Below are 115343 nucleotides of genomic sequence, written 5' to 3'. Positions count from 1 at the left end.
TTTGCCTGGTTGCTGGTGCGCCGCAACTTCCCCGGCAAGGCTTTACTCGATGGTCTTATCCATCTACCGCTGGTGTTACCACCGGTGGTGGTCGGTTATCTGTTGCTGATTTCGATGGGGCGACGAGGTTTCATCGGCAGTTGGCTGTATGACTGGTTTGGCCTGACCTTTGCCTTTAGCTGGCGCGGTGCGGTGCTCGCAGCGGCGGTAATGTCGTTCCCGCTGATGGTCAGGGCGATTCGTCTGGCGCTGGAAGGCGTAGACATCAAGCTTGAACAGGCCGCTCGCACGCTGGGTGCCGGGCGCTGGCGGGTATTTTGCACTATCACGCTGCCGCTGATGTTGCCCGGTATTATCGTCGGCACGGTGCTGGCGTTTGCTCGTTCGCTGGGCGAATTTGGCGCCACCATTACGTTTGTTTCTAATATTCCCGGCGAAACCCGCACCATTCCCTCGGCGATGTACACGCTCATTCAGACTCCGGGCGGCGAAAGCGCAGCGGCGCGTCTGTGCCTGATCTCCATCGTATTGGCGCTGATTTCACTGATGATTTCTGAATGGCTTGCGCGTATTAGCCGCCAACGGATAGGGGCGTAACCGATGCTGGAGCTGAATTTTAGCCAGATCCTGGGCACGCACTGTCTGCAAATTAACGAATCTCTGCCCGCTTCCGGTATTACCGCCGTCTTTGGCGTATCCGGGGCCGGCAAAACCTCGCTTATCAACGCCATTAGCGGGCTGACGCAGCCGCAGAAGGGACGCATTGTCCTCAACGACCGCGTACTAAACGATGTTGAGCAGGGCGTGTGCTTGGCACCGGAGAAGCGGCGTATCGGTTATGTTTTCCAAGATGCCCGACTGTTTCCGCACTATAAGGTGCGCGGGAATCTGCGTTACGGCATGGCGAAAAGCATGACGGACCAGTTTGATAAGCTGGTGGCGCTGTTGGGAATTGAGCCGCTTTTGGAAAGACTGCCAGGCAGCCTTTCCGGGGGCGAAAAGCAGCGCGTGGCTATCGGTCGGGCGCTACTGACGGCGCCTGAACTGCTGCTGCTGGATGAGCCGCTCGCCTCACTCGATATTCCGCGTAAACGCGAACTGCTGCCGTATTTGCAACGGCTGGCGCGTGAGATAAACATCCCGATGCTCTATGTCAGCCACTCGTTGGACGAGATTTTGCATTTGGCGGATAAGGTGTTAGTGCTGGAAGGCGGGCAGGTCAAAGCTTTCGGTAATCTGGAAGAGGTGTGGGGAAGCAGCGTGATGCACCCTTGGCTGCCGCAGGATCAGCAAAGCAGTATTCTGCGCGTGACGGTGCTGGAACATCATCCACATTACTCAATGACGGCGCTGGCGCTGGGCGACCAGCACATCTGGGTAAATAAACTGGATCAACCGCTGCAAAGTGCGGTACGCATACGTATTCAGGCGACCGATGTATCGTTGGTGTTGCAACCCTCTGCGCACACCAGCATTCGTAACGTACTGCATGCCAAAGTCCTGCAATGCTACGACGATAACGGCCAAGTGGAAGTCCAGCTCGATGTAAGTGGGCGTACACTGTGGGCGCGCATTAGCCCTTGGGCAAGAGATGACCTGGCGGTGAAGCCAGGCCAGTGGCTCTATGCGCAGGTCAAAAGCGTGTCCATCACCGCCTGACTACAGTAGGTGCTTGTTGATGTAATCGGCGATAGCATCCGTGGTGTTCTCGCCGATCACCACGTTAGCGCGTGCTTTCACTGCATCGTCGGCATTGCCCATCGCCACGCCGGTTCCGGCGGCTTCCAGCATACTGATATCGTTAAAGTTGTCGCCAAAGGCAATGACATCCTGCATTGACCAGCCCTGTGCGGTAACGAACTGCGTCAGGCGTTTACCTTTGCTGTTACCCTGGCGTGCGATATCCACCTGATCGTGCCATGACCATTCGCACTCCAGTTGCAGCGTCTGCTCAACGTGTTTGGCGAAGTTCTGTAGCTTCTGGCCATCGGTGTCGGTCAGGGCGAATTTCCACACGTTTTTGACCTCGTGGGCGGCCTGGGCGAGAGAATCGACTTGGGTGAAGGACGGACGCTGGTTTTCTGGCAGCGTCAGTGCCCAGTTGCTGGTGCGGGTAACGTGTCCGGTTGGGTGCTGATACATCATGGTATCGTCGACGTACATCAAACCGTGGATCTGGTGTTCATCAAGCAGATGAATCAATTGTTGTGCTTTTTCCACTGGCATCGGATCGGCATCCAACACTTTTTTCGCTTGATAATCATACAAATAAGTGCCATTACAACAAATTGCAGGTGTATCTAACGCCAGTGCCTGATAAAAAGGATGAATGGCAACGTGGTGACGACCGGTCACAATCATTAATTGATAGCCTGCGGCTCTGGCTCGATTCAGCGCTTCCACAGAAGAGGGCAGCAGAGTTTTTTTTGGCGTCAGGAGCGTTCCGTCCAGATCCAGGGCAATTACACGTGCAGTCATAGTCAGGTCTCGCGTTAATGAGAAAATTCGCTGTGCAGGATGGTACACCGAGATGCCTGTGCGGCAAAATGATGTGAAGCAGGCCACGATACGTTGCCGCTTATTCTACGCTTTCGTAAAAGGAGTATTCATGAAACAGACCGTTTATACCGCCAGTCCGGAAAGCCAGCAAATTCACGTGTGGACGCTGAACCACGATGGCAGCCTGACGCTGGTGCAGGTGGTTGATGTTCCAGGCCAAGTTCAGCCGATGGTCGTGAGCCCCGATAAACGCTTTCTGTATGTCGGCGTCCGTCCAGAGTTCCGCGTACTGGCTTACCGGATTGCCCCGGACGACGGTGCACTGACCTTTGCTGCCGAAGCACCGCTGCCGGGCAGCCCAACGCATATTTCCACTGACCGTAAAGGCAACTTTGTCTTTAGCGCCTCCTACAATCAGGCCAACGTCAGTGTTATCCGTCTGGAAGATGGCCTGCCGCGCGATACCGTAACGGTGGTGGACGGTCTGGATGGCTGCCACTCGGCGAATATCTCCCCGGACAACCGTACGCTGTGGGTGCCCGCGCTGAAGCAGGACCGTATTTGTTTGTTCACTTTGAGTGATGATGGCTTCCTCGCACAGCAGTCCCCGGCAGAAGTGACCACCGTTGAAGGCGCAGGCCCACGTCATCTGGTGTTCCATCCAAACGAACAGTATGCTTACTGCGTGAATGAGCTAAACGGCACCGTTAACGTCTGGGAGCTGAAGGATCCGTACGGCAAAATTGAGTGCGTGCAGACGCTGGATATGATGCCTGCAGACTTCTCTGATACCCGCTGGGCGGCAGATATCCACATTACGCCGGATGGTCGTCACCTGTACGCCTGCGATCGTACTTCTAGCCTGATTACGGTGTTTAGCGTCTCCGAAGACGGCAGCGTGCTGTCATTAGAAGGTTTCCAGCCAACTGAAACCCAGCCGCGTGGCTTTAACATCGATCACAGCGGTAAATACTTGGTGGCAGCCGGACAGAAATCACACCACATTTCTGTATATGAGATTGCCGGTGAGCAAGGTCTGCTACAGGAGAAAGGGCGTTATGCGGTCGGCCAAGGCCCAATGTGGGTGGTGGTTAACGCGTATTAATCATTTTTACGCGTAGGCCGGATAAGGCGTTCACGCCGCCATCCGGCATTGCCCTCATCAGGGCGACAGTTAAAAAAAGGCCCATGATTTCATGGGCCTTTTTCACTTAAGAAGATATTACTGCTTCGGCTCAGCCACCACGTGACTTCCCACGCCGCGGTTATTGTATTCCCACATGCGGTTGAAGTTACGATCGTTCAGATCGCGTTTGGCCTGGCCTTTTTCATCCTGTGCGCCGGTATTGCCGCTGAATGGACGTTTGGAAACGGCAGCGTCTGCCCATGGTTTCGCAACGTTAAAGCCTTCGTTAATCACGCTATCGCGGATAACAACCTGACCATTGGTGTTGCTGTCGACATCCAAAGAGCGGCCCAGTTGTGCCACGCCGTCACCGGCTGCGGTAAAGCGGCTATTGGTTGCCAAGAAGCCGTAGAAGATGTTGGATTGCGTAGCCGGCGCGAACACGTAGCCTTCCTGCTGGGTACGGGAGTTCACCACGCGGAAGTCGGTGTTATCGAACACCACGGCGCCACGGCCGGAAACGATATCTACATCGCCTTCAAGGTAGCTGTTGCTAACCAGCGTACGGGTCTGGCGATTGTTTTGCAGACGGTTATCAACGCCGCTGTTGGTGACGAAGAAAGTATTCTGACGACCCAAAATGTTGACGTTGTTCAGTTGGGTTTTGTCGCCATCGGTGCGCAGTGCTACTGCCTGATGGGTACCCGCATCAACGCTGTCGCCCAGGTTGTTTTCGATGGTCAGGTTCTGCAGCTGCAGACCGCTGTTTTGCGACCAGACAACGGCGGAGCACATCACGCCGACACTGGCGCTACGCTTGCTCTGGCAGTTATCAAACATGTACCACGCCGGTTTGCCTGGCATGTATTTACCGCCTGGATTCACCAGACGACGCCAGTCTGCCGTATTCATTTCAGAATCAATGGCAAGGCCGATTTTCACGTCAACGGCTTTATCGCCGGTACCATAAATGGTCACGCTGCCCGGAGCGGCTGGGATATACACGGTGCCTTGATACTCACCCGGCAGCACCGCAATGTACTGACGCGCGCTGCTATGACGAGTAATGGCGGCATCAACCGCGGCCTGGATAGTGGTATGCGTCACGCCCGCTGTACCAGCAGGGCCAACCACGAAGTCTGCTTTCGCTGGAATAGCGATAGTGGATGGTGACCAAGCGGCAGCGTTAGGCGTCAGTGATGAAAAATAACGCGCGGCGGTGAAGTTCTGCGCTTCGTCTGCTGACAGTACCGGACGGGAAGACGTTCCAGGGGCGGCCTGGTCAGATGGACGCTGATCCGCAGGCGTTGAGCTGCAAGCCGTCAGTGTCACGCCAAAAGCCAATGCCAGCGCCAGACGAGAAACCGATAAAGTGTTCATGTTGCTCCAGGCTAATTAAGTGAATTTATAATCCTATAAAAGCAGCCTTTTTATACTAAGTTGAGCGAAACGGGAAGATGTACTGGCAAATAAATCACCTGTTTTATTGGCGACTTACCTCAGTGGGAACGCTCTGGGAGATTTTTGGCAATAAATAGCAGTAGGGCAACGGGATGATAGGCCCGTTGTGGGGAGTCTGGTTTCTGGTCACGACCGTCTAAAATGCTTTTTTGTGCGTTAGGCTGGTAATTAAGTCGGTGATGCTGAGCACAAGCGTTGAGCGAACCATTTGCTGATAGCGCTGTTCTTGCATGGTAATCAGCGCATCATCAACGACATCTTCCGGCATATGCAGCGTAGGCTGCGGTGGCAGTGCCGTCATGCAGTGCAGCATGTTTATCGGCCCAAGGATTTCATCGTCGGTGAAACTGTAAATCTTGTTCTCTTGCAGCAGTTCGTTGTTCAGCGCCACCAGAAGTTCAACGTCTTCATACTCGTCGCGGGTGATCACGCCCAGCGCGTAGATAAGTTTTAGGCGAACTGACAGATTCGCCAGTGGTCCACTGCCTTCTAAAAGCGGCTCAACCGCATACTTTACGGCGTAGTCATCCTTGCGAAAGGCCTGCAGAATCAGCAGGTCTACCGCTTCGGCCAATAATCCCACGGCGGTCTGAATGAACCCTGTCAGCGTCTGACGCGCATTGAGCCTTTCTAAAATTCGATTCTCAACGGCCTGGCTTTTATAAAGATTAGATTCGTCCATTGTCGTCATCATCGTGGTTTCATATTCCGCGGCTCTCGGCGTTTCGCGGGCGGGAGCCTTTGGACGATGCGCTTTTTCTTCGGGTTGCGCAGCTAAGCGCAGGCGATTGTGTTTCATCTTATCCTTCTTAATCTGGCGCTGCCGGTTTACGACAGCGCCAACCACTCGGGTGGCATCATGCCTTGCGTTGCATGGCGTTATACACATTCGCTATCTGTGCGACAAGGTTTGGCTCGTCGTTAAGTCCGCAAACTTCAATGATGGTGTTAATGATGCCCTTATCTTGTAAAAGCGTTGCCAGTTCTTGTGCCTGCGGATCACTGTGGCTTTGGAAGCTTAATGCTGCCGCAATACCCATCACCAGATTAGCGTGGGGCAGTCCATACTCCAGCGTCCCACGCAACGGTTTGATCAGACGATCGCTTTCGCTCAGTTTGCGCAATGGCTGGCGGCCTACGCGTTCGACATCATCATGCAGATAGGGGTTTTCAAAACGCGTCAAAATCTTGTCGATATAGGCCGCGTGCTGCTTTGGATCGAAGCCATAGCGTTTGATCAATACCGCACCGCTTTCCGTCATCGCGCTTTTGACGACTTGGCGAATTTCCGCATCAAGAATGGCATCACGGATCGTTTGATGTCCTGCCAGTTGGCCAAGATACGCGGTAATGGCGTGACCGGTATTGAGGGTAAACAGTTTCCGCTCAATGTAGGCCATTAAATTGCTGGTAGGTTCCATTCCGGCAATATTCGGCAACTGACCTTTAAACTGGGTGCTATCGACAATCCATTCACTGAAGGTTTCCACCGTCACGTCAAGGGGATCATCGTTGGCGGCGGTACTTGGGGGAACGATACGATCGACGGCAGAGTCGACAAAACCCACGTGTTCTTCAACCCAAGCGTGCAGCTCGGTAGGGATGGCCTGTAAAACATGATTTTTTAGCTGGCTGGTGCCGCGCACCATATTTTCACAGGCGATGATATTCATTGGCTGCTGATTGCCGCTGTCGTGACGGGCAATCAAACCCAGCGCCAGCGTATTGGCGATTTTGCTAAGCACCTGCGGGCCGACCGCGGTGGTTATCATATCGGCCTGCGCAATCTGTTGGATGGCGTCCGGGCTGTTACTGTTAATGGCGCGGATGTGGCTGACCTGCTCAACTCGCGCCTGCTCTCCGACCACGTTGACCTGATAGTGCTGCTGGTGGGCTAACTGGTCGATCAATGGCTGGTTAACATCGGCAAAGGTTAATTCCGCCTGTGCGTCCGCCAGCAGCTTGCCGATAAAACCCCGACCAATATTCCCTGCGCCAAAATGAATTGCTTTCATAACACTGACTCCAAAAAAGTCTATCCGTATCGGGGGCCAATAACCCCCGTACCCTTATGCCGCTTGCTCGCCGGACAGGAGCTGCAAAATTTCCTGCACGCTGGTGGTCTGCGTCAGACGCTCGATAACGTCTTTATCATCCAGCGCGTTGGCTAAACGGGCGATGACCTGCACGTGCTCGTTATTACGGGCTGCAATGCCGATAACCAATCGGGCCACCTCGTCCGGCTCATCGCCGAATCGAACGCCCTGTGGATACTGGCAAATAACAATCCCGGTGCGCAGCACGCGGTCTTTGGCTTCTACGGTGCCGTGCGGTACGGCAATGGACTCTCCCAGATAGGTGGTGGTTAAAGCTTCTCGCGCCAGCATGGCATCAATGTAGTCTGGCTCCACGTAGCCACCGGAGACCAGCATTTCACCGGCAAAACGGATTGCCTGGGCTTTATTGTCGGCGGTTAAGTTCAGGAAAATATTGTCGGCGCTAAGTTTGAACAGGTTCTCATCGCGCTCGGCTGTGTCGAATGCTTCGTCGTTGGCGGCAATAATCGTTTGGTTAATCAGACGATTATCGTTCGCCGCAGGTGGCATTTTGGCGGCCAGCAGACGAGTCGTGAGGTCGGTATACAACCCGCTATCCAAGAAATTGCTCAGCGAAATATGCATGGCTTGTGGCGCATGGCGCATCGCACGCTCGGTAAGATCCTGGTGGGTAATCACCAGATCCACATCCTCCGGCAAGCTGTTGATAGCGCAGTTGGTCACTGAAATGTGGCTAAGACCGGCGTCCTTAACTTTTTTGCGCAACACACCCGCACCGAGGGCGCTGGAGCCCATTCCGGCGTCGCAGGCGACGATAATTTTACGCACATGCTGCAGATCTTTCGACAAATCAAGGGCCGGTGCAGGCTGTGGCTGTTCGCCAGAAAGCTTGCCGCCAGATTTAGACTGCTGCTTTAACGCCTGCATACGGCGGGTCGCTTCGGATAAACCGTTGCTTTCTTCATCACCGACACGAACGCGCTTGAGCAGCATGGAGGCGGTGAGGAAGGAGACCAGCGTAGAGGCGAGGATAGAAAGCGCGACGCCAATCAGCGATGCCTTCGGAGTCATCAGCAGCACGGCGAAGATGGAACCAGGGGAAGCCGGGGAAACCAGACCCGCGTTGAACAGTGTCAGCGTAAACACGCCGGTCATCCCGCCCAGAATTACCGCCAGAATGAGGCGTGGATTCATCAGCACGTACGGGAAGTAGATTTCATGAATGCCGCCAAAGAAGTGAATGATTGCCGCGCCGCCCGCAGATTGCTTCGCGCTACCTTTACCGACGAACATATATGCCAGCAGAACGCCAAGACCTGGGCCTGGGTTTGCTTCAATCAAGAAGAAGATAGATTTACCGGTTTCCGTTGCCTGCTGAATCCCCAGCGGCGAGAAGATACCGTGGTTAATCGCATTATTGAGGAACAGGATTTTCGCCGGTTCTACAAAGATGGAGGTCAGCGGCAGCAGGTTGTGCTGCACCATGACGTTAACGCCTGATGCCAATACCTTTGACAGCACCTCCACCATCGGACCAATCGCCATAAAGGCAATCATCGCCAGCAGCATACCGATAATACCGGCCGAGAAGTTGTTCACCAGCATCTCAAAACCGCTTTTGATTTTGCCGTCAACCCAACGGTCGAAGCGCTTAATCGCCCAGCCGCCGAGCGGCCCCGCAATCATTGCGCCCATAAACATCGGCATATCTGCGCCGACGATAACGCCCATGGTGGTGATGGCACCGACCACGCCACCGCGCTCGCCGCCGATAAGACGACCACCGGTATAGCCGATTAACAATGGCAGTAAATAGGTGATCATTGGGCCAACTAGCTTGGCCAATGTCTCATTGGGCAGCCAGCCCGTAGGAATAAATAAAGCGGTAATCAAACCCCAGGCAATGAATGCGCCAATATTGGGCATCACCATATTGCTGAGAAAGCGGCCAAAATTCTGTACCTTGACCTTGATATCTGGTGATAACATAAAACACCCCTCGTGGTGCGCGTAATGATGTTACGCGTCGTCATAGTTGTGGTGGTTTCGCCAAAAACCATCCAGTCGTTCTGTATGCAAAATCGACTCTATCACGCCGTATTCATCTCGCGTACTCGAGGGGTATTTGTGATGCCGATCACTAAAGCCACCCCTGCAAAAGCACCTTTTAAGTGACATTGATCACATTAAAAGCTGTAAGTCTGCTACAAAGTTAAAATCAAGGCGTAAAAACGCCATTTTTTGTGATTAAGATCACCTTCGTTTTTGACGTCTTTGTTTTTGAATTGTGATCATATTCACAAGATGTTTTTGGCGGCTCCTCGCCGGTCCCCGTTTAGTCCCCCCGCAGCCGTATTTACGTCATAAAATTACAACCGAACGATCACAACTGTAAAAAAGCCCCACAGAGTTTCCCCTGTAGGGCCGTTATGTGCGGCGCGTGATTAGCTGAACAGCGCGGTAATTGAAGCGCTCGCTAGGCTATGGAAGTGCACGTTAAAGCCAACCATTGCACCGCTGGCACCTTCATCAACGTCAATTTTATCGACGCCGAGCGCATGTACGGTGAAAATATAGCGATGGGTTTCGCCCTTCGGCGGGGCTGCGCCGCCGTAGCCTGCTTTACCGAAATCGGTGCGGGTTTGCAGTGCACCTGCGGGTAAATTCACCAAGCCTGAACCACTGCCGGTTGGCAATTCACGGGTGTCTGCGGGAATGTTAGCAACGATCCAGTGCCACCAGCCGGAACCGGTTGGCGCGTCGGGGTCATAGCAGCTTACGACAAAGCTTTTGGTTCCAGCGGGCACGTCGTCCCAGGCCAGATGCGGGGAGATATTTTCGCCATCATAGCCCATCCCGTTGAAGACCTGACGCTGGGGAAGTTTCTCGCCGTCACGTAGATCGTGGCTGACTAATTTCATTGACTGCCTCCTTTGTTAATCCACTGATTAACAAAGGAGTGTAGCGGGTATTGCCTGCGGTTGCTGCTGCTTATTGGATAAAAAATGTTTCCTGACAGACGGCTAAACAGACCGCGCGCGTTAGCCTAGTGAGCTGCTCTTTGGTAATGAGATATGGCGGCATCAGATAAATCAACCGACCAAACGGCCGAACCCATACACCTTGCTCGACGAAGAATCGCTGCAACAACGCCATGTTAACTGGGAAACGGGTCTCGATAACGCCGATTGCCCCCAGCACGCGTACATCGGCGACGTGTTCTGAATCGGCGGCTGGCGCAAGCTCGCGTTTGAGCTGTTGTTCAATGGCGGCGACCTGCGTTTGCCATTCGCCACTCTCAAGGATAGCGAGGCTTTCGGCGGCGACGGCGCAGGCCAACGGGTTGCCCATAAAGGTTGGCCCGTGCATAAAGCAGCCCGCTTCGCCGTTGCTGATGGTTTCTGCCACTTCACGCGTGGTGATGGCGGCTGACAGGGTCATCGTGCCCCCGGTCAATGCCTTGCCCAAACACAAAATATCGGCGCTGATACCTGCGTGCTCGCAGGCGAATAGTTTACCAGTGCGACCAAAGCCGGTGGCAATCTCGTCGGCAATCAGCAAGATACCTTCACGGTCACACATTTTGCGGATGCGCTTCAACCACTCGGGGTGATACATGCGCATGCCGCCTGCGCCCTGCACGACAGGCTCGAGGATCACCGCAGCAATTTCATGACGATGCGCGGCCATCAGGCGCGCAAATGCCACCATATCGTACTCATCAAACTCGCCATCAAATCGGCTGTGCGGCGCTGGCGCAAACAGATTTTCCGGCAGGTAACCTTTCCACAGGCTGTGCATCGAGTTATCCGGGTCGCACACCGACATCGCGCCAAAGGTATCGCCGTGATAACCGTTGCGGAAGGTCAGAAAACGCTGACGTGACTCGCCTTTAGCCTGCCAATACTGCAAGGCCATCTTCATCGCCACCTCCACCGCCACCGAACCGGAATCGGCGAGGAATACGCACTCCAGCGGTTCGGGCGTCATTGCGACCAGCTTTCGGCATAGTGCAACGGCGGAAGGGTGGGTTATCCCGCCAAACATCACGTGCGACATCTGGTCAATCTGCGTCTTCATCGCGGCGTTCAAACGCGGGTGATTGTAGCCATGAATGGTCGCCCACCAGGATGACATGCCGTCAACCAGTCGCTCGCCGCTGGCAAGCTGTAGCTCACAACCCTCGGCGGAGACAATCGGGTAAACCGGCAACGGTGCGGTCATTGAGGTGTAGGGATGCCAGATATGGCGCTTATCGAAGGCGAGATCGTCCGTTGTCATAATCGACTTGTAAACCATTTTGAAAAGTTTTAGGTTTACGAGTATAAACCGAACCGAAAATTAACAAAACCCCCGGAGAAGCCAATGGCTCACCCTTTACGTTGGACAATGTCGCAGGTCACCGCTCTTTTTGATAAACCGCTGCTTGATTTACTGTTTGAAGCGCAGCAGGTTCACCGCCAACATTTCGACCCTCAGCAGGTACAGGTCAGCACGCTGCTGTCGATTAAAACCGGTGCCTGTCCGGAAGACTGCAAATATTGCCCGCAAAGCTCGCGCTATAAAACTGGGCTTGAGAGCGAGCGTCTGATGGAAGTGGAACAGGTGCTCGACTCTGCGCGCAAAGCGAAGCTCGCTGGCTCGACGCGTTTTTGCATGGGGGCGGCGTGGAAAAACCCGCACGAACGCGATATGCCGTACCTTGAGCAGATGGTGCAGGGCGTGAAAGAGATGGGGCTGGAAGCCTGTATGACGTTGGGCACATTGTCCGATAGCCAAGCCGGACGTCTGGCTTCTGCGGGGCTGGACTATTACAACCACAACCTCGACACCTCGCCGGAATTTTACGGCAATATCATCACCACCCGCAGCTATCAGGAACGTCTGGATACGCTGGATAAGGTGCGTGACGCCGGGATCAAAGTGTGCTCCGGTGGTATCGTTGGGCTGGGTGAAACTGTCACCGACCGCGCGGGGCTGTTGCTGCAGCTTGCCAACTTGCCGACGCCGCCGGAAAGCGTACCGATCAACATGTTGGTGAAGGTGAAAGGAACGCCGCTGGCGGATAACGAAGACGTTGATGCATTCGACTTTATTCGCACCATCGCCGTGGCGCGGATCATGATGCCGACCTCGCACGTGCGTCTCTCCGCCGGTCGTGAACAGATGAACGAACAGACCCAAGCAATGTGCTTTATGGCGGGCGCCAACTCGGTGTTCTACGGCTGCAAGCTGTTGACCACGCCGAACCCGGAAGAGGACAAAGATCTGCAGTTATTCCGCAAATTGGGGATCAATCCGCAGCAAACGATGGTTACCGCGGGTGACAACGAGCAGCAGCAGCGTTTGGAACAGGCGCTGATGACGCCGGACACCGAGGATTATTACAACGCGGCGGCGGTATGAGCTGGCAGCAGCGAATTGCTAAGGCCGTCGCAGAACGCCAGGAAACAAACACGCTTCGTCAGCGTCAGCCCTTAGCGCAAGGGGCTGGACGTTGGCTGGTGCGTGACGACCGCCGTTACCTTAACTTTTCCAGCAATGATTATCTGGGGCTTAGCCAGCATCCGCGGGTTATCCAGGCCTGGCAGCAGGGCGCGGAGCACTACGGTGTCGGCTCTGGCGGCTCCGGTCATGTGACCGGTTACCATCAGGCGCATCAGCATCTGGAAGAACAGCTTGCCGACTGGCTGGGCTACGACCGGGCGCTGCTGTTTATTTCTGGTTTCGCCGCCAATCAGGCGGTGATTGCCGCGCTTGCCGGGCGGGAAGATCGCATTGTTGCCGACAGGCTTAGCCATGCCTCGTTGCTCGAAGCGTCGGCGTTAAGCCCGGCACAGCTACGACGTTTCCAGCACAACGACAGCCAGCATCTCTCGCGTCTGCTTGCCGCGCCGCTAGCGGGGCAGCAACTGGTGGTCACGGAAGGCGTATTCAGCATGGACGGCGACAGTGCGCCGCTGGCGGATATTGCTCGCGTCACCCGTGAGGCCAACGGCTGGCTGATGGTTGATGATGCCCACGGCATTGGCGTTGACGGGGTAAACGGTCGCGGTAGTTGTCAGTCACAAGGCGTGAAACCCGAACTGTTGATTGTCACCTTTGGCAAAGCATTCGGCTTAAGCGGCGCGGCGGTGTTGTGCAGTCAAACAGTGGCCGACTACTTCCTGCAATTTGCCCGCCATTTGATTTACAGCACCGCTATGCCGCCTGCGCAGGCCGTGGCGCTACAAGCGGCGCTTGGCGTTATCCAAAGCGACGATGGTCAGCAGCGGCGCGAAAAGCTGGCGCAGCATGTGGCGCAATTCCGCCTCGGGGCCAGTGGGTTGGCGTATCCGTTGACCGGCTCGCAAAGCGCTATCCAGCCGCTTGTCGTCGGCGAAAACTCGCGCACATTGCAACTGGCTGACAGACTGCGTGAGCAGGGCTGTTGGGTGACGGCAATTCGTCCGCCAACGGTGCCTGCGGGCACCGCGCGTTTGCGCTTGACGCTTACCGCCGCGCACGAGCCACAGGATATTGCGCATCTGCTGGAGGTTTTGCATGGCGAGCGTGGATAAACAGGCGGTGGCCGCGGCGTTTGGACGCGCGGCAACCCACTACCATCAGCATGATGAACTCCAGCGTCTGAGCGCCGCGCAGCTGCTAAGCCAACTGCCGGCGCAGCGATTCCCAAGGGTGCTGGATGCCGGATGCGGTCCAGGGAGCTACAGCCGCTACTGGCGCGACAAAGGCAGCCACGTTACCGCGCTGGACCTGTCAGGCGAAATGCTGCAACAGGCACAGAGTCAGCAGGTAGCCGACCGCTACGTGCAGGCTGATATCGAGGATATTCCGCTGCCTGAAGCGGGATTTGATCTGGTATGGAGCAATCTGGCCGTGCAATGGTGCAGCGATCTCCACGTGGCGCTAGCTGGACTTTGCCGTCAAATTGTTCCCGGTGGCGTGGTGGCATTTACCACGCTGACCGCCGGCTCGTTACCGGAACTTAATCAGGCTTGGCGCGCCATCGACAACCATCCGCATGCCAACCGTTTTTTGCCTGAAGAGACGTTGCGTGAGGCGCTGGCTGGCTATCGCCATCAGAGCACTTCAACCTCTATCACATTGCCGTTCCCCGATGCGTTAAGCGCGATGCGCTCGCTGAAGGGGATTGGCGCGACGCACCTCCACGAGGGGCGAAGCAGCCAGCCGCTGACGCGCGGTAGGCTACGGCAGCTTCAACTCGCGTGGCCGTCGCAGGCGGGCGAATGTCCGCTGACCTACCATCTTTTTACAGGAGTGATAACGCGTGATTGAACGCTACTATGTAACCGGGACTGACACCGAAGTGGGTAAAACCGTTGCCAGCACCGCGCTTTTACAGGCCGCTCGGCTGCTGGGCCGCCGCACCGCGGGCTATAAACCGGTCGCCTCCGGCAGCGAAATGACGGCAGATGGGTTGCGCAATAGCGATGCGCTTGCGCTGCAACGCAACAGCGTACTGCCGCTTGATTACCCTGAGGTCAATCCTTACACCTTCGCAGAGCCGACGTCGCCGCATATCGTCAGTGCAGACGAACAGCGGCCGATTGAGGCCAGCGTACTGTCAGCGGGATTACGCGCGCTGGAAGCGAAAGCGGACTGGGTGCTGGTTGAAGGAGCGGGCGGTTGGTTTACGCCGCTGTCGCCGACGTTAACGCTGGCGGACTGGGTGAAGGCTGAACAGTTGCCGGTGATTCTGGTTGTTGGCGTGAAGCTTGGCTGTATTAATCACGCGGTACTGACGGCGCAGGCGATACAGCAGGCAGGATTGCGGTTAGCGGGTTGGATTGCGAACGATGTCACGCCGCCAGGACGACGACATGCGGAATATCTCAGTACGCTGGTGCGGATGTTGCCCGCGCCTTTACTGGGCGAAATACCGTGGCTTGGCGATACGGTAGAATCGCAATCGCTGGGGCATTACCTTTCTCTTGACGCGCTTTAACCTACTTGGCGGGTTATCTTCATTCGTAAGCGCTAACCCGCAGAAAACGTAAAAGAATCGCTCAAAATTCCCTTAAAATAGCTACGCCTTTTCGCTGATAAAAATCAAAAACAGCGGGAAAAAAAATATTTGCCATCGCTTTGCGTCGACGTTGCGCAAATCGCCGGGTGGCGGGGGATAGGGGCTAGAGGCAGTTATCCACTATTCCTGTGGATAACCCTGTGTATTAGGGTTAGAAAACTCGTGGTGAACGAGAGAGCATGCGGCTTTCACCCGAATTGACGCGAAACGCATCTTTTACATGATTCATTTGATTATCAATAAGATAGATAAAAGCAATGGCGTCATAAAAAGTGCTGTCAGTTGCCATAAAACTTTCATGACCTATATTGACAAATGTTAAAAGAGAAAATGTTCTGGGGATAACCTCAATTGGCTGGTGTTTTATCTGGTCTGAGGAGAAATTTCAGCCGCTCTTGCCTGTTATCGTGACGAGTACACGAAATACGATAATGCATCACTGGTTTTATATCCAGTATTTTTTATTGGCAAATCTGTACGTGGCGAGTAGAATTAATCTCCAGCCCGGCCATCAGTTATCAGGTAGCGTTGTCCATGAGTAAACCCTTTAAGTTACATTCCGCGTTTAGTCCCTCAGGCGACCAGCCTGTTGCCATTTCACGCCTGAAAGAAGGGCTGGAAGACGGCCTGGCCCACCAGACGCTGCTGGGCGTGACCGGTTCGGGTAAAACCTTTACCGTGGCTAACGTCATTGCCGATCTCCAGCGGCCAACGATGGTGTTGGCGCCAAACAAAACGCTGGCAGCGCAGTTGTATGGCGAAATGAAGGCCTTCTTCCCAGAGAACGCCGTTGAGTACTTTGTCTCCTACTACGACTACTACCAGCCGGAAGCCTACGTCCCGAGCTCCGATACTTTTATCGAGAAAGACTCCGCCGTTAACGAACATATCGATCAGATGCGCCTGTCAGCGACCAAAGCATTGCTTGAGCGTCGCGACGTGATCGTGGTTGCATCGGTTTCCGCCATCTACGGCTTGGGCGATCCTGACCTGTATCTGAAAATGATGCTGCACCTGACGGTGGGCACCATTATCGACCAGCGGGCCATTTTGCGCCGGCTGACTGATTTGCAGTACACCCGTAACGATCAGGCCTTCCAGCGTGGGACCTTCCGCGTACGCGGCGAAGTTATCGACATTTTCCCTGCGGAGTCCGATGACCTTGCGCTGCGCGTTGAGCTGTTTGACGAAGAAGTTGAACGACTGTCGCTGTTTGATCCGCTAACCGGGCATATTGAATCGACGCTGCAGCGCTATACGGTCTATCCGAAAAGCCACTACGTGACGCCGCGTGAACGTATCTTGCAGGCGATGGAAGAGATCAAAGTCGAGTTGGCTGACCGCCGCAAAGTGCTGCTGGCCAACAACAAGCTGCTGGAAGAACAGCGCCTGAGTCAACGCACTCAGTTTGACCTTGAAATGATGAACGAGCTGGGTTACTGCTCGGGCATCGAAAACTATTCACGCTTCCTCTCCGGGCGCGGGCCGGGAGAACCACCGCCGACGTTGTTTGACTACCTGCCGGCCGATGGCCTGCTGGTTATCGACGAATCGCACGTGACGATCCCGCAGATTGGCGGCATGTACCGTGGTGATAGGGCGCGTAAAGAGACACTGGTTGAGTATGGTTTCCGACTGCCGTCGGCCCTCGACAACCGCCCATTGAAGTTTGAAGAATTTGAAGCACTGGCGCCGCAGACCATCTATGTCTCGGCGACGCCGGGCAACTATGAGCTGGAGAAATCCGGCGGTGACGTCATTGACCAGGTCGTCCGTCCAACCGGCCTGCTGGACCCTATCATTGAAGTCCGCCCGGTAGGGACTCAGGTCGACGATCTGCTGTCGGAAATTCGCAAGCGTTCAGTCATTAACGAGCGTGTGCTGGTGACGACGCTGACCAAGCGTATGGCTGAAGATCTCACCGATTACCTTGAAGAGCACGGCGAGCGGGTGCGTTATCTGCACTCTGATATCGATACCGTAGAACGCATGGAAATCATTCGCGACCTGCGTCTGGGGGAATTCGACGTGCTGGTGGGTATCAACCTGCTACGTGAAGGGCTGGACATGCCTGAAGTTTCGCTGGTGGCAATTCTTGATGCCGACAAAGAAGGCTTCCTGCGTTCCGAACGTTCGCTGATTCAGACCATTGGTCGTGCTGCGCGTAACATCAACGGTAAAGCGATTCTGTACGGTGACCGAATTACCGCGTCGATGGCGAAGGCGATTGGCGAAACCGAACGTCGTCGAGAGAAGCAGCAACTCTATAACGAAGAACACGGCATCGTGCCGCAGGGTCTCGTTAAAGACGTAGTCGATATCTTGGCGATGGGCGAGGGGCTGGCGAAGACCAAGGCGAAGGGGCGTGGTAAGTCGCGTGGCGCTGCATCTATCGTTGAGCCAGATATCCAAGCCCTGACGCCGAAAGCGCTGCAGCAGCAAATTCAGGCGCTGGAAACGCAGATGATGAAGCATGCGCAGAACTTGGAATTCGAAGAGGCCGCGCAGGCGCGCGATCAACTGCACAAGCTGCGCGAGCTATTCATTGCAACGTCTTGATGCGCGTAGATAGTAGGCCTGATAAGCGTAGCGCCATCAGGCAACATGAGGCAGATTGCTTGATGATAGCTTGGTGCTGATTGCCGGATGGCGGCGTTGCCTTATCCGGCCTACATGGCGTGAGAATGTTATTTGAAACTGTGGCTGGCGTCACGAATTGGCCGCCTAGCTTAATGTTCACTTAATAAATTCTGCTGATACTATCTCTAAAATAAATGAGGGTAGTGTCATGTCTAATCTGAATGTCCCGCAGCTGTTTACCGTGCTCGTCTCTGTGGCCATCGTCGCAGGCTTTCTTTGCCATTGGATGCTGACCTACTAAAACGCTCTTAACGCTTGGCGGGTTGAAATTCTACCCATGCCCGCGTGCCGACTCCGGTATCGCGGTTTTGCAAGAAGAACGCCGCTTCATGCAGCTGGGCTATACGGGTCACGATACTTAAGCCCAGACCAATCCCGCCGTAGCGGCTGTCCATGCGCACAAATGCCTGACTCAATTCGCCAACTTTCGACTCATCAATTCCCGGACCTTCATCTTCGACGGCCAGACTTGGGCGCGCCGCTGTTTCCAGCTTCAAGGTGATCGTCGAGTCTTCCGGGCTATAACGATGCGCATTCTCTATCAGATTACGGACCAATAACCGTAGTAGGGTGGCATCGCCAGAGACGGTCACCGAGGACTCTGGAGCGTTGATAGCCAGCGTTTGCGAGCGGGTGCTGAGCATGCTCTCCAGTTCACCTTTGATTGGCTCTATCACGTCGGCCAGCAGGCAAACCTGCTGGTAACTGCCAGCGGAAAATGACTGTCCTACTCGCGCGAGCAGCAATAGCTGGGCCACGCTTTCGGTCATCTGGTCCAAACGTTGCAGCAGTGGGGAAAGATTGAGGTTTTGCGTTTTTTCGAGCAGCTCAAGATGCAGTTTTAGCCCCGCCAGAGGGGTTCGCAGTTCGTGGGCGACGTCGGCGGTAAACAGCCGTTCACGATCGAGCGTTTGCGTCAAATTTTCCACTAATTGGTTGATAGCGCGGGTTACGGCTTCCACCTCGACCGTGGTCTGCTGCAGATAAATGGGCTGCAGATTTCCCGGCGTACGAACATCGAGCTCTTTTTGCAGGTCAGCCAGTGGACGCGTGATGCGCTTCACCGCCTGTAAACACAGAAACAGCGCCAAACCGATAATCACCAGGCTCGGCAACAGTAGGCTGGCAATGGCTTCGCGCACCTCGTGGCGAATATGTTTGGCGTTGTTGTGATTGTTAATCAGCATCGCCACTTCCAGCTCGATCTGCTCTTTGCTCTCATGCCACAGCCAGAATACGCTGATAAGCTGAAAGACCACCAAGATAAGCCCTATGGCCAGCAATAGCTGGTGGCGCATCGGCCACTTGCGGATGGAAAAGGTCGCCATACCTTATTCTGCCTTCTCAGTATTAACTAACTGATAGCCAAAGCCGCGCACGGTACGAATGCGGGTTTTGCCCACTTTATCGCGCAGGTTGTGGATATGAACTTCCAGCGTATTGGTAGCGGGTTCGTTATCCCAGTTGTAGATATCGTTGTAGAGAATTTCACGGTGTACAGGGCTGCCAGCCTTGAGCATCAAACGCGAAAGCAGAGCGTACTCTTTTGGAGTCAGTTCCAGCAGCTCACCGTCAAGCCATACCTGACGGCGGGTAACGTTAAGACGCAGATTCTCAACGGTAACCTCATTATCACCTTGATTGAGATTACGCCGCAGCAGCGCTCGGATGCGGGCATTGAGTTCTTCTAACGCAAACGGCTTCACCAGATAATCATCCGCACCGGTATCGAGGCCGCTGACGCGATCCTCAAGCGTATCGCGGGCAGTGAGGATAAGGACTGGGATACTGATCTTTTCTTGGCGAATGCGGTTCAGAAAATGCAGCCCATCCTCATCCGGCAGGCCTAAATCCAGCACGATCAGACTGTAATGCCCGTTGGCTAGGCTTAGCGCTGCCTGCTGTGCCGTGGCGACGCCATCGCAGGCGTACCCCTCGCTTTGCATTGCCAGAATCAGCCCCTGCAATAGCAGGGTGTCATCTTCAACGACTAATATTTTCATCTTCTGGCCTCTATTTACAGGTGGCTAAAATATCATCCGCTGCGTGATATTCCCGCGTCTCTACGCCGGTTAAACCTAGCATTGTAGAGAACAGATTATCCTGAGAGTAGTTATTTTCTTGGGCCTGTTTTTGCAGGCAACCGTAATTTACGCCATAGCGTTTTTGATAGTCATCCGATAACCATAACAGCATTGGCACATGTTTTTGCGTTTCCGGCGCGATGGAATAAGGCAAACCGTGAAGATAAACGCCGTTTTCGCCCAAAGATTCACCATGGTCGGAAAGATAAACCAAGCTAGTGGTGAATTTATCCTGTTTCGACTGCAGCAGTTTTATCGCTTTATCGACGATATAATCGACATATAAAATGGTGTTGTCATAGCTATTTTTCAGCTGCTCTTGGCTACACGATTGAATTTCGCTGGTATCACAAGTTGGCGTATAGCGGCGAAATGCCGGTGGATAGCGGTTGTAATAAGTCGGACCATGGCTGCCGATGGTATGCAGCACAATCACGCCGTCGCCTTGCATATTATCAATCGCTTTATCGAGATCGTGGAACAGCACCTCATCGTAACACTCGCCGTTAATACATTGTCCCGGCAAATTTAATGAGGTCATATCCTGGTGCGGCACGCGATCGCAGGCACCCTTACAACCGCCGTCGTTATCGTTCCACTGCACTTGAATCCCGGCACGCTGAATAATATCCAGCAGTCCTTCTTGGTGATGCGCCAGCGATTCGTTGTAGCCGACTCGAGGCATATTGGAGAACATGCAAGGTACCGAAACGGCGGTGGCAGTGCCGCAGGAGGCCGTTTTGGGGAAATAAACGATGTTATCTTTCGCCAGCAGCGGGTTGGTTTCGCGGTCGTAGCCGCCCAACGAGAAGTTCTCAGCGCGCGAGGTTTCACCGACGATTAAAATAGTTAAGTTTTTACGCGGACCCTGTTTCATTGCCGCCTTTTGCTGGGCATCCTCGCCTATTTTTACCAGCGGTAAATTATCCATCTGGTGATGGAAAGACCAAGAGTTGAGCGCCACAATACTATTCGACGGGTTTAGTGATTTCACCAACTCTTTATTATTACGAAACAGCGAGGCGTAATCTTTATAAAATACGGCGGCAACCAATACGATAAGTAATGCAGAAACCACTATCGTGCCGACACGCATCAATGTGCCGCGCCACAGATTTGCCGCCGGTTTGATTTTTATCCACCAAGCGAGCGCGATAAAGAGCAGTGCAGTAAACCCAAGCACCGCGATCATTTGGCCGGAGAGCAGGGCATAGCTCTCGGCGGGTGTGGTATCGATAATATTGGTGATCATCGAACGGTCAATGACGACGCCAAAGTTCATCATAAAATACTGGGCGCTGGCGCTCAGGAGAATAAACAGCGTGACGGCCAGCTTTTCGAGGCGAATAAGTGAGGCCAGCGTCAGAAAAATAGCCATCACTGAAAACGCGACTACCGGCAAAGATAAAAAGACCAGCGCATTATGCAGACCGTCAATCGGTAACAGTGTAAACGCTTGACGATAAAAATGGATGTTCAGCACCAGCGCAATATAGAGTGCGAACAAAAGAATGTAGGTCAGCCGACTGACGGTAGGGCGGTAGCGCAACAGGCGAAGCATAACGGTGGACTCGGTAATTATAATGTCCGCTATGCTGCCTGACGTATTTTAAGACAACCTTAAGATGTTAAGGAAACTCAGGCAAAGGCCTGTAGGGCCTCTTCCAATGCTGCACGCAATAGCACTCGATCGTGACGATAAGGAATATCATCGGCTTCCAACGGTTGCTGAATGACCACTTTGCACTGCACGTGACTGGCGTCGACTTTCGGGCCGACTACGACCGCATCAATGACCGCCTTGCCAATATAGTGCTCCAGCAGTGCAATGCGTGCTTCAATGCTAAGGTTGCCCGCTGAGCTATGTTCGCGACCGAGGTTATCGATAAAAACCATGGGTGCTGGCGTTCGACGTAGCGCCTGGGCGACATCCGGTAGCAGTACAATGGGCAGCAAACTGGTGTAGAAACTGCCGGGGCCAATCAGAATCAGATCCGCGTGCGCGATGGCTTCTACCGCTTCTCTGGTTGCCGAAACCAAAGGCGTTAACATGAGCTCTTTTGGCGGCAGCGTCAGTTGGTCAATGTTCACTTCACCGTAAATTTCGTGGCCCTCGTTGTCGATTGCCATTAAATCAACCGGCTGTTCGGACATTGGAATCAATGAAGCTTCCACTTTCAGCAGGTTTTTTATTAAATTTATGGCCTCTAAAGGCCTGACGCTCATGTTGTCTAGCGCCTTTAACATCAAGTTTCCGAGGTTATGTCCGGAAAGTTCGCCATTACCGCCAAAACGATACTCAAACATCGTGGAAGCGACGCTGGGTTCGGTAATTAATTGGTTAAGACAGTTGCGCATATCTCCCCAAGCAATGCCCCCTTCAGAACGGCGAATACGTCCCGTTGAGCCCCCGTTATCGGTGGTTGTGACGATGCCGGTCAGGCGCGAGCCCAGAGATGAAAGGGATGACATCACGCGTCCAAGTCCATGCCCGCCGCCTAGCGCGACGACGCGGTCAAGATCGGCAAAAGTACGATTGCGCATACAACTTCCTTATAGTGAAAAACGTGCTTACAGTAGCCTAACTACCTCTAAAAGACGATGCTCTGTGCCGGTCAAAATGACGTATATCAATGCAAAAACGGTATTTTTACGTATTCTGTAGGGAAAGTGCACGATAGGCTCGCTATATATAACTTTATACAGCGATTGCAAGAATGGCGAAACTGTTATTCTCGCGCTACTATTCGGCATAACCTAGTTCAGTTCTCTATCTACAATAGTCTGAACAACACACTCTAGCCTCTGTGCCTAAGTTGAAAAATACGGTGCTTTGGCCGCGGCAGATAATCTGCCGCCAGGGCGAAGGAAGAAATGATCTCGCCTCCCGTATTTGGAAAGGTGTCTATGGCTTCACAACTCACTGATGCGTTTGCGCGCCGATTTTTTTATCTGCGCCTGTCGATTACCGACGTATGCAACTTTCGCTGCACCTACTGTCTGCCTAACGGATATCAGCCCAATGGCGTCACCAACAAAGGTTTTTTGTCTCTGGACGAAATTCGCCGGGTGACGCGCGCCTTTTCGGCGCTGGGTACTGAAAAAGTCCGTCTGACGGGCGGTGAACCATCGCTACGTCGCGACTTCACCGACGTTATCGCCGCAGTGAAAGAGAACGCCTCCATTCGCCAGATTGCCGTGACTACAAACGGTTACCGTATGGCGCGCGATGTCGCCGCTTGGCGTGATGCCGGATTAACTGCATTGAACGTCAGCTTAGATAGCCTCGACGCTCGCCAGTTTCACGCGATTACCGGCCAAGATAAGTTCCGCCAGGTGATGGACGGCATCGACGCCGCCTTTACCGCGGGCTTTGACAAAGTGAAGGTTAACACCGTGCTGATGCGCGATGTCAACCATCACCAGCTCGACACCTTTCTGGCGTGGATCAAACCGCGCCGCATTCAACTCCGCTTTATTGAATTGATGGAAACCGGCGACGGCAGCGAGCTGTTCCGTAAGCACCATATCTCAGGCATGGTGCTGCGTGACCAACTGCTTCAGCGTGGCTGGATCCATCAAATCCGTCAGCGCAGCGACGGCCCGGCTCAGGTCTTTTGTCATCCCGACTACGAAGGGGAAATCGGCTTAATTATGCCGTATGAAAAAGACTTCTGCGCCAGTTGTAACCGTCTGCGCGTATCGTCCATTGGGAAGCTGCATCTGTGCCTGTTTGGTGACGGCGGCGTTGACCTGCGTGAACTGTTGGCGGAAGACGCCCAGCAGCAGGCGCTGGAAGACCGAATCGCCGAAGCCTTAACCCATAAAAAACAGACCCACTTCCTGCATCAGGGCAATACCGGAATTACCCAGAATTTATCCTATATAGGTGGATGATTCGTCATCAAGGAGCTATTAAATGAGTCAGGTGAGCGCTGAATTTATCCCGACACGGGTTGCTATTCTTACCATTTCTAACCGTCGTGGCGAAGAGGATGACACCTCCGGCCATTTCCTGCGTGATTCCGCTTTGGAAGCCGGACATCATGTCGTCGACAAAGCTATCGTCAAAGAGAACCGCTATCAAATCCGCGCCCAGGTGTCCGCTTGGATTGCCCGCGACGACGTGCAAGTGGTGCTTATCACCGGTGGCACCGGTCTGACCGACGGCGATCAGGCACCTGAAGCCTTGCTGCCGCTGTTTGACCGGGAAATCGAAGGCTTCGGCGAAGTGTTCCGGATGCTCTCTTTTGAAGAAATTGGCACCGCCACGTTGCAATCGCGCGCCGTAGCGGGAATGGCTAACCGTACGCTGATTTTTGCCATGCCGGGCTCCACTAAAGCTTGTCGCACCGCGTGGGATAACATCATCGCCGCACAGCTCGATGCCCGTACGCGTCCGTGTAACTTCCATCCTCATCTGAAGAAATAATCCATGTCGCAACTGACCCATATTAACGCGGCGGGTGAAGCCCATATGGTGGATGTCTCCGCCAAGGTGGAAACCGTTCGCGAAGCGCGCGCAGAAGCGTTCGTAACCATGATGCCGGAAACGCTGTCGATGATTATCGAAGGCAGCCACCATAAGGGCGATGTGTTTGCCACTGCTCGTATTGCCGGTATTCAGGCGGCAAAGCGGACTTGGGATCTGATCCCCCTGTGTCATCCATTGATGCTCAGCAAGGTGGAAGTCAACCTGCAGGCCCAGCCGGAGCATAATCGTGTACGCATTGAATCGCTGTGTCGTTTAACCGGGAAAACCGGCGTGGAGATGGAAGCGCTCACCGCTGCATCGGTCGCCGCGCTGACGATCTATGACATGTGTAAAGCGGTACAAAAAGACATGGTGATTGGCCCGGTTCGCTTACTGGCGAAAAGCGGCGGAAAATCCGGTGATTTTAAGGCGGACGCTAATGATTAATGTGCTGTTTTTTGCTCAGGTTCGCGAGCTGGTCGGCGCCGACTCACTGACGTTGACGCCTGAGTTTTCGACGGTTGAAGCCGTACGCCAGCATTTGGTGGCGCAAGAAGGGCGTTGGGCGCTGGCGCTGGAAGAGGGCAAGCTGCTGGCGGCGGTCAATCAGACGCTGGTGAGCTTTGACCATCCGGTTGTTGACGGCGATGAAGTGGCCTTTTTCCCACCAGTGACGGGAGGTTGAGATGAGCGAAACCCGTATTCGCGTAGGCCACGAGCCGTTTTGCGTTGGCGACGAATATCCTTGGCTTGCTGCGCGTGATGAAGACGGCGCGGTGGTGACCTTCACCGGCAAAGTGCGCAACCACAACCTCGGTGACAGCGTTAAGGCCCTGAGCCTTGAGCATTATCCGGGAATGACCGAAAAAGCGCTGGCGGAGATCGTTGACGCTGCCCGTGAACGCTGGCCGCTGGGGCGCGTCACGGTGATCCATCGCATTGGCGAATTGTGGCCGGGCGAAGAGATTGTGTTTGTCGGTGTGACCAGCGCGCATCGCAGCAGCGCTTTTGACGCGGGCGAATTTATCATGGACTATCTAAAGACCCGCGCGCCGTTTTGGAAGCGCGAGGCGACCCCGGAAGGGGAACGTTGGGTGGAAGCGCGCGACAGCGATAAACAGGCAGCCGAGCGCTGGTAGAGTACACTTATCTTAGGTTCATATTGATTTAGGAGAATGTCATGGAACGATTCCCTCGGTCCGATTCTATTGTCCAGGCGCGCAGTGGTCTGCAAACCTATATGGCGCAGGTTTATGGCTGGATGACCTGTGGGTTGCTGCTGACCGCGTTTATCGCGTGGTACGCGGCGAATACGCCAGCAGTAATGATGTTTGTCTTTTCCAGTAAAATCACCTTCTTTGGGCTGATTATTGCCCAGTTGGCGTTGGTATTTGTGCTTTCTGGGATGGTACAGCGTCTGAGCGCTGGTATGGCAACCACGCTGTTTATGCTCTATTCAGCGCTTACCGGACTCACGCTTTCCAGCATTTTTATCGTCTATACCTACTCGTCTATCGCCAGTACCTTTGTGGTGACCGGCGGGATGTTCGGCATTATGAGCCTGTATGGCTATATCACTAAACGCGATCTCAGCGGCTTTGGTAACATGCTGTTTATGGCGCTGATTGGCATTGTGCTGGCATCTCTAGTGAACTTCTGGCTGAAAAGTGATGCATTGATGTGGGCCATTACCTATATCGGCGTCATTGTGTTTGTTGGGCTTACCGCTTACGACACCCAGAAACTGAAAAACATCGGCGAGCAGATTGACGTGCGTGATTCATCGAACCTACGTAAATATGCCATCCTCGGCGCACTGACCCTGTATCTCGACTTCATCAACTTGTTCTTGATGTTGCTGCGGATATTTGGCAACCGCCGCTAAGTTATCCTCCCCGGCCCGCCTGCGGGTAGGCCGGATAAGACATTTACGCCGTCACCCGGCGTGAGAGTCACGCAGTGCCTGATGGCGCTTTGCTTATTAGGCCTACCCGATGCATCCCTTCATATTTCGCCTTCAACCGGTCAATGTTTAATCGCTATTTCCCCGGGCGGTCATGAAAATGTGACACTGCTGTCACAAAAAGGAGCACTTTTACGGAATTTTCCGTAGACTCGGGTACTCTGAATAAGCAGATAAAATTCTTCAGGAGAGAAGCCATGAAGTGGCAACAACGAATTCGTGTCGCAACCGGGCTAGGTTGCTGGCAGATTATGTTGCATTTACTGGTCGTCGCCGTGTTGGTTATGGGCTGGATGAGCGGCGCGTTAGTGCGCGTTGGATTAGGCCTGTGCGTGCTGTATGCGGTAAGTGTCATACTGATGTTGGCGCTGCAGCGTCACCACGATAAACGCTGGCGAGATGCCGCCGATGTGTTCGAAGAACTGACCACCACCTGGTATTTTGGCGCAGCGATGATTGCGCTGTGGTTACTGTCACGCGTACTGCACAACAATTATCTATTGGCGCTGGCTGGGCTGGCTATCCTTGCGGGGCCAGCCGTATTCTCGCTGTTAGTAAAAGATAAATCCTCAAGCGATCTTGCGGCGAAACATCGCGTACGCCACTGATCCCGTCGTGGCCGCTATAAACAGTAGCGGCCACAAACTCCCCCAGATAATCGACAAACTCGCATCCTTCAAATAGATCTGCTTGGTGATATCCGTGAAGTGGCGGATAGGGTTTATCCACGTCAGATGCTGTAACCATACCGGCATGTTCTCGACCGGTGACACATATCCCGACAGCAAAATCGCCGGCATCATAAAGACAAACACGCCAATAAACGCCTGTTGTTGCGTAGAACACAGCGACGAGATAAGCAGCCCAAATCCTACCAATGACAGACCGTATATCACCATGGTGAAGTAAAACAGCGCTAGCGATCCTGCAAAGGGAATCTGATACGCCCAGATGCCTACGCCCAGCACGATGGAGGCTTGTACGGTGGCGACAATCAGCGCCGGAATCGCTTTGCCGACGAAGATTTGCCAAGTGGCGAGTGGCGACACCAGCAACTGATCGAGCGTGCCCTGCTCGCGTTCACGGGCAACCGACAGCGAGGTCACGATCATCACACCGATGGTGGTTATCATGGCGATTAGCGACGGCACCACGAACCATTTGTAGTCAAGATTCGGGTTGTACCAGTTGCGCACCACCAGCTCGCTGTTGTTCGGTTTCGTTTTGCCTTCCATCAGCTCCTGTTGATAATTTTTGACGATCTGCTGTAGATAGTTAGCGGCAATCTGTGCGCTGTTAGAGTTGCGTCCGTCGAGCAATAGCTGCATTGGCGCGGTCTGGAACGTATCGAGATTACGCGAGAAATCGGCCGGGAAACGTACCAGCAGTAGCGCTTTTTGCGTGTCGATGGTCGGCTGGATCTCCTGCGGGCTCTTCAGTAGCAGCACGTGGGTAAAGGCTTTGGCGCGGGCAAAGCGCTGGGTCAGCTCAACGGCGTGCTTGCCGTTGTCTTCGTTATAAACGGCGATGGTGGCGTTGGTGACTTCCAGCGTGGCGGCAAACGGGAACAGCAGCACCTGAATGAGCACCGGCGCTATCAAAATGGCGCGGGTCTGCGGCTCGCGGAGCAGCGACTGTAGTTCTTTGCGGATAAGCGTCCATAAACGATAAAACATTGTGCCGTCCTCATGTCGGGTGGCGCTGCGCTTACCCGACCTACAGGGCTCGTAGGCCCGGTAAGCACAGCGCCACCGGGCAAAATACGCGCGCCAGAGTTAATCCAACCGACGTTTGGTTTTCATCCACGTCAGGCCAATAAACATCACCGCCGAAGCGATCAAAAATAGCGTATTCACAATCAGCACCACCGGAATATTACCCGCCAGAAACAGGCTTTGAAGAGTGCTGACGAAATAACGCGCCGGAATGATATAGGTCACCACGCGAATCGCAGCGGGCATGCTGTCTATCTGGAAAATAAACCCGGACAGCATAATTGATGGCAGAAACGCGGCGTTCAAGGCAACCTGGGCGGCGTTAAACTGGTTGCGGGTAATGGTGGAAATCAGCAGCCCCATCCCCAGCGTACTGAGTAAAAACAGGCTGGTGATGAAAAACAGAATCACCAGCGAACCGCGATACGGCACGCCGAGAATAAACACCGACACCAGCATGCATAGCAGCATGGCCAGCATGCCGAGGAAGTAATAAGGGATAAGTTTGCACAGCAGTAATTCCACGCGGGTCACTTCGGTGGAGAGCAGCGCCTCCATGGTGCCGCGCTCCCACTCGCGGGCGATGACCAGTGAGGTCAATATCGCCCCGATGACCGTCATGATGATGGTTATCGCGCCGGGAATAATAAAGTGCTGGCTGATGGCCGCCGGGTTAAACCAGTAGCGAGTCTGCACATCGATAAGCGGCTCGAAGTTCTGACCACGGTCCTCGGCGCGCTGTTTTTGCCAGATTTGCCAGATCCCCTCGACGTAGCCCTGCACAAAATTAGCGGTGTTAGGTTCGCTGCCATCGGTGATCACTTGGATTGGCGCATCGTCACCGACTCGCGTCATCTTCTTATCGAAATCTACAGGAACCACGACCAGCCCGCGAATGCGTCCGGCCTGCATCATCTCGACCAACTGGCCCCGATTATCGCTGATGGTGGCATCAATGTAGGGTGAACCGGTGAGCGTATGGGTAAAGTCCAGCGCCTCTTTACTCTGCTGCTCCAAGAGCACGCCGACCCGCAGCTTGCTGGAGTCGAGGTTAATGCCGTAGCCAAAGATAAAAAGCAGCAACAGCGGGATCACCACGGCAATCAACCAACTACTGGGATCGCGGATAATCTGCCGCGTCTCTTTCACGCACAGCGCCCGGACGCGCCGCCAGGACAAGCCTTTAACGCTCATCGGCATGCTCCTTATCCCAATCATTAATGAGGGTGATAAACGCCTGTTCCATGGTTGGGTCGGGCTGCTGCTCATCGGCCGCCTGCGCTTTTAAGTCGTCAGGCGTACCGCTGGCAATCAGCTTGCCGCGATAAACCAGCCCAATGCGATCGCAGTATTCTGCTTCATCCATAAAGTGAGTCGTCACCATCACGGTGACACCTTTCTCAACCATACTGTTGATATGCAGCCAGAACTCACGGCGGGTGATCGGATCAACACCCGAGGTTGGCTCATCAAGAAACAAAATGTCCGGTTCATGCATCAGCGAGCAGGCCAGCGCCAGACGCTGCTTAAAGCCGAGAGGCAGCGCATCGGTGGTATGGCGAGCGATGGCATCAAGGCCAAAGGCTTCACTCATGCGGCTGATCTTCTCGTTCTGAGCGCGACCACGCAGGCCGTACACCCCGGAGAAAAAGCGCAGGTTTTGCTCAACGGTCAGATTGCCGTAGAGGGAGAACTTTTGCGCCATATAGCCTAAGTGCTGACGGGCCTTACCGGAGCCGGTTTTGAGATCCATATTCAGCACCAGCGCATTACCGGAAGTCGGTACCAGCAGGCCGCACATCATTTTAAACGTGGTGGACTTCCCGGCGCCGTTTGGCCCCAGCAGACCGAAAATTTCCCCGCGCTTGACGGCGAAATTAACGTGGTCGGTGGCGGCGAAATCACCAAATTTTTTTGTGAGCTGTTTGGCTTCAATCACCGTTTCGTCAGGCGTACCTTCCACGGTATGCAGAATCGCACCCAGCGGAGATTCCGAGGTGCCGGCACCGCCAAGCAGGTCGATAAACGCATCTTCAAAGCGCGGTGCTGTTTCTTCAATTTCTAGCTCAGGCATGCCCGGCGATCGTCTCAGATCGTCAGCGGTGGCTGATTTTTTGAGGATCGTCCGCACCGAGCGCCCCTGAATCATGCCGTCGCTAACGATGTCTTGTTTCAATGCGCGCTGCAGCAGTTTGCGGTTATTCTCCGTCGGGCTGTGCATCAGAAAACTGCGTCCAGCCATGGTGCGGGTGAGGGCGGTAGGCTCGCCCTGATAAAGCAGCTCGCCTTCATTCATCAGCAGTACGTCTTGGCACTGTTCAGCTTCATCGAGGTAGGAGGTGCTCCAGAGGATCAGCATCCCGTCGCCCGCCAGTTCGTGCACCATCAGCCAGAGCTCGCGTCGTGAAATTGGGTCGACGCCGACGCCGGGCTCATCAAGCAGCAGCACTTTCGGCTCGCCGACTAACGTACAGGCCAAGCCGAGTTTTTGCTTCATGCCGCCGGACAGCTTGCCTGCCAACCGCGAGGTAAACGGGCCTAGCGAGGTAAATTCGAGTAACCGGGCGAACGTTTTCTCTCGAATTTCACCGGTGACGCTGCGTAGATCGGCGTAGAGATTGAGGTTCTCCATCACCGTCAGGTCTTCATACAGACCGAATTTCTGCGGCATATAGCCGAGCACCGCGTGCAGGGCGCTATCGTCATGAATGGGATCTAACCCGAGGACTAATGCGCTGCCCTCGTCGGGTTTGAGTAACCCCGCCAGCATGCGCATCAGCGTGGTTTTTCCCGCGCCGTCAGGCCCCACAAGACCGGTAACGTAGCCCGATTGAATGGTGCAATCCAGCCGAGCTACCGCCGGTTTGTTCATGCCCGCGAACTGTTTGACCAAGCCCTGTAGCTGGATCTGATGTTCACTCATGGCGTGGCTCGTCGTTGAAACTCAGCGTAACCGGCATCCCCTGACGCAGGCTGCCGTCGGCGTCGGTGACGATAATACGCAGACGATAAACGAGGTCGGTGCGCAGGTCCGGCGTTTCTACCGTTTTAGGGGTGAACTCAGCGGTAGGGGAAACAAAGCCGATTTTACCGTGGTACGGCTTATCTGGCCGGCCATCGGTATACAGCAGAATTTCGCGCCCCGGCTGCGCCTGATTGAGGTTCTTCTCATCAACATAGGCGCGAACCCAGACCGGATGCGTCAATGACAGCGTCAGTACCGTGCTGCCTGCGGTGAGCATGCTGCCTGGCTCTACCGCGCGGGTTAATAAGGTGCCATCGGACGGCGCGGTCAACACTGTGTCATGCAGGTCGAGGGTCGATTGTGCCAGCTGCGCCTGCGCCTGTTCTAAATTGGCTTTCGCTTGGGCAATTTCCTGCGGACGGTTCCCGGCGCGGTACTGGCTTAATTTGTCCTGTGCCGATTTCAGCGTAGCAAACGCCTGATCGCGGGATGAGCGCGCGTTGGCCAGATCATTGGCGGAAACGGTGCGGCTATTCCACAGCCCTTGCTGACGTTGCAGGAAACTTTGCGCATAGTCATAAGCGGCCTGCGCCTGCTTCACGGCGGCCGCTGCTTGAGCAATCTCTTCCGACCGGTAACCGGCCATCATCAGGTCGTACTGCGCCTGTGCGGTCGCCACGTTGGCCTTGGCCTGCATCAACGCATTTTCATACGGAGCCTTGTCCAGTTGCCCAAGCGTCTGGCCCTGCTTAATCGCATCCCCTTCATCCACGCTCAGAGATTGCAGACGTCCGCCGACGCGGAAGCTCATATTGACGGTACGAATATCAACGTTGCCGTACAGGGTGAGTCCATTATTTTGCCGGCTTTGATACCACCAGGTTCCACCGCCTATCAAGGCGACGAGGACGGCAACGGCCAGAATAAGGGCGACCGGTTTTTTCATCACTTCTGACTCCTTTGGGTTAATCCTTGCAAAATAAGATCGATATGACAGGTCACGACTTGGAAAATCTGTTCTGCTTTGTCGGCATCAAATGCTGACCAGCCGGTACGCAGCAAAATGGTTTCCCGTCCAAGACGGAATGCCAGCACTTCCCCCAACAGCGCGTGAGTGTGGAGGATCATTTGCGTACTGTTTGCATCACAGCCGGTGTAGGCGGCAATCAGCCGGGTAAGGTGGCTGTGCAGCGGTGCAATGACTCTTTCATGAATGCGTTGATAGGCGGCGGTAGGCGACAGCTGCTCGCGGGAGATGAATTTGCTGAGGCTTAGGGTGTCGTCCTGGGTCAGCAGTAAAATCATGTTATGACAGGCCTGCAGAATAAGCTCACGTATCGCCTCGCGGTCGGGCTGCTGTGTGGCAAACAGCTGTTCAGCGGCTTCGGTATGCGAGCGAAAGTTCTCGCCGATGAAATCGGCAATCCATTGCGCACAGGCCTGGTATAAATCTTCTTTTGAGCCAAAATAGTAGGTGATAGCGGCGATGTTTTGCCCAGCCTGTGCCGCAATATCGCGGGTAGTGGCGTGGAGGCCATACTCGCCGAACTGGGCGAGGGCAGCGGCAATTAGCTGGCTTCTGGCTTGCTCACCTTTGCTGGTGACTGGCGTCACATTCATAGTATCACCGTGAATTAATCAATCGATTGATTAAGATTATGCCGGGATTTTAAACTTGTCCAGTCTAGTGAATAATCTTGTTTTCCACCGTTAAGGGGATAATTTATGCGGTGCATCACAAAAACTGCTACACTCCGCCCCTTCATGACATTGTGGTTTTTGTCATTCCCTCGTTTTTTATCCCCTCGAAAACTACACCGCATGCGGTCGGGGTGGGTGTGGAGTACTTATGTCTTTTGATTCTCTCGGATTGAATCCCGAAATCCTGCGTGCCGTTGCTGAGCAAGGCTACCAGGAACCCACCCCCATTCAGCAGCAGGCGATTCCTGCTGTACTGCAGGGCCGTGATTTAATGGCGAGCGCACAAACCGGCACCGGCAAGACCGCAGGGTTTACTCTGCCATTGCTGCAGACGCTGGTTTCCCGCGAACCGCACGTTAAGGGCCGCCGCCCGGTACGCGCGCTGATCTTGACCCCAACCCGTGAGCTGGCGGCGCAGATTGGTGAAAACGTCCGTGAATACAGCCGCTACCTCAACATTCGTTCGCTGGTGGTTTTCGGTGGGGTCAGCATTAACCCACAGATGATGAAGCTGCGTAGCGGTGTTGATGTGCTGGTGGCAACCCCAGGTCGTCTGCTGGATCTGGAACATCAAAACGCCGTTAAGCTCGATCAGGTTGAGATTCTGGTGCTCGATGAAGCGGACCGAATGCTGGATATGGGCTTCATCCACGATATCCGTCGCGTCCTGACGAAACTGCCAGCGAAGCGTCAAAACCTGCTGTTCTCGGCAACCTTCTCCGACGATATTAAAAGCCTGGCAGAAAAACTGCTGACTAACCCGCTGGAAATTGAAGTGGCACGCCGTAACACCGCGTCTGAGCAGGTGACTCAGCATGTCCACATGGTGGACAAAAAGCGTAAACGTGAACTGCTGTCGCAGATGATCGGTGAAGGCAACTGGCAACAGGTGCTGGTCTTCACCCGTACCAAACACGGGGCTAACCATCTGGCCGAACAGCTGAATAAAGACGGCATCCGCAGCGCTGCGATCCACGGGAATAAATCCCAGGGTGCACGTACTCGCGCGCTGGCTGATTTTAAATCCGGCGACATCCGCGTATTGGTGGCGACCGATATTGCCGCCCGTGGCCTCGATATTGAAGAACTGCCGCACGTAGTGAACTTTGAGCTGCCAAACGTGCCGGAAGATTACGTGCACCGTATCGGTCGTACCGGCCGTGCGGCGGCAACCGGTGAAGCATTGTCACTGGTGTGTGTAGATGAACACAAACTGCTGCACGACATCGAACGTCTCCTGAAAAAAGCAATACCGCGTATTGCGCTGCCGGGCTACGAGCCGGATCCGTCTATTAAGGCTGAGCCAATTCAGAACGGTCGCCAGCAGCGTGGCGGCGGCAACGGCGGCAACGGCGGTGGTCGTGGTCGTCAAGGTCAAGGTCAAGGCAACGGTCGTGGTCAGCAGTCGCCGCGTCGTACCGACGGCGGTGCGCCGAAAGCCAAACCGCGCAGTGCGGAAGGAAAACCGGCAGGCGATAAGCCACGTCCGCCGCGTCGCCCGCGTAAACCTGCAGCGGCACAGTAAATTGCGAGCCCGGCCGAAAGCCGGGCTTTCTTTTTTGCGGCATCGGGCAGAAGATGTCACAATAGTGGCTGTTTATACAGTATCTCAGGTTTTCTCATGGCTTTGACCGCTGCGCTGAAAGCGCAAATCGCCGCCTGGTATAAGGCGCTCCAGGAACAGATCCCCGATTTTATCCCCCGCGCGCCGCAGCGGCAGATGATCGCTGACGTCGCGAAAACGCTGACCGGGGAAGAGGGACGTCATCTGGCGATTGAAGCACCGACCGGCGTCGGCAAAACCTTATCCTACCTGATCCCCGGCATTGCTATCGCCCGGGAAGAACAAAAGACGCTGGTGGTGAGCACCGCCAACGTTGCGCTACAGGACCAAATCTACAGCAAAGATCTCCCGCTGCTGCGCAAGATAATTCCCGATTTACGTTTCACCGCGGCTTTTGGTCGTGGGCGTTATGTGTGTCCGCGTAATTTGTCGGCGCTGGCCAGCACCGACCCCAGCCAGCAAGACCTGCTGGCGTTTTTAGAAGATGAACTGACGCCAAATAACCAAGAAGAGCAAAAGCGCTGCGCGAAGCTAAAAGGGGATTTGGATAGCTATAAATGGGATGGCCTACGCGATCACACCGATGTGGCGATTGATGACGACCTGTGGCGACGCTTGAGTACCGATAAAGCCAGCTGCTTGAACCGCAACTGTCATTACTATCGCGAATGTCCTTTCTTTGTGGCCCGTCGGGAGATTCAGGAAGCCGAGGTGGTGGTGGCCAACCATGCGCTGGTGATGGCGGCAATGGAGAGTGAAGCGGTACTGCCGGAGCCAAAAAACCTGCTGCTGGTCCTCGATGAAGGCCATCATTTACCGGATGTCGCCCGCGATGCGCTGGAAATGAGCGCTGAGATCTCCGCGCCGTGGTACCGTCTGCAACTCGATCTCTTCAGTAAGCTGGTCGCCACCTGCATGGAGCAGTTCCGCCCGAAAACTACGCCGCCGCTAGCGCTGCCGGAACGGCTGACCGCGCACTGTGAAGAGCTGTATGAGCTGATTGCCTCGCTCAACAATATTCTGAACCTTTATCTTCCCGCAACTCAGGAGGCCGAACATCGCTTCCCAATGGGCGAACTGCCGGATGAGGTGATGGAGATTTGCCAGAGGCTGGCAAAACTGACTGAAATGCTGCGCGGGTTAGCGGAGCTATTTTTAAACGATCTGAGTGAAAAAACCGGCAGTCACGATATCGTTCGGCTGCACCGGGTGATTTTGCAAATGAACCGCGCGCTGGGGATGTTTGAATCCCAGAGCAAGCTGTGGCGGCTGGCGTCGCTGGCTCAGGCGTCGGGGGCACCGGTCAGCAAATGGGCCACCCGCGATGTTCGCGACGGTCAGATGCATGTCTGGTTTCATTGCGTCGGCATTCGGGTCAGCGATCAGCTAGAGCGCCTGTTGTGGCGCAGCGTTCCTCACATTGTGGTCACGTCTGCGACCCTGCGTTCGCTGAACAGTTTCTCGCGTTTGCAGGAGATGAGCGGCCTAAAAGAAAAAGCGGGCGACCGCTTCGTGGCGCTGGATTCCCCGTTCAACCACGTTGAGCAGGGTAAAATTATCATCCCGCAGATGCAGTACGAACCGCTAATCGATAGTGAAGAGCAGCACATTGCCGAAATGGCGGCCTATTTCCGCCAGGAAGTCGCGAGCAAAAAACACCGTGGGATGCTGGTGTTGTTTGCCAGTGGGCGTGCGATGCAGCGCTTCCTGGAGCATGTGACCGATTTGCGTCTGATGCTGCTGGTACAGGGCGATCAGCCACGCTATCGGCTGGTGGAGCTCCACCGCAAGCGGGTAGAAAGCGGCGAGTACAGCGTGCTGGTAGGGCTACAATCTTTTGCCGAAGGGCTTGATCTGAAGGGCGAACTGCTAAGTCAGGTCCATATCCATAAAATCGCTTTCCCGCCTATCGACAGCCCGGTGGTGGTAACCGAAGGCGAATGGCTAAAAAGTCTGAACCGCTATCCTTTTGAGGTGCAGAGCTTACCGAGCGCCTCGTTTAACCTGATTCAGCAGGTTGGGCGTCTTATCCGTAGCCACAGCTGCTGGGGTGAAGTGATCATCTACGATAAGCGGTTGTTGACCAAAAACTACGGTCAGCGTTTACTGAATGCGTTACCGGTCTTCCCGATTGAACGACCGGAAATGCCGGCAGTGTCGGAAGTGAAGCATAAGGCCAAAGCGCCGAGGCGTAAAAAACGCTAGCTTGCCTGAGCGTCGTATGAGCATTCAACAGGAGTCGCAAATGGATTACCGCAAAATCATCAAAGAGATTGGACGAGGCAAAAATCACGCGCGATCCCTCGATCAAGACACCGCGCGTAGCTTATATACCCGGATGCTTGAGGGTGATGTTGCGGATCTCGAAATGGGCGCCATTTTGCTCTCTATGCGGATTAAAGGCGAAGGCGAAGCGGAAATGCTCGGCTTTTATGAAGCCATGCAGTTGCAGACAATCCATCTAACGCCGCCGTCCGGCAAACCAATGCCGATTGTGATCCCAAGCTACAACGGTGCGCGCAAACAGGCGAATTTGACGCCGCTTCTGGCGATGCTGCTGCATAAACTGGGCTTTCCGGTGGTGGTCCACGGCGTTAGCGAAGATCCTACGCGAGTGCTGACGGAGACGATTTTTGCGCTGATGGGAATCGAGCCAACACGCCATGCCGGGCAGGCACAGGCAAAGCTTGATAGTCACCAGCCAGTTTATATTCCGGTGTCCGCAATCTGCCCGCCGATTGAAAAGCAACTGGCTCTGCGCTGGCAGTTGGGCGTGCGTAATAGCGCGCACTCGCTGGCGAAGCTCATCACGCCGTTTGCAGAAGACGCGGCGCTGCGTTTGTCGAGCGTATCGCATCCAGAGTACGTGACCAAAGTTGCCAAATTCTTTAGCGATATTGGTGGACGTAGCCTGCTGATGCACGGTACGGAAGGGGAGGTGTACGCCAACCCGCAGCGCTGCCCACAGATTACGCTGATTGATAGACAAGGTGAGCGGGTGGTCTTCGCGCGGCAAAACGAAGATCCAGAAGAAGCCGTAGCTTTGCCGTCAGCTAAAGATCCTGAAATTACCGCCCGCTGGATTGAGCGCTGCGTCGCCGGCGTCGAGCCTGTGCCGCAGTCGTTGAAAATTCAAATGGCCTGCTGTTTGCTGGCTACCGGGGAAGTGAATTCCATCGAAGACGGTTTAGCCCGCGTCGCCCAAGCCTATTAACCCTCCGTAGGCCGGATAAGCATAGCGCCATCCGGCAATGCGCTCGGAACTGCCCGATGGCACTATGCTTATCGGGCCTACGAATGGTCTCCATCGCAAATTTCAGGCAAAAAAAAGCCCGGCGTGGCAGCCGGGCAAAAAAGGGTATCAACAAGTTCAATGAGGGTTGGAGCACCCGCGAGCGGTCGACTCACGGGGTATAACAGGGTTGGCAATTATTTGTAGATAACTGCAGTACCGCTAACTTTGTTGTTGGTGTTAGCAGAAGTGATGGCGTAGCCAGAAGCACCCGCTGCGGCAGCTTTCTGCGCCAGCTGAGCTTCCATACCATCCAGAGTGCTTGCGCCGTCTACGGACACAGTACCCATTTCATTCATTTTCTGAGCCTGAGCTTGAGTCACTGGTTGTACTGCAAAAGCACCAAATGACAGGGCAGACAGGGCGATAGCAGCAACAGCATATTTAATGTTTTTCATAATTAATTTCTCGCAGGTTGTTCTGTTCAGGGGACGATGTTCTGTCGATGTGATAAGTATCACGTTTTTGTTTGGCAGAATAAATCGAAGAGAATTGATGTCGATAATCAAAAAAATTGAATTATTATTAATTTATTGATTATTAATAAAATATTCACGACATGAATGGGTTTGCGGAGTGCTGAACGAAAACTGACCGAACGAAGGCACGATTTGCCACTTTATTTGCTAAAAAGCATGCTCGTAAAGATAATCGATTGCTCTGTATATTGCGGTATAGATTTGTTATCGAAACTGGATTTAGCGCCTATCTGCGGCATTATATGCTTTTATTTGTAACTCTATTAAGCTTTTGTCTTGCTGTTTATTGAGCACGGGGCGGCCTGGCATCGACATACGCCGCGCTTCGTTTATGCCGCCCATCTTCTTCATATATTTTGAGAAATTTTGGCCGTATTTAGATCTCTGACCATTCCCGCAGCAGATTGTGATACAGATTGAGCAATGAGAGCGCTTCTGCCGATTCGCCGTGACGGCTTTTCAGTGACTGAATTGTACCGTCGAGTTCAAACAGCATGGCACGACGCTTATCATCGCGGACCATCGATTGGATCCACATAAATGATGCAACGCGTACACCGCGGGTGACCGGCGTGACACAGTGCAGGCTGCTTGAGGGATAGAGCACGAGATCGCCTGCCGGTAGCTTGACCGAATGCTGGCCGTAGGTGTCGTTGATGGTCAGCTCGCCGCCGTCGTAGCTTGCAGGATCGGATAAAAATAATGTGGCCGAGAGATCGGTGCGCATCCAGCCGTTTTGCGGATGCTGGCGTACCGCGCCGTCAACGTGGAAGCCGTAAGTCTCCTGCTGCTGGTAGCGATTAAACAACGGGCTGGAAAGCGTTTTTGGCAGCGCGGCGGCAAAGAACAACGAATGGCGGTTGACCGCCTCCAATACTTTCGCCTGAAGCTTCGCGTAGCGTTCAGTGTGGGTATCCACCTGCTGATTGTTCTTTACCTGAGCCCCTTGCGCGCCGACAGTCGCTCGACCATCTACCCATTCTGCCTGATTCAGCTCATCAACAAGATAACGCACCTCCTGCTCGGTCAGTACGCTGGGAATACGGTACATCATGGGGTGTCTCCTGAAAAAAGTGGGGCTTGCGCCCCACGGTATGACTTAGAAGTGAACGTTAGCCGTTAACGCGAAGGTTCTCGGTTCGCCTGGGTGGTAGCGATAGCCACTTTTGTTGATGGAGGAAACATAATTGGTATCAAACAGGTTGTAAACATTCAGCTGCAGGTCAAGCGTGCTGTTGACGCGGTAGCCAAGCTTGGCATCGGCAACCCAGTAGCTTTCGGTATAAGACGGTGTTCCCACCGCGCCATCTTTGCCACGGTGCATACTACCAATGTAACGAGCGCCAGCGCCCACGGAAATGGCGTCAGTCGCTTGGTATTGGCTCCACAGAGTAAAGGCGTGTTCCGGAGTGTAAGGCAGGGAAGTCGTGCCGTCCTGAGCAACTTCTGCGCCTTCGTGTACGGAGGCACGTTGTTGGGTAAAGCCCCCAATGACCTGCCATGCTGGCGTGATATTACCGGCAACCGAGAGCTCATAACCTTCTACACGTTTGGTGCCGTACTGGGAGTAGGTGCCATCGTCGTTGGCTTCTACATCGTTCTCAATTTCGGTACGGAACACTGCGGCCGACAGCAGCAGGCGTTTATCCAACACCTCCCACTTAGTGCCGACTTCGCTGGTTTTGGCTTTCTGCGGCTTAAAGTCGGTACGGTTAGCGCTGCTACCAGTGCCGCCGGCTGCCAGGGCGAAGTTGCTGCCGCCTGGAGGCTGCTGAGAGATGCCGTAGTTAACGTAGACATTGCCATTTTGCGTCAGGTGATAGAGCGCACCGGCTTTCCAGTTCACCAGATTACCGGACTTAGTGGCGTCTACGGTGGTGACCGGGGAGTTTTTCGCCACGCCCGCCGGGCAGGCTATGGCTCCACGGCCGCTTCCGCCACACAGAGAGGCGCTGTCATATTCGGTGTGGTAGTTATCAAGACGCACGCCGCCGTTCAGCTCGAAATCTTGCGTGATTTGCAGCGTATCAAAGGCGTAGATGCCGAAGGTATCGGTCTGGCCATTGGCGTTAGCGCCGCTGCGACGTAAGCCGCCCAGTGAAATATTGCTGTTCGGGTTATACAGGTTTACCGGTGGCGGGGTAAACGGATACACGCCGTAGTTAGTTTGTTGTTCGTGGGTAAATTCCACGCCGGTGCTGATGTCGTGACCTACAGATCCGGTATAAAACTTGGTCGTCAGGTTCGTCTGGTTGGTGAGGATCTTGTTGCTCACATCTTTGGTGTTGGTGTTACGCGTCCAGGTCCAGGTATTGACGTTATTTGGGTCCGGCATGCCAATATTGGATGCCCCGCCCATCATCGCGGTCATCATATAGTCCTGCTTGATCTGCGACCAGCGGGTGATGTTGCGAATAGTCGTAGTGTCGTTGAAGTCGTGCTCGAAACGCATCGTTGCCGTATCGGTGGTTGAGTCGTCGTAATCCGAGTTGGTGCCATAGAAGTTATGGGTATCAACTTTGCCAGAAGAATTGAGCGCTGATGTTTTGGCATTTGGCGCAGAGTAGCCCGGCAGCCCTACGGTTGGCACACCGCCGTCTGGGGTATTGTTTTGTTTCACGTGCAGATAGTTAAGGTACAGGCGGTTTTGCGTACCGAGGCCAAAAGCGATAGACGGTGCGATACCGTAGCGCTCATTTTTGACATTATCGCGGCCCGCATCATGCGTTTTCTCACCCATCAGGTTTAAACGCACGGCAGTGGTATCGCCAATCGCTTCGTTCAGATCCAGGGTGCCACGGCGATACCATGCGCTGCCGATACTGGCGGAAGCATCAATACCGGAGTCCAAGCGCGGCTGTTTGCTGATCATATTGATCGAGCCCGTTGGCGCACTGCGGCCGTAGTCAGAACCAGATGGCCCCTTAATTACTTCAACCTGTTCGGTGTTGAACGTATCGCGAGTGACGCTGCCGATATCACGAACGCCATCGACGTAGATGCTATTGGAGGTGTCCGCACCGCGCATATAGATGGCGTCGCCGGTTGTGGAGTTACCGTTTTCGCCGGCGAAGAATGCGCCTACGCCCGGCACGTTTTTCAACGCATCGGTCAGGTTGGTTGCGCCCTGATCTTTAATAACCTGCTCGGAAATCACCGTCACGGTGCGGGTTGTATCCGCAATCGGGCGGCTGAATTTTGGGTCGGCGGATTTTCTCGGCGCGTACAGAGAAGGGGCTTGAGCTTCAACAACCAGGGTGTCATTCGGGCTTTTTTCTTTACTCTCATCGGCTTGGGCCGCAGGCGTTAGGCCAAGGCAAAGCCCGGTGAAAATGGTCAGCGAACTAAAGCTGCTGAACGGAGTGGTGCGATTCTTTTCCATATCAATGAGTTCTTATGATTTTAAAAGCGATGTAAGTGATGACATTCGGGATCTCACGTCCCTTTTGCCACTGCAGGTTTATTATTGTTAAATGCTGTTGATAATGATTCTGATAATCGTTATCAAAAGCGCAGCACTTTTTATCACTCATTGAGCTAAAAATAAATACATTGCTTTACAGTTTCTTCATAATTTATACATAAAGCTTACATATTTCAGGGGATTGAACGCATGCGCGGGGGGCAATGTTCGGGGGGAGGACTAACGAATTGGCAGGTGTAAACGTTGAGAAGGGGACCTATCAGCCGCCGAAACGGCTGACGTGGCAAGCGCTAACGGGCATCTGGGCGAATTAAATCAAAGCGGTGGCTTTCGTCTATGGTGTAGTAGGCCGAGGGACCACCGGCTCGCAGTACCGGCTGCGCACGTGCCGTCTGGTAAATACCGTCTTCTAACAGAGATTCAGCGATATGAATGCCCACCACTTCGCCGAGAACCAGCCAAGTATCTACGGCGCTGCCGTCTGCGTCGGTTAGCTGAATACACTGTGACAGCCGACATTCAAAGTTAACTGGGCTTTCTGCCACGCGTGGCGCTTTTACCAGACGGCTTGGGGCGGCGGTGAGCCCAGCCAACGTAAATTCATTTTCGCCGTGCGGCAGGCTCGCGGAGCTTTCATTCATCGCGACTGCCAGCTCACGGGTTGTCAGGTTCCAGACAAATTCTTTGGTATCGACGATATTCTGCACGCTATCTTTCCAGCCGCTGCTGGCGAAACCGATTATGGGTGGTCGATAGTTAAAGCAGTTAAAGAAGCTATAGGGCGCTAGGTTGGGGCGTCCTTGCGCGTCGACGGAGGCAATCCAGCCGATAGGCCGTGGCCCGACAATAGCGTTAAGCGGATCGTGCGGCAGTCCGTGCCCTTCGGAAGGCTGATAGAAATACATAGATGGTTAATCCTTCAAGTTGTCGCGGCGTTGGTTGCACGTAACGGGCATTTAATCGCAGGAATGCAGACTCCCTTATTTACCGCACCGCCGTCAACGGGTATCTTACGCGGCATTACGACAGGAGAAAGTCATGACTACCCAGAAACCGGGGTTGCATCCGCGCAACCGTCACCATAATCGCTACGATTTGGCCGCATTGTGTGAAGCTTGCCCCGCGCTGAGCGATTTTATTACCCTCAACCCGGTTGGGGAGCAAACCATTAATTTCGCTGACCCGCAGGCGGTAAAGACGCTGAATAAAGCCCTGCTGGCCCATTTTTACGCGGTGAAGGATTGGGATATCCCGGAAGGATTCCTCTGCCCGCCGGTGCCGGGACGCGCTGACTATATCCATCATCTTGGCGACCTGCTAAGCGATGAACGCGGTGAGGTAGTGAAGGGGGCTAGCATTCTGGATGTCGGCGTTGGCGCGAACTGCATTTATCCTCTGATTGGTGCGCACGAATACGGTTGGCGTTTTACCGGCAGCGAAACGCACCCGCAGGCATTTTCCAGCGCTCAGGCAATTCTTAGCGCCAACCCAACGCTCAACCGCATGATCCGCCTGCGTCGCCAGAAAGATCTGACGGCGATGTTCAACGGCATTATCCACAAGAACGAGCAGTTTGATGCCACGCTGTGTAACCCGCCGTTCCACGATTCTGCCGCCGCCGCACGTGCGGGTGGTGAACGTAAACGCCGTAATCTGGGCCAAGAACGCGATGGTGCGCTGAACTTTGGCGGCCAGCAGCAGGAGCTGTGGTGCGAAGGCGGTGAAGTGGCCTTTATCAAGCAGATGATTGCCGAGAGTAAAGACTTTGGTCGTCAGGTGATGTGGTTTACGTCGCTGGTGTCGAAAGGCGAAAACCTGCCGCCGCTGTACCGCGCGTTAACCGATGTCGGTGCCGTGAAGGTGGTGAAAAAAGAGATGGCGCAGGGGCAAAAGCAAAGCCGCTTTATTGCTTGGTCCTTTATGGATGACGATCAGCGTCGTCGTTTCTTGGCGCGTAAACGCTAAGAAAAAAGGCCGTTTATCCCACAGGGTAAACGGCCTTTTTATTAGGAGACGTGCTGCAGGAATTCTTGCAGACGCTGGCTCGGTGGATTCTTCACCAGCTCCTGTGGGTTGCCATCTTCGGCAATACGCCCTTTATCAATGAAAATCAGGCGAGAAGCCACTTTCTCAGCGAAGCCGATTTCGTGGGTCACGATAACCATCGTCATCCCTTCTTCCGCCAGATCCTGCATGACCTTCAGCACTTCATGACGCAGCTCCGGGTCCAGCGCGGAGGTCGGCTCATCAAACAGCATCATTTTAGGCTTAACCGCCAGCGCACGCGCAATTGCTACACGCTGCTGCTGGCCGCCGGACAGTTCAGACGGATAGTGGTGCGCACGCTCAGCTAGGCCCACTTTTGCCAGCAGATCTTTGGCCAGCTTTTCCGCCGCCTCTTTATTCTGACCGCGCACGCGAGTTGGACCAAACATCACGTTTTCCAGAGCCGTCAGATGCGGGAACAGATAGAACTGCTGGAACACCATCCCGGCTTCTTGACGGATCAGACGCTCGTCAACTTTTGGATCGTTAACTTTCAGACCGTCAACGAACAGATCGCCGCTGGTTATCTCTTCAAGTTTGTTGATGCAGCGCAGCAGGGTCGATTTACCGGAGCCTGACGGCCCGATAATCACGACCACTTCACCCTGTTTAACGTTGAGGTCGATGTTATGCAGCACCTGGGTATGGCCAAAGTGCTTGGAGACGTTTTTAAATTCAATCACAGGATTTTCATCCTTCTTTCAAGAATGCGAAGCACGATATTCAGTACCTGAGTGATGATCAGGTAGATAACGCCAACGGCGGTCCAGATTTCCAGCGCGCGGAAGTTTCCGGCAATGATTTCCTGACCGCTGCGGGTCAGTTCTGCTGCACCGATAACAATAAACAGCGAGGTGTCTTTGATACTGATGATCAACTGGTTGCCAAGCGCAGGCAGCATACGGCGAACGGCCAGCGGCATAATCACGTGGCGAATGGTTTCGCGACGTGACAGACCGAGTGCCAGGCCCGCTTCGCTAAAGCCCTTATGAATTGACAGCACCGAGCCACGGGTGATTTCGGCGATGTACGCACCTGAGTTGATCATGATGGTGATCACGGCGGCGGTGAAGGTGTCGATGCGGATGTCCGGGAAGGCCATCGGCAGGGCGAAGTAGATATACATCACCTGAACGACAATCGGCGTACCGCGGATCACTTCGATAAAGATAAGGGCGATGGTGTTGGCAATTTTGCCACCATAGGTACGGGCTAAACCCGCGACTAGGCCGATGATAATACCGCCAGCCAATCCAAGGATCGAAATCCACAGAGTCATTTTGGCGCCGTCCAAAAGAATTGGAATGGCAGGCCAGATGACGCTCCAGTCAAACTGCATGATGATAATCCTGTTACCGTGGTTCAAAAATAGCAGGGGCGAAAGGCCGCCCCTGAGTTTGCATCATATTTTAGAATAATTATTTAGGTTCGATGCCGAACCATTTTTTGTAGATTTCGTTGTACGTGCCGTTCTCTTTGAGCGTTTTCAGCGCGCCGTTCACTTTTTCACGCAGATCGTCGCTGCCTTTCGGGAACGCGATACCGTACTGCTGCGCTTCCAGAGATTCGCCTACCGCTTTGAACTGACCGTTACCGGCAGTTTTGATGAAGTACAGAATATTTGGCGTGTCGTGCAGTACGGCGTCAGCGCGGTTAGTTCCTAACTCCATATAGGCGTTATCGATGTTCGGGAACTGACGCAGATCTTTGGTTTTGATATTGGCTTTCGCGTAATCAACGGAGCCGGTGCCGCTTTTCACTGCGACCACTTTGCCATCGAGATCTTTCACGCTCTTGATGTCGTTATTGTTGTTTTTCACCATCACCAGCAGGCCGCTTTTGTAGTAGCCGTCGGAGAAGTCGATGGCTTTTTTACGCTCGTCGGTGATAGTGATACCGGCCAGCGCCAGATCGATGTTTTTGGTCTGCAGTGCAGGGATGATACCGCTGAAGTCCATTGGCTTCAGGGTGTAATTCAGTTTGAGTTCTTTCGCAATAGCCGCCCACAGGTCAACATCAAAACCGACATATTGATTACCCTGTTTGAATTCAAACGGGACGAATGCAGTATCGGTTGCGACGACCAGTTGTTTCTCCGCGGCCTGAGATGAAACCGCAAAAGCCAGGGTGAGTGCTGCCAGTGAAACTTTAAACATTGACTTCATAGCATTTCCTTTTATATCCACGGGGCGATCCCCTGCGAGAACAATCTTCTTATGAAAAAATCGTGCCAACTTCACAATGCATTGTTTATTAACAGATAATGCTTTTCTCAATGCACGATATTGGGAGGATAAATGTCTTGGTGCACCATATAAGGGCACCAAGTTGGTGCATGAAAAGCGCATCGTTAAGTATGGTGTTTTTTAGCGCAAACGCAGGGGATAAAACAATCTTTTATTAACGATTGTGTGAGGTGACTATTACAACTTGTTTACTTTATCGGGGTTTGAGCGCGGCGGGATGCACTTTTATAGTGCAATGACTCCCGGCGAGGGGGCCGGGAGGTCATCATTTTTAATTATACTTATTCAATATTCGCTTCGATGAACCACAGGAATTTATCTAAATCGCGGGAGGCGGCGGTGAAGATATCGGCGGTATCTTCGTCTTTCGCTTCTGCAATCGCTTTACGCACATCGTTAGCAACAATCGCATAACGTTCAGCCAGCTCTTTCAAGTGATCCTGCACGCTGGTGATGTCCAGCGGATAGCTTTTCAGCGGAGTCTGCGCGTTAATCACCTGAGTGGTACCCAGTGCAATGCCGCCAAGCTGAACGGCACGTTCTGCCATGGTATCCAGATGATCGGTTAGCGCAGCGCGGAAGCCATCCAGCATCTCATGTACGGCAATAAAGTTAGCGCCGCGCATATTCCAGTGCGCCTGTTTGGTAATCAGTGACAGATCGATAAACTGAAGAACCTGACGGTTGAGTAACGCAACGGTAGCCTGTTTTTCGCTTTCCGGAACATCGTTACGCGTATAGAGAAGTTGGGCGTTTTTAGTTTTAACCAGTTTTGCAGTACTCATAATCATATATCCTCTTGATCCGATACACATATATATCCGGTGTATCTGCGTCCTCATGAATTAACGAAAACAAGTATAGCACCGTCACCAGAAACGTATTTTCTGGTTGTGCCTATAGGTTTGATAGTGAGCGCATAAAAATTGAGAAATTTATTAATAAACAGATAGTTATATTTATTTATCTGGCGTTTGTATATTTTTTAAAAGACGGTATTTGATCTTTGATAAATAATCATGCGATTTTTCTTATATATTATGCATAGTGGTACACACTATGCATAATAAATTGAATCAACCAATATCGACCTTTTCGATCTTTGTTTCTTGGCGCATCGTCAGTGTGGAACCCATAGATGCCATAATAATGGCGCCGAGCGCCAGCGTTTGGCTAAAGGTGAGGGTTTCGCCTAAGAACACCATCCCGGAGAGCGCCGCTAGCGCAGGCTCCATGCTCATTAAGGTGCCAAAGGTACGCGTGGGGAGGCGCGTTAGGGCAATCATCTCCAACGTATAGGGCAGCGCAGTCGATAAGATGGCAATAGCCAGCCCTATCGGCAGCAGCGACCAGTGCCAAAGCGCATCCGCGGCTTGGAAAGCACCGATAGGGACAAACACCACGGCGGCAATCAGCGACCCCATCGCAACCGTTGCTGGCCCGTGTTCTTCACCCGCCCGGCGACCCGAGAGAATATAGACAGCCCAGCCAGCACCAGCGCCAAGTGCCAGCAACGCGCCGGTTAAATCAACGTGGGCAACATCCTGACCCAAAGGCAAAAGGAACCACAGGCCGGTAACCGCCAAAATCACCCAGATGAAATCGACCGGTCGGCGTGAGGAGAATAACGCCACGGCAAGCGGCCCGGTAAATTCCAGTGCCACCGCAATACCCAACGGTATGCGCTGCAGCGAGAGATAGAATAGGTAGTTCATCGCCCCAAGAGAGAGGCCGTAAAACAGCAGCGGCAGACGCTGTTCTTTGGCAAAGCGCAGTCGCCATGGCTTAAAGATAACCACCAGAATTAGTGTCCCCAATGCCAAGCGCAGTGCGGTGACACCAGGTGCACCTATCAATGGAAACAGCGACTTAGCGAGAGATGCGCCACTTTGAATCGAGATCATCGAGATTAAGATGACGAGTATAGGTAACCATGACGGTAGTTTGCGAGACGTGCCGGACATCTTATTCCTGTCAATTTTTGTCAAACGAGGTAAAACCGGCAGTGTAATTGAAATAGTGCACGACGGTTGAGGATTTGTTGAAAAAAAAATGACCCGGAGCGAGTAGAATTCACTTAGTCGATGATTATTTCGTCTGTCAAATTAGGAATTGTCTGGAAAACGGCGTGTTGCTTTTGTCGCAAAAACGATAAAATTTAACGTAAAAATGCGTTGTTAATGAAAGGGATATCTCTAGATGGAAAAATATTGTTACATCAAAGATGCCCTTAGACATCATCAGGCCGAAAGAGTTTCTTAACAATTTTTGATATATTTGAAACTTAGGACTTATTAGAAGCACATTTGAGGTGGTTATGAAAAAAATTGCATGTCTTTCAGCACTGGCCGCAGTTCTGGCTGTTTCCGCAGGTACTGCCGTAGCTGCAACTTCCACCGTTACCGGTGGTTACGCTCAGAGTGATATGCAGGGCGTCGCTAACAAAGCTGGCGGCTTCAACCTGAAATATCGCTACGAAGCTGACAACAGCCCACTGGGCGTGATCAGCTCCTTCACCTACACCGAAAAAAGTGACACCCAGAGCGGCGTGTACACTAAAGGCCAATACTATGGCATCACCGCAGGTCCAGCTTACCGTCTGAACGACTGGGCAAGCATCTACGGTGTAATCGGTCTGGGCTACGGTAAAGCACAGGGTAACCAATTCCCTGACAACAACAGCACCAGCGACTACGGCTTCTCCTACGGCGCTGGCCTGCAGTTCAACCCAATCGAAAACGTTGCACTGGACTTCTCTTACGAGCAGTCTCGCATTCGTAGCGTTGACGTTGGTACTTGGATTGTTGGTGCAGGTTACCGCTTCTAATCACTTCGGTGATAGTAAAAGGGGTCATTATGACCCCTTTTTTATTGCCCTTTTTAAACCTATTCCCCACTCGATTCAACAACCCGCGGCAATATAGTCGCCGTTGGCGCTGATTGGGATCACCGTTAAGAAGAGTACGGTGGCGAACAGAATCAGCATGACTCCCCCCGCAATTTTCACCGCCGGCATTATCCAACCACGACTCGTTACGCCGCCAAAAAAGGCCACGGTGCGCTCGCGTGCATAGCGAACGGCCAGCGATAGTCCCAGAATCGACAACGCGGTGCCTAGCGCCATGGTCATCACCGCAGCCACTCCCCAGCTCACCATGCCGAGCGTATTGGCGAACATTAAAATCATGATGGCACCGCTGCAAGGACGCGCGCCAATGGCCAATATCACCCCTAAACGGGTTTTCCAGTCGCCCTGAGCTACTGATGCGCCAACGCCGTGATGTCCGCAGCCGCAGTGTGCGTCGTGTTCGTGAAGCGGTTGTAGCGATGAGATGGCGGGTTTGCGCGGGCGCAGGCTTTTAAGAGCGTGATAAATCACGAATAGGCCGAATAAACCGATCATCACGGCGCTGATTTTTTCTACATACCAACGGCTGGTGCTGAGGTCTCCGGAGGCTAGGTTAAAGCCCACGACCAGGATGAACACGAACAGAATCGCACTCACGCCTTGCATTAGGCTGCCGATAAATGGCACCACGCGGGCAGCAAGCAGGCTCTCTTTATTGGTGCTCAAATAGGTGGTGACGATAAATTTCCCGTGCCCCGGGCCGATAGCGTGCAGCACGCCATAAAAGAATGCGCCGGTCAGCAACCATAAACCGCCGCTGTACTCATGATTGTTAAGCTGCAGGAGATACATCACCAGATAGCGGTGCAGGGTAATTTGCGTTGCGAGACACCATTGGATGAAGGCACCCCAGTGGGAATGGAGCATGAACGCCGCCGCGAACAGCAAAAGCGTGGAAAACCCTGCGGTGGGGATGCGCCAGTCTAGAGAGAGACGTTGTACTGTCATCGTTCGGCCTATGATAAAAAAGGACTTGAGGACAGTATAGTAATGCAAGGTGGGGCGCACGTGCTATCCGTTAACCTGAACCGAGGGTCAACGGATAGCGAGAGAGAAAAGGGCAGAATTAGCTTTTAGGATCAAATAGATCGGTCTTAAGCGTATCGTAGTCCACTTTTTGTAACTGGAAGTTGGTGATGAAGACTTTCCCTGCTTTCTGTTTGGAAATAAAGCGATACTTCGGCGTGATTTCTTTGGTCTGAATGCCCGTCCACTGCGAGAAGAAGCTCAAGAAATCGTTGGCAGAACGGCGCGCCTTAATCACGTTATGCTTTTTATCGTCGCTTGAGAGCACCATAAAAGGTACTTGGAAGTTTTGCTGGTACTTATCATCATGCGCCAAATACTGCACCGATTTACCGCGCTCTTTGAACGCCAGTCCGTGGTCAGAGAAGTAAACCAGCGAAAAGCTGTCGGTATTGCTGCGTAGCTGCGTGTAGAGCTGGCTCAACAGATTGTCGGTTTGCGTCATGGTATAGAGATAACAAGAAGTCTCTTTTGACTGCACAAACTGCGCATATTTACCCTGAGTACGGTCGCAGGCCTGAGGATGTGACCCCATCAGGTGCAAAACAATCAGCTGCGGCTGGCTGCGTTGGGTTGAGAGGACCTGAGCGGTCATTTTCAACAACGCTTCGTCTTGGGTATTTTTGTCCGCTTCAAAATCACCGCTTTTCAAGAAATGAGCTTCATCGGCGCGTTTTGCAATGCTGGCAATTGCCGTGTCGTATTCGCCAATTTGTCCCTGATTTGAGAACCACCAAGTTTGGAAACCCGCGCGGTTAGCCAGCGTGACAAAGTTATCCTGGTACAGCGGTTTGCCGTCGACTACTCGGTTGAGCGTCAGGCCCAGTGATTTCTGCGTCGAGCCGCTCGCAGCCACATAATCCGTGAACAGATTGCCGTTGACTGAGCTGGCGAACGGCGTGTTATCCCAATGTCCGCCAAAAGCGCCCAGCGCATCACGGCGGGCACTTTCGCCGATCACCACCACATAGGTATGATATTTCGGCTTCACCGCAATGACGTTCCAAGTATCTTTCACCCCGGAAAGCTCCGCCATTCGGCGCTGCTCGTCGAGCACTTCATCGTTGTTAACGATAATATCTTTCACAAAGCGAAACGCGGGGTAGCCGCTGTCTTTGAGCTTAAAGACGCCGCCGTAGAGCTTATTTTGAATCGGCTGCACGAAGAAGACAGCGATGACGAACAGCAGGCACAGCGTATTCATCAGGTTCCAGCGCGTTTTTGCGACAGGTTTGCGGCGAACAGCAATAACCCCGAGCACAAAAATAAGCAGCCCTACTAGATAGCTGTACCATGGGAAAATAGTGAATATTTCCGTCGACTCTTCCATGTTGGTGGAATGTAGCGCCAACAGCGTGTTGAAGTTTGGCGCGCCGTAAGCGGTACTGAACGGAAAATAGAGTGCGGCAACGAGTGAATATACCCCGAGGATCACCTTTTGAACTTTTGGCAGCGAGCGCCACAGCAAATGTAGCACGCAGGTAAATGCCACCGCATACAACAGGCTAAACGGATAACCCAGCGCCAGGTTTATCAGAATGGATTGTAAAAAATAAAAACCTGTCCACGGGCTTATGTTGATCCCACGTGCGGCAAGGGTGTCTTTCAGGGTTAGATTCATAGATCGCAACTATAAAAACGCCATGTGCGTCCCCTGGCGTCAAGGGTTCTTTATTGACCAGACAATGCGTGAAGAGGGGGAAGCAAAGTACAGGGCTGCAAGAAGATAAAGCCAGCTTATTATTGGGTCAACTACTGATAACGAATTGTTTTGGGATGGCGATTACAAAACCAGAAAATAAGCGGGGTTTTCGAGCGCAGTCGAACAGTTTGCTGGGTGATTGTGACGGAATGATGAAGCGGCGTCGCGACGCCGCTTAGCGGGACGGAGTGTCCTGTTGCGGTTTGTTGTTGAACAGGTCGCAGATCATACCGATCAACATCAAGCGGACTTTAAATGGAGAGTGGCTAAACACGCTAATACACCTCTTAAATTCGTTCATGGTTCCTCCTGTGATCGGCTCGTCAATCCATGATGAGCGTTCGTATTACATACAGATATAGCACAGGCTATATTTTATAGCTATTGCTAAAACGTTAATTTTTTGTGCTCGGGTCACAATCCATTACAATGGGCGAACTTGATATGACGCGTTCAGGCGTCACACATGATGAGGAAGTTCTATGGGACGTCGCGCAGGTACGCCAACAACAAAAAAAGTGACGCAGCTAGTGAATGTCGAAGAGCACGTTGAAGGATTTCGTCAGGTTCGTGAGGCGCATCGCCGAGAGCTGATTGATGACTACGTTGAGCTGATTTCCGATTTGATCCGCGAAGTGGGAGAGGCGCGTCAGGTTGATATGGCGGCCCGACTTGGGGTCTCTCAACCGACGGTCGCTAAAATGCTTAAACGACTGGCGGGCGTCGGGCTGATTGAACAGATCCCGTGGCGCGGCGTGTTTCTGACGCCAGAAGGTGAAAAGCTAGCGCAGGAGAGCCGCGAGCGTCATCAGGTGGTGGAAAACTTCCTGCTGGTGCTGGGCGTTAGCGCAGATACGGCGCGCCGCGATGCGGAAGGCATTGAACATCATGTTAGCGAAGAGACGCTGGACATGTTCCGTCAGTTTACCCACAAGCATGGGCAACAGGCTGAATGAATTTTCCGTTTATACGATCGCTGATACGCGATCGTTTTCTCCATCTGCTGTTGATTATCGGCGTGGTGCTGAGCTTTTTCGTTCCCTTCCAGCCAGCCGATTGGCCGGCGGCGATTGATTGGCACACCATAATTACCTTAAGCGGCCTGATGTTGCTGACCAAAGGCGTTGAGCAGAGCGGCTATTTTGATGTACTGGGGCGAAAAATGGCGCGCCGGTTTGTCACTGAACGCCAGCTTGCGCTATTTATGGTGCTGGCGGCGGCGCTGCTGTCGACCTTTCTGACCAACGATGTGGCGCTGTTTATCGTGGTGCCGCTAACCCTGACCTTGAAAAAATGGTGCGCACTACCGATAAACCGGCTGATTATTTTCGAGGCGCTGGCGGTCAACGCCGGTTCACTGTTAACGCCGATTGGCAATCCGCAAAATATCCTGCTGTGGGGCCGTTCCGGTCTGACATTCCCAACGTTTACGTTGCAAATGCTGCCGCTGGCGCTGGCGATGATGGCGACGCTGCTGGTGCTGTGCTGGTTTTGCTTCCCGGCGAAAAAGCTCGAATTTCAAAGCAGCGATCGTACCCCGAGCTGGCAGCCGCTATTGGTGTGGAGCTGTCTGGCGTTCTACCTGATTTTCCTCACCGCGCTGGAAATGAAGCTGGAGCTGTGGGGGCTATTAATCGTCGCCGTCGGTTTTTTATTGCTGGCCCGAAGCGTGGTGTTCAGCGTTGACTGGACGCTGCTGCTGGTGTTTATGGCGATGTTTGTGGATGTGCACCTGCTCACCAAACTACCGGCGCTTAATCAACTGCTCGGTGGCGTCAGTGCGCTCTCCGACGGCCAACTATGGCTAACGGCGATTGGTCTATCGCAGGTGATAAGCAACGTGCCGTCGACCATTTTGCTGCTGAACTACGTTCCACCTTCACTACTACTCGCTTGGGCGGTGAACGTTGGTGGATTCGGCTTGCTGCCGGGGTCGCTGGCGAACCTGATTGCCCTGCGTATGGCGGCGGACCGCCGCATCTGGTGGCGTTTCCATCTCTACTCTATCCCCATGCTGCTGTGGGCTGCCGTGGTCGGCTACGGTTTGCTTGTGATCCTCAAGTAGGCCTGATAAGCGCAGCGCCATCAGACATTATCGCCTCACAACGCCGGATGGCGCTGCGCTTATCCGGCCTACACCCGGCGTAATTTCGCTTCTGGCTCACAAAAATCGCCCCTCACTCTTGCGCCTGTTTTCGCCTTTTTGCTATATGACTAGTCATGAAATTTAAATGACTAGTCATATAGGAGTTCGACCATGAAACCATCACTGCCCGCTAACTTCCTGTGGGGGAATTCAGTCTCCAGCATGCAGACCGAAGGCGCTTGGAACGAGGGCGGCAAGGGGATGTCGGTGTACGATATTCGCGAGCCGAAAGAGTTTGCCTCTGACTGGAAGGTGGCGACCGACTCCTACCACCGCTTTGAAGAAGATTTCGATCTCATGAAAGATCTGGGCATGAACTGCTACCGCTTCCAGATTGCCTGGAGCCGCATTTGCCCAACCGGCGATGGCGAATTTAACGAAGAGGGCATCGCCTTCTACGAGCGCTTCATCAGCGGCCTGATTGAGCGCGGCATCGAGCCGATGATCTGCCTTTACCATTTCGACATGCCGCTGGCGTTGGCAGAAAAATACAACGGCTTCACCGACCGTCGCGTGCTGGATGCTTTTATTCGCTACGGCAAAAAGATGATCGACTGCTTTGGCGACCGTGTTACCTGGTGGCTGACCTTCAACGAACAGAACCTGTTCCACATGCCGGAGGCATTTCTGATTTCTGGCTATATGCAGGGTGACAAAACCCTGCGTGAGCTGTATCAAATCCAGCATCATGTGATGATGGCGCATGCGCATTTGACCCACTATCTGCATGAAACCAAACCGGGCAAACTCATGGGCGGGATGCTGGCCCATGCGCAGGTTTATCCGGCAACCTGCAAACCACGCGATGTTTTCTGCGCACAACAGCTTGATGAATTCTTTAACCAGAATTTGCTGCGCGCCTTTGCAGGCAATGGCTACAGCCCAGAAGTGATGCACTTTGTTGATAAAGCAGGTCTGCGTGATATTTATCTGGATGACGATCTCGCCGTGCTGGCGACAATGAAGAATGACTATATGGCGTTTAGTTACTATGCCAGCCGGACGCTCGACAGCGATCCGATCCCGGAAGGCACCCCGGTCAACAACTACATGTTGTTTGGTGACACGCCGAACCCACATCTGAAAGCCACCGAATGGAACTGGCAAATCGATCCGCTCGGATTCCGCAGCATCATTACCCGCTATTACAATGACTGGCGCCTGCCGGTGTTCCCGATTGAAAATGGGATTGGGGTCATTGAATCTTGGGACGGCGAGAACCCGATTGCCGATGATTACCGTATTGCCTATCATCGCGACCACATCAACGCGATGAAAGATGCGATGTTTGAAGACGGCGCGCAGGTGATTGGTTACCTCGGCTGGGGGCTGATTGATATTCTTAGCTCGCAGGGCGATATGCGTAAACGCTATGGTGTGGTGTACGTCAACCGTGACAACCACGACTTAAAAGATTTAAGCCGTGTGCCGAAGAAAAGCTATGCGTGGTTGAAAACAGTCATTCACAGCAACGGCGAAGAGATGTAATGATTCAGAAAAACAGAGGCGGGTGATGGCAGCGAAGTACATTGCGATAGCGCGGGAAATAAAGAAGCGGATCATCAGTCGGCAATATCCCGCTTCTGAACCCCTACCGGACCAGTTTGCGCTGGCGGCGGAGTTTGGCACCAGCCGCATGACCATTCAGCAGGCGATGCGCCAGCTGATTGTTGAAGGGCTGGTCTATACCCGCAAGGGGCAGGGCACTTTTGTGCGCAAGAACTTCCTTCAGCTTTCAAAGTGGGATGTTGCCGGCAGCGATTATGCGGGTGCCACCGAAACCTGGGGGCATTTGGGCAAAGTCGAAAGTGAGGTTGTGCATTTTGAACTGCGTTTCCCGACTGAAAAAGAGCAGGCCTCACTGCTGATAAATGCCGATGCGCCGGTGTATGATTTTGTCCGTTTAAGGCTGCTAAACGGCGAGCCCTTGTCGCTTGATCTCACGGTGATGCCGGTATCACTGGTGCCGGGATTGAGCAAAGGGCATCTGGAAAACTCGGTGTTTCGCTACGTGCAGGACAATCTTGGACTGAAGATGATGGGGTCGTACCGCGTGGTGCGAGCCATTAAGCCGGACGAACGCGACAGGCAGTACCTGCACTGCGAAGTGGGCGATCCGATTTTGGAAGTGGAGCAGGTTATCTATCTCGACGACGGGACGCCGTTGGAGTATGCACACTGCCACTATCGTTACGATCATGGCGGCATCGTGATTGTGAATAACGGCTAAAAAAAAATGGCGGGTGATAACCCGCCATTTTTACGATCGTTGTCTATGCCCGGTCTGCATAGCGCCGCCGGGCAATCTGCTTAGTTCAGACGAACCGGCATACCGGAACGGTTTTTAACCGCTTGGTCAACGATGCTCTGATCAACATCGGACTGGCTGGTTACAGCCTGTACTGCTTTGTTGAGCGTGACCGGAACGATTTCACCGCCTTCAAACTGCGCTTCAGTCGTCGACAGTGGGTTGTGAACCTCAATAAAGCGGCTGCCGTCTGGCTCAGTGGTGGCTTTCACCGCCTCATCAATAAACTCGACGCGCGTGCCGACCGGCACGTTCTGGAACAGGAACTTGATGTCTTCGTTACGCAGACGCACACAGCCGTGGCTCACGCGCAGGCCGATACCGAAGTTGGCGTTGGTGCCGTGGATAGCATACAGACGGCCGATATACAGCGCGTACAGACCCATAGGGTTATCAGGACCGGCAGGAACAACGGCTGGCAGTGGGTTGCCTGCAGCAATGTATTCAGCGTGCATTTTCGCCGTTGGTGTCCAAGTTGGACCGGCTTTCTTACGCTCTACCTTGGTGACCCAGTTGATAGGCGTATCTTTGCCCAGTTGACCAATACCGATTGGCAGCACGATGACGGTGTTAGTGCCTTTCGGGTAGTAGTACAGACGCATTTCCGCGCTGTTAATCACAATACCTTCATGCACGGTATCCGGCAGGATCAGCTGCTGAGGAATATTCAGCACGGTGCCGCCTTTTGGCAGGTAGGTATCCACGCCAGGGTTTGCTTCCAGCATGTTGGACAGACCCATCTGATACTGGGCTGCGAAGTATTCCAGCGGTTGCTTATTGTCTTCAGGAATCGTGATGACCTGATTCTGACCGACAATACGGCTACCGTTAGTCGGCAGCGGATAGGTGACCGCCGATGCCGAATTACAAAAGCCCACGACAGCAAGCGCCGCAGCGAAAATCGTTTTTAATTTCATGTTCATGTGTGCGAGGTATCAGTGCCTTACGGCGGTTGTTTAGGAATTTAGCCTGTTGGTAGAAGCGCATTATATGTGCATTCCTTGCCGCATGGAATTCGGATGTGTACTAAATCACATTTTTTTCACTTCTGTTACGAATTAGTCTCCAGCGATGACGAGCGCTTTTTATTCTCAATTGTGGCACAATAGGCGGTTTGTCACATTCTTCAGGATACTCCCGTGTTAGTTACCAGCAACGTTACCATGCAGTTTGGCAGTAAGCCGCTGTTCGAAAATATCTCCGTCAAATTTGGCGGCGGCAACCGTTACGGCCTGATTGGCGCTAACGGGAGCGGCAAATCTACCTTTATGAAAATCCTCGGCAGCGACTTAGAACCGACGCTGGGCAACGTTTCCCTCGATCCCAACGAACGCATCGGTAAGCTGCGCCAGGATCAGTTCGCCTTTGAAGAGTTTACCGTACTCGACACCGTGATCATGGGGCACGGCGAACTGTGGGAAGTGAAGCAAGAACGCGACCGCATCTACAGCTTGGCTGAAATGAGCGAAGAAGACGGCTATAAAGTGGCCGACCTCGAAGTGCTCTACGGCGAAATGGACGGCTACTCTGCGGAATCCCGCGCGGGCGAATTGCTGCTGGGCGTTGGTATTCCCGTTGAGCAGCATTACGGTCTGATGAGTGAAGTCGCTCCCGGCTGGAAACTGCGTGTGCTGCTGGCGCAGGCACTGTTCTCAAACCCAGACATTCTGCTGCTCGATGAACCGACGAACAACTTGGACATCGACACCATTCGCTGGTTGGAGCAGACGCTCAACGAGCGCGACAGCACCATGGTTATCATCTCGCACGACCGTCACTTCCTGAACATGGTCTGCACCCATATGGCAGATCTGGACTACGGTGAACTGCGCGTTTACCCAGGCAACTACGACGAATACATGACCGCGGCGACCCAAGCGCGTGAACGTCTGCTGGCGGACAACGCCAAGAAAAAAGCGCAGATTGCTGACCTGCAGTCCTTCGTTAGCCGCTTTAGCGCCAACGCCTCTAAATCCCGTCAGGCAACGTCTCGTGCGCGTCAGATTGATAAAATCAAGCTTGATGAAGTTAAAGCCTCCAGCCGTCAGAACCCATTCATCCGCTTCGAGCAGGATAAAAAACTGTTCCGTAATGCGCTGGCAGTAGAAGAGTTGAGCAAAGGCTTTGATAACGGTCCGCTGTTCAAAAACGTCAATCTGCTGCTGGAAGTGGGCGAGAAGCTGGCAATCCTAGGCGCGAACGGCGTGGGTAAAACCACCATGCTGAAAACCTTGATCGGTGAGCTTCAGGCCGATACGGGTACAGCGAAATGGTCTGAGAATGCGCAAATTGGTTACTACGCGCAGGATCACGCAGAAGATTTCGATAACGATCTCTCTGTGTTTGACTGGATGAGCCAGTGGAAACAAGAAGGTGACGACGAGCAGGTTGTTCGTGGTTTCCTCGGCCGTCTGCTGTTTAGCCAAGACGATATCAAAAAACCTGCCAAGGTACTGTCCGGTGGGGAAAAGGGTCGCATGCTGTTCGGTAAGTTGATGATGCAAAAACCGAACATCCTGGTGATGGATGAACCAACCAACCACTTGGATATGGAATCGATTGAATCGCTGAACATGGCTTTGGAAATGTATCAGGGAACTTTGATCTTCGTTTCTCACGACCGTGAGTTCGTCAGCTCGCTGGCGACCCGTGTGATTGAAATTACGCCTGAGCGCGTGGTGGACTTCACCGGTAACTACGAAGATTACCTGCGTACTAAAGGCGTCGAGTAATTTCCCTCACCCTAACCCTCTCCCAAAGGGAGAGGGGACCGCTCGGTGATGAGGTTTGCTCCCTCTCCCTTTGGGAGAGGGCCGGGGTGAGGGTTATCCCTGCACCCACTCACCGCTTTCTTCGCCGTTAATCAACAGCTTACGCATCTCACCTGCCGGTAACGTTACCTTCAGCGCCTTCCACGCTGGACGATAATCGCCGCGCGTATTCACCTTCAGATTAATGCTCGCACCGTCGCACACCATCTCCCATTCCAGCCATAGCGCATTGCCTTGCTGATAGCCCCACGACTCGCCATCATCCTCAAACAACAGCCCGTTTGTGCTACCGGTGCCTTTGACTGGGAACAGTTTCAACTCACGTGTGTTGTCTTCCACGGCGTTAACAAAGCTAATCCGCTCGCTTAACGGCAAACCTGCACCGGCGCGAACCAGCAGCGGCAGTTTTTCCAGCGGCGCATCAAGCGTGACCCACTGTCCGCCGCTAAACCACGCGCCGGTGTAAAAATCGTACCAGCCGGTTTCGTTATCCGGCAGCCACACGCGACGCTCGCGCTCGCCGGCCTCGACTACGCTGGCGACTAAAATATCGCGGCCCAGCAGGAAATCGTCGCACTCCACGAACGTCTGTTCATCGTGCTCGTGGTCGAGGAAGGTAGGGCGCAGCATTGGCTCATCGTCGGCGTGCGCCTGCCACAGCAGGGTGTAAAGGTATGGCAGCAGACGGTAACGCAGTTCAATCGCGCTGCGGATAGCAGGCGTTACGCCCGGATACATCCATGGTTCATTGACGGTATGATCATCGTTCCACGAGTGAATAGTGAAACGCGGGTGCATTACGCCGTTTTGTACCCAGCGCACGAACAGCTCCGGGTCCGGTTTATCGCCCGAAAACCCGCCAACATCGTGACCTAAGTTGTACAGACCAGAAAGGCTCATCCCTAGCCCCATGCGGGTGTTATAGCGCAGGGTGTCCCAGTTGGTGCGATTATCGCCGCTCCAAGTCTGCACGTAGCGCTGCATCCCGGCGCAGCCGGAACGGGAAATCAGGAATGGGCGCTTGTTGGGCGCAAAGCGCTGTTGAGCTTCCATCGAGGCGCGGATCATCAGCAGCGGCATCACCGGGCGAATGTGCTTGATGGCGATCTCTTTGCCAAAACCGTGGCAGCGCGCCTCACCGTCCCACACCTCAAACTCGTTATTATCATTCCAAGTGGAATCAATGCCCATCTCCAGCAGCTGCTGGGTTACGCCTTCCTGCCACCAGGCCACGGTTTGTGGATTGGTGAAGTCGAGGTGCGAGCCTTCGTCATCCCAGAAGCTGGAACGTTCTGGCGCGTCGCTTTCGGAATCACGAATAAACAGCGCGTTCTCGGCCACTTCGTTGTAGCGTGGGTGATCCTGTAATAGACACGGCTTGATGTTTGCCGCCAAACGCAGGCCTGCGTCATGGAAGGCTTGGCTCATCACCTTCGGTTGCGGCACTTTGTCGTAGTTCCAGTTGAACACATAGCGCTTGCCGTTAATCGAGGTATAACCCGAAGAAAGTTGGAACGAATCGCATGGAATGGCGTGTTCATCACATAGGCGGATAAAGTTCATCAACTGGTTTTGTGCATCGGGCGCATCGGTGTAGTGCATGGTGGAACCGCTGTAGCCGAGGCTCCATTTGGGCCCGAACAGTGTTTTACCGGTCAGACGGACAAAGGCTTTGGTCACATCTAGCACACGTTCGCCGGTGAACAGGTAATAGTCGATATCACCCGCTTCGGCCTGCCAGCGGCGATAGGCAGTGTGGTAGTTATCGATCTCGTTGCCCAGATCCAGCCAGCAGCTGCTGAGGTTGTCGTAAAACAGCCCGAAGCTCACATCATCACGGCGGGTGATGGTAAACGGAATATGTTTGTACAGTGGGTCGGTGCTTACCGCGTTATAACCCATGGCGTCAAGGTTGCGCATCTCATAGCGCTTGCCACCGCGTTGTAAATCCCCGGCTTTATCGCCTAGGCCATAAAAACGCTCGTCCTTACGGCGGCTTTGGTAGTGCGCAACACCGTCGCCGTGGGCGTTAACCAGATAGGCGCTAGTCGGACGGTCGTTGACCAGCGGCTGCCATTCGCCCTCGGCGTTGCGGTAGTGCCACTCGATCCACAGCGGCTGGTGGACCGTCGCACGCAGGGATTCGGTAGCGATAACAACGGTATCGTCCTGCTCGCTGAGCGTCCAACCCGGCAGGCTAAAGCCGCTGAGATCGTCACGGAGGCGACCTTCCCATGGCACATCCTGCGCCGGAGCAATGCTCCAGGTGCGATCAAGTGCCAGCTCGCCTTTGCGTTTCAGCAGTACGCGAAACAGATTCTCTTCCAGTACGTACAGACACAGCGTGTGCTGGCCATCAACACACAGTTCAACGTGATGGTTTGACTGTTTTTGCAGGGTCCAGTTTTTCAGCGTTTTCATTTTTACATCCACTCTCAGGCGCGTTTTGCGCGACGTTCAGCAATAAAGGTGACCAGGAAGAAAGCGCCAATTAGGTCAAAGAAGCCCATGGCGATAAACAGTGGGTTAAAGCCGATTTTGTCAGCGGTAACCCCGATAATCAGGGAGAAAATAAAGCTCGCGATCCACGCGGCGGAACCGCGCATGCCGTTCACGGTAGCCATCTGGCCTTTATCAAAGGACTCCACCACCAGTGCACTCAGCATGCAGGAGATAATCTGGTGGCCGAAACCGCCAATGGAGATGAGCGCAATGGCAACGTACGGACTATCGGTGAAGGCCATCGCCGCCAAAGACAGCATCAGGAAAGCGCCGCTGACCGAGGACGCGACGATTGAATTCACCCGCGAGCAGCCGAACAGACGGACATACAGTTTAGTGAGATAGCCGCTGGCGACGCTGCCAAGATCCGCCGCCAGGAATGGCAGCCAGGCGAAGAGGGCAATTTGCTTGAGGTCCATGCCGTAGGCTTTGGACAGATACAAAGGCACCCAGAAGCTCATCACCGCCCAGGCTGGTTCAGCCATAAATGCCGGGATGGCAATACCGTAGAAACGTTTGTTCTTGCCGACGGTTTTCAGCGCGGTGAGGAACGGTAATTTTACCGCTGGTGCTTCATTGTCTTGGCGAATGTAGTCCAGCTCTTCTTTGCTCAGATTCGGGTGCTGGTCCGGGTTATGGTAGAACGCCCACCACAACACCACCCACAGCATTGCCAGCACGCCGGTAAACATAAATGCGCCCTGCCAGCCAAAGGAGGCATGGGCAAAGTAGATAATCGGTGGCGCGAGCATCGCGCCAATAGAAAAGCCGACGCCCGCCCAACCTGCGGCAACTGGACGCTCGGATTTCGGGAACCATTCGCCAATAGTTTTGGCGTTCGCCGGCGTTGCCGCTGCTTCTGCGCCACCCATAAAGAAGCGCAGAATAGCCAAATGCAGCCAGTTTCCCGCGCCCGCATGCATCAGGCAGGTCAGCGCCCAAAGCCCGGCGCAAATCATAAAGCCGAGCTTCAGCCCAATAACGTCAATCAGCCAGCCGCATAGCGGTTGGAAGAGGGTGTAGGCAATCTGGAATGCGCCGACGATCCACGAGTATTGCTCGGTGGTGATACCGAGGCTGGTTTTCAACTCAGGGGCGAGGATCCCCAGAGAATTTCGGGTGATGTAGTTAACGGTGACGCCGAGTAAAAACAGCACCAGCACCCACCAACGCAAGTTTTTTACTATGCGGCGCGGCTTGCTGACGGCCATTTCATTATTGATACCCTGACTCATAGGGAACTCCACAGGATAGTGTAGGGAACGGTGAGATAACTGCGTGGAGAGTTGTCACACCACTTTTAATAAGCTTTTGATTATCTGCGATATTATTTTTATGATGATCCATCATTCTTGTATGGAAGTTGTTCTACCAATTCACCATAGAAGAGAACAAAAACCCGGGAAAGCAGGTTTGGTGCACGTTTTTTCATGAGTGGCTGAGATACATTACGAATATCTATTTCAGGTCAGGAAACGTAAGGTTTTCTAGTCATGAAAATTCTTTCATTTTCGAATTAGAGGCAGATCACAAAATGGAAAAGAAGCTGAAAATTGCCGAAATTTCCGCGCGCACCGGGCTGTCCGCCAGCACCGTTTCGCGGGTGCTGGCAGGGAAGGCCAACACCAGTCCGCGTGCTCGTGAACAGGTGCTGGCCTGCGCGCGTGAATTGGGGGTGATGGATGGGATGGCCGCGGGACGAATGCTGCTAAATAGCCTGATTGTCTTTGCGCCGCCCCGGGCATTTGATGAGCGCTCGGATATCTTTTACTACCGCGTTATCCAAAGCATCAGCAAGGCGCTGTCGGCTCATGAGGTGCGGCTGCGCTACTGCGCGCTGGAAGAAAACGACAGCGATCCAGCGCTGTTTCTCTCGCGGATGAATGAACCGGAAACCCAGGCGGCGATTCTGTTGGGAATTGACGATCCGCATATTCACGATCTGGCGGCGGATCTCGGCAAGCCCTGTGTGCTGATCAACTGTCGGGACTCACGCATGCGGCTGCCAGCTATCGCTCCGGATCACCGAATGATCGGCGCCTTTGCCGCCCGTTACTTGTTCGAAATGGGACATCGTGAAGTGATGAACGTGATGTGTTTGCGCCGCTACACGATGGAGCAGCGGCTGGCAGGAATTAAGGAATCTTGGCGACAGCACAACCTCGATTTCCAGCACGACCGCGACCTGCTCAACATCAGTAGCTTCAGCGCCAAAGAGGCGGAAGAGAAAGTGGGAGCCTGGCTCGATACCCTCGATGCTAAAGCGCTGCCCACGGCGTGTTTGGTTGGCGGTGATTTTATGGCGGCGGGCACCATCAACGCTCTGCGCCAGCGTGGGCTGCGGGTGCCGCAGGATATGTCGGTGATGAGCATCGATGGCTTTAATCTGGCGGCAATTGAAGATGTGCCGCTGACCGCGGTGCACGTACCGCGTGACGAACTGGGCGTGGAGGCGGTGCAAATGCTGCAACAGCGGCTGATCCGCCCAGAAGCGCCGGTGGGGTCGCTATTGCTTTATGGTCGTTTGGCGGTGCGCGAGTCGGTGCGGCGAGTGCGCCCAGGCAAAGGGCACACCGCCGTGGAGCGGGAAGGCTTGTATGACAATCAGATATCGATGCCGAGTGCGCGCTTACCGTGAATATTCAAATCGGCAAGCGTAAAACGGCCCTGCCAGTTGGCTTCATAATCTTCGCGTGGGAAATCTCCCGGTGATGCGCCGCGCTCCAGCGCCGCCCTGACCTTATGGGCATAGGCGAGATTTTTCGCGCACATTGGGGCGGCGGGGATATACATCACGTTGCCCCAGCCTTGCTGGTTTTCTACCGCCGCCACCGAGTGGATCACATCGCAGTGCCACCACACCGAATCTCCCGCTTCCAGCGCCGGAATCGAGGTTAGCACGCTTATCAGCAGCGGGTGCCACTTCTCAGAAATCGGCAGCACTCTTCCTGGCGCTACGCCGCACAGCTCATCGTCCGGTACATCGTCGAGCAGCGGGCGGAGCAGTACGTAGGCCATTGCTTCTGGAATGGGAACGACATGCAAAAGCCCCTGGTCTGGGATCATATCCGACAGCGCCGTCCAGCCTTGGAAGGTACGGAATACCGAACATTTGGTGGTGTTATCTACCGTATACTCTTCCACCTCGGTACGATGCGCCGCGTTCCACGGATCGTACTGGTCCACGTTACCGTTAAATACGTTGGCGAAGACATTTTGGTAGGCCGGCAGCAGCCAGCGCTCTAATGCGCCGGAATCGGTATGTGCCCCCAGCCCTTTAGAAGTGGTGCCCGGTGGGCGGCGGCGAATACGATCCGGATAAATGACGCTAATATCCGGGTTAAACCACTGCTTGCCGTCGCTCGAAACCTGCCACAGGCGATTTAAAAATGACTGCGCCTGTGCCATCTCCGAACTCTGGCGTGCCTGCATTTGCGCCTGTGACCAGTAGATCGGGTAGATTTCCGGACGTGAGGCGTCGAGCGAGCCAAAAAAAGCGTCGCCGGGGCCCTTATAAACATCGTCAAAATGGTTGAGGTCGAGATAGTCGAGCATTGAACGATCCCACGCCAGCGCCTGTTCGCGCGGGAAGTGAGCTTTAATCACCGCGCATCCCCGACGTTTAACCTCGGCACGCGTGGCGTCGCTGATGCGTCCCGCCGCGATATCGGCAAACGCAATCTCTGGCCATACCGGCTTTCCCTGTGCTTTCAGGGCGTTAATTTCCGCCACGCGGGCCTCTATTCTGGCGCTCAGGCGGTCGAACACCGCCTGCACGTCGCCAATTTGCGTACGCAGCGTTTGCTTCATTTGGCGAATCGCCGCTTTTGGATCGGCAGGGAGCGTTTCGTGGGTAAAGGTAACCGTCATATCAACCTCGTAATCTTTCATTCGAAAGTAAAATGCATTACAGGTGATAATGTAAGTTAAAATAAAGTTAATGCAAGTTTAAATTTTAGGCGGGGTGGGAGTGGGAGTGGGATGTAGGCCGGATAAGGCAAAGCCGCCATCCGGCAGAATCGTGAACTTTGCCGGATGGCGGCTTTGCCTTATCCGGCCTACGACTTAGAAGGGGGTTGTTCCGTCCAGCACGGCTTGAATCACGTTCAGCGCGCCGTTGTGGTTGTTATCGTCGGTCCGATAATCGGCAATGGCCTTAATGCTGTTGGCGGCGTTGTCCATGGCAAAGGCGTATTTCACCAGCTTCAACATCTCGGCATCGTTGTCACTGTCGCCAATTGCCACACACTCTTGCGGCGAAATCTGCCAGCGTTGCAACAGACGACTGATGCCGTTGGCTTTATGCAGACCCGGAATAATCAGGTCAACAAAACCGAAGCCGCTGGTTACTGGTTTCATAATGCCATCCAGCGACACGTGCAGCTTATCGACCAGACCGGGAATATCACTGTCTGGCAGATTTAGGGAGAATTTAAAGATTTTATCGTCAATATCGTGGTAGCTAGCCACGCGTTTTAAGCGGTAATAATGCTTAGACATCAGTGCGACAAGGTCATCCGGCGCGCTTTCGCTGATGTAGGCGCTTTCCAGCCCACAGGCGACAAATTTCAGCTGCGGATCTTTAAGGAGCTCGGTAAATACCGTTTGTGACTCGTGGCGGGTTAGCTCGCCGTGAAACAGCTCTTGGCCGTGTTCATACACCAGCGCGCCGTTTTCAGCGACAAAGGAGATGCGGTCGCGGATTTCGGGGAAGAAGGTGATGAGCTGATAATACTGGTTGCCGCTGGCGACGACGAATTCAATGCCACGCTGTTGAAGCTGTTCAAACTGCGCCAGAAACCGCGTGCGGTCATAGGTCTTGGCGTCATTAAGAAAAGTTCCGTCCATATCAGTGACGATAACTTTAACGGTCATACGAGATGCTCCTGGGGTAAATCCGGCCAGCAGCAATTTAATTACAATGTGAGCTAAAGCACAAATTTATTTCATTCGAAAGGGAGAGGCGATGGGGATGCATGTGCGCAGGACCCTCACCCCGGCCCTCTCCCTAAAAGGGAGAGGGAGAAAACCGGAGCCCTCTGGCAGCGCGGAGGGGGAAATTGACTAACGGCACCAATCGGTTCCCTCTCCCCTTTGGGGAGAGGGTTAGGGTGAGGGGATAGCTCCAAACCTACAGCGTATGCTCGGTACGCGCGATAATATCGTCCTGCGCATCTGGCGACAGGGCGGTAAAGAACGCCGAATACCCCGCCACACGCACCACTAAATCACGATACTGATCCGGATGTTTTTTCGCCTCAAGCAGCGTTTCACGCGACACGATGTTGTACTGAATATGCCAGCCTTTGTGCACCTCGAAGAAGGTGCGTAGCAGCGCCATCAGCTTTTGTTTATCGCTCTCGTTTTCAAGCGTTGCCGGGTTCAGCTTCTGGTTTAACAGCACACCGCCGAGAATCGCCGAAGTGGGCAGTTTGCCAACGGAACTAATAACCGCCGTGGGACCGAGGTGGTCGGTACCAGAAGCCGGGCTTGCGCCTTCCGCCAGCGGAGTTTTCGCTTTACGGCCATCCGGCGTTGCCATGGTTTGCGCACCAAACGGCACGTTTGCCGAAATGGAGGACGTGCCCGCGTAGTAGTTGCCGCCAATCGGACCGCGACCGTAGCGCGGGTTGTGATACTGCTTCAGCTCGTCGATATAGGTCTGGTAAGCGCGTGCCAGCAGGGTATCAACGCTGTCATCATCATTGCCGTATTTCGGCGCGCCGTTGATCAAACGCTGGCGCAATTGTTCGTGAGTCAGGCCGTCGTAGTCTTCTGCCAGCGCTTTCGCCAGCGCCTGCTGACCAATGATCCCCTGGTCGAAGACCAGTTTTTTCACCGCAGCCAAGCTGTTACCGAGGTTGGCGATGCCCACCTGCAGTCCGGAAACCCAGTCATACTTCGCGCCGCCTTCTTTGATGCTTTTTGCTCGTTCGATGCAGTCATCCACCAGCGCCGAGCACAGAATATCGTGGACGTTTTCTTCCAGCATGGTATCGACCACGTACTCAATCTCAATAGATTTGCGGGTGTAGTAGCGGATCTGCGTATCCCAATCGGCCAGCATTTGCTCGAAGTTGGTGAAGTTGCCTTGAGACAGCGCATGCTCTTGCGGCAGGAATACCTGACCGCTGGTGGCGTCACGACCGCCTTCCATCGCAGCCAGCATCACGCGGGCAAAGTTGATAAAACTCATGCCGGTGCAACGGTAACCCCATTTGCCGCCGACGGCGGTTTCGATGCAGCCGATTGCCGCATAGTCGTAAGCATCTTCAGGCTCAATGCCCAGCTTAATGAATTCAGGGATCACGATTTCATCGTTGTTAAACGCCGGCATCCCGAAGCCGCAGCGGATCACCTGTACACAGGCGTCGAGGAAGTCGCTGCTCATTCCCGCATGGTAGCGCACGCTCAGGTTTGGCTGAGTGGAGCGCAGACGGCCGCAGGATTCGAGAATAGCGTAGGAGAGCGGGTTCACCGCGTCCTGCGCTTCGCCGTTTTGTAGCTTCTGCCCGCCAATGGTGACGTTCTGATACAGCGGACTACCTGCGGAAGCCTTCGAGTGCGAGCCGGAGCGGATTTTGTTCACTTCCAGCAGCTTCAACCAGCAGCTGTGCAGCAGCTCAATGGCCTGCTCGCGTCCCAACGACTGTTCTAATTCAACGTCGCGGCGATAGTACGGATAGAGATACTGGTCCATACGCCCGAACGACACCGAGTGGCCGTTGGATTCAATTTGCAGAATCAGTTGGATGAAGTAGCACAGCTGCAGCGCCTGCCAAAATGTTTTTGGCGGCTGGTGGGCAATCACTTCACAGTTGTCGGCCATTGCTAGCAGCTCGTCACGGCGGCTTTCGCGCACCTCTTCACAGGCCATCTGGCGGGCCAGTTCCGCGAAGCGCACAATGTGCAAGCTGACCGCGTTGAGCACAATATCAATTGCTTTCAGGAACTGTTCACCGTGCAAATCTTCCAGCACGGTCAGGTTAATGCGGGTACGACGCTCGGCAACTTTGGCGCGCATACCGTCGAGACCTTTCTCCAGCAGCAGCGGGAAGTTGACGGCCAGGTGCGCATCGCCGGAGGTCATATTGCCTTCCGCTTTGATGATCCCGGTTGCCAGCAGCGCTTTTTGTTCGTCAGTAAACATGCCGTAGCAGCGATCCTGCACGGTCTGGCCGCGCCACCATGGGCATACTTCGTGCAGTACGCGCTTATTTTCTTCGCTAACGGCAAAGCCCGCGCCAGGACGATCGGCTAAATCATCGATCTCTTTCTCAATCCAGCTAACGGTATATTCCGGGAAGATTGGCGCTGCGCGAACTTCGGAGGCCTGGTTGCCGATAATCAGCTCGTCATGCTTGATCCAGATGGTACGTTCCGCTAGGTGCTGCGCCAGTGCGAGCGCGCGACGAACGGGGATGGGCTTATCGAGATGCTGCTGGTAAGCCTGCGTGTAGTGGAGTGCGCGTTCGGTACATACCGGCGGCTTCACGATGTGCACCAGCGCGTTTTTATGGGCCTGAATGCGGGCGGTCAATTTATCGAGAGTCAGCGTGGTCATCAGTTTTATCCTCGTAGTGTCGCCGTTAACCCATTGTCATGGGCGTACCGTTGGGCAAAATCCAACAGCGCCGGGTCGTTCAGCGGCTTATCGGGTGCAAAGTAGGGTTGGCCGAGCAGCGCATACTTGTTGATGCCCAGCGTGTGGTAAGGCAGAAAATGGATATCACGCACGCCGGATAGCTTATCGGCGGCAAAACGGGTGATGGCTTTAATTGACTCTTCATCGGCGTTAAAGCCCTGAATCAGCGGGACGCGCAGAGTCATCTGTTTTCCCGCAGCGGACAGGCGTTGCAGGTTATCGAGCACGCGTTTGGCAGAGCCATCGGTCCACTGCTTAAAGCGGGCTTCATCCACGTGTTTTAAGTCGGCCAGAAACAGGTCGATATAAGGCAGCGCCGGTTCCAGATAGCGCCACGGCACGTGCAAGCAGGTTTCCACCGCCGTGTGGATGCCGTTTTCATGCGCGCTTTTTAATAGCTGAAGTGCCAGCTCCGGGTTCATGAACGGCTCGCCGCCGGATAAGGTCATGCCGCCGCCGCTACGGTCGTAGAAAGGTTTGTCGCGCAGCACGGTGGCCATAATCTCGTCGACGCTCTTTTCTTCACCACAGACGGTGAGTGCCTGGGTTGGGCAGCACTCTTTTAGGGTATGCAGAGTTTCCGCATCCAGCTTTTCCCGATGGATAACCAGCCCGCTGATGACGCGTTCAATCACCGCTGGCGCAGCCTTCTGACACAGGTCACAGCCTTCAAGGCACAGACGTGGATCAAACAACACATCTTGTTCTCTGGCGCGGCTTTCCGGGTTTTGGCACCAGCGGCAGCCAAGCGAGCAGCCCTTAAGGAAAACAACGGTGCGGATGCCTGGACCATCGTGGGTAGAATAGCGCTGAATGTTGAAAATCATATGCAGTCCTCTTCTTTCGTATAAAGATTAAAATACTTTCGAATGAAAGTTATTTTGATGTGCGTCAACTTAAGCGGAGGTTTTGCTGTGGTAGTGTTATTCCATGCTCAATATCACGGTTTAAGGACACATCATGGAACTCTATCTCGACACTTCAGACGTTGCGGCGGTAAAGAAGCTGGCGCGCGTATTTCCGCTGGCGGGCGTAACGACGAACCCCAGCATCGTTGCGGCGGGAAAAAAACCGCTGGATGCGCTGCTGCCAGAGCTACTGGACGCCATGGGTGGAAAAGGGCGTTTATTTGCGCAGGTGATGGCGACGACCGCCGATGGCATGGTGGCTGATGCGCACAAGCTGCGGGCGATTATTCCCGATCTGGTGGTGAAAGTGCCGGTGACGGCAGAAGGGTTGGCGGCGATTAAATTACTCAAAGCTGAGGGCATACCAACGTTAGGCACCGCTGTATATGGCGCGGCGCAGGGGCTGTTGTCGGCGCTGGCGGGTGCGGAGTATGTGGCGCCTTATGTGAATCGCGTTGATGCGCAGGGGGGGAATGGCATTCAGACCGTTTGCGAATTACAAGATCTGCTGACCCTGCATGCACCGCAGGCAAAAGTGTTAGCGGCAAGCTTTAAAACCCCACGCCAGGCGCTAGATTGCCTGCTGGCAGGCTGCCAATCTATTACGCTGCCGCTGGACGTGGCGCAGCAGTTAATTAGCTACCCGGCGGTTGATGCGGCGATCGTGAAGTTTGAGCAAGACTGGCAGACGGCGTTTGGACGCACGTCGCTGTAAATATTGCCAGTTGGCGCAGATGCATGTGGATTTGTCTGCCTGATAAGCGCAGCGTCATCAGGCACAACGGTGCAGATTGCCGGATGGTGGCGTTGCCTTATCCGGCCTACGCGACTCTCCCCATCGGGGAGAGGGTTACGCCGAAGCCTGCCCGCACACCTCGCACGTTGGGTTGCGCATCAGCTTCATCTCCCTAAACTGACAGCGCATCGCATCATACATCACCAGTTTCCCAGCCGCAGGCGTGCCGTAATGCGTCAGCACCTTAATCGCTTCCATCGCCTGCATTGCGCCAATCACGCCGACTAAAGGCGACATCACGCCGGCTTCCACGCAGGTAAGTGCGTTCTCGCCAAACAGACGGCTCAGGCAGCGATAGCACGGCTCGCCGTCCTCGTAGGTGAAGACCGATATCTGCCCTTCCATGCGAATCGCCGCGCCAGAGATAAGCGGTGTTTTATGCCGGAAGCAGCCGCTATTGAGCTGATTACGGATGGTGACGTTATCGGTGCAGTCGAGCACGATGTCATGCTCGGTAATCAGCGCCGATAGCGCTTCTTCGTCAAGTAGCGCATTGACAGTGACCAGCTTGACGTGCGGGTTGATTCGCGTGAGCGCGTCACGGGCGGAATCCACTTTCGGCTGACCGATGGTCGCATCGCTGTGCAACGTTTGCCGTTGCAGATTGGAGAGCGATACGGTGTCGAAATCGAGTAGCGTCATTTGACCGACGCCCGCCGCTGCCAGATATGGCGCCGCAGCGCAGCCCAATCCACCAAGGCCCACGACCAACGCGCGCGAGGATTTTAGCTTCTCCTGGCCGTCAAAATCGAAATCACGCAGGATTATCTGCCGGTTGTAGCGCAGCATTTCGCTATCGCTAAGCACCTCAGCCATCACAGGCCTCCCAGCAGGTGGTTAAACGGCTCCACTTCAACCCATTCTCCCGCTTCAACACGACCGCGTTCGCGCTCCAGCACGATAAAGCAGTTGCCCTGGCTAAAGGAGCTGAAAATATGTGAACCCTGATGGCCGGTGGTGGCGACGGTCAGCTCACCATTCTCATTGCGGGTCAGCAGCCCACGCTGGAAGTCGAGGCGGCCGGGTGATTTTTTCAGGACATCGGTGGTGCGTACGCGCAGACGCGGCGCTTGGGTCGCATGATGACCCGCACTGAGCTTCGCCAGCAGTGGCTGAACCAGCTGATAGAAGGTTAACGCCGCGGAAACCGGGTTCCCCGGCAGGCCGCAGAACCAGCTGTGACTGAGTTTGCCGAAGGCGAACGGTTTGCCGGGTTTAATCGCCAGCTTCCAGAAACTGATTTCACCCAGCTCATCGAGAATCGTTTTGGTGTAATCCGCTTCACCCACCGATACGCCGCCGGAGCTTATCACCACGTCTGCCTGTTTATCCGCCTCGATAAAGGTCTGACGCAGCTGTTCCGGGTCATCGCGAATAATGCCAAGGTTAATGACTTCGCAGCCGAGTTGTTCGAGCATCAGGTGCACGGCCAAGCGGTTAGTGTCGTAGATTTGCCCGTCGCCCAGCGGCTGGCCCGGCAGTTGGAGCTCGTCACCGGTGGAGAACAGTGCAACGCGAACCTTGCGCACGACGCTGGCTTCAGCGATACCGAGCGAAGCCAGCACCGGCAGCTCGGCGACCGTCAGCCGAGTTCCTGCGGGGAACACCACCGCGCCGTTGGCAATATCTTCGCCACGCAGACGGATATTCTGACCCGGCTGCACGTTAGCGGTAATGCGGACGCCCGTGTCGGTCTGCTCGGTCTCTTCTTGCATGACCACGGCATCGCAACCCTGAGGAACCGGGGCGCCAGTCATGATGCGAATACAGGTTCCCACAGGCCATTCACCGTGGAACGGCTGCCCGGCAAAAGCTTTACCCGCCACTGCCAGCGGCGCACCGGTTGCGAGGTCAGACAGACGCACCGCGTAACCATCCATCGCCGAGTTATCAAAGCCCGGAACATCCAGTGGAGAAATAATATCGCTGCCCGTAATGCGGCCAAACGCTTGGAGCAGTGGCACCGATTCGCGGGTATTCAGCGGGGTAATCTGGTCAAGCATCTGCGTCAGCGCGGTATCAAGCGGTATCAATCCGGCGGTAAAATCCATGAGTTAACTCCTGCGGGAAACGTTCTAATCCGCCCATTATGGCAGAAAAGGCCCGCAGACTGTATGCCACCTGTGGTGTACAGTCACATTACTGATGGCACTTTACATATTCAAAATTGATATAGTTGAAGAGCCACTATAATGATATTTATAAAGAAAATGAGGGATTTTTGGGCATGGGCAAGGCAGTCATTGCAATTCACGGCGGCGCGGGAGCGATAAGCCGTCATCAGCTTTCGGCACAGAAAGAACACGAGTTCGTGACGGCGCTTTCCGACATCGTGGAAAGCGTGCAGAAAATGCTGGAGTCCGGCGCCTGCGCGCTGGATGCGGTTACCGAAGCGGTGCGCCAGCTTGAAGAGTGTCCTTTGTTTAACGCCGGGATCGGCTCGGTATTTACCGCCGAGGAAACCCACGAGCTTGACGCCTGCGTGATGGACGGCAATTCGCTGGCAGCCGGGGCGGTAGCCGGAGTCAAGCACCTGCGCAATCCGGTGCTCGCCGCCAGACTGGTGCTGGAAAATAGCCCGCACGTGATGATGATTGGCGAGGGCGCGGAGGCATTTGCCAAATCGCAAGGTATGGAGCTGGTGCATAATTCCCTTTTCTCCACCGATACGCGTTTTCAACAGCTGGTGGAAGCCCGCAGCAACGGCGAGTTTATTCTCGACCACGACGGCTCCCCGCTCGACGAGCGCCAGAAAATGGGCACCGTGGGCGCGGTGGCGTTGGATTTTGACGGCAACCTAGCGGCGGCTACCTCCACCGGCGGCATGACCAATAAGCTTCCCGGCAGAGTGGGGGACAGTCCGCTGGTGGGCGCAGGGTGCTACGCCAATAATGCCAGCGTCGCGGTCTCCTGCACCGGCACCGGTGAGGTGTTTATCCGCATGCTGGCGGCCTATGACATCGCGGCATTGATGGAGTACGGCAACCTCAGCCTGCTCGAAGCCTGCGAACGAGTGGTGATGGAAAAACTTCCAGCGCTCGGCGGCAGCGGCGGACTTATCGCCATCGACCGTGAGGGCAACGTGGTTCTGCCGTTTAACAGTGAAGGTATGTATCGTGCTTGGGCCTACGCTGGCGATACGCCGACCATTGGTATTTACAAGGAATAAAAGGAGTTACCGTGCCGCATTCCGCTGAGCTTGATGCCTCGCAGGTACTGAGTATTCATAATCTGAACATTGCATTTCGTCAGGATAAGCAGTCCGTTGGCGTCGTAGAGCAGCTCTCATTTCATCTCAACCGAGGCGAAACGCTGGCGATTGTCGGTGAGTCCGGTTCAGGGAAATCGGTAACGGCGCTGGCGCTGATGCGGCTGCTGGAGCAGGCCAGTGGGCAGATTTCCTGTGAGCAAATGCTGTTGCGACGGCGCAATCGTGAAGTAGTCGACCTGCTTGAGCAGACGCCGGCGCAAATGCGCGGTATACGCGGTGCGGATATTGCGATGATTTTTCAGGAGCCGATGACCTCGCTGAATCCGGTGTTTACTATCGGCGAGCAGATTGCCGAGTCGATCCGCCTGCATCAGGGGCTAGGACGCGAAGCGGCGCTGGCGGAGGCGAAGAAGACGCTCGATAAAGTGCGCATCCCTGAAGCGCAAACTATGCTATCCCGCTACCCGCACCAGCTTTCCGGCGGTATGCGTCAGCGAGTGATGATTGCCATGGCGCTGTCGTGCCGTCCGGCGGTGTTAATTGCCGACGAACCCACTACCGCGCTGGATGTCACCATTCAGGCGCAAATTCTCCAGCTTATCGACGTGTTGCAAAAAGAGATGTCGATGGGGGTGATCTTTATTACCCACGATATGGGCGTGGTGGCAGAAATTGCCGATCGGGTGTTGGTGATGCATCAGGGCAAAGCGGTAGAAACCGGCAGCGTAGAGGAAATCTTCAATGCGCCGCAGCACGACTATACCAAACGCCTGCTGGCGGCGGTGCCTCGGCTAGGTGCCATGCGCGGCAGCGATTTCCCGAAGAGTTTCCCTGAACTTAATGCGCCCCATATTGCCCCTCAGCCCCAAGACACGGTGGTCGAAGGCCAACCGATTCTTCAGGTGCGCAATTTGGTGACCCGCTTTCCACTGCGCGGTGGGTTGCTAAACCGCGTGACCCGGGAGGTGCATGCGGTGGAAAACGTCAGTTTTGATCTTTGGCCGGGAGAAACGCTATCGCTGGTTGGTGAGTCCGGCTGCGGTAAGTCGACCACCGGGCGGGCGTTGCTGCGGCTGGTGGAATCGCAAAGCGGCACTATCACGTTTAATGGCGAGCGCATTGATACGCTCAGTGCGAATCAGCTCCAGCCACTGCGCCGCGATATCCAGTTTATTTTCCAAGATCCTTACGCTTCGCTCGACCCGCGTCATACGGTCGGCTTCTCTATCATGGAGCCGCTGCGTATTCACGGTGTGTTGGAAGGCGAGGCGTTACAACAGCGCGTCGAATGGTTATTGCAGCGCGTCGGCCTGATGCCGGAACACGCATGGCGCTACCCGCATGAGTTTTCCGGCGGGCAGCGCCAGCGCATCTGTATTGCCCGCGCGCTGGCGTTAGAGCCAAAGGTGGTGATAGCCGATGAATCCGTCTCGGCGCTGGATGTGTCAATTCGTGCGCAGATCATCAATCTGCTGCTCTCCTTGCAGCGCGAAATGGGCATTGCCTTTTTATTTATCTCACATGATATGGCGGTGGTGGAACGCATTAGCCATCGCGTAGCGGTGATGTACCGTGGGCGAATTGTGGAAATTGGCCCGCGCCGCGCTATCTTTGAAAATCCGCAGCATCCGTATACCCGCAAGCTGTTGGGCGCGGTGCCGGTAGCCGATCCTGCACATCGCCGTCCGCAGCGCGTGCTGCTGTCGGACGAGCTACCGGGGAATATTTACAAACGGGGCGAGGCAGTAGAACCGACAGCTTTACAACAGGTATCGCCAGGGCACTTTGTTGCCCGCGAGCCGGCAGGCAGTGCGCTAATAAATCGATAGTAAAACGACAAAACGACAGGCAGGGGACAACATGACACAACGCGTTTCACGTAAATGGCTGGTTGCATTAGGGGTAGCGTCCGCGCTTGCCGCTTCTCCCGCGTTCGCGGCAAAAGATGTAGTGGTGGCGGTAGGCTCTAACTTCACCACGCTCGACCCGTATGATGCCAACGACACGCTATCGCAGGCGGTGGCGAAATCCTTCTATCAGGGACTGTTCGGTCTTGATAAAGAGATGAAGCTTAAAAATGTACTGGCTGAAAGCTATACCGTGTCGGATGACGGCAAAGTGTATACCGTCAAGCTGCGTCAGGGAGTGAAATTCCAAGATGGCACCGACTTTAACGCCGAGGCGGTAAAAGCAAACCTCGACCGCGCCAGTAACCCGGAAAGCCACCTCAAGCGCTACAACCTGTACAAAAATATCGATAAGACCGAAGCGGTAGACGCCAGCACGGTCAAAATCACCTTAAAGCAGCCGTTCTCAGCGTTTATCAATATTCTTGCTCATCCAGCGACGGCGATGATTTCTCCTGCGGCGCTGAAAAAATACGGCAACGAGATTGGCTTCCATCCGGTTGGTACCGGGCCGTATCAGCTTGATACCTGGAATCAGACGGATTTTGTGAAGGTCAGTAAATTTGCCAACTACTGGCAAAAGGGGCTGCCGAAGCTCGACTCCATCACCTGGCGTCCGGTGGTTGATAACAATACCCGCGCGGCGATGCTGCAAACCGGCGAAGCGCAGTTTGCTTTCCCTATCCCTTATGAGCAGGCCGCGCTGTTGGCGAAAAATAGCCAGCTTGAACTGGTAGCCAGTCCGTCAATCATGCAGCGTTACATCAGTATGAACGTGACACAAAAGCCGTTCGACAATCCCAAAGTTCGTGAGGCCATCAACTACGCGATTAACCGTCAGGCGCTGGTGAAGGTGGCCTTTGCCGGATATGCCACACCCGCCACCGGCGTGGTTCCGCCGTCTATTGCCTACTCGCAGCAATATCAGCCATGGCCGTATGACCCGGCAAAAGCGCGTGAGCTGCTAAAAGAGGCGGGCTATCCGAACGGCTTTAGCACCACGCTGTGGTCATCGCACAATCACAGCACCGCGCAAAAGGTCCTGCAGTTTACTCAGCAGCAGTTGGCGCAAATTGGCATTAAGGCACAGGTAACGGCGATGGACGCCGGGCAGCGTGCGGCGGAAGTAGAAGGTAAGGGACAAAAAGAGAGCGGCGTACGGATGTTTTACACCGGCTGGACGGCATCGACCGGTGAAGCTGACTGGGCATTGTCACCGCTGTTCGCTTCTTCTAACTGGCCGCCAACCCAATTCAATACTGCGTTCTACAATAATCCTCAGGTCGATAAAGACCTGATAGCAGCGCTGCAAACGACCGACGGTAATGAGAAAGCACGGCTCTATAAAGAAGTTCAGGATACTATCTGGAAAGAGTCGCCGTGGGTGCCGTTGGTGGTAGAAAAACTGGTTTCCGCACACAGTAAGTCATTGTCAGGGTTCTACATTATGCCGGATACTGGCTTTAGCTTTGACGACGCAGATTTGAAGTAAACGTTGTTTCCCTGCTTCATGATGAAGCAGGGAGCCATCGGCAAGGAGATTCATGCTCAACTATGTCATTAAGCGCCTACTCGGCCTGATCCCCACGTTGTTTATCGTGGCCGTGCTGGTGTTTTTATTTGTCCATATGCTGCCAGGCGATCCGGCGCGGCTGATTGCCGGACCGGAAGCTGACGCGCAGGTTATCGCGATGGTGCGCCAGCAGCTGGGGTTGGATCAGCCGCTGTACGTGCAGTTTTGGCACTACATTAGCCACGCCGTGCAGGGCGATTTTGGCACCTCGATGGTTTCGCGTCGCCCGGTGTCCGAAGAGATTGCGAGCCGTTTTCTGCCAACGCTTTGGTTAACCCTAGCCAGTATGGTTTGGGCGGTACTGTTTGGTATGGCGGCTGGTATCGCCGCTGCCGTCTGGCGTAACCGTTGGCCCGACCGCGTAGGTATGGCGCTGGCAGTCACCGGGATCTCCTTCCCGGCGTTTGCGCTTGGGATGCTGCTCATGCAGATTTTCTCCGTCGAACTGGGTTGGCTGCCTACGGTCGGGGCCGACAGCTGGCAGCACTATATCCTGCCGTCAATCACGCTGGGCGCAGCTGTAGCTTCGGTAATGGCGCGTTTTACCCGCGCCTCATTTGTTGATGTACTCAACGAAGACTATATGCGTACCGCCCGCGCCAAAGGGGTGAGCGAAAAGATGGTGGTGCTCAAACACGGGCTGCGCAACGCTATGATCCCGGTCGTCACCATGATGGGGCTCCAGTTCGGCTTTCTGCTCGGCGGCTCGATTGTGGTGGAGAAAGTGTTTAACTGGCCGGGGCTTGGGCGTCTGCTGGTGGACTCGGTGGAGATGCGTGACTACCCGGTGATTCAGGCCGAGGTGCTGCTGTTTTCGTTGGAGTTTATTCTTATCAACTTAGTGGTGGACGTGCTTTACGCCGCCATTAACCCGGCTATCAGGTACAAATAACGTGCGATTATTGAATTGGCGTCGACAGGCTGCACTCAATGCCATGCCGGTGATGCAAACGGCAAAACAACGCACGCCGTGGCGTGAGTTCTGGCGGCGTTTTCGCCAGCAGCCGGTCGCCATGGCGTCGGGTATCTTCGTGCTGCTGCTGATTGTCGTGGCGGTGGTCGCGCCGTGGATTGCGCCGTTTGATGCTGAAAACTACTTTGACTACGATCGCCTGAACGAAGGCCCGTCGTTGATGCATTGGTTTGGCGTGGACTCACTGGGCCGCGATATCTTCAGCCGGGTGCTGGTGGGCGCGCAGATTTCCTTAACCGCGGGCGTCTTCGCCGTACTGATTGGTTCCGTCATCGGGACGGTGCTGGGCCTACTGGCGGGCTATTACGAAGGCTGGTGGGACCGCATTATCATGCGTATTTGCGACGTGCTGTTTGCTTTCCCCGGCATTTTGCTGGCGATTGCGGTGGTGGCTATTATGGGCAGCGGCATGACTAACGTGATTATCGCCGTGGCGATTTTTTCCGTTCCGGCCTTTGCTCGCCTAGTACGCGGCAACACGCTGGTACTCAAGCAGCAAACCTTTATCGAATCGGCGCGCAGCATTGGTGCCAGCGACAGCGTGATTATCTTCCAGCATATTCTGCCCGGTACGGTGTCATCGATAGTGGTCTACTTCACCATGCGCATCGGCGTGTCGATCATCTCCGCCGCTAGCCTGTCATTCTTAGGCCTTGGCGCACAGCCACCAACACCGGAGTGGGGGGCGATGCTTAACGAAGCGCGAGCCGATATGGTGATTGCGCCGCATGTTGCCGTCTTCCCGGCGCTGGCGATTTTCCTGACGGTGCTGGCGTTTAACCTGCTGGGCGATGGGCTGCGCGACGCGCTGGATCCGAAGCTGAAAGGGTGAGCTTTAACGGCAGAAGAACAGACAATTATGGGTGAAAGCCTCTGGCACTTTGGCCGCGAGCGTAGTGTATTGACGGCATTTTGGGCCACGCAGCCAAAGAAGGCATGTGTTCACGCGGGCGAAAAGTGCCGCTCAGTTAGGGGGACCTAGAGGACTGAGCATCGACCTTACAGACATTTTTTTGTAGCGCAAACTAGCGCATGATGTGTTCGCGTCGCTCTACAAACGTGAGATCGGGTAGCGAATGCCGTGGGGTGCTTCCTTCTTGCATTGCATTAAGAACAGCCAGTGCAAGGTCACAGCCCAACTGCTGGTAAGGAATTTCAAAGCCGGTGGGTTTCGTTGGCAAAAATGCCGACATATCGCTGCTAAACACCCCGGCAAAGAGGGGAATATGCCAGCGTTTCTGCTGTGAGTAAGCACTGGCGCCTAATAGCTGTAAATCGCTCAGAAACACAACGTAATCAGGCGGTGTTGTCAGCGAGTGGAAATATTGCAGCGCCTCAAACCCTGAAGCTTCACTAATGTCGCCGTAAAATATGTAATCTTCATGGATGGGTAAATTATGGCGAGAGAGTGACGTACGCCACGCCTCGGCAAAAATATCACCTTGGGTGCTTTGGTTGCCGAGGGTGACAAGCGCAAAATTCTGATACCCCGCAAGTAGACCTCGCTCAACCGACACTTTCGCCACGTGAGCAAAATCAAGATCGACCCAGTTAAACTCGCCCTGCAGCGTATGGCTTCGTCCCAGAGTAGCAAAGGGAAATCCATGGCGACTAAGGTAGTCAATTCGCGGATCGTGCAGCGTAGTGTTTGTCAGAATCACGGCATCCGCTTTACGTTGCTCAATGATCTTTTGTAGCCACAGTTGTTCGTCAGCATCATTGAGCGCTAGGTGTAGGATCGTATCAATATCCTGTTGGCGAAGATGCGCTTGTAGGCCTGCGGCGACGCGCATAAAGAATGAGGCGGTATAAAAGTTATCACCATCACCAGAAGGAAGCAGTAGCGCAACGGTGTTTACTTTGCCCTTACGTAAATTACGACCTGCGGCGTTAGGTAAGTATCCGTAGAGATCGGCTGCCTCACGAACTCTTTTCTGGGTGGCTGCGCTGACTTCCGGATGATTGTTGAGCGCACGAGAAACGGTAGCGATAGAGAGATTTAACTTCTTTGCTAATGCTTTGATATTCATTAAATTCCTTCCGTTGAATATGGACGATATCGCTATGTTTATATCGTGAACAGCTCAATTTATCTATCTGAGATAACATTCTCAATAATATATCACGGCATCAATAAGAACGTGCAAATTTAAACCATAGATCACAAAAACATTTATCCTTATCTCTATTGGCTATTTTCATAATTGACAGGAGAACAAACATTCACCAGGATCGGAAACGTTTCCGGAATCATGATTAACATTTCCTAGAGGTGAACATGAATACGCTGAAAATCAAAGGTAATACACTGTGCTGGACGTGGAATGGGCAATATTTAAAAATAATCCCATGGGGTAAAAATAGTCTGAGAGTTATTTCAGGTTGGCAACCGGATGATGCTGAAATACCAGACAATGCGCTGATGAACGTTGCTGAAATTATCCCTGACTTTTATCAGGAAGAAGAACAAATAACGATATCCAATGGCAACGTTCGCGCATGTGTCGACATGCAAGGACGAGTGACTTTTTATAATCAAAAACAAGAGTGTTTACTCGAGGAGATGTGGCGACAGCGAGATAATGGCGAACATTTCTGGGATGTAGGTGAACAGCCGCAAAAGAAAATCAGTGCCCTCAAAATCTCCGCGCGAGAGTGTAAGCCATTGGCAGGTGATGCCTTCGAAATTAACGTCAGGTTTGAGAGCAATCCTGCCGAGAAAATATGCGGAATGGGACAGTATCAGCAGCCTTTTATTAATCTGAAAGGTTGTGCCATTGAACTGGCGCAGCGTAATTCTCAGGCCAGCGTGCCGTTTATGGTGTCGAGCTTAGGCTATGGTTTTTTATGGAATAACCCGGCTGTTGGTGAAGCTATTTTTGCCTGTAACGAAACCCGTTGGCATGCCAAAGCAGCGGCCCGCATTGATTATTGGATTACTGCAGGCGACACGCCGCAGGCGATTATCCAGCAGTATGCGGAAGTCAGTGGAAAACCACCGTTGATGCCTGAGTTTGCGTTGGGACTGTGGCAGTCCAAACTGCGTTATCGAAATCAGGAAGAGCTTTTAGCGGTAGCAAGACGTTATCGCGATGCGGGAATCCCGCTTGCGGTTATTGTTGCGGATTTCTTCCACTGGCCAATACAAGGAGATTGGCGCTTTGATGAACGAGAATGGCCCGATCCTGCGGCGATGACGGCTGAACTTCGTCAAATGGGGACTGAATTAATGGTATCCGTTTGGCCTACGGTCGATGTCCGCAGTGAAAATTATGCGGCGATGAATGAACAAGGTTTTTTGGTTAACACTCGCAAAGGTCTGAATATCAATTTTGATTTTTTGGGTAACACTCGTTTTCTCGATGCGACTCACCCGGATGCGCGCAAGTTCGTTTGGCAGGTGTGCAAGAAAAACTATTTTGATCAGGGGGTGAATCTGTTCTGGCTCGACGAGGCGGAGCCGGAATATGGCGTTTATGATTTTGATAATTATCGCTATCACGCGGGAAACACGCAGGAAGTCGGCAATATTTATCCCCTTAACTATACGCAGGCATTTTACGAAGGGTTGCGCGAGTCAGGGCAGGATAATCCAGTTAGTTTAGTACGCTGCGCCTGGGCGGGCAGCCAGCGCTACGGCGCGCTGGTATGGTCCGGTGATATTCATTCTTCGTTTGAATCGATGCGCAACCAGATTTGCGCGGGGCTCAGTATGGGGATGGCTGGCATCCCTTGGTGGACGACGGATATTGGCGGATTCCATGGCGGTAACGTGAACGATCCGCAGTTTCATGAATTACTGATTCGCTGGTTCCAGTGGGCGGTATTTAGCCCCGTTCTTAGAATGCACGGACACCGTGATCCGATTACGGAGCCTGAAATTCCGTGGCGTGACGGCATAGCCCAGTGCAACAGCGGGGCTGGAAATGAGCTCTGGAGCTTTGGTGATGAGACGTTCGTGATTCTGAAGCGCTTCACGGTGCTGCGCGAAAGGCTTCGTCCGTACCTGCGCGAACTCATGCGTGCTGCGCATGAATGTGGAGAACCGTTAATGCGGCCGATGTTTTATCACTATCCGCAGCAAACGCAGAGCTGGGAAATGACCGATCAGTATCTCTTCGGCAGCGACATCTTAGTCGCGCCGGTGGTGAATGCCGGGGCGACGGTGCGTGAGGTCTGGCTGCCAGCTGGCGATGCATGGGTTGATGCAAACACCGGGCAGCAATATCGCGGAGGAACGAGCGTAACAGTTTCTGCGCCGCTCTCCGTGCTTCCGTTGTTCGTTCGTGAGGGGGCAGAAGTGCTGACCACCATTGGGGGAATGGAAAAATGAGTGAAATATCTAACGCTGTCCCTTCATCTGCACCCGTTACAACCCTTGCGCGCTTAACCGTGGCTGAGAAAATAAGCTATGGCTTAGGTGATGCCGGTGGGACCATTGTTACCGGTTTGATTTCCAACTTTTTGACCTTTTTCTATACTGATATTTTTGGCCTGACGCCAGCAATCGTCGGCACGTTATTTCTGGTTTTAAGGATAATTGATGCGATCTCCGACCCGCTCATCGGGATTGTGGCCGACCGGACTGCCACTAAGATGGGGCAATTCCGCCCGTTTATTCTTTGGACGTCCGTTCCACTGGGTCTGATTGCATTTTTAACCTTCAGTGTTCCCGACCTAGCTTATCATTGGAAAATTGTTTACGCCGTTATCACTTATTTTGCATTGTCGGTTCTATATTCTTTAAATAACGTTCCGTATTGTGCATTAATCACTAAAATTACGGCCAATCCGCTGGAGTTGGTTTCCTGCCAATCGTGGCGCTTTGCATTATGCGGTGTTGCCGGATTTGCTGTGTCAGTCGGCTTGCCGATTATGGTGAAGTATTTTGGTGGAGATAATCAGGCGCAAGGTTATCAATGGGGCGTTGGGGTATTAGCGCTGTTTGCTATAATCATGTTTTTATGTTGTTTCTATGGCGTAAAAGAACGAGTGGCGGCGAGAAATAACCATACGTTTAATTTGAAGGAGAGTCTAAAGAGCATTCGGCATAATGATCAACTCCTGCTGACATTCGTGATGTCTTTGCTCATCATCAGCATTTTTAATACCAAAGGTGGGGCGGCGATGTATTTTATCACCTACGTCCTGCACGGTGATGCGGCCTATACGTCGCTGTTTTTTGGTCTGGCGACACTAGGTGGCATTCTTGGTTCAGTGTTAGTTCAGTATCTGACGCGTATTTTTGAAATCCGCCGTATCTATTTTTGGGTAAACGTGGTGCTTGGGCTGGCACATTTTGCGGTATGGTTTGTGCCGGGGAGCGCAACTACCGTTTGGCTGGCGCTGGTTTTTCTGTGCTGTCTGGTGCTGGGGTTTATCCTGCCTATGCACTTTACGCTGGTTACCTTTGCGGATACTTACGGCGAATGGAAATCAGGGCGGCGCTCATCGGGAATGAATTTTGCGTTTAACTTATTCTTCGTGAAACTGGCTTGGGCAGTAGCGGGGGTAATTATCAGCGCGACGCTGATGGTGGTGTCCTATCAATCAGGTATGGAACATCAAACGGCATCCTCGCTTGCGGGCATTACGTTGTTATCAACGGTGATCCCCGGTTGCCTGCACTTATTATTAGCGCTGACGGTGGCGTTTTTCCGCATTGATAATCAACTGGTAGCCACGATGGAAAAAGCATTAGGGCGCCAATAGAATGGAAATCCTGCCTTTCCCCAGCGGGGAAAGGCAGGGTGAAATTAAACCCGGCTACCCCACAGGTCGTATTCGTCGGCGTTTTCCACCTTCACACGTACCACGTCGCCCGGCTTCACGTTGGTTTCGCCGTTCAGGTAGACCGCGCCGTCGATTTCCGGGGCGTCGGCCATGCTGCGGCCGATGGCGCCTTCTTCGTCAACTTCATCGATCATCACCAGAATTTCGCGGCCCACTTTTTCCTGCAGGCGTTCAGCGGAGATCTGCTGTTGCAGCTGCATGAAGCGGTTCCAGCGATCTTCTTTCACATCGTCCGGTACCTGATCTGGCAGGTCGTTTGCCGATGCGCCGTCAACCGGGCTGTACTGGAAGCAGCCAACGCGGTCGAGGCGGGCTTCTTTCAGGAAGTCGAGCAGCATCTGGAAATCTTCTTCCGTTTCGCCAGGGAAACCGACGATAAAGGTGGAACGCAATGTCAGCTCAGGGCAGATTTCACGCCACTGCTTGATGCGTGCCAACTGGCGGTCAACGGAGCCTGGGCGCTTCATCAATTTGAGAATACGCGGGCTGGCGTGCTGCAGCGGGATATCCAGATACGGCAGGATTTTGCCTTCTGCCATCAGTGGGATCACGTTATCCACGTGTGGATACGGATAAACGTAGTGCAGACGCACCCATACGCCCAGCTTAGACAGTTGTTCGCACAAGCTTTCCATGCTGGTTTTTACCGGCTCGCCGTTGTGGAAACCGGTGCGGTGCTTAACGTCAACGCCGTAGGCCGAGGTATCCTGGGAAATCACCAGAATCTCTTTTACGCCAGCATCAACCAGACGCTTGGCTTCTCCGAGCACTTCGCCAATCGGACGGCTGACCAGATCGCCACGCATAGAAGGAATGATGCAGAACGCGCAGCGGTGGTTACAGCCTTCGGAAATTTTCAGATAGGCGTAATGGCGCGGCGTCAGCTTCACGCCCTGTTCCGGCACCAGGCTCAGGAACGGGTTGTGCTGAGGTTTTGGCGCGTAGTGGTGAACGTGCTCCAGAACCTGCTCGTAGCTGTGTGGACCGGTAATTTCCAGAACTTTTGGGTGCACTTCGCGAATTTGATCTTCTTTGGCGCCCAGGCAACCGGTCACAATCACCTTGCCGTTTTCTTTCAACGCTTCACCGATGGCTTCCAGAGACTCCTGGACTGCGCTGTCGATAAAACCACAGGTATTGACGATAACCATATCGGCATCATCGTAACTCGGCACGACGTCGTAACCCTCGGTGCGGAGTTCGGTCAGGATGCGTTCAGAATCCACGAGATTCTTCGGGCAGCCTAAAGAAACAAAGCCAATCGTGGGTTGGCGATGAGGTGATAAATCTGACATATGTACATTGCTCAAAAGTTGGGGCCAAGAAAAGCGGGGATTCTACCATGATGGTAGGAAAACTATAGGTCAAAAATACGCGATGAGCAGGCAGAATGCAGGTGAATAAAAGCCCCTGCATTCGCTGTGTATAAGTGCCGCCCACCGGCGTGGATGGGCGGATAGGGGTTACGATTTGGTCGCCTTGTCTCCCCGGATAATAAAGGGAACCGAGTCACGAAGTGACGGGTTGACGGTGCCGCTATGGTCAAGCCCTTCATAAACATGCACTTCCGTTTGGGTACCTGCGGCTTTAACGGCGTCGGAGAAGCGCGTCTGCATAGCAGTCGGTACGTTGATATCCACACTGCCAATACCGATAAACACCGGATGCTGAATATGCATTGTTGGGTACAGCATAGTGTTGATTCCGGCGCTAAGCAGGGATTCGATGGCCGGTTTCAGCGTATTTCCGGCATTCAGACCGGCCTGCATGGTTTTTTCCGTCAGCGGCGTAATGCACAGATTTTTCGCCTGTTCCAGCAGTGGAAGGGCACCGTCTTGGAAATAATCGGACGGCTTCAGCGATGGATCCGCGTCGGCGGCAGCAAGGTAGATGTAGAAAATATAGGGGATTTTAGGGTCCCCGGCGTTGGCATTGCCCGCTTGGGCTGGCGGCAGAATATCCGCGGCCGTAGTATTGGCGGCAAAATACGGCGTCCCGGTTAGCACCGTTGAACGGATGTTCAGTTCAGGAGCGTATTGTGGTTGGAAACCTGCGCTTGAAAATGCCGCGTGCGCGCCCTGTGATTGGCCCACAAGAATGAGCTCATTTTTCAGCGGGAACTGCTTTAGCGCAGAACGAACGCCGTCCAATATGCTCCAAGCTTCCCCACGGGCATTGAGGTAATGGTGCACGCCATCAGAGCCGAGCCCAGCGTAGTCTGGTGCAACGATGGCGTAGCCTAGAGAAAGCCAAGTGTTGAGGTATTGTTTATCCCTCGCCGTGCGTTCATTGAGCGAAGGGGCACACTGGTTGGCGACGCCAACGGTGCCATGCGCCCAAACGACAACGGGCCATCCACCCTCTGGCGTTTTCCCTCGCGGAATAAATACCGCCGCAGAGTCGGTACGCGGCGAGTGCCCATCCACACCGCTACGCGAAGGGTAGTGCATCAGATACTGCTGGGCAGCTTCGCTCAGCCCGTGATTTGCTGTCAGAGTGCTAATACTTTCGCGGCTTTTGGTATCCACCGAGGCGGCAAGGGCGGGGGCGACGCTTACCGATAAGAGCAGTAACGCCGACGCGCTAGCCCGCAGCTTTTCCTGAAATAACATTCATTACATCCTTTTTTGTAGCCTGAATAGTCACAGTTTAGTCGGCGGCGTGTGAACGCAGGGTCAATCAAATCATGATAGTGCGGGAAAGGCGTGTCTTAAGGTTGTTCCGTTGTTAAATATGTTGCGAATAATGAATCATTGATGTCGCGCAGTGTTTTGTACGTTTAGTAAACACATAATGAATAGGCCAATGGGTGGCAAGGGAGGTAAATGCATGACGGAAAGCAAACTGAAACGCCAGCTGATGGGGCAGCTCATCAACGCGCGAATTGACCTTGATGCCTATTTGCAGTTGAGAAAGGCAAAGGGGTATATGTCAGTCGCTGAAAACGATCATCTGCGTACTAACCTGCTCGACTTGTGCTGTGAGTTACGCGATAGCGTGCTCGTGCTAAAACGCAGTAGTTCGCCGCAAGAACTGGAAATTTTTCGGCTGGCGGGCGAGGCCATCGCCTCGGCTGCGGTCTGTTTGATGAGCGGGCGTTACGACTGCCCGTCTTATATTGCGGTTAACGTAGTGACCCTTGAGCGCTGCTTGGCAGCGTTGACCAAAAGCATCAACAAGCTGGATAGCGAATCGTTAATGACGCATGCTTGAAATCAGGGGGACATCAGTCCCCCTGTCATTTTATCCGGCGATAGTGGAACCCTGCGGCTGCACAGCGGCGGGTTTATCTCCTCGCGCATCTCGTAGCGTAAACACCGAAACCAGAGTAAAGAACCCGGCAATCGCCCCCAGAATCAGGTAGGTGTCGGCAAATCCGATGGTGTCATACAGATAACCGGCAATCGGTGAATAGATGGCCGTCGCGATAGAGGCAACGAACAGCACCAGCAGGTAGACCGTTGACAGCAGCTTGTTGTCGAAATTGGCGGAGATGAATTTAAACACCGAAACCAGAATCAACGGTTTTTCGATGGCGTGCAGCATTTTCACCGCCGCAATCCATACTGGCCCCAGTTGAATGGCAGAACCGGCAATACGCACTGACATGATCGTTCCGGCAATCACCAGCGCCCATTTTGCGCCGGTCCGGTTAACAAACCATGGCATCAGGCACAGGAACAACGTCTCGCCGCACACCTGGATGGATGCCAGAATACCGTACCAGTGGTTACCTTCCTCTTTGGTCGGGAATTGCATGGAGAAATACTGGGCGAACTGTTGATCGTAGGTGTCGTAAATCTGCGTGACGAACAGGGTGAAGATCAGCAGCATCCAGAACTGTCCGTTCTTCGCCAGTTCCAGCGCGTGGATGACCTTCAGCGAGTTGGTTTTTTGGATCTCCGCGTCGGTGAGCTCGATTTTGGTCATCATAAAGCACATTGCCGCCACCACGATGGCGCAGCTGGCAAGCCAAAAAGAGAGGTTAGGAAGGGTATCGATATATTTACCCACGATCCACGCCGCTGCTGCCCAGCCCAGCGATCCCCACATACGCACTCGGCCATATTCAAAACTGTAGCGGCGGGAGATTTTATCGATGTAGGAGTCAATGACTCCGCAGCCTGAGTTAAAGATGATACCAAGGTAAATCCCGCCCAAGATCGCACCGAGCCAGAAGCTGTGCACCAGCAACGGAGCGTAAACGTAAATGAAGAACGGGCCGACCGGCAGTAACAGCGCGACGATTATCCAGATGAGCTGTTTTTTCAGGCCAAATTTATCGGATATAAACCCAAAGAATGGCTGCATTAACAGCGCAATAAAGGCGTTGATAGCATAGAGCAGGCCGGTTTGCGTGGCGCTGATCCCCAGATGCTGGGTGGTCCAGATAACAAAGAACGCCATGGTTGATGACCAAGCGAACAGGTACAGAAAATCGAATATGCTGAGCAGAATATAATTACGTTTGCCGGGTAGTAGCATCGCCACATCCTCATCAAATATCAGGCCATCCCCTTGGCACATAGCGACCGCGCTGTGCCCACTGAATATTGTTTTGTATGTTTTGTTGTAAAAATGTCATACGTTAACAATTTCTGTTTTAATCTGACATCTGAACACCATGAGCAAGCAATGCCCATGGTGGATAATTGTGATAAATTTCACAAATGAGTGTGGTTTTTAACTTCGAATAGCGATAAAGATCACTTATCTATTTTTGGGAGCGTATGACTTTTTTAAATCTTTGGTGTCAATTTATCCGCCAGCGTTCGCAGCTGATCGGCAATGCTCAGTAAATCGGTCTCGGAATTATGCAGCGGCCCCGCTGAGTTGCGAACCACCAATCGGCTCGGCAGGATCGTTGACGCACGCGAAGTTAGCGGTGACTCCATCGACTGAAGCAGCTGTTGAACTGCCATTTTCCCTTGTAAATCAAAATCAATGGCTACGGTAGTTAACGCGGGTTCGAAGAAAGCGCTCTCGTAGGTATCGTCGTAGCCAACCACGGAAATGTCCTGCGGGATTTTCCGTTTTTGCTGGTGCAGCGCGCTTAGCGCCCCCAGTGCCATTTGGTCATTGGCGATCAGCAGCGCGGTAGCCTGTGGCGTTTCGCGCAGCATTTGTAGCGTTGCGAGATAGCCGCTTTGCGCATCCCACTGTCCATGGTGCACCGCGAGCGGATTAAGCTGGTAGGACGCAAGCGTATCGCGCCACGTGTTTAATCGCAGACGAGCAGGCACCGAGTTTTCCGGGCCTGAGAGCAGGCAAAACTGGCGGTGACCCAGGTCATACAGATACTTCACGCTGGCCCGCGCGCCTTCCGCTGGGTTAAACGTCACGTTGAACACTGAGCTGTAGGGATCAACGTCAAGGAACAGACACTGCACGTCGGGGTTTTCATCGACCAGGCTTTCTGCCACCGGCGTTTCAAGCGGGGCGTTAATGATCACGCGTTCCACCCGCTGGGACTTCAACTCATTGATGGCGGCTTGAATGCTGTTATCGCTGCCGTCATCAATCATCGAAATCAATACCTGATAACCCTGTTCACCGGCGTACTTTTTCACCGCTGCGGCGATTTGTGATGGGGCGTGAAGCGCCAGTGAAGTGGTAATCAGCCCCAGCGTTTTGCTCTCTTTGCCGACCAACTGCTGGGCGACGCGGTTGGGCACGTACTTCAGCTCGGCAATGGCCAGCTCGATTTTATGGCGTGTTTTTGCCGAAACATTGGCGGAATTGTTGAGCACGCGGGAGACGGTCTGGTACGACACATTGGCATGACGCGCGACGTCCGCAAGGGTTGCTGCTTTGGTTTTCATACTCGCCCCATCAAAAATTTGTACCAGTATACCCGAGCGATTGTTGGACGTGTCACTTAAGCACCGGCTGGTCGGGCAGCAGCGGGGCATTTGTCGGATAAAACGCGTGGGAGATCACATTTTATGCCGACATAGGTTGCGGGCAAGGGGCGTTGGCGCGTAGAAAAGCGGTGTTGTGAACGAATAACATTTTTTGTCTGTATGTGACATAAGGGAACCGACATGGACAAGCATTTGCCAATAAATCCCGCCGCCCCCTGGCTTTTGCACGGCGCTGATTACAATCCGGAACAGTGGTTACACGTGCCGGGGATCTTGGAGCAGGATATCGCCATGATGCAGCAGGCGGGCTGTAACGTTATGTCGGTAGGCATTTTTAGCTGGTCGGCGCTGGAGCCCGCCGAGGGTGAGTTTACCTTTGCGTGGATGGACACTGTGCTGGATAAACTCCACGAAGGCGGTATTTCCGTTTTCCTGTCGACCCCCAGCGGGGGAAAACCCGCGTGGCTGGCAGCAAAATACCCGCAAACCCTGCGAGTCAGCGCGGCAAGAGTCAAGGCGCTGCACGGTGGGCGGCATAATCACTGCCTTTCGTCTGCGGTCTACCAAGACAAAGTGACGTTGATAAACCGCAAACTCGCGCAGCGCTATGCGCATCATCCTGCCGTGTTGGGCTGGCATATCAGTAATGAATACGGCGGTGAGTGTCATTGCGATTGCTGCCAGCAGGAATTTCGTCTGTGGCTGCAAACGCGCTACCAAACGTTGGATGCGCTAAATCATGCTTGGTGGACCGGATTTTGGAGCCACACCTACAGCGACTGGTCGCAAATTGAATCCCCTTCGCCACAGGGTGAAATGTCGAATCATGGGCTAAACCTCGACTGGCGGCGATTTGTAACCTCACAGGTAAAGGCGTTCTACCAGACCGAGGTTGCGCCGCTGAAATCCGAACGTCCTGAACTGCCGGCAACAACCAATTTCATGTGGTATTTCAACGATTATGATTATTGGCAGCTAAAAGATGTGGTCGATTTTGTCAGTTGGGACAGCTACCCCATGTGGCATAAACAGGAAGACGAGCGTGCGGTGGCCTGTAAAACGGCGATGTACCACGATTTGATGCGCACGCTCAAAGACAAGCCGTTTGTACTGATGGAATCGACGCCGGGGCAAACCTGCTGGCAGCCGACCAGCAAGCTAAAAAAACCGGGGATGCATATCCTGTCATCATTACAGGCTGTCGCCCACGGCGCCGATGCAGTGCAGTATTTCCAGTGGCGCAAAAGCCGTGGGGCCGTTGAGAAATTCCACGGTTCGGTTATCGACCATGTCGGTCACCTCAACACTCGCACCGGGCGAGAAGTGTCGCGGCTGGGTGAAATGCTCGCGGCGCTGAGTCCGGTGGTTGGCAGTAAAACCCAGGCGAAGGTGGCCATTATCTTCGATTGGGAAAATCGCTGGGCGGTGAACGACGCGGCCGGCCCGAGAAACTGTGGCATTCATTACGAGCAGACGGTGGTCGATCACTACCGTCCGTTCTGGGAGCAGGGGATTGCCGTCGATATTATTAACGCCGATAGCAGTCTTAACGGTTATGAGCTGGTGATTGCGCCAATGCTGTATATGGTGCGCGACGGTTTTGCCGAGCGGGCCGAAGCCTTTGTGCGGGCTGGCGGCTACTTTGTAGCAACTTATTGGTCAGGGATTGTTAACGAGAGCGATCTTTGTCACCTCGGCGGTTTCCCAGGGCCTTTACGTCCACTGCTTGGCGTTTGGGCCGAGGAGATCGATAGCCTGACCGATGAGCAAAGCAATGGCGTTGAGGCGCTGCCGGATAGCGGATTACAGGGTAGCTGGCGTGCCCGCGAGCTGTGTGAAGTGATTCACCCGGAAGGCGCTGAGGTGCTGGCGTGCTACAGCGAGGACTTCTATGCGGGTTACCCAGCGCTCACGCAGCATCGATTTGGTAAAGGTAAAGCGTTCTATATCGCCTCTCGTAATGATGATGCTTTCCATAAGGCATTTACCGGGATGCTGGTTAACGCCCTAAAACTCCCGCGTGCCCTTAACGCCGAACTGCCCACCGGGGTGGTCACCACGCGGCGGACCGATGGCGAATGGGAGTGGGTATTTGTGCAGAACTTCACGGATGGTGAGCAGACGATAGGGTTGACGGATATTTTCCACAACGCGGTGTCCGGCGAGAAGGCGGAGAATTCGCTGACGTTGATGCCGTGGGGATGTGAAGTGTTGACTCGAGCGCTGTAAACCGATGGCCGGATGGCGGAGTTACCTCATCCGGCCTACATCGTTTTGCCATTGTGCGGGTTAGCGCATAATCCGCCGCAATATCCGGTTGGCTTGTTCGGTAAACTCGGTAGCCGCTTCGTCAATCGTCGCCTTGCCGTAATCGATGTTCTGCAAGGCGGCGACGAACAGCGCGATAAACTGCGGATCTTCCAGATACGGCAGCGTTTTCGAATTATTCGGTAGTGCGGCAGACTGCATTAACCCAGCCAGCACGGGATCGGCGTCTTTCAACAGGCCGGCTTCACGCAGGATTTGTTCACCTGAACGGCTCAGCGGTACGCCGCGCTCTAAGCCAACAGGCACCACGCCGGCTTTCTCGTTTAGTAGGAAATTAACCAGCGTTGCCGCTTCCTGTGGATGGTGAGTATTTTTACTGATGGAGAACATCAGCGCCGTTTTGTGGAACTGCCCGGCATCTTTTGCCCCTTCACGCATCGGGTATGGCCCCATGACCAGATCGGCAGGGTTTGCCAGATTTTGCGATTCAGCCGTATAAAGCACGTTCCAGTTATAGATGCCGGCCCATTCACCGTTGAGCCACGGCTTCATTTCATAGGCGACCCCCTTACCAAATGACGCCATCGTCCGGGCATCGGGAACCGTATGGGCGTCGACCATTTTGCGGTAGAAGGTGAAAGCCTCGACCAGATCGGCATGACTCCAGTTCAGCTTACGTTTCTTCTCGTCAATCATCGGCTTCTGGTGGCCCTGATAAACGTATGAATTGAGTAGCAGCAGCGAATCTTGCTCGGTTAGGATCAGCGGGAAGTAGTTATCGCCCAGCTTTTCTTTAAACACCGGCCCCGCTTTTAGCAGTTCATCCCAGGTTTTTGGCAGCGCGACTCCGGCTTTGTTCCACGTTGCCGCGTTGTAATAAAACAGCATCACGTTGGCGGAGACGGGTATGGCGTTTACCTTCCCATTAACCGTGGTGCTGGCCAACGATTCCGGGGAGAACTGATCCAGACCAATCGGCTTGGCCAGTTTGTTAAGGTCGTAAAACCCTTCGCCGGTTTTCGAGAGCAGGGTCAGCCAGTTCCAGTTGGTCTGCATAACATCGGCTTCGGTATTACTGTTGATTTGCGTGGTCAAACGCGAATAAAAACCATCCCAGCCGGTGTATTCGGCTTTCACTTTGATGTTGGGGTATTGGGCTTCAAAGGCTTCAAGTGCCTTTAAGGTTGCCTGATTACGGGCCTTGCCGCCCCACCAGGCAAAACGGAGTTCCACCTGATCGGCGCTGTGCGCAAAAGGCATCGCGCCGAAACTGCAGCAGGTAAGCAGGAACACAATTGATTTTTTCATGGATGAATCCTCCGTGTAGAAACAACTAGCCGCGGCGCAGGCGGTAGTGGGTCAGGCTTTTCACCAACTGCATTTCCTCCTCGCACCACGGTTTGCCTTCTGGCGTAAGCACATCATGAAACCACAGCGATTGCGGCGCGGGATGGTCTTTATTGACGCTGGTCCAAGGGATCCAGGTCTGCGTTTTGCCAGCAACCAGACCCCACTGATAACAGCCGGTATCAAAGGCGCTGAATAGCGGAAGCTGCTCGCTGAATCCGCAGTCCATATGACGGGCGAGCCATTCAGTGCACAGGACCGGTCGGTTGCGTAGGGCTAGATTTTCCAAAACGCCGAGCTGGTGGGCGGCATTGTTGTAGTTGTGGTAACTAATAATGTCGGAAAGCTCGAGGGCGGCGACATCAATAGGGTGCTCCAGCGTACCGTAATGCTGATGGTCGATGTGCCATGCGCCGACGGTGAGCGGCTGAGTTGGGCTCACCTCGCGCGCCCAGCCAAAGGTGGCAATCATCAGCTCTAATGCGAAGTGCTCCAGCGCTTCGTCATACTCCATCGATTCGGTAGGCGAGAGGTTAATGCCGCGATTGCCCGGCTCGTTATAGAGATCCCAGATAGCTATCCGCGAGTCATTTTTGAACTGCGTCAGCACGTCGCGAACATAGGCTTCAATCCGTGGCCATTGCTCTGGCTTCATGACCATCGAGCGACCCGGGCTGGCGGCTGCTTGGCTATTGTGAACACCTTCGCGCGGTGGTTTTTGTGGCCCCAAATAGGGTTCATCACCGGAGAAAGCGCAGTCGTCCATGAGCGTCAGCATGACCTGGATTTGGTGCTTTTCCGCCAATGCGAGGAAACGGTCAATACGCGCTAACAGGCCGTCGCGGTCTGCCTGCCAAACGATAAACGGCAAATTGGTGCGCAGGGCGTTGTAGCCGTGGTCATGGGCCCAGCCCAGTTCTTGGTCGATGGTGGCGGCATCAAACGTGTCTGCCTGCCACATTTCGGTCCAGTTAACCGCGCTACGGGGAAGGTAGTTAAATCCGCAGGCCCATCCGTGCTGTTGATACCAGGCCTCGGCCTGTGATTCGCTCCATTGCGAGTTCATTATGTTTCTCCAGTGCTAATAATTATTAGCTAATATTTATTATCAACTGGACGTTGTGCAATCTTAAAGCGGTCAATATGCTGGGGCGTTCACAAAAAAAAGCAAAGATATCTGTGCTATAGTCGGCGGCGACAAGGAGCAAACATGCCGAAAAAAAATAAGATAACGATGAGTGATATCGCCAGGGAAGCCGGTGTTTCTCAGGCAACAGTCTCTCTGGTGCTCAACAATAGTCGGGCCATTCGCCTAAGCGATGCGACGCGTGAACGGGTGTTTGCCGCCGCATCGGCGCTGGGGTATCAGAAGATTATCGTGCCTCACCGCCCGGACGGGCAGGAGGAGATAGCCCTGTTGCTGTGCGGCATGCCGAATTATGACCCGTTTGTCGATGCCATCAGCGAGGCCAGCAGCACCGCCTGGCAGCGGGATATGCTGTTGACCGTCTACGATTACGGTGACGATATGCAGATGGTTGAGCAGATCTTACATCAGCTTGAAAGTCGTAACTGTGTAGGCATAGTGCTCGCCAGCCCGGTGACCCGGGCGTTTGATTTCTCGCCGTTCGAACCGATGTTGAAAAAACCGGTGGTGCTGCTCAATCAGTACGATCCCAACCGTCCGCTACTGCCGACCTTCCTGCCCGATGACCGCGCCAACGCCTGTCAGATAGTCAATCATCTGCTGGATCAGGGCATGACCCGTATCGCGCATATCACGGGGGATGAGTGGATGGACGCCAGCGTGCTGCGTCTGGAAGGCTATCGGCACACTCTCCAGCAGGCCGGCATCGACGTTGATGAGGCGTTGATTAAGCAAACCGATTGGTCACTGGACGCGACATACCAAGCTACGCTCGAACTTATGCGACTGCCGTCGCCGCCGCAGGCTATTTTTTGTGCCAGTGACTGGATGACTCTGGGCTGCTATCAGGCGTTGGCAACGCTGAACATTTCGATTCCGAAAGAGGTGCTGGTTTGCGGCTACGATGACCAACGTATTGCGCACCAGTTGACGCCTGCCTTAACCAGCGTGCAACTTGCCTACAATGAATTGGGGCGTATGGCGGTGAGTTATTTATGTGATGGTGATGATGCCGCAGCGCACATCCGGCTGGTGGGGAAATTGCAGGTGCGTGGCAGCAGCCAGCGCACCTGAAGATCTTAGCTGACCGGGATCATCACCACGTCGCGGAAGGCCGGGCGGTCGGCAAGCTGTTGATACCAGCGCGTCAAGTGCGGACGCGGCTGCCAGGTTTTCACCGTTTCCAGCAGGTTGTAGACAAACGGCGCCACGGCGATATCGCCCACGCCGAAGTCATCACCGGAAAGCCAAGTTTGCGTCGCCAGCGTATTATCGAGAATTTCCAGCAGCGGCTCGCAGGCAATAATCGCCGCGTCAATCTCGGCCATGTTGCGTTTTTCTGCTGGCGTTCTCACCAGCCCAATCAGAATCTTTCGATGCGTTGGCGAGAGGGTTTCATTAGCCCAGTCCATCCATTTCTCGCTTTTCGCCCGCAAAATCGGTGTCGATTGCCATAACGTCTTGGCACCGTACTGCGCCGCGAGGTAACGCACGATGGAGTTGGATTCCCACAGCACGTCGTCACCGTCTTTGAGCATCGGCACCAGGCCGTTTGGGTTAAGCGCCAGATAGGCCGCGTCGTGGTTCACCCCAAAACCCTGTCCCGCCATAATCTGCTCATAAGGCAGACCCAGCTCAGCCAGCGTCCAGCGTACTTTTTTCACGTTCGTTGAGTTATTGCGTCCCCACAGCGTAACCATAGCTACTCCAGTTTGTTTAGCGGAAATTTACTGTGAGCTAAAGTTAACGAATTCGCAATCACTGTCAAAAAAATGTCAGGTTTTCAGCACAACGTGAGGATCTTGCGTAAACTTAAAAAACTTTACCAACTCACTGTTTCTTTAAGAGTGTTTCTACGTTATTACTCACCGCCTAATGCAGTACGGTTACTGTTGTGGCGTGTTTTTGGGAATGGATACTTGGGTGGCTTTTATGATGTATAACACGAATGCCTTTCGCAGCCTGCTGGCGGGCTCAGCGCTTTTATTGGTAGTAGCACCGGCGGTGCAGGCGGCGGATCAGCTTCCTGATGCGCCATCGATTGATGCGCGTGCTTTTATTTTGATGGATTATTCCAGCGGTAAGGTACTGACCGAGGGTAACGCGGACGAGAAGCTCGATCCGGCGAGCCTGACGAAAATCATGACCAGCTACGTAGTGGGTCAGGCGCTGAAAGCGGGAAAAATCAAACTTCCTGATATGGTCACCATCGGCCGCGATGCGTGGGCCACTGGCAACCCGGCTCTGCGAGGCTCTTCGGTGATGTTCCTGAAGCCGGGCGAGCAGGTGTCAGTTGAGAACCTTAATAAAGGGGTGATCATCCAGTCGGGTAATGACGCCAGTATTGCCATCGCCGACTACGTAGCCGGCAGCCAAGATTCTTTTGTGAGCCTGATGAACGGCTACGCGCAGAAAATCGGCCTGACCAATACCACCTTCAAAACCGTTCATGGCCTTGATGCACCGGGGCAGTTCAGTACCGCCCGCGATATGGCGTTACTGACACGCGCCATGATCCACGATGTGCCGGAAGAGTACGCGGTACACAAAGAAAAAGAGTTCACCTTCAATAACATCCGCCAGCCAAACCGCAACCGTCTGCTGTGGAGTTCTAACCTGAACGTTGATGGCGTGAAAACCGGGACTACGGCGGGGGCGGGATACAATCTGGTCTCTTCTGCGACTCAGGGCGATATGCGCCTGATTGCGGTGGTGCTCGGCACCAAAAGCGATCGCGTGCGTTTCAATGAGTCGGAAAAGCTGCTGACTTGGGGCTTCCGTTTCTATGAAACGGTGACCCCGATTAAACCGGATGCCACCTTTATCAGTCAGCGCGTTTGGTATGGCGATACCAGTGAAGTGAAGCTGGGGGCCGGAGAAGCCGGTTCCGTGACTATTCCTCGCGGACAGCTCAAAAATCTGAAAGCCAGCTACACCTTAACGCAGCCGCAGCTGACTGCGCCGTTGACCAAAGGCCAGGTCGTGGGCACCATCGACTTCAAACTCAACGATAAAACCATCGAACAGCGCCCGCTTATCGTGATGGAAGCGGTCGAAGAGGGCGGGTTCTTTAGCCGCATGACCGACTTCGTGCTGATGAAATTCCACGAATGGTTCGGCGGCTGGTTCTCATAACAAGGCCTTAGTACAGCAGCGAAATTTGCTGCTGTTTTGCCAGTGCCACCAGTTCGTCATCCGGGCAGGTGTCACTGGCAATCACATCAAAGCGGGTTAAATCGCCCATGCGTGCCGGACGCACTTTGCCAAACTTGCTGTGATCCGCCACCAGTACGTGATACCGCGACTGACGCATTGCCCAATGCTTCACCGGCAGCTCTTCGAGATTAAAACAGGTTGCTCCCATCTCAATATCGATGCCCGCCGCAGAATAAAATGCGATATCCGGGCACAGGTGCGACAGCGTATCGTGCTCGCTAATTGGCTTAAAGATCGCGTTGCTGGCGTGAAATTCACCGCCGCAGAGAATCGGCCGGCACTGGGGCTTGTCCTGCAACGCGAGGAAGGTATTCAGCGAATAACAGACGGCGGTAAAGGGCAGCTCGTTATCAATAGCGTCAATAATCCACGGCGTGGTCGTGCCGCAGTCGAAAAAGGCCATCTGATGCGCTTTTAACAGCTTTGCTGCATGGCGAGCGGCCAGCTTCTTTTCATCAACCAGACGGGTTTTTTGATCGCTTAGCAGATAGTGGGGGACGCTACGGGGTTCCAGCACGACATAACCGCCCAGCAACACAACCGGGCCGCTTTCGCTGTTGAGGTCGCGACGAATCGTCATTTCAGAAACGCCAAGCAGCGCCGCCGCTTCTTTTAAATGCAGCTTATCGCTACGTTTTAATGCCTGAATCAGTTGGCTAATTCGTTCGTCGCGTCGTGTTTCCATAGTTCCTCTAGCGGAAATGCCCCGGCAAGGATGCCGGGGTCAACGCGTCATTTTACCTGCGAGCGTAGAGCTAGTCACGCACCCAGCCTTTACGAATCGGCAGTGAGAAAATCAGGCGGTAAATGTGTTGCAGGCGTGGGTAGACCGCTGCGCTCACGGACTGCCACAGCAGATGCGCCACCATGCAGCCTATTAGCCCGCACAGGAAGCCGCCGAGCATATCCATCGGCCAGTGTACGCCAAGGTAGACGCGCGACCAGGCTATCGCCACGCCGACGGCCATCAATACCAAACCCGACCACAAACGATGCCAGAACAAGAACGCTAGTGCGAAGGTGAAAATCACCGTGCCGTGGTCGCTGGGGAAAGAGTTATCCGCGGCATGATACAGGAAGTTATAGCCAATGCCGGCGGCAAACGGGCGGTCATGCGGAAAGAGCTGACCCATGGTCCAAGACAGCGCCAGGCTAGTGGCGATGGCCAACGCTACTTTCACCACCAGATGGCGCTGGGCATGTACCTGTTTTCGTTCTCCCCACAACCACATGGCGGCAGCAAGCAGTGGGACAATCAAAATCAAATCCCGCGCAATAAAGGTGGCGAGCGAAATTTGCCACCCTTCAGAGGCTGGCGTGGCATTGATCAGCAAAAACAGCGTGTTGTTCAGGTTTTCCAGCATGGCGTTCCGGCTTCGTTGATGACAATTTTATGACAGCCACCTTAAAAAGACCGCCCCAGATAGTAAAGAGGGATCGTCTTAATCGAACATCTGTTTCGACATTAAGGTGATGAATTGAGCGGTGTGGAGTATACCGCTCACTACCTTAAGCAAATCTTAACGACATCAATTTGTGCGAAATCGTTAAGCTGCGTGATAATTAACTATCACCACTACCGCGCATTGATTAAACTTGCGCGTTTTTATTATGGATACGAGCCAAATGGATACTTCCACTTCTTCCCGGAAACGCTTGGGGCGTAAGGCAATTTTGTTCCCGCTTTGCCTCGTGCTCTATGAGTTTTCGACCTATATTGCCAACGATATGATCCAGCCGGGTATGCTGGCAGTCGTTAAAGAATTTAATGCCGGCGATGAGTGGGTACCAACGTCAATGACCGCTTATCTGGCGGGTGGCATGTTCCTACAGTGGCTGTTAGGGCCGCTTTCAGATCGTATTGGGCGTCGCCCGGTCATGCTTACCGGTGTTATCTGGTTTATCGTTACCTGCCTTGCCACGCTGCTGGTACAAAACATCGAGCAGTTTACTTTCCTGCGCTTTTTGCAAGGGGTGAGCCTGTGCTTTATCGGCGCGGTAGGTTACGCCGCGATTCAGGAGTCGTTTGACGAAGCCACCTGCATCAAGATAACGGCGTTGATGGCGAACGTTGCGCTGATTGCACCGCTGCTGGGGCCGCTGGTGGGCGCGGCGTGGATCCACCTTGCGCGCTGGGAAAGTATGTTTGTGCTGTTCGCGCTGCTGGCGGTGATTTCGTACGTTGGACTGTTCAAGTCGATGCCTGAAACGGCAACCCGTCTTGGCGAATCGCTGTCGTTAAAGGCGCTTGGGCAGGACTATCGTGAAGTGCTGAAAAACGGCCGTTTCGTCGCAGGCGCGTTGGCGACGGGCTTTGTGAGCCTGCCGCTGCTGGCATGGATTGCCCAATCGCCGGTTATTATTATCAGCGGCGAGAAGGCCAGCAGCTATGAATACGGTCTGCTGCAGGTGCCGATTTTTGGCGCGTTGATTCTTGGCAACCTTGTGCTGGCGCGGCTGACATCACGGCGCACGGTGCGTGAGCTCATTATTGCCGGTGGCTATCCGATTATGTTCGGCTTGGTGCTGGCTGCGGCGGCAACGGTGGTTTCTTCCCACGCTTATCTGTGGATGACCGCGGGGTTAAGCTTCTATGCCTTCGGCATTGGGCTTGCCAATGCCGGTCTGGTGCGCTTAACGCTGTTTGCCAGCGATATGAGTAAAGGCACGGTATCGGCGGCGATGGGAATGTTGCAAATGCTGATCTTTACTGTGGGCATTGAGCTTAGTAAGCACAGCTATCAACTAGGTGGGATTGGCATGTTTAGCCTGTTCAATCTGGCCGGCGGTGTGCTGTGGCTGGGGTTGGTGGTGATGTTCCTGCGCGACAAAAAAGTGGGTAGCGGCCTACAACCTGAATAACAGACTGTAAGCCGAATCAAGCAACGCTGCCATCCGGTACTAATCTGCCCGATGGCGCGATGCTTTCGGGCCTACCGCTTGGTAAACGGTGCTTCGCCTTTGAGTGCCTTATCAATCATCTCCAGCACACCTTCCTCGTTATTATGCGGCGCATGATAACCGGCAACGGCTTTCACCGCGTCAACGGCGTTAGCCATCGCCACGCCGTATCCTGCCTGTTTCACCATCTCAAGATCGTTACAGCTGTCGCCGAATGCGACAACGTCTTCATCCGCGATTCCCCAGCGGTCTTGCAGCAAACGCAGACCGTGAGCTTTATGCACGCCTGGGATGATAAGGTCGATGCTGCCGTGGCCGGTGGTGACCGCCGTCAGCAGATGGCCGAGCTTGGCGTCGAGCGTTTCCTGCATCTGCGGGACTTTCTCGTCCGGGATGTTGAGGGCAAATTTCAAAATGGTGTCATCGATATTGTCGAAGTTATCCACCAGTTCGATGCGGTGATAGTAATGCTGCGCAATTTCGTGGAAACGTGGGGTATAGCTTTTAAGCGTATATGCGCTGGCTTTACCGCAGGCAATAATCTCAATTTCCGGGCGGGTCAGGAGGAAATTAACGATTTGCTGGAAGTGGTCGCGCGGCATGGAGCAGTTGTAAATATCCTCACCCGCATCGCGCACCCAACCGCCGTTTTCGGCGACGAAGGCAATCTCTTCGACAATTTCCGGGAAGAAGGAGGCGAGCTGGTAATATTGGTTACCGCTGGCGACCACAAAACGGATCTGCCGCTGTTTCATCTGCTGATACTGCTGAAGAAAACGCTCACGGTTGTAGGTTTTCTTATCGTTCAGGAAGGTGCCATCCATGTCTACGGCGATCAATTTAACGCTCATCAGTGACTCTCCATTACAGTACGTGGCTCGGGTTTAGCCACCGCTTTCGCCACCATTGCGGCAATCAGAACCAGCGTCAGTACGGCCAACATTGCGCTACGCAGACCGTAATGTTCGCCAAGGAAACCGAGCAGCGGCGGGCCAACCAGGAACGCCAGATACCCAGTGGTCGCCACAACGCTGACGCGGGTAGGGGCATCCGGGCCGGTGTCGCTGGCGGCGGAAATGGTCAGCGGGAAACCGAGCGAAGCGCCCAGACCCCACAGAATAACCGAGACGCCGGCAACCCAGGCGCTGTCGACAAAGATAATCAAGGCAATGCCCAATGCGCCCATTAGCGCGCTGGCGCGGACTACGGTAACGCGGCTATAGCGGTCAATAAACCAGCCACCGGTGAAGCGCCCGACCGTCATGCCGAGGGTAAAGCCGGCATAAATGAGGGAGCCGGAGGTAGGGCTAAAACCGTGGCCGTCGACCATCAGCAACGGCAGCCAGTCGTTGGCGGAGCCTTCGGCAAATGCCATCGCCAGCACCACAACGCCAATCAGCATCAGCTGCATATCGCGCCAGAATGGTACGCCTTTTTCCTGATGCTGTGCGTTTTCAGCTTCGTTGCGCCCGGTGCCGTCTGGAATGGCCTTTATCGCAATGGCGATGGGGGCGATACCGACCAGCCCTGCAACCATAATGTGCCACATCGCGGGTAGGCCAAAGGCGGTAACCGCCATGCCGACGCCTGCGCCGACCAGCGTACCCAGGCTGTAGAAACCGTGCATCATCGGCAGCACGGTTTTTTTCATTTCGCGCTCAACCGCTGCGCCTTCGACGTTAATCGCGACCTCCGCCGAGCCGAAGCTGGCACCAAAGACGGCAAGGCCGATGGCGAATATCCACGCAGAGCCAAAGTGCAGCGCGATACCTAAGATCATCATGCCGACGATAGCGCATGACATGGTGGTACGGATGACGACGCGGGTTCCAAATCGTTTCACTAAAAAGGAAGAACACAGGATGCCGCTCATTGAACCAATCGACAGGCCGAACAGCACAATACCCATTTCTGCCGTGGATAAGGACAAAATATCGCGGATTGCCGGGGTACGTGTGGCCCATGAGGCCATCAATAAACCGGGCAAAAAGAAGAACATAAAGAGTGCCCACATCCGTAGTTGCAGGGCTTTACGAGAGGTCAACGTTGTCATCCATTTGGGTCGGGTCGGAAAGTATGCAGACAACACTAACAAGGTTGTGTACATTTGTACATAATTTGAAAGAGGGAAATTATGGCCCGCCGACCGAACGATCCACAGCGCCGGGAGCGCATCATCAACGCAACTCTGGAGACCATCGCGACTCATGGGATAAGTGCGGTGACGCACCGAAAAATTGCCAATTGTGCCGATGTGCCGTTGGGATCAATGACCTACTATTTTGACGGCATTGAAGCGCTGCTAAGTGAAGCTTTTGGCGCGTTTACCGCGCGAATGTCGGAAGAGTATTCGGCCTTTTTTGCCGGCGTCACTACCTTTGATGGCGCCTGCGATGCGGTGGCTGAACTCATTTTCAGCAGCCAAGTCACCACGCCAAAAAACATGACGCTGATGTATCAGTTTTACGCTCTCGCCAGCAGCACGCCATCACTTAAGGAAGTGATGCAAAACTGGATGAGCCGCAGCCAGCACACGCTGGAGCAATGGTTTGATCCGTCTACCGCGCGTGCGTTAGATGCTTTTATAGAAGGCATGACGCTGCATTTCGTCACCGACAGCCAGCCGCTGACCCGCGAGGAGATCCGAAAAATGGTAGGTAGGACGGCGGGAGAGGGCCTGTAAAAGCGTATACGCCTAGTTAACCCTTATTGTGGCTAGCGTCATCATTCTCATTTGGGGTAATGATTAGTTAGAGTTATGCTATAATCAGAAAGGCTGGAAATTTTAAATTAAATGCCCAATATTTTATAGAGCTTAGGGAATGAAATACGTATTAAATGCTAAGTTTAGCTATGACTCAGACAACGATGTTTTGAGTGTAATCAATACCCCTGAGACTGAAATTACGCTTACGATCACGGCGAGTAAAATATTTCATGTTTTATTAGAAAATCACGGCCATGATATGAGCCGTGAAGCGCTGATGGATGCTTTATGGGAAAAATATAAAATTCATCCATCGGGAAACTCACTAAACCAGTATATATCAATACTCAGAAAAACATTGGTTGATATTGGCTGCGACGCAAATATTATTATCACCATTCCTAAAGTGGGCTTCTGTATCCCCAGCAATATGGTATCGTTACCCCCATCTGACAATAATGGTGTGACAGTTCTTGGCAGAATTAGCAAAAGCAGAAATATTGTTTTAGCAACCTTGGCTATTATTTTTTTAGGCTTGTTTTTATCTTTATGGATAAATTTCAACGAAGAAAAAATTAGCAATATGCATGTGCTGACGGAACTAAACGGTTGCAGTGTATATACACTGGGCAATGGTTTAGAGTCAGGGAAAGAAATTATAATCAATGAGATAAAAGGACTTCAGCGCAATGGGATGCTGCCAACCACCTGTGAACCCGGGTTTTTTTATCTAACTTCGGTAGAAAACGTCTTCTCAAAGTCAAAGGGCGGACGTTTTTTCGTTGCTCAGTGCTCGCGTGAAAATTCTAACCTAACGAACTGTATCTCTGTATATGAAAACAAAAATTAAGATATTGGCTGGGTTTTTACTCATTGTGTTTCTGGCGGCACTTTTCGCAGTCTTCTACTGGTACGTGCAATCTGAGAAAGAAAGTGAATCCAGCTTTACCTGCTCTGGAAATGTTCATTTCCTATTACGGGATGATTATTCTTTCTCTGGTACGGTTAAGTTAGCCTTTATGAATGATCACCGCGGCTTGCTCGCTTACTCCGGTACATTGAGCAAAGAAGACAAAGATGTCGCTAAATTATTGCGAATTAACTATTTTGATGTGAAAGTTGAAAGCAATAACTATTTCCAAATATCGAATTTCGATATCAAGAAAAATATCAACGACACCCTAAAAGATGAAGACTTCAATCATCTTATTTTTGATTTATCTTCCGGGCCAAGACGGCTTGAAATGCACCACATTGCTGATAATGCCTTATTGATAGGTAATGTTTTTTCTCCTGTATTTATTTGCCTGAAGTAAATGGGGCTGTATGCAACGATACCCGTAGTAGCTCTTTGGTTTCCAAAGAAACCAAAGAGCGTTGCAACCAGTGCATAAACATCGAATGTGGGCACCCCTTCGGAACGCATGAAACTTTTATTCGCTCCGTATGCCGCCTGCAAAAAATCAGCGCAGCACCGCCTCATCCTAAAGGTATGCAGGAACAATTTGCTTACTGATTTTGGTCCGCCTCTGATGTAAGAACTATTTTACAAGGCGGCGGATTTTACATACGGTTCAGTCCACTACTACAGCTTGTTTTATCATTTCTGCAACAGCACTCCTGCTAAATCCTGTTTCATCTGCGATCTCCAGTACTTTAGCTTCAGCCATGGCTTTGCTGCGCATTGCTGACAGTATGGGTTTAAAGGAGTGGTTGTTTCCCTGAAGGTTCAATGGCAGCGAAATGCTGGAAATCAACGATTCTTCCAGTACCCAGGGTTCTTCATCTGTGATCCAATAAACCCTGGTATTCTTATCCATCCACTGATCCAGCCATTGCTCTCCAGGATGAGTAAATGTCGTTCTCTTGCCTGAGCCAACCCGACGGAGCGGGAAATTACTTGTCGTCGAAAGCAATACTCCCAGCGTGCGTCTGAGTGTTGAGCCTTCGGCGTTGCCGCTATAGTGGGTTTTGATGCGCTGCCGAAGGTTGGCGCGGCTATTAGGTTTGCTTTTTTTGTCGGGCGAAATACCGACATAGAGCAACGTGTACCCATCTTGGGTAATGCAACCCTCAATTGGAACACCCGGGGGAATCTCTTTAAACCACCAGAAATAGATGCCATTCACAGCAGGGACAGGTGTTGGATGACACATGATTTCTGCTCTGCTGAATGTTTTGTCAGGATAAAAATTAAACACTCATATTCTCCACACTGATTTATCCTGATAGCTTATTAGATAATCATATGGGAATGCTTGATTTACATAGGGGGAATAATGAGTTTAAGAGTAACGACACAGCAGGTAGATACTTGGAAGAAACGTATCCAGCGAGATGGTTTGAAAGGCTCAACTTACTTTTGCCAACAGGGCGGGGCTGTGTGGGTTTCCGCTTCGGGTGATCACCAAGCTGTCTGTCAGCTAGTTTTAGGCAGAGATTCAGGAACAAGTTCCTTAGCGAGTTATTTACGCTGGGATGATGTTGGTGCGGTTGATTTGGTTGAATTGTTGTACGCGATTGAAACGGCATAAAACAGAGACTTATGGCTGCATGCCGAAAGCGCTGTTGCCATTCTGTCGCCGCCTACATCAAAGCAGTTTCATAACTGGCTGGTTTTAAAGGCTACGAAATTCAAGCAACAAAAAACCCATCAACCTTGAACCAAAGATGGCGGGGTTGATGGGCTCCACAAAATGGGGACATCAAAGAAAAGCAGTGGCACTAATTAAGACTTGCGCTTGGATGAAAAGTTCGGCGTTGCGCAAAAATAATTTTCTTTTCTTTGTTTTTTCCCGATAAAGGCTAGCCGCCGATCCCAGGCCAGATGATGATAATCAGCGTACCAGCCAGTGTTAACAACACGTTAGCGATGGCGTAGGTGCCCGCGTAGCCAAGTGCGGGAATGTTGCTGCGTGCAGTATCGCTGATAATTTCCATTGCCGGCGCGCAGGTTCGTGCGCCCATAATCGCCCCAAACAGCAGCGCGCGGTTCATGCGCAGGATGTAGGCGCCAAACAAGAAGCAGATGACCACCGGGATCAAACTAACGAACAGCCCGGCGACCAGCATTTGTCCGCCTACGACGCCAAGGCCGTTACTGATGCCGCTACCCGCGCTAAGGCCTACGCCGGCCATAAAGACCATCAGGCCAAACTCTTTCACCATATTCAGCGCACCCTGCGGGATGTAGCCGAACGTTGGGTGGTTGGCTCGCAGGAAACCCAGCATAATGCCGGCGAACAGCAGACCTGCGGCGTTACCGATGCCGAAGTTAAAGCTGCTGAACTGGAAGGTGATCATGCCAATCATCAGACCCACGATAAAGAAGGAGCAGAAGGCAAGTAGATCGGTGACCTGACTATGAATGGAAACGAAGCCAATGCGGTCGGCGACGGTTTTCACACGGCGCGCGTCGCCGCTTACCTGCAGCACATCGCCTTTATTGAGCACGATATTGTCGTCAATCGGCATCTCAATCTGGCTGCGGATCACCCGGTTAAGGAAACAACCGTGGTCGGTCAGCTTTAACTGCGCCAGTCGGCGGCCAACGACATTATGGTTTTTGACCACAATCTCTTCGGTCACAATACGCATGTCCAGCAGATCGCGATCGAACACCTCTTTACCGTTACGGAAGCTTGGATCGAGGCGCGCGTGTGCGTCCGGGTAACCTACCAGCGAAATCTCGTCGCCCATTTGCAGCACCGCATCGCCGTCAGGATTGGCGAGGATGCCGTTGCGGCGGATACGTTCGATATAGCAGCCGGTCTGCCGATAAATGCCCAGCTCGCGCAGGTTTTTACCGTCGGCCCAGGCAACCAACTCCGGGCCAACGCGATAGGCGCGGATAACCGGTAGATAGACTTTACGATTGGTATCAGTATCTAGGCCGCGCTCGCGAGCGATTTGCTGGGCGCTGGTCTGCAGGTCCTGATGTTGGAATTTCGGCATATAGCGTGCGGCGACAATCAGGCTGACCAAACCAATCAGATAGGTTAACGCGTAGCCGAGGCTCAGATTGTCCTGCGCTTGCGCCAACAGGCCCGGTTCCATGCCGGAATGCCGTAGCGTATCACCAGCACCTACCAACACCGGTGTGGAGGTCATGGAGCCTGCCAGTAGCCCGGCCGTCAGGCCGATATCCCAGCCAAATAGCTTACCGAGTCCTAGAGCAATGAGCAGCGCGCTGCCAACCATTACCAGACCGAGCATCAGATAATTTTTGCCGTCGCGGAAGAAAATAGAAAAAAAGTTGGGTCCTGCTTCTACGCCAACGCAGAAAATAAACAACATAAAACCGAGGTTAAGCGCATCAGTGTTAATACTGAAGTGTTGCTGCCCTAATAAGAGAGAGACCACTAAAACGCCAATGGAATTACCAAGTTGGATTGAGCCTAGGCGTAATTTGCCAAGACAAAGCCCCAGCGCTAATACCACGAATAATAACAGGATGTAATTCCCGTTTAACAAATCTGCGACGTTTATATTCACGGAGTCTAACTTATTTTTTACCAGTAACGTGTTGAAAGGAATGGCTATTTGATCTACTGTTGACCACGGGCTATGGCTTGCGTGCTGCTATCCTGAACCCGAATAATAACCAGAAAATAGCGAACGATAGTTTAATCGTTCCTGACAGCTACGGCTAGCAACAATCGCTTTTAGCGCAGAAGTGTTTTGGCAAGGAAAGCCAGTGACTTTATCTGACTGGGCGTCCGTAAGGACGAGGTCTGGATTTTGATAGAGATTTTTTCAGGAGAAGCGTGTGAAAAATGAACGCGGTTGGGCAGGCGTAATTTGCTGCTTTATATTATTTATAGTGGTCTTTTGTTCACTGGTGCTGCATGTGAAAGGCGCTTTTCGCGCGTCTGGCGCACCTGAACTGGGTCTGCTTTTTTTTCTTATTCCTGGGATGGTTTCAAGCTTTATTTCTTCGCGCCGTCGAGTGCTGCGTCCGCTGCTGGGTGCTGTTCTGGCCGCGCCGCTGTGCTTGGTGCTGACCCGCGTTTTCTTTATTAGTGACCGTTCACTGTGGCAGGAAATGGCTTGGCTCTTTAGCGCGATTTTTTGGTGTGCGCTGGGTGCGCTGTGCTTTTTGTTCGTCAGTTCGATGCTGAGTGATAAACGTCGGGAAGGAAAACGCCCGCTGTGAAGCGGGCGCTGGAGTCAGTATTACGCGAACAGGCCGAGGTTTTCTTTCGCCCAAGCTTCAAAATCTGTGCACCCACCGATGTGCTGCTGATCGACAAAAATCTGTGGCACGGTCTCAACCGGCTTACCCACCGTTTTTTCTAAGTCAGCTTTGCTGATGCCTTCTGCGTGAATGTCGACGTAACGGTAATTGAAGTCGTCACGTTCTTGAGTCAGTTTCTCCGCCAGCTCTTTTGCACGAACACAGTAAGGGCAACCAGGACGACCAAAAATAACGGTAAACATAATGTCTCTCCTTAAACGAGCGGAATATTCAATGTGCCAGTTGGCTAATGGGTCCTATGATGCCGCGCGGGAGGAGAGGGGGAAAGAAGGTTTTCCCTCTTGTTCCGATTCATTCAGACTATGTTTGGTTAAATATTTTTCGCGGACATGCCGTTATACTCGTCGTCAATGACTGAAGAAAATACGGTATCGGTTCACAGGAGGAGAAGCATGCGTTCGCTCGGAGCACTTCCGAAAAGCGTGTTAGTACTGGAAGCTATTGGCATGGTTATGCTGGCAGCGGCGTGGTTGTCGCTCAATCAGTACGTGACCTTGCCGGACCCCTTTTCCAGCCAGCTGGCGGCGGTGGTGATGATCTTCGTTGGCATTGCGCTAATGCTGCCCGCGGCAGGGGTGCTTTTCTGGGGGATTGCCCGCGCTGCGGCTCCGCAACTGATGAACTCTAAACCGCCGCGAGATAAGGAAAAAAAAGATGACACCGACCATTGAGGTACTGCTCAACCATCGCTCCATCCGCCAGTTTACCGGCGAACCGATTACTGATGACCAGCGCAACGCGATTATTGCCAGCGCGCAGGCTACATCAAGCTCCAGCTTTTTGCAGTGCACCTCAATCATCCGTATCACCGATAGTGACATGCGCGCTCAACTGGTTGAGCTGACCGGCGGGCAGGCCCATGTGGCACAGGCGGCGGAGTTCTGGGTGTTCTGCGCAGATTTCAATCGCCATCTGCAAATCTGCCCGGATGCGCAGTTGGGGCTAGCCGAGCAGCTATTGCTCGGCGTGGTCGATACTTCACTGATGGCGCAAAATGCGCTGACGGCCGCCGAATCACTAGGACTTGGCGGCGTCTACATTGGCGGCCTGCGTAACCACATCCAGTCGGTCACCGAACTTCTCGGATTGCCAAAACACGTGCTGCCGCTGTTTGGTCTGTGCCTTGGCTGGCCTGCCAGCCAGCCGGATCTCAAGCCGCGTCTGCCAGCGACTCTGCTGGTGCATGAAAACCGCTACCAGCCGCTGGATAAGGTTGAACTGGAACGCTACGACGAGGAGCTGGCGCAATATTATCTGTCGCGTAGTACCAACGCGCGTCGAGATACCTGGAGCGACCATATTCGTCGTACGCTTATTAAAGAAAATCGGCCGTTTATTCTGGATTATTTGCATCAGCAAGGTTGGGCGACGCGCTAAGGGGCGCCGACTTTTTGCTGTTTTTCTGGAGAGGTAAAGGGTGAAAATTGCCATTTTGTCCCGGGATGGAACGCTCTATTCGTGCAAACGTCTGCGCGAGGCAGCCAAGCGTCGGGGCCATATTATTGAAGTACTCGACCCGCTTTCTTGCTACATGAACATTAACCCGTCGGCTTCGTCGATTCACTATAAGGGACAGCAACTGCCGCATTATGACGCGGTGATCCCAAGAATCGGCTCGGCGATTACCTACTACGGGATGGCGGCGTTGCGTCAGTTTGAAATGCTGGGTAGCTACCCGTTGAACGAGTCGGTGGCGATAACCCGCGCCCGCGATAAGCTGCGTTCTCTACAGCTTTTGGCGCGCCAGGGGATAGATTTACCGGTCACCGGTATCGCTCATTCGCCGGACGATACCAGCGACCTGATTGATATGGTCGGCGGTGCGCCGCTGGTGGTGAAGCTGGTGGAAGGCACGCAGGGCATCGGCGTCGTACTGGCCGAAACGCGGCAAGCGGCGGAAAGCGTGGTCGATGCGTTCCGTGGCCTCAATGCGCACATCCTGGTTCAGGAATATATTAAAGAGGCTAAAGGGCGCGATATTCGCTGCTTCGTGGTCGGTAATGAAGTGGTCGCTGCCATCGAGCGGCGGGCGAAAGAGGGCGATTTTCGTTCGAACCTGCATCGCGGTGGCGTGGCGGTGGTGGCGAATATCACTCTCGCCGAACGTGATATCGCGGTGAAAGCGGCGCAAACGCTCGGCCTTGACGTCGCCGGAGTCGATATCTTGCGTGCCAATCGCGGCCCGTTGGTGATGGAAGTCAACGCCTCGCCGGGTCTCGAAGGAGTGGAAACCACCACCGGAATTGATATCGCGGGAAAAATGATCGAATGGATCGAACGTCAGGCACATCCCGGCTTTTGCCTGAAAATCGGCGGATAGTTGCGGCTTTCATAGTATGCGGTGATATTTTTGCGTAAACTGTGGGCTAAAATCGTATTTATACTACCGGGTCTTCGCCCGGTAGCTGTTTTTCTGGAATTTCACTTTACTGCATGAGGTCATAGGCAATATGGATTCTCTCGTCGTCCCGAGTCTGGATACGTTACGTCAGTGGCTCGACGAAATGGGCATGAGCTTTTTTGAGTGCGACACCTGTCAGGCGCTGCACCTGCCGCATATGCAAAATTTTGAAGGCATCTTTGATGCCAAAATTGATCTCATCGATAACGTTGTGTTGTTCTCTGCGTTGGCTGAGGTCAAGCCTTCCGCGCTGCTGGCCCTTGGGGCCGATCTTTCAGCTATTAACGCCAGTTCGCTAACCGTCAAAGCTTTTCTCGATATGCAGGATGATAATCTGCCAAAACTGGTTGTTTGCCAGTATTTATCCGCAGCCGTCGGGGTGACTTTCGAGCAATTCGCTTCGTTTGTGCAGCAGAGCGAAGAACAGGTATCGATGGTGATCCTTGAGGCTTCCGCGCACGACCTGCTGTACAAAGCGGAAGAGAGTGAGCAGCCACCGGAAGATATTCAATACCATTTTCTTCACTAATTACCCCCGCTAAATAGCGCAGTCACTGCCATAGTGGCTGCGTATTACATTTTTTTATTCTACAGTTAACCTCTTTTTAAAGTTTCTTTCACTACCTGACTGCCTCTTTTGGCTGATCAGATAGAGTGATCCTGCATAAAAAATTGATAAAAGACGTTTTTTACGCTGCCCTATAGCCTCCGACTCGGGCTACAGTTATTCTTGCGACATATCAGTGCACCCCCTAGTTATTGCTGACAATAATCATTGTTGGCGAGGATTTTGCATCGGTATCGCGAGCAATGATTGCAGGGGAGCCGGTGCTCTTCTCTTTCATACGGTCCGAAATAATATGCATGATTTCTGCATACTCTAAATTGCGTATATTTAGTCCGTTTGTTAACGGGCGACGAGAAGGATAAGAGATATGGCCGCCTTGAGTAAAAAATGGTTAACGGGTCTGGTGACGGGTGCGCTGATGGCCGCCTCGGCAAGCGTGCTCGCTGCAGAACAAAAAACGCTGCATGTTTATAACTGGTCTGACTATATCGCGCCGGACACGGTGGCGAACTTCGAAAAAGAGACCGGCATTAAAGTCGTGTATGACGTATTCGACTCCAACGAAGTGCTGGAAGGCAAGCTAATGGCAGGAAGCACCGGTTTTGACCTGGTGGTGCCTTCTGCAAGTTTCCTTGAGCGCCAGTTGACGGCGGGTGTATTCCAGCCGCTGGATAAGAGCAAGCTGCCAAACTGGAAAAACCTCGATCCGGAAGTGCTGAAGCTGGTGGCGAAACACGATCCGGATAACAAATACGCTTTCCCTTATCTGTGGGCGACCACGGGTATTGGCTACAACGTCGATAAAGTGAAAGCTGTACTGGGTAAAGATGCACCGCTCAACAGCTGGGATCTGGTGATGAAACCGGAAAACCTCGAGAAGCTGAAAAGCTGCGGCGTGTCCTTCCTTGATGCCCCGGAAGAGATCTTTGCCACCGTGCTGAACTACTTAGGCAAAGATCCTAACAGCATGAAAGCTGATGACTATACCGGCCCGGCAACCGACTTACTGCTGAAGCTGCGTCCGAATATTCGCTACTTCCACTCGTCGCAATACATTAACGATCTCGCCAACGGCGACATCTGCGTTGCGATCGGCTGGGCGGGCGATGTTTGGCAGGCGGCGAACCGTGCAAAAGAAGCCAAGAACGGCGTGAACGTTTCCTACTTCATCCCGAAAGAGGGCGCGCTGGCGTTCTTTGATGTCTTCGCGATGCCGGCCGATGCTAAAAACAAAGATGAAGCCTATCAGTTCCTCAACTACCTGATGCGTCCGGACGTGATTGCACATATCAGCGACCACGTGTTCTACGCCAACGGCAACAAGGCGTCTACACCGCTGATAAGCCCGGAAGTCCGTGATAATCCGGCTATTTATCCACCGGCAGATGTCTTCGCTAAGCTGTTTACGCTGAAAGTCCAAGAGCCAAAAATTGACCGCGTCAGAACGCGTGCATGGACCAAAGTGAAAAGCGGAAAATAACGAAATCACTAAAACAGTGATGCTATTGCACCGGGGCAGTGCAGCTGCCCCACGCTGGACACCGGCCGCCCGGCCGGTAACCAGGGGTTGATATGACAACCGGGTCATATCGATATTTGTTTTTTGCCGGAGAGCACCAGATTGAACGACGCAACCCACCGCCCACAGGCGAAAACTCGCAAAGCGCTCACCCCGCTGTTGGAAATCCGTAACCTGACCAAGTCTTTTGACGGTCAGCATGCGGTAGATGACGTTAACCTCACCATTTATAAAGGCGAAATCTTTGCTCTGCTGGGCGCTTCCGGCTGCGGTAAGTCGACCCTGCTGCGTATGCTGGCCGGATTTGAACAGCCAACCGCTGGCCAAATTGTGCTGGACGGCGTCGACTTGGCGCACGTTCCGCCTTACCTGCGTCCCATTAATATGATGTTCCAATCCTATGCGCTGTTTCCGCACATGACCGTGGAGCAGAACATTGCCTTTGGCTTAAAGCAGGACAAACTGCCAAAAGCTGAAATCACCGCTCGGGTTACCGAAATGCTCGCGCTGGTGCACATGCAGGAATTTGCCAAACGTAAACCGCATCAGCTTTCCGGCGGTCAGCGTCAGCGCGTGGCGTTAGCGCGAAGCCTAGCGAAGCGTCCGAAGCTGCTGCTGCTGGATGAGCCAATGGGTGCGCTGGACAAAAAGCTGCGCGACCGGATGCAGCTGGAAGTGGTGGATATTCTGGAGCGCGTGGGCGTGACCTGCGTGATGGTGACCCATGACCAGGAAGAAGCCATGACCATGGCCGGGCGCATTGCCATTATGAACCGTGGCAAATTTGTGCAGATTGGTGAACCGGAAGAGATTTATGAGCACCCTACGACCCGCTACAGCGCTGAATTTATCGGCTCGGTTAACGTGTTTGAAGGGCTGCTAAAAGAGCGCCAGGAAGATGGCCTGGTGATTGATTCGCCGGGGCTTGTCCATCCGTTGAAGGTGGATGCCGATGCTTCGGTGGTCGACAACGTACCGGTGTACGTGGCGCTGCGCCCAGAAAAAATCATGCTCTGCGAAGATCCGCCAGCCGACGGTTTTAACTTTGCCGTGGGGGAAGTGGTGCATATCGCCTATCTAGGCGATCTCTCTATCTATCATGTGCGTCTTAAGAGCGGCCAGATGATCAGCGCCCAGTTGCAAAACGAGCATCGCTACCAGAAAGGGTTACCGACCTGGGGCGATGAAGTCCGTTTGTGCTGGGAAGCCGACAGCTGTGTGGTGTTGACGGTATAAGGAGGGGGCAATGAGTATTTATGAAGCACCGGCCCGCCCGCATAAACCGGGCGGCATCGCCCTATGGCTTGCGCGCATCAACATGAAGCATGGCCGTAAGCTGGTCATTGCGCTGCCGTATGTCTGGCTGATTTTGCTGTTTTTACTGCCGTTCCTGATTGTGTTCAAAATCAGTCTGGCGGAGATGGCGCGCGCCATTCCGCCATATACCGACCTGATGGAGTGGGCGGATGGGCAGCTGAGCCTGACGCTTAACTTTGGCAATTTCCTGCAGCTCACCGACGACCCGCTCTATTTTGAAGCCTATTTGCAGTCGCTTCAGGTGGCCGGTATTTCGACGATTTGCTGCCTGTTGCTCGGTTATCCGTTGGCTTGGGCGGTCGCGCACAGCAAACCATCGACCCGTAATATCCTGCTGCTGCTGGTCATTCTGCCATCGTGGACATCGTTTCTAATTCGCGTGTACGCGTGGATGGGCATTTTGAAAAACAACGGTGTGCTGAATAACTTTCTGATGTGGCTGGGTGTTATCGACCAGCCGCTGACCATTCTGCACACTAACCTCGCAGTTTATATCGGTATTGTTTATGCCTACCTGCCGTTTATGGTGCTGCCTATCTATACCGCGCTGACCCGTATTGATTATTCGCTAGTCGAAGCCTCGCTGGATCTGGGTGCGCGTCCGCTGAAGACCTTCTTCAGCGTGATTGTGCCGCTCACCAAAGGCGGCATTATTGCCGGGTCGATGCTGGTATTTATCCCGGCGGTGGGGGAGTTTGTTATCCCAGAACTGTTGGGCGGCCCGGATAGCATCATGATTGGCCGCGTGCTGTGGCAGGAATTCTTTAATAACCGCGACTGGCCGGTGGCCTCGGCGGTGGCGATCGTCATGCTGTTGCTGCTGATCGTGCCGATCATGTGGTTCCACAAATATCAGCAAAAACAGATGGGGGAGAA

The 115343-nt window shown here is 53.6% G+C and carries 105 protein-coding genes and 1 riboswitch (2 of these 106 cut by a window edge); of the genes, 52 read left to right on the top strand and 53 right to left on the bottom strand.

Annotated elements, in window-relative coordinates; translation table 11 throughout:
* Positions 1-597, top strand: partial view of a molybdate ABC transporter permease subunit gene (modB, locus tag AB4K05_RS04355; protein ID WP_368478795.1) — the 3' portion only. Its footprint begins 93 nt before the window's first position; only the last 597 of its 690 coding nucleotides appear in the window; its start codon lies beyond the left edge, outside the window; its stop codon occupies positions 595-597.
* A 3-nt stretch (positions 598-600) separates the two neighbouring features.
* The gene (gene modC / locus AB4K05_RS04350) at positions 601-1659 is read left to right on the top strand and encodes a molybdenum ABC transporter ATP-binding protein ModC (RefSeq protein WP_368478794.1); all 1059 of its coding nucleotides are present in this window, start codon (positions 601-603) and stop codon (positions 1657-1659) included.
* Here modC and AB4K05_RS04345 read toward each other — a convergent pair whose 3' ends face one another.
* Entirely contained in the window at positions 1660-2478 is an 819-nt protein-coding gene (locus AB4K05_RS04345) for a pyridoxal phosphatase (RefSeq protein ID WP_368478793.1), read from the bottom strand. It lies immediately after the preceding gene.
* Between the two features lie 130 nt (positions 2479-2608).
* Between AB4K05_RS04345 and pgl the strand changes: the two genes are divergently transcribed.
* On the top strand, positions 2609-3604 hold the full coding sequence (gene pgl, locus AB4K05_RS04340) for a 6-phosphogluconolactonase (RefSeq protein ID WP_368478792.1): 996 nt from the start codon (positions 2609-2611) through the stop codon (positions 3602-3604).
* A gap of 117 nt (positions 3605-3721) precedes the next feature.
* Here the strand turns inward: pgl and AB4K05_RS04335 are convergent, their stop codons facing one another.
* From AB4K05_RS04335 to bioA, 6 genes are all read right to left on the bottom strand, one after another.
* Positions 3722-5005, bottom strand: coding sequence for a putative acyl-CoA thioester hydrolase (locus AB4K05_RS04335; protein WP_368478791.1), 1284 nt, complete (start codon positions 5003-5005; stop codon positions 3722-3724).
* A 217-nt stretch (positions 5006-5222) separates the two neighbouring features.
* Positions 5223-5780, bottom strand: a complete 558-nt coding sequence (locus AB4K05_RS04330; RefSeq protein ID WP_368479157.1) for an MltR family transcriptional regulator — start codon at positions 5778-5780, stop codon at positions 5223-5225.
* A gap of 163 nt (positions 5781-5943) precedes the next feature.
* Entirely contained in the window at positions 5944-7101 is a 1158-nt protein-coding gene (locus AB4K05_RS04325) for a mannitol-1-phosphate 5-dehydrogenase (RefSeq protein ID WP_368478790.1), read from the bottom strand.
* 54 nt (positions 7102-7155) lie between these two features.
* The gene (locus AB4K05_RS04320) at positions 7156-9132 is read right to left on the bottom strand and encodes a PTS mannitol transporter subunit IICBA (RefSeq protein WP_368478789.1); all 1977 of its coding nucleotides are present in this window, start codon (positions 9130-9132) and stop codon (positions 7156-7158) included.
* A gap of 455 nt (positions 9133-9587) precedes the next feature.
* Entirely contained in the window at positions 9588-10064 is a 477-nt protein-coding gene (locus AB4K05_RS04315; RefSeq protein ID WP_368478788.1) for a kinase inhibitor, read from the bottom strand.
* 70 nt (positions 10065-10134) lie between these two features.
* On the bottom strand, positions 10135-11424 hold the full coding sequence (gene bioA / locus AB4K05_RS04310; RefSeq protein ID WP_368478787.1) for an adenosylmethionine--8-amino-7-oxononanoate transaminase: 1290 nt from the start codon (positions 11422-11424) through the stop codon (positions 10135-10137).
* An 84-nt stretch (positions 11425-11508) separates the two neighbouring features.
* Here bioA and bioB point away from each other — a divergent pair, with 84 nt between their 5' ends.
* The 4 genes from bioB to bioD are packed head-to-tail and all read left to right on the top strand — an operon-like array spanning position 11509 to position 15112.
* Positions 11509-12549, top strand: coding sequence for a biotin synthase BioB (gene bioB / locus AB4K05_RS04305; RefSeq protein ID WP_368478786.1), 1041 nt, complete (start codon positions 11509-11511; stop codon positions 12547-12549).
* Positions 12546-13703, top strand: a complete 1158-nt coding sequence (bioF, locus tag AB4K05_RS04300) for an 8-amino-7-oxononanoate synthase (RefSeq protein ID WP_368478785.1) — start codon at positions 12546-12548, stop codon at positions 13701-13703. The genes bioB and bioF overlap by 4 nt, the downstream gene beginning before the upstream one ends.
* Positions 13687-14442 carry a malonyl-ACP O-methyltransferase BioC gene (gene bioC, locus AB4K05_RS04295; RefSeq protein ID WP_368478784.1) on the top strand — a complete coding sequence of 252 codons (756 nt, stop codon included), beginning with the start codon at positions 13687-13689 and terminating at the stop codon, positions 14440-14442. Before bioF ends, bioC begins: the two co-directional genes overlap by 17 nt.
* Positions 14435-15112, top strand: a complete 678-nt coding sequence (bioD, locus tag AB4K05_RS04290) for a dethiobiotin synthase (RefSeq protein WP_368478783.1) — start codon at positions 14435-14437, stop codon at positions 15110-15112. Before bioC ends, bioD begins: the two co-directional genes overlap by 8 nt.
* A 232-nt stretch (positions 15113-15344) precedes the next feature.
* On the opposite strand, the gene AB4K05_RS04285 is transcribed toward bioD, so the two are convergent.
* Positions 15345-15482, bottom strand: a complete 138-nt coding sequence (locus tag AB4K05_RS04285; RefSeq protein WP_368478782.1) for a hypothetical protein — start codon at positions 15480-15482, stop codon at positions 15345-15347.
* Positions 15483-15727: 245 nt separating this feature from the next.
* Here AB4K05_RS04285 and uvrB point away from each other — a divergent pair, with 245 nt between their 5' ends.
* Entirely contained in the window at positions 15728-17752 is a 2025-nt protein-coding gene (gene uvrB / locus AB4K05_RS04280) for an excinuclease ABC subunit UvrB (RefSeq protein WP_368478781.1), read from the top strand.
* Positions 17753-18081: 329 nt separating this feature from the next.
* On the opposite strand, the gene pmrB is transcribed toward uvrB, so the two are convergent.
* The 4 genes from pmrB to yvcK all read right to left on the bottom strand — a co-directional run bounded on the left by pmrB (position 18082) and on the right by yvcK (position 22461).
* Complete coding sequence (gene pmrB / locus AB4K05_RS04275) at positions 18082-19161, bottom strand: two-component system sensor histidine kinase PmrB (RefSeq protein WP_368478780.1); 1080 nt, start codon at positions 19159-19161, stop codon at positions 18082-18084.
* Between the two features lie 3 nt (positions 19162-19164).
* On the bottom strand, positions 19165-19836 hold the full coding sequence (gene pmrA / locus AB4K05_RS04270) for a two-component system response regulator PmrA (protein WP_368478779.1): 672 nt from the start codon (positions 19834-19836) through the stop codon (positions 19165-19167).
* A gap of 10 nt (positions 19837-19846) precedes the next feature.
* Entirely contained in the window at positions 19847-21478 is a 1632-nt protein-coding gene (gene eptA, locus AB4K05_RS04265) for a phosphoethanolamine transferase EptA (RefSeq protein WP_368478778.1), read from the bottom strand.
* A 77-nt stretch (positions 21479-21555) separates the two neighbouring features.
* On the bottom strand, positions 21556-22461 hold the full coding sequence (gene yvcK, locus AB4K05_RS04260) for a uridine diphosphate-N-acetylglucosamine-binding protein YvcK (protein ID WP_368478777.1): 906 nt from the start codon (positions 22459-22461) through the stop codon (positions 21556-21558).
* A gap of 238 nt (positions 22462-22699) precedes the next feature.
* Positions 22700-22837: riboswitch (molybdenum cofactor riboswitch) on the top strand.
* Between yvcK and moaA the strand changes: the two genes are divergently transcribed.
* The 7 genes from moaA (at position 22825) to AB4K05_RS04225 (ending at position 26962) form a co-directional block, all read left to right on the top strand.
* Complete coding sequence (gene moaA, locus AB4K05_RS04255) at positions 22825-23814, top strand: GTP 3',8-cyclase MoaA (RefSeq protein ID WP_368478776.1); 990 nt, start codon at positions 22825-22827, stop codon at positions 23812-23814. (Overlaps the previous riboswitch by 13 nt.)
* Positions 23815-23836: 22 nt before the next feature.
* Positions 23837-24349, top strand: coding sequence for a molybdenum cofactor biosynthesis protein B (gene moaB, locus AB4K05_RS04250; protein ID WP_368478775.1), 513 nt, complete (start codon positions 23837-23839; stop codon positions 24347-24349).
* Between the two features lie 3 nt (positions 24350-24352).
* Positions 24353-24838 carry a cyclic pyranopterin monophosphate synthase MoaC gene (gene moaC / locus AB4K05_RS04245; protein WP_368478774.1) on the top strand — a complete coding sequence of 162 codons (486 nt, stop codon included), beginning with the start codon at positions 24353-24355 and terminating at the stop codon, positions 24836-24838.
* The gene (moaD, locus tag AB4K05_RS04240) at positions 24831-25076 is read left to right on the top strand and encodes a molybdopterin synthase sulfur carrier subunit (protein WP_368478773.1); all 246 of its coding nucleotides are present in this window, start codon (positions 24831-24833) and stop codon (positions 25074-25076) included. Before moaC ends, moaD begins: the two co-directional genes overlap by 8 nt.
* A gap of 1 nt (position 25077) precedes the next feature.
* Positions 25078-25530, top strand: a complete 453-nt coding sequence (gene moaE, locus AB4K05_RS04235) for a molybdopterin synthase catalytic subunit MoaE (RefSeq protein ID WP_368478772.1) — start codon at positions 25078-25080, stop codon at positions 25528-25530.
* A 41-nt stretch (positions 25531-25571) separates the two neighbouring features.
* Positions 25572-26276 (top strand): Bax inhibitor-1 family protein, encoded by a 705-nt coding sequence (locus AB4K05_RS04230; protein WP_368478771.1) that lies wholly within the window; start codon positions 25572-25574, stop codon positions 26274-26276.
* Positions 26277-26551: 275 nt separating this feature from the next.
* Positions 26552-26962 (top strand): YbhQ family protein, encoded by a 411-nt coding sequence (locus AB4K05_RS04225; protein WP_368478770.1) that lies wholly within the window; start codon positions 26552-26554, stop codon positions 26960-26962.
* On the opposite strand, the gene AB4K05_RS04220 is transcribed toward AB4K05_RS04225, so the two are convergent.
* The 5 genes from AB4K05_RS04220 to cecR form a co-directional block, all read right to left on the bottom strand.
* Positions 26924-28030 (bottom strand): ABC transporter permease, encoded by a 1107-nt coding sequence (locus AB4K05_RS04220; RefSeq protein ID WP_368478769.1) that lies wholly within the window; start codon positions 28028-28030, stop codon positions 26924-26926. The two genes, AB4K05_RS04225 and AB4K05_RS04220, sit on opposite strands and share 39 nt — an antisense overlap.
* A gap of 99 nt (positions 28031-28129) precedes the next feature.
* Entirely contained in the window at positions 28130-29263 is a 1134-nt protein-coding gene (locus AB4K05_RS04215; protein ID WP_368478768.1) for an ABC transporter permease, read from the bottom strand.
* A complete protein-coding gene (locus AB4K05_RS04210) occupies positions 29253-30992 on the bottom strand; it encodes an ATP-binding cassette domain-containing protein (protein WP_368478767.1) in 1740 nt (579 codons plus the stop codon). The genes AB4K05_RS04215 and AB4K05_RS04210 overlap by 11 nt, the downstream gene beginning before the upstream one ends.
* The gene (hlyD, locus tag AB4K05_RS04205) at positions 30985-31980 is read right to left on the bottom strand and encodes a secretion protein HlyD (protein WP_368479156.1); all 996 of its coding nucleotides are present in this window, start codon (positions 31978-31980) and stop codon (positions 30985-30987) included. The genes AB4K05_RS04210 and hlyD overlap by 8 nt, the downstream gene beginning before the upstream one ends.
* Positions 31980-32654, bottom strand: a complete 675-nt coding sequence (gene cecR / locus AB4K05_RS04200; RefSeq protein WP_368478766.1) for a transcriptional regulator CecR — start codon at positions 32652-32654, stop codon at positions 31980-31982. The genes hlyD and cecR overlap by 1 nt, the downstream gene beginning before the upstream one ends.
* A 229-nt stretch (positions 32655-32883) precedes the next feature.
* Between cecR and rhlE the strand changes: the two genes are divergently transcribed.
* The 3 genes from rhlE (at position 32884) to ybiB (ending at position 37513) form a co-directional block, all read left to right on the top strand.
* Entirely contained in the window at positions 32884-34260 is a 1377-nt protein-coding gene (gene rhlE, locus AB4K05_RS04195) for an ATP-dependent RNA helicase RhlE (protein WP_368478765.1), read from the top strand.
* 96 nt (positions 34261-34356) lie between these two features.
* Positions 34357-36504, top strand: coding sequence for an ATP-dependent DNA helicase DinG (gene dinG / locus AB4K05_RS04190; protein WP_368478764.1), 2148 nt, complete (start codon positions 34357-34359; stop codon positions 36502-36504).
* 40 nt (positions 36505-36544) lie between these two features.
* Positions 36545-37513: a DNA-binding protein YbiB gene (gene ybiB / locus AB4K05_RS04185; RefSeq protein WP_368478763.1), complete on the top strand. Its 969-nt coding sequence runs from the start codon at positions 36545-36547 to the stop codon at positions 37511-37513.
* Positions 37514-37728: 215 nt separating this feature from the next.
* Here ybiB and ybiJ read toward each other — a convergent pair whose 3' ends face one another.
* From ybiJ to AB4K05_RS04165, 4 genes are all read right to left on the bottom strand, one after another.
* Positions 37729-37989, bottom strand: coding sequence for a DUF1471 family protein YbiJ (gene ybiJ / locus AB4K05_RS04180; RefSeq protein ID WP_368478762.1), 261 nt, complete (start codon positions 37987-37989; stop codon positions 37729-37731).
* A gap of 457 nt (positions 37990-38446) precedes the next feature.
* Complete coding sequence (ybiX, locus tag AB4K05_RS04175; RefSeq protein WP_368478761.1) at positions 38447-39124, bottom strand: PKHD-type hydroxylase YbiX; 678 nt, start codon at positions 39122-39124, stop codon at positions 38447-38449.
* A gap of 45 nt (positions 39125-39169) precedes the next feature.
* Positions 39170-41452, bottom strand: a complete 2283-nt coding sequence (locus AB4K05_RS04170) for a catecholate siderophore receptor Fiu (protein ID WP_368478760.1) — start codon at positions 41450-41452, stop codon at positions 39170-39172.
* Positions 41453-41784: 332 nt separating this feature from the next.
* Positions 41785-42399, bottom strand: a complete 615-nt coding sequence (locus AB4K05_RS04165; protein WP_368478759.1) for a flavin reductase family protein — start codon at positions 42397-42399, stop codon at positions 41785-41787.
* 133 nt (positions 42400-42532) lie between these two features.
* Here AB4K05_RS04165 and rlmF point away from each other — a divergent pair, with 133 nt between their 5' ends.
* Entirely contained in the window at positions 42533-43459 is a 927-nt protein-coding gene (gene rlmF, locus AB4K05_RS04160) for a 23S rRNA (adenine(1618)-N(6))-methyltransferase RlmF (protein ID WP_368478758.1), read from the top strand.
* A 41-nt stretch (positions 43460-43500) separates the two neighbouring features.
* On the opposite strand, the gene glnQ is transcribed toward rlmF, so the two are convergent.
* From glnQ to rhtA, 5 genes are all read right to left on the bottom strand, one after another.
* Entirely contained in the window at positions 43501-44223 is a 723-nt protein-coding gene (gene glnQ / locus AB4K05_RS04155; RefSeq protein ID WP_368478757.1) for a glutamine ABC transporter ATP-binding protein GlnQ, read from the bottom strand.
* Complete coding sequence (gene glnP, locus AB4K05_RS04150) at positions 44220-44879, bottom strand: glutamine ABC transporter permease GlnP (RefSeq protein ID WP_368478756.1); 660 nt, start codon at positions 44877-44879, stop codon at positions 44220-44222. The genes glnQ and glnP overlap by 4 nt, the downstream gene beginning before the upstream one ends.
* Before the next feature lie 79 nt (positions 44880-44958).
* Positions 44959-45705 (bottom strand): glutamine ABC transporter substrate-binding protein GlnH, encoded by a 747-nt coding sequence (gene glnH / locus AB4K05_RS04145; RefSeq protein WP_368478755.1) that lies wholly within the window; start codon positions 45703-45705, stop codon positions 44959-44961.
* A gap of 362 nt (positions 45706-46067) precedes the next feature.
* Entirely contained in the window at positions 46068-46571 is a 504-nt protein-coding gene (gene dps / locus AB4K05_RS04140) for a DNA starvation/stationary phase protection protein Dps (RefSeq protein WP_368478754.1), read from the bottom strand.
* 291 nt (positions 46572-46862) lie between these two features.
* Positions 46863-47750, bottom strand: a complete 888-nt coding sequence (gene rhtA, locus AB4K05_RS04135) for a threonine/homoserine exporter RhtA (RefSeq protein ID WP_368478753.1) — start codon at positions 47748-47750, stop codon at positions 46863-46865.
* Between the two features lie 353 nt (positions 47751-48103).
* Between rhtA and ompX the strand changes: the two genes are divergently transcribed.
* Positions 48104-48613: an outer membrane protein OmpX gene (gene ompX / locus AB4K05_RS04130; RefSeq protein ID WP_368478752.1), complete on the top strand. Its 510-nt coding sequence runs from the start codon at positions 48104-48106 to the stop codon at positions 48611-48613.
* 75 nt (positions 48614-48688) lie between these two features.
* On the opposite strand, the gene AB4K05_RS04125 is transcribed toward ompX, so the two are convergent.
* The 3 genes from AB4K05_RS04125 to mntS all read right to left on the bottom strand — a co-directional run bounded on the left by AB4K05_RS04125 (position 48689) and on the right by mntS (position 51723).
* Positions 48689-49642 carry a nickel/cobalt transporter gene (locus tag AB4K05_RS04125; protein WP_368478751.1) on the bottom strand — a complete coding sequence of 318 codons (954 nt, stop codon included), beginning with the start codon at positions 49640-49642 and terminating at the stop codon, positions 48689-48691.
* 118 nt (positions 49643-49760) lie between these two features.
* Entirely contained in the window at positions 49761-51341 is a 1581-nt protein-coding gene (locus AB4K05_RS04120) for a phosphoethanolamine transferase (RefSeq protein ID WP_368478750.1), read from the bottom strand.
* A 256-nt stretch (positions 51342-51597) separates the two neighbouring features.
* A complete protein-coding gene (mntS, locus tag AB4K05_RS04115) occupies positions 51598-51723 on the bottom strand; it encodes a manganase accumulation protein MntS (RefSeq protein WP_035892278.1) in 126 nt (41 codons plus the stop codon).
* Positions 51724-51904: 181 nt separating this feature from the next.
* Between mntS and mntR the strand changes: the two genes are divergently transcribed.
* The 4 genes from mntR to AB4K05_RS04095 all read left to right on the top strand — a co-directional run bounded on the left by mntR (position 51905) and on the right by AB4K05_RS04095 (position 55798).
* Positions 51905-52378 carry a manganese-binding transcriptional regulator MntR gene (gene mntR, locus AB4K05_RS04110; RefSeq protein ID WP_368478749.1) on the top strand — a complete coding sequence of 158 codons (474 nt, stop codon included), beginning with the start codon at positions 51905-51907 and terminating at the stop codon, positions 52376-52378.
* On the top strand, positions 52375-53487 hold the full coding sequence (locus AB4K05_RS04105) for an anion transporter (RefSeq protein WP_368478748.1): 1113 nt from the start codon (positions 52375-52377) through the stop codon (positions 53485-53487). Before mntR ends, AB4K05_RS04105 begins: the two co-directional genes overlap by 4 nt.
* 192 nt (positions 53488-53679) lie before the next feature.
* Positions 53680-55056: a glycoside hydrolase family 1 protein gene (locus AB4K05_RS04100; RefSeq protein ID WP_368478747.1), complete on the top strand. Its 1377-nt coding sequence runs from the start codon at positions 53680-53682 to the stop codon at positions 55054-55056.
* A 25-nt stretch (positions 55057-55081) separates the two neighbouring features.
* Entirely contained in the window at positions 55082-55798 is a 717-nt protein-coding gene (locus AB4K05_RS04095; RefSeq protein ID WP_368478746.1) for a GntR family transcriptional regulator, read from the top strand.
* Positions 55799-55878: 80 nt separating this feature from the next.
* On the opposite strand, the gene ldtB is transcribed toward AB4K05_RS04095, so the two are convergent.
* Positions 55879-56799 carry a L,D-transpeptidase gene (gene ldtB / locus AB4K05_RS04090; protein ID WP_368478745.1) on the bottom strand — a complete coding sequence of 307 codons (921 nt, stop codon included), beginning with the start codon at positions 56797-56799 and terminating at the stop codon, positions 55879-55881.
* Between the two features lie 216 nt (positions 56800-57015).
* Between ldtB and AB4K05_RS04085 the strand changes: the two genes are divergently transcribed.
* Complete coding sequence (locus tag AB4K05_RS04085; RefSeq protein WP_368478744.1) at positions 57016-58608, top strand: ABC-F family ATPase; 1593 nt, start codon at positions 57016-57018, stop codon at positions 58606-58608.
* A gap of 93 nt (positions 58609-58701) precedes the next feature.
* Here the strand turns inward: AB4K05_RS04085 and AB4K05_RS04080 are convergent, their stop codons facing one another.
* Both AB4K05_RS04080 and AB4K05_RS04075 read right to left on the bottom strand, forming a co-directional pair.
* On the bottom strand, positions 58702-61068 hold the full coding sequence (locus AB4K05_RS04080) for a TIM-barrel domain-containing protein (protein WP_368478743.1): 2367 nt from the start codon (positions 61066-61068) through the stop codon (positions 58702-58704).
* Between the two features lie 14 nt (positions 61069-61082).
* Positions 61083-62384 (bottom strand): MFS transporter, encoded by a 1302-nt coding sequence (locus AB4K05_RS04075; protein WP_368478742.1) that lies wholly within the window; start codon positions 62382-62384, stop codon positions 61083-61085.
* 299 nt (positions 62385-62683) lie between these two features.
* Here AB4K05_RS04075 and AB4K05_RS04070 point away from each other — a divergent pair, with 299 nt between their 5' ends.
* Positions 62684-63787, top strand: coding sequence for a LacI family DNA-binding transcriptional regulator (locus AB4K05_RS04070; RefSeq protein ID WP_368478741.1), 1104 nt, complete (start codon positions 62684-62686; stop codon positions 63785-63787).
* Here AB4K05_RS04070 and AB4K05_RS04065 read toward each other — a convergent pair.
* The 4 genes from AB4K05_RS04065 to AB4K05_RS04050 form a co-directional block, all read right to left on the bottom strand.
* Positions 63754-65019 carry a DUF1479 domain-containing protein gene (locus AB4K05_RS04065; protein ID WP_368479155.1) on the bottom strand — a complete coding sequence of 422 codons (1266 nt, stop codon included), beginning with the start codon at positions 65017-65019 and terminating at the stop codon, positions 63754-63756. The genes AB4K05_RS04070 and AB4K05_RS04065 overlap by 34 nt on opposite strands.
* A gap of 195 nt (positions 65020-65214) precedes the next feature.
* Positions 65215-66024, bottom strand: a complete 810-nt coding sequence (locus AB4K05_RS04060; RefSeq protein ID WP_368478740.1) for a Cof-type HAD-IIB family hydrolase — start codon at positions 66022-66024, stop codon at positions 65215-65217.
* A gap of 256 nt (positions 66025-66280) precedes the next feature.
* The gene (locus tag AB4K05_RS04055; RefSeq protein WP_368478739.1) at positions 66281-68713 is read right to left on the bottom strand and encodes a formate C-acetyltransferase/glycerol dehydratase family glycyl radical enzyme; all 2433 of its coding nucleotides are present in this window, start codon (positions 68711-68713) and stop codon (positions 66281-66283) included.
* 5 nt (positions 68714-68718) lie between these two features.
* Positions 68719-69621, bottom strand: a complete 903-nt coding sequence (locus tag AB4K05_RS04050) for a glycyl-radical enzyme activating protein (protein ID WP_368478738.1) — start codon at positions 69619-69621, stop codon at positions 68719-68721.
* Between the two features lie 133 nt (positions 69622-69754).
* Between AB4K05_RS04050 and fsa the strand changes: the two genes are divergently transcribed.
* A complete protein-coding gene (gene fsa, locus AB4K05_RS04045; protein WP_368478737.1) occupies positions 69755-70417 on the top strand; it encodes a fructose-6-phosphate aldolase in 663 nt (220 codons plus the stop codon).
* Between the two features lie 135 nt (positions 70418-70552).
* Here the strand turns inward: fsa and moeB are convergent, their stop codons facing one another.
* A complete protein-coding gene (gene moeB, locus AB4K05_RS04040) occupies positions 70553-71314 on the bottom strand; it encodes a molybdopterin-synthase adenylyltransferase MoeB (protein WP_368478736.1) in 762 nt (253 codons plus the stop codon).
* Entirely contained in the window at positions 71314-72549 is a 1236-nt protein-coding gene (gene moeA, locus AB4K05_RS04035; RefSeq protein WP_368478735.1) for a molybdopterin molybdotransferase MoeA, read from the bottom strand. Before moeA ends, moeB begins: the two co-directional genes overlap by 1 nt.
* 176 nt (positions 72550-72725) lie before the next feature.
* Here moeA and iaaA point away from each other — a divergent pair, with 176 nt between their 5' ends.
* Genes iaaA through gsiD form a run of 5 tightly spaced genes read left to right on the top strand, consistent with a single transcriptional unit; the run spans position 72726 to position 78994 of the window.
* On the top strand, positions 72726-73667 hold the full coding sequence (gene iaaA / locus AB4K05_RS04030) for a beta-aspartyl-peptidase (protein WP_368478734.1): 942 nt from the start codon (positions 72726-72728) through the stop codon (positions 73665-73667).
* 11 nt (positions 73668-73678) lie between these two features.
* On the top strand, positions 73679-75538 hold the full coding sequence (gene gsiA / locus AB4K05_RS04025) for a glutathione ABC transporter ATP-binding protein GsiA (protein ID WP_368478733.1): 1860 nt from the start codon (positions 73679-73681) through the stop codon (positions 75536-75538).
* A 31-nt stretch (positions 75539-75569) separates the two neighbouring features.
* Positions 75570-77108 (top strand): glutathione ABC transporter substrate-binding protein GsiB, encoded by a 1539-nt coding sequence (gene gsiB, locus AB4K05_RS04020; protein WP_368478732.1) that lies wholly within the window; start codon positions 75570-75572, stop codon positions 77106-77108.
* 52 nt (positions 77109-77160) lie between these two features.
* Entirely contained in the window at positions 77161-78081 is a 921-nt protein-coding gene (gene gsiC / locus AB4K05_RS04015) for a glutathione ABC transporter permease GsiC (protein WP_368478731.1), read from the top strand.
* Between the two features lies 1 nt (position 78082).
* Entirely contained in the window at positions 78083-78994 is a 912-nt protein-coding gene (gene gsiD / locus AB4K05_RS04010; RefSeq protein WP_368478730.1) for a glutathione ABC transporter permease GsiD, read from the top strand.
* A gap of 193 nt (positions 78995-79187) precedes the next feature.
* Here gsiD and AB4K05_RS04005 read toward each other — a convergent pair whose 3' ends face one another.
* Positions 79188-80192: a LacI family DNA-binding transcriptional regulator gene (locus AB4K05_RS04005; RefSeq protein WP_368478729.1), complete on the bottom strand. Its 1005-nt coding sequence runs from the start codon at positions 80190-80192 to the stop codon at positions 79188-79190.
* Between the two features lie 248 nt (positions 80193-80440).
* On the opposite strand from AB4K05_RS04005, the gene AB4K05_RS04000 reads away from it, so the two are divergent.
* Positions 80441-82495 carry a TIM-barrel domain-containing protein gene (locus AB4K05_RS04000; protein ID WP_368478728.1) on the top strand — a complete coding sequence of 685 codons (2055 nt, stop codon included), beginning with the start codon at positions 80441-80443 and terminating at the stop codon, positions 82493-82495.
* Positions 82492-83874, top strand: a complete 1383-nt coding sequence (locus AB4K05_RS03995) for an MFS transporter (RefSeq protein WP_368478727.1) — start codon at positions 82492-82494, stop codon at positions 83872-83874. Before AB4K05_RS04000 ends, AB4K05_RS03995 begins: the two co-directional genes overlap by 4 nt.
* 44 nt (positions 83875-83918) lie before the next feature.
* On the opposite strand, the gene rimO is transcribed toward AB4K05_RS03995, so the two are convergent.
* Positions 83919-85250: a 30S ribosomal protein S12 methylthiotransferase RimO gene (gene rimO / locus AB4K05_RS03990; RefSeq protein ID WP_368478726.1), complete on the bottom strand. Its 1332-nt coding sequence runs from the start codon at positions 85248-85250 to the stop codon at positions 83919-83921.
* Between the two features lie 168 nt (positions 85251-85418).
* Positions 85419-86567, bottom strand: coding sequence for a lipase family protein (locus AB4K05_RS03985; protein ID WP_368478725.1), 1149 nt, complete (start codon positions 86565-86567; stop codon positions 85419-85421).
* A gap of 217 nt (positions 86568-86784) precedes the next feature.
* Between AB4K05_RS03985 and AB4K05_RS03980 the strand changes: the two genes are divergently transcribed.
* Positions 86785-87168, top strand: coding sequence for a biofilm formation regulator BssR (locus tag AB4K05_RS03980; RefSeq protein ID WP_368478724.1), 384 nt, complete (start codon positions 86785-86787; stop codon positions 87166-87168).
* 30 nt (positions 87169-87198) lie between these two features.
* Here AB4K05_RS03980 and AB4K05_RS03975 read toward each other — a convergent pair whose 3' ends face one another.
* Complete coding sequence (locus AB4K05_RS03975; RefSeq protein WP_368479154.1) at positions 87199-88440, bottom strand: oligosaccharide MFS transporter; 1242 nt, start codon at positions 88438-88440, stop codon at positions 87199-87201.
* 254 nt (positions 88441-88694) lie between these two features.
* A complete protein-coding gene (locus AB4K05_RS03970; RefSeq protein ID WP_368478723.1) occupies positions 88695-89777 on the bottom strand; it encodes a LacI family DNA-binding transcriptional regulator in 1083 nt (360 codons plus the stop codon).
* A 222-nt stretch (positions 89778-89999) separates the two neighbouring features.
* Between AB4K05_RS03970 and AB4K05_RS03965 the strand changes: the two genes are divergently transcribed.
* Positions 90000-92048, top strand: coding sequence for a beta-galactosidase (locus AB4K05_RS03965; protein ID WP_368478722.1), 2049 nt, complete (start codon positions 90000-90002; stop codon positions 92046-92048).
* A gap of 60 nt (positions 92049-92108) precedes the next feature.
* Here the strand turns inward: AB4K05_RS03965 and AB4K05_RS03960 are convergent, their stop codons facing one another.
* Together AB4K05_RS03960 and AB4K05_RS03955 are read right to left on the bottom strand one after the other, a co-directional pair.
* A complete protein-coding gene (locus tag AB4K05_RS03960; RefSeq protein ID WP_368478721.1) occupies positions 92109-93395 on the bottom strand; it encodes an ABC transporter substrate-binding protein in 1287 nt (428 codons plus the stop codon).
* Positions 93396-93420: 25 nt separating this feature from the next.
* The gene (locus AB4K05_RS03955) at positions 93421-94500 is read right to left on the bottom strand and encodes a 1,4-beta-xylanase (RefSeq protein ID WP_368478720.1); all 1080 of its coding nucleotides are present in this window, start codon (positions 94498-94500) and stop codon (positions 93421-93423) included.
* 144 nt (positions 94501-94644) lie between these two features.
* Here AB4K05_RS03955 and AB4K05_RS03950 point away from each other — a divergent pair, with 144 nt between their 5' ends.
* A complete protein-coding gene (locus AB4K05_RS03950; protein ID WP_368478719.1) occupies positions 94645-95655 on the top strand; it encodes a LacI family DNA-binding transcriptional regulator in 1011 nt (336 codons plus the stop codon).
* Positions 95656-95660: 5 nt separating this feature from the next.
* Here AB4K05_RS03950 and AB4K05_RS03945 read toward each other — a convergent pair whose 3' ends face one another.
* Positions 95661-96281, bottom strand: a complete 621-nt coding sequence (locus AB4K05_RS03945) for a glutathione S-transferase family protein (protein ID WP_368478718.1) — start codon at positions 96279-96281, stop codon at positions 95661-95663.
* Between the two features lie 232 nt (positions 96282-96513).
* Between AB4K05_RS03945 and dacC the strand changes: the two genes are divergently transcribed.
* Positions 96514-97716: a serine-type D-Ala-D-Ala carboxypeptidase gene (gene dacC / locus AB4K05_RS03940; protein WP_368478717.1), complete on the top strand. Its 1203-nt coding sequence runs from the start codon at positions 96514-96516 to the stop codon at positions 97714-97716.
* Positions 97717-97723: 7 nt separating this feature from the next.
* Here the strand turns inward: dacC and deoR are convergent, their stop codons facing one another.
* Both deoR and ybjG read right to left on the bottom strand, forming a co-directional pair.
* Positions 97724-98482 (bottom strand): DNA-binding transcriptional repressor DeoR, encoded by a 759-nt coding sequence (gene deoR, locus AB4K05_RS03935; RefSeq protein WP_368478716.1) that lies wholly within the window; start codon positions 98480-98482, stop codon positions 97724-97726.
* A gap of 70 nt (positions 98483-98552) precedes the next feature.
* Positions 98553-99161 carry an undecaprenyl-diphosphate phosphatase gene (gene ybjG / locus AB4K05_RS03930; protein WP_368478715.1) on the bottom strand — a complete coding sequence of 203 codons (609 nt, stop codon included), beginning with the start codon at positions 99159-99161 and terminating at the stop codon, positions 98553-98555.
* Positions 99162-99423: 262 nt separating this feature from the next.
* Between ybjG and AB4K05_RS03925 the strand changes: the two genes are divergently transcribed.
* A complete protein-coding gene (locus AB4K05_RS03925) occupies positions 99424-100659 on the top strand; it encodes an MFS transporter (protein WP_368478714.1) in 1236 nt (411 codons plus the stop codon).
* A gap of 71 nt (positions 100660-100730) precedes the next feature.
* Here the strand turns inward: AB4K05_RS03925 and AB4K05_RS03920 are convergent, their stop codons facing one another.
* A complete protein-coding gene (locus AB4K05_RS03920; protein WP_368478713.1) occupies positions 100731-101549 on the bottom strand; it encodes a Cof-type HAD-IIB family hydrolase in 819 nt (272 codons plus the stop codon).
* On the bottom strand, positions 101549-102751 hold the full coding sequence (locus tag AB4K05_RS03915; protein WP_368478712.1) for an MFS transporter: 1203 nt from the start codon (positions 102749-102751) through the stop codon (positions 101549-101551). The genes AB4K05_RS03920 and AB4K05_RS03915 overlap by 1 nt, the downstream gene beginning before the upstream one ends.
* Positions 102752-102832: 81 nt before the next feature.
* On the opposite strand from AB4K05_RS03915, the gene AB4K05_RS03910 reads away from it, so the two are divergent.
* From AB4K05_RS03910 to AB4K05_RS03895, 4 genes are all read left to right on the top strand, one after another.
* The gene (locus tag AB4K05_RS03910) at positions 102833-103381 is read left to right on the top strand and encodes a TetR/AcrR family transcriptional regulator (RefSeq protein ID WP_368478711.1); all 549 of its coding nucleotides are present in this window, start codon (positions 102833-102835) and stop codon (positions 103379-103381) included.
* Between the two features lie 139 nt (positions 103382-103520).
* On the top strand, positions 103521-104255 hold the full coding sequence (locus tag AB4K05_RS03905) for a transcriptional regulator (protein WP_368478710.1): 735 nt from the start codon (positions 103521-103523) through the stop codon (positions 104253-104255).
* Positions 104239-104721, top strand: a complete 483-nt coding sequence (locus tag AB4K05_RS03900) for a hypothetical protein (RefSeq protein ID WP_368478709.1) — start codon at positions 104239-104241, stop codon at positions 104719-104721. Before AB4K05_RS03905 ends, AB4K05_RS03900 begins: the two co-directional genes overlap by 17 nt.
* Positions 104709-104921: an ogr/Delta-like zinc finger family protein gene (locus tag AB4K05_RS03895; protein WP_368478708.1), complete on the top strand. Its 213-nt coding sequence runs from the start codon at positions 104709-104711 to the stop codon at positions 104919-104921. The genes AB4K05_RS03900 and AB4K05_RS03895 overlap by 13 nt, the downstream gene beginning before the upstream one ends.
* A 58-nt stretch (positions 104922-104979) precedes the next feature.
* Here the strand turns inward: AB4K05_RS03895 and AB4K05_RS03890 are convergent, their stop codons facing one another.
* Entirely contained in the window at positions 104980-105606 is a 627-nt protein-coding gene (locus AB4K05_RS03890) for a GIY-YIG nuclease family protein (RefSeq protein WP_368478707.1), read from the bottom strand.
* A 78-nt stretch (positions 105607-105684) separates the two neighbouring features.
* On the opposite strand from AB4K05_RS03890, the gene AB4K05_RS03885 reads away from it, so the two are divergent.
* Positions 105685-105939, top strand: coding sequence for a hypothetical protein (locus AB4K05_RS03885; protein ID WP_368478706.1), 255 nt, complete (start codon positions 105685-105687; stop codon positions 105937-105939).
* 271 nt (positions 105940-106210) lie between these two features.
* On the opposite strand, the gene AB4K05_RS03880 is transcribed toward AB4K05_RS03885, so the two are convergent.
* The gene (locus AB4K05_RS03880) at positions 106211-107899 is read right to left on the bottom strand and encodes an aspartate:alanine antiporter (protein ID WP_368478705.1); all 1689 of its coding nucleotides are present in this window, start codon (positions 107897-107899) and stop codon (positions 106211-106213) included.
* A gap of 274 nt (positions 107900-108173) precedes the next feature.
* Here AB4K05_RS03880 and AB4K05_RS03875 point away from each other — a divergent pair, with 274 nt between their 5' ends.
* Positions 108174-108560 carry an inner membrane protein YbjM gene (locus tag AB4K05_RS03875; protein ID WP_368478704.1) on the top strand — a complete coding sequence of 129 codons (387 nt, stop codon included), beginning with the start codon at positions 108174-108176 and terminating at the stop codon, positions 108558-108560.
* Between the two features lie 20 nt (positions 108561-108580).
* On the opposite strand, the gene AB4K05_RS03870 is transcribed toward AB4K05_RS03875, so the two are convergent.
* Positions 108581-108844 (bottom strand): GrxA family glutaredoxin, encoded by a 264-nt coding sequence (locus tag AB4K05_RS03870; RefSeq protein WP_368478703.1) that lies wholly within the window; start codon positions 108842-108844, stop codon positions 108581-108583.
* A gap of 210 nt (positions 108845-109054) precedes the next feature.
* Between AB4K05_RS03870 and AB4K05_RS03865 the strand changes: the two genes are divergently transcribed.
* The 7 genes from AB4K05_RS03865 to potH all read left to right on the top strand — a co-directional run.
* Positions 109055-109333: a YbjC family protein gene (locus AB4K05_RS03865; RefSeq protein ID WP_368478702.1), complete on the top strand. Its 279-nt coding sequence runs from the start codon at positions 109055-109057 to the stop codon at positions 109331-109333.
* A complete protein-coding gene (gene nfsA / locus AB4K05_RS03860) occupies positions 109317-110039 on the top strand; it encodes an oxygen-insensitive NADPH nitroreductase (RefSeq protein WP_368478701.1) in 723 nt (240 codons plus the stop codon). Before AB4K05_RS03865 ends, nfsA begins: the two co-directional genes overlap by 17 nt.
* 40 nt (positions 110040-110079) lie before the next feature.
* The gene (gene rimK, locus AB4K05_RS03855) at positions 110080-110982 is read left to right on the top strand and encodes a 30S ribosomal protein S6--L-glutamate ligase (protein ID WP_368478700.1); all 903 of its coding nucleotides are present in this window, start codon (positions 110080-110082) and stop codon (positions 110980-110982) included.
* Between the two features lie 130 nt (positions 110983-111112).
* The gene (locus AB4K05_RS03850) at positions 111113-111592 is read left to right on the top strand and encodes a YbjN domain-containing protein (RefSeq protein WP_368478699.1); all 480 of its coding nucleotides are present in this window, start codon (positions 111113-111115) and stop codon (positions 111590-111592) included.
* Between the two features lie 406 nt (positions 111593-111998).
* Positions 111999-113111 carry a spermidine/putrescine ABC transporter substrate-binding protein PotF gene (gene potF / locus AB4K05_RS03845; RefSeq protein WP_368478698.1) on the top strand — a complete coding sequence of 371 codons (1113 nt, stop codon included), beginning with the start codon at positions 111999-112001 and terminating at the stop codon, positions 113109-113111.
* A gap of 141 nt (positions 113112-113252) precedes the next feature.
* Complete coding sequence (potG, locus tag AB4K05_RS03840) at positions 113253-114386, top strand: putrescine ABC transporter ATP-binding subunit PotG (RefSeq protein WP_368478697.1); 1134 nt, start codon at positions 113253-113255, stop codon at positions 114384-114386.
* Between the two features lie 10 nt (positions 114387-114396).
* Positions 114397-115343 carry the 5' portion of a putrescine ABC transporter permease PotH gene (potH, locus tag AB4K05_RS03835; protein ID WP_368478696.1) on the top strand. 7 nt of this gene lie beyond the right edge of the window, so only the first 947 of its 954 coding nucleotides appear in the window; its start codon is at positions 114397-114399; the stop codon falls past the right edge of the window.

Source organism: Kluyvera sp. STS39-E, from assembly GCF_040932435.1.
Lineage (GTDB): Bacteria > Pseudomonadota > Gammaproteobacteria > Enterobacterales > Enterobacteriaceae > Kluyvera.
Note: the sequence above shows the minus strand (reverse complement) of the source record. Positions and strands in the feature narration are given on the sequence as shown.

What these genes read in the sequence shown, in the direction of transcription:
- AB4K05_RS04345 (WP_368478793.1), bottom strand. Translation starts at nt 2,478, where the DNA reads ATGACTGCACGTGTAATTGCCCTGGATCTGGACGGAACGCTCCTGACG.
- nfsA (WP_368478701.1), top strand. Translation starts at nt 109,317, where the DNA reads ATGACACCGACCATTGAGGTACTGCTCAACCATCGCTCCATCCGCCAG.
- AB4K05_RS04335 (WP_368478791.1), bottom strand. Translation starts at nt 5,005, where the DNA reads ATGAACACTTTATCGGTTTCTCGTCTGGCGCTGGCATTGGCTTTTGGC.
- dps (WP_368478754.1), bottom strand. Translation starts at nt 46,571, where the DNA reads ATGAGTACTGCAAAACTGGTTAAAACTAAAAACGCCCAACTTCTCTAT.
- AB4K05_RS04080 (WP_368478743.1), bottom strand. Translation starts at nt 61,068, where the DNA reads ATGAAAACGCTGAAAAACTGGACCCTGCAAAAACAGTCAAACCATCAC.
- AB4K05_RS04070 (WP_368478741.1), top strand. Translation starts at nt 62,684, where the DNA reads ATGGAAAAGAAGCTGAAAATTGCCGAAATTTCCGCGCGCACCGGGCTG.
- AB4K05_RS04170 (WP_368478760.1), bottom strand. Translation starts at nt 41,452, where the DNA reads ATGGAAAAGAATCGCACCACTCCGTTCAGCAGCTTTAGTTCGCTGACC.
- bioC (WP_368478784.1), top strand. Translation starts at nt 13,687, where the DNA reads ATGGCGAGCGTGGATAAACAGGCGGTGGCCGCGGCGTTTGGACGCGCG.
- AB4K05_RS03915 (WP_368478712.1), bottom strand. Translation starts at nt 102,751, where the DNA reads ATGACAACGTTGACCTCTCGTAAAGCCCTGCAACTACGGATGTGGGCA.
- ompX (WP_368478752.1), top strand. Translation starts at nt 48,104, where the DNA reads ATGAAAAAAATTGCATGTCTTTCAGCACTGGCCGCAGTTCTGGCTGTT.
- fsa (WP_368478737.1), top strand. Translation starts at nt 69,755, where the DNA reads ATGGAACTCTATCTCGACACTTCAGACGTTGCGGCGGTAAAGAAGCTG.
- ybiJ (WP_368478762.1), bottom strand. Translation starts at nt 37,989, where the DNA reads ATGAAAAACATTAAATATGCTGTTGCTGCTATCGCCCTGTCTGCCCTG.
- moaB (WP_368478775.1), top strand. Translation starts at nt 23,837, where the DNA reads ATGAGTCAGGTGAGCGCTGAATTTATCCCGACACGGGTTGCTATTCTT.
- AB4K05_RS04005 (WP_368478729.1), bottom strand. Translation starts at nt 80,192, where the DNA reads ATGAATATCAAAGCATTAGCAAAGAAGTTAAATCTCTCTATCGCTACC.
- AB4K05_RS04055 (WP_368478739.1), bottom strand. Translation starts at nt 68,713, where the DNA reads ATGACCACGCTGACTCTCGATAAATTGACCGCCCGCATTCAGGCCCAT.
- AB4K05_RS03965 (WP_368478722.1), top strand. Translation starts at nt 90,000, where the DNA reads ATGGACAAGCATTTGCCAATAAATCCCGCCGCCCCCTGGCTTTTGCAC.
- cecR (WP_368478766.1), bottom strand. Translation starts at nt 32,654, where the DNA reads ATGAATGTGACGCCAGTCACCAGCAAAGGTGAGCAAGCCAGAAGCCAG.
- AB4K05_RS04220 (WP_368478769.1), bottom strand. Translation starts at nt 28,030, where the DNA reads ATGTTTTATCGTTTATGGACGCTTATCCGCAAAGAACTACAGTCGCTG.
- potF (WP_368478698.1), top strand. Translation starts at nt 111,999, where the DNA reads ATGGCCGCCTTGAGTAAAAAATGGTTAACGGGTCTGGTGACGGGTGCG.
- uvrB (WP_368478781.1), top strand. Translation starts at nt 15,728, where the DNA reads ATGAGTAAACCCTTTAAGTTACATTCCGCGTTTAGTCCCTCAGGCGAC.
- deoR (WP_368478716.1), bottom strand. Translation starts at nt 98,482, where the DNA reads ATGGAAACACGACGCGACGAACGAATTAGCCAACTGATTCAGGCATTA.
- AB4K05_RS03955 (WP_368478720.1), bottom strand. Translation starts at nt 94,500, where the DNA reads ATGAACTCGCAATGGAGCGAATCACAGGCCGAGGCCTGGTATCAACAG.
- dacC (WP_368478717.1), top strand. Translation starts at nt 96,514, where the DNA reads ATGATGTATAACACGAATGCCTTTCGCAGCCTGCTGGCGGGCTCAGCG.
- AB4K05_RS03995 (WP_368478727.1), top strand. Translation starts at nt 82,492, where the DNA reads ATGAGTGAAATATCTAACGCTGTCCCTTCATCTGCACCCGTTACAACC.
- rlmF (WP_368478758.1), top strand. Translation starts at nt 42,533, where the DNA reads ATGACTACCCAGAAACCGGGGTTGCATCCGCGCAACCGTCACCATAAT.
- AB4K05_RS04095 (WP_368478746.1), top strand. Translation starts at nt 55,082, where the DNA reads ATGGCAGCGAAGTACATTGCGATAGCGCGGGAAATAAAGAAGCGGATC.
- pgl (WP_368478792.1), top strand. Translation starts at nt 2,609, where the DNA reads ATGAAACAGACCGTTTATACCGCCAGTCCGGAAAGCCAGCAAATTCAC.
- AB4K05_RS04315 (WP_368478788.1), bottom strand. Translation starts at nt 10,064, where the DNA reads ATGAAATTAGTCAGCCACGATCTACGTGACGGCGAGAAACTTCCCCAG.
- moaD (WP_368478773.1), top strand. Translation starts at nt 24,831, where the DNA reads ATGATTAATGTGCTGTTTTTTGCTCAGGTTCGCGAGCTGGTCGGCGCC.
- pmrB (WP_368478780.1), bottom strand. Translation starts at nt 19,161, where the DNA reads ATGGCGACCTTTTCCATCCGCAAGTGGCCGATGCGCCACCAGCTATTG.
- mntS (WP_035892278.1), bottom strand. Translation starts at nt 51,723, where the DNA reads ATGAACGAATTTAAGAGGTGTATTAGCGTGTTTAGCCACTCTCCATTT.
- moeB (WP_368478736.1), bottom strand. Translation starts at nt 71,314, where the DNA reads ATGGCTGAGGTGCTTAGCGATAGCGAAATGCTGCGCTACAACCGGCAG.
- moaC (WP_368478774.1), top strand. Translation starts at nt 24,353, where the DNA reads ATGTCGCAACTGACCCATATTAACGCGGCGGGTGAAGCCCATATGGTG.
- AB4K05_RS03850 (WP_368478699.1), top strand. Translation starts at nt 111,113, where the DNA reads ATGGATTCTCTCGTCGTCCCGAGTCTGGATACGTTACGTCAGTGGCTC.
- AB4K05_RS03980 (WP_368478724.1), top strand. Translation starts at nt 86,785, where the DNA reads ATGACGGAAAGCAAACTGAAACGCCAGCTGATGGGGCAGCTCATCAAC.
- yvcK (WP_368478777.1), bottom strand. Translation starts at nt 22,461, where the DNA reads ATGCGCAATCGTACTTTTGCCGATCTTGACCGCGTCGTCGCGCTAGGC.
- AB4K05_RS04165 (WP_368478759.1), bottom strand. Translation starts at nt 42,399, where the DNA reads ATGTATTTCTATCAGCCTTCCGAAGGGCACGGACTGCCGCACGATCCG.
- AB4K05_RS04225 (WP_368478770.1), top strand. Translation starts at nt 26,552, where the DNA reads ATGAAGTGGCAACAACGAATTCGTGTCGCAACCGGGCTAGGTTGCTGG.
- bioA (WP_368478787.1), bottom strand. Translation starts at nt 11,424, where the DNA reads ATGACAACGGACGATCTCGCCTTCGATAAGCGCCATATCTGGCATCCC.
- AB4K05_RS03900 (WP_368478709.1), top strand. Translation starts at nt 104,239, where the DNA reads ATGAAAACAAAAATTAAGATATTGGCTGGGTTTTTACTCATTGTGTTT.
- AB4K05_RS04100 (WP_368478747.1), top strand. Translation starts at nt 53,680, where the DNA reads ATGAAACCATCACTGCCCGCTAACTTCCTGTGGGGGAATTCAGTCTCC.
- gsiC (WP_368478731.1), top strand. Translation starts at nt 77,161, where the DNA reads ATGCTCAACTATGTCATTAAGCGCCTACTCGGCCTGATCCCCACGTTG.
- AB4K05_RS04210 (WP_368478767.1), bottom strand. Translation starts at nt 30,992, where the DNA reads ATGAGTGAACATCAGATCCAGCTACAGGGCTTGGTCAAACAGTTCGCG.
- AB4K05_RS04065 (WP_368479155.1), bottom strand. Translation starts at nt 65,019, where the DNA reads ATGACGGTTACCTTTACCCACGAAACGCTCCCTGCCGATCCAAAAGCG.
- ybiB (WP_368478763.1), top strand. Translation starts at nt 36,545, where the DNA reads ATGGATTACCGCAAAATCATCAAAGAGATTGGACGAGGCAAAAATCAC.
- rhlE (WP_368478765.1), top strand. Translation starts at nt 32,884, where the DNA reads ATGTCTTTTGATTCTCTCGGATTGAATCCCGAAATCCTGCGTGCCGTT.
- AB4K05_RS04230 (WP_368478771.1), top strand. Translation starts at nt 25,572, where the DNA reads ATGGAACGATTCCCTCGGTCCGATTCTATTGTCCAGGCGCGCAGTGGT.
- AB4K05_RS04125 (WP_368478751.1), bottom strand. Translation starts at nt 49,642, where the DNA reads ATGACAGTACAACGTCTCTCTCTAGACTGGCGCATCCCCACCGCAGGG.
- rimO (WP_368478726.1), bottom strand. Translation starts at nt 85,250, where the DNA reads ATGTCAGATTTATCACCTCATCGCCAACCCACGATTGGCTTTGTTTCT.
- AB4K05_RS03945 (WP_368478718.1), bottom strand. Translation starts at nt 96,281, where the DNA reads ATGGTTACGCTGTGGGGACGCAATAACTCAACGAACGTGAAAAAAGTA.
- AB4K05_RS03960 (WP_368478721.1), bottom strand. Translation starts at nt 93,395, where the DNA reads ATGAAAAAATCAATTGTGTTCCTGCTTACCTGCTGCAGTTTCGGCGCG.
- moeA (WP_368478735.1), bottom strand. Translation starts at nt 72,549, where the DNA reads ATGGATTTTACCGCCGGATTGATACCGCTTGATACCGCGCTGACGCAG.
- bioF (WP_368478785.1), top strand. Translation starts at nt 12,546, where the DNA reads ATGAGCTGGCAGCAGCGAATTGCTAAGGCCGTCGCAGAACGCCAGGAA.
- AB4K05_RS03925 (WP_368478714.1), top strand. Translation starts at nt 99,424, where the DNA reads ATGGATACTTCCACTTCTTCCCGGAAACGCTTGGGGCGTAAGGCAATT.
- glnP (WP_368478756.1), bottom strand. Translation starts at nt 44,879, where the DNA reads ATGCAGTTTGACTGGAGCGTCATCTGGCCTGCCATTCCAATTCTTTTG.
- modC (WP_368478794.1), top strand. Translation starts at nt 601, where the DNA reads ATGCTGGAGCTGAATTTTAGCCAGATCCTGGGCACGCACTGTCTGCAA.
- AB4K05_RS04000 (WP_368478728.1), top strand. Translation starts at nt 80,441, where the DNA reads ATGAATACGCTGAAAATCAAAGGTAATACACTGTGCTGGACGTGGAAT.
- AB4K05_RS04050 (WP_368478738.1), bottom strand. Translation starts at nt 69,621, where the DNA reads ATGATTTTCAACATTCAGCGCTATTCTACCCACGATGGTCCAGGCATC.
- hlyD (WP_368479156.1), bottom strand. Translation starts at nt 31,980, where the DNA reads ATGAAAAAACCGGTCGCCCTTATTCTGGCCGTTGCCGTCCTCGTCGCC.
- mntR (WP_368478749.1), top strand. Translation starts at nt 51,905, where the DNA reads ATGGGACGTCGCGCAGGTACGCCAACAACAAAAAAAGTGACGCAGCTA.
- moaE (WP_368478772.1), top strand. Translation starts at nt 25,078, where the DNA reads ATGAGCGAAACCCGTATTCGCGTAGGCCACGAGCCGTTTTGCGTTGGC.
- gsiB (WP_368478732.1), top strand. Translation starts at nt 75,570, where the DNA reads ATGACACAACGCGTTTCACGTAAATGGCTGGTTGCATTAGGGGTAGCG.
- AB4K05_RS03870 (WP_368478703.1), bottom strand. Translation starts at nt 108,844, where the DNA reads ATGTTTACCGTTATTTTTGGTCGTCCTGGTTGCCCTTACTGTGTTCGT.
- pmrA (WP_368478779.1), bottom strand. Translation starts at nt 19,836, where the DNA reads ATGAAAATATTAGTCGTTGAAGATGACACCCTGCTATTGCAGGGGCTG.
- AB4K05_RS03920 (WP_368478713.1), bottom strand. Translation starts at nt 101,549, where the DNA reads ATGAGCGTTAAATTGATCGCCGTAGACATGGATGGCACCTTCCTGAAC.
- AB4K05_RS03950 (WP_368478719.1), top strand. Translation starts at nt 94,645, where the DNA reads ATGCCGAAAAAAAATAAGATAACGATGAGTGATATCGCCAGGGAAGCC.
- glnH (WP_368478755.1), bottom strand. Translation starts at nt 45,705, where the DNA reads ATGAAGTCAATGTTTAAAGTTTCACTGGCAGCACTCACCCTGGCTTTT.
- AB4K05_RS04075 (WP_368478742.1), bottom strand. Translation starts at nt 62,384, where the DNA reads ATGAGTCAGGGTATCAATAATGAAATGGCCGTCAGCAAGCCGCGCCGC.
- moaA (WP_368478776.1), top strand. Translation starts at nt 22,825, where the DNA reads ATGGCTTCACAACTCACTGATGCGTTTGCGCGCCGATTTTTTTATCTG.
- eptA (WP_368478778.1), bottom strand. Translation starts at nt 21,478, where the DNA reads ATGCTTCGCCTGTTGCGCTACCGCCCTACCGTCAGTCGGCTGACCTAC.
- bioB (WP_368478786.1), top strand. Translation starts at nt 11,509, where the DNA reads ATGGCTCACCCTTTACGTTGGACAATGTCGCAGGTCACCGCTCTTTTT.
- AB4K05_RS03885 (WP_368478706.1), top strand. Translation starts at nt 105,685, where the DNA reads ATGAGTTTAAGAGTAACGACACAGCAGGTAGATACTTGGAAGAAACGT.
- iaaA (WP_368478734.1), top strand. Translation starts at nt 72,726, where the DNA reads ATGGGCAAGGCAGTCATTGCAATTCACGGCGGCGCGGGAGCGATAAGC.
- rhtA (WP_368478753.1), bottom strand. Translation starts at nt 47,750, where the DNA reads ATGTCCGGCACGTCTCGCAAACTACCGTCATGGTTACCTATACTCGTC.
- AB4K05_RS04120 (WP_368478750.1), bottom strand. Translation starts at nt 51,341, where the DNA reads ATGAATCTAACCCTGAAAGACACCCTTGCCGCACGTGGGATCAACATA.
- AB4K05_RS04330 (WP_368479157.1), bottom strand. Translation starts at nt 5,780, where the DNA reads ATGATGACGACAATGGACGAATCTAATCTTTATAAAAGCCAGGCCGTT.
- ybiX (WP_368478761.1), bottom strand. Translation starts at nt 39,124, where the DNA reads ATGATGTACCGTATTCCCAGCGTACTGACCGAGCAGGAGGTGCGTTAT.
- AB4K05_RS04320 (WP_368478789.1), bottom strand. Translation starts at nt 9,132, where the DNA reads ATGTTATCACCAGATATCAAGGTCAAGGTACAGAATTTTGGCCGCTTT.
- AB4K05_RS04215 (WP_368478768.1), bottom strand. Translation starts at nt 29,263, where the DNA reads ATGAGCGTTAAAGGCTTGTCCTGGCGGCGCGTCCGGGCGCTGTGCGTG.
- dinG (WP_368478764.1), top strand. Translation starts at nt 34,357, where the DNA reads ATGGCTTTGACCGCTGCGCTGAAAGCGCAAATCGCCGCCTGGTATAAG.
- AB4K05_RS03865 (WP_368478702.1), top strand. Translation starts at nt 109,055, where the DNA reads ATGCGTTCGCTCGGAGCACTTCCGAAAAGCGTGTTAGTACTGGAAGCT.
- AB4K05_RS03905 (WP_368478710.1), top strand. Translation starts at nt 103,521, where the DNA reads ATGAAATACGTATTAAATGCTAAGTTTAGCTATGACTCAGACAACGAT.
- AB4K05_RS04105 (WP_368478748.1), top strand. Translation starts at nt 52,375, where the DNA reads ATGAATTTTCCGTTTATACGATCGCTGATACGCGATCGTTTTCTCCAT.
- AB4K05_RS03910 (WP_368478711.1), top strand. Translation starts at nt 102,833, where the DNA reads ATGGCCCGCCGACCGAACGATCCACAGCGCCGGGAGCGCATCATCAAC.
- AB4K05_RS03985 (WP_368478725.1), bottom strand. Translation starts at nt 86,567, where the DNA reads ATGTTATTTCAGGAAAAGCTGCGGGCTAGCGCGTCGGCGTTACTGCTC.
- AB4K05_RS04285 (WP_368478782.1), bottom strand. Translation starts at nt 15,482, where the DNA reads ATGGCAACTGACAGCACTTTTTATGACGCCATTGCTTTTATCTATCTT.
- AB4K05_RS04325 (WP_368478790.1), bottom strand. Translation starts at nt 7,101, where the DNA reads ATGAAAGCAATTCATTTTGGCGCAGGGAATATTGGTCGGGGTTTTATC.
- ldtB (WP_368478745.1), bottom strand. Translation starts at nt 56,799, where the DNA reads ATGAACATGAAATTAAAAACGATTTTCGCTGCGGCGCTTGCTGTCGTG.
- ybjG (WP_368478715.1), bottom strand. Translation starts at nt 99,161, where the DNA reads ATGCTGGAAAACCTGAACAACACGCTGTTTTTGCTGATCAATGCCACG.
- AB4K05_RS03970 (WP_368478723.1), bottom strand. Translation starts at nt 89,777, where the DNA reads ATGAAAACCAAAGCAGCAACCCTTGCGGACGTCGCGCGTCATGCCAAT.
- AB4K05_RS04060 (WP_368478740.1), bottom strand. Translation starts at nt 66,024, where the DNA reads ATGACCGTTAAAGTTATCGTCACTGATATGGACGGAACTTTTCTTAAT.
- AB4K05_RS03975 (WP_368479154.1), bottom strand. Translation starts at nt 88,440, where the DNA reads ATGCTACTACCCGGCAAACGTAATTATATTCTGCTCAGCATATTCGAT.